Source organism: Quadrisphaera sp. INWT6 (genome assembly GCF_015390235.1).
Taxonomy (GTDB): domain Bacteria; phylum Actinomycetota; class Actinomycetes; order Actinomycetales; family Quadrisphaeraceae; genus Quadrisphaera.
Genome location: NZ_VUOH01000005.1, coordinates 230687 through 346029, shown reverse-complemented (window position 1 = coordinate 346029; position 115343 = coordinate 230687). Strand labels below are relative to the sequence as shown.

At 74.6% G+C, this 115343-nt stretch carries 111 protein-coding genes, 1 tRNA gene and 1 pseudogene (2 of these 113 running past the window's edge); 77 read left to right on the top strand and 36 right to left on the bottom strand.

Going from position 1 to position 115343, the window contains the following annotated elements; all coding sequences use genetic code 11:
* Together F1641_RS16555 and F1641_RS16550 are read left to right on the top strand one after the other, a co-directional pair.
* Positions 1-280 carry the final stretch of a YitT family protein gene (locus tag F1641_RS16555; protein WP_194907390.1) on the top strand. It extends 356 nt beyond the left edge of the window, so 280 of the gene's 636 nt are visible here — the last part of the coding sequence; its start codon lies beyond the left edge, outside the window; it ends in the stop codon at positions 278-280.
* A gap of 256 nt (positions 281-536) precedes the next feature.
* Complete coding sequence (locus F1641_RS16550) at positions 537-1571, top strand: RNA polymerase subunit sigma-70 (RefSeq protein ID WP_194907388.1); 1035 nt, start codon at positions 537-539, stop codon at positions 1569-1571.
* 12 nt (positions 1572-1583) lie between these two features.
* Here the strand turns inward: F1641_RS16550 and F1641_RS16545 are convergent, their stop codons facing one another.
* A complete protein-coding gene (locus F1641_RS16545) occupies positions 1584-3893 on the bottom strand; it encodes an AAA family ATPase (protein WP_194907386.1) in 2310 nt (769 codons plus the stop codon).
* Between the two features lie 144 nt (positions 3894-4037).
* Here F1641_RS16545 and mbhE point away from each other — a divergent pair, with 144 nt between their 5' ends.
* From mbhE to F1641_RS16515, 6 genes are read left to right on the top strand one after another with little or no spacing between them, the layout of a single operon-like run.
* Positions 4038-6812 carry a hydrogen gas-evolving membrane-bound hydrogenase subunit E gene (gene mbhE, locus F1641_RS16540; protein WP_194907384.1) on the top strand — a complete coding sequence of 925 codons (2775 nt, stop codon included), beginning with the start codon at positions 4038-4040 and terminating at the stop codon, positions 6810-6812.
* Positions 6809-7129 (top strand): NADH-quinone oxidoreductase subunit K, encoded by a 321-nt coding sequence (locus F1641_RS16535; protein ID WP_194907383.1) that lies wholly within the window; start codon positions 6809-6811, stop codon positions 7127-7129. The genes mbhE and F1641_RS16535 overlap by 4 nt, the downstream gene beginning before the upstream one ends.
* Positions 7126-8619, top strand: coding sequence for a proton-conducting transporter membrane subunit (locus F1641_RS16530; RefSeq protein WP_194907382.1), 1494 nt, complete (start codon positions 7126-7128; stop codon positions 8617-8619). Before F1641_RS16535 ends, F1641_RS16530 begins: the two co-directional genes overlap by 4 nt.
* On the top strand, positions 8616-8972 hold the full coding sequence (locus tag F1641_RS16525) for a Na+/H+ antiporter subunit E (protein WP_194907381.1): 357 nt from the start codon (positions 8616-8618) through the stop codon (positions 8970-8972). Before F1641_RS16530 ends, F1641_RS16525 begins: the two co-directional genes overlap by 4 nt.
* Positions 8954-9223 carry a monovalent cation/H+ antiporter complex subunit F gene (locus tag F1641_RS23450; RefSeq protein WP_206691329.1) on the top strand — a complete coding sequence of 90 codons (270 nt, stop codon included), beginning with the start codon at positions 8954-8956 and terminating at the stop codon, positions 9221-9223. Before F1641_RS16525 ends, F1641_RS23450 begins: the two co-directional genes overlap by 19 nt.
* Before the next feature lie 5 nt (positions 9224-9228).
* Complete coding sequence (locus tag F1641_RS16515) at positions 9229-9639, top strand: monovalent cation/H(+) antiporter subunit G (protein WP_194907614.1); 411 nt, start codon at positions 9229-9231, stop codon at positions 9637-9639.
* Here F1641_RS16515 and F1641_RS16510 read toward each other — a convergent pair.
* The 4 genes from F1641_RS16510 to F1641_RS16495 form a co-directional block, all read right to left on the bottom strand.
* Positions 9555-10763 carry a PP2C family protein-serine/threonine phosphatase gene (locus tag F1641_RS16510; protein WP_194907380.1) on the bottom strand — a complete coding sequence of 403 codons (1209 nt, stop codon included), beginning with the start codon at positions 10761-10763 and terminating at the stop codon, positions 9555-9557. The two genes, F1641_RS16515 and F1641_RS16510, sit on opposite strands and share 85 nt — an antisense overlap.
* A 13-nt stretch (positions 10764-10776) precedes the next feature.
* On the bottom strand, positions 10777-12438 hold the full coding sequence (gene pgm / locus F1641_RS16505; RefSeq protein ID WP_194907379.1) for a phosphoglucomutase (alpha-D-glucose-1,6-bisphosphate-dependent): 1662 nt from the start codon (positions 12436-12438) through the stop codon (positions 10777-10779).
* Positions 12439-12504: 66 nt separating this feature from the next.
* Positions 12505-12699, bottom strand: a complete 195-nt coding sequence (locus F1641_RS16500) for a PspC domain-containing protein (RefSeq protein WP_194907378.1) — start codon at positions 12697-12699, stop codon at positions 12505-12507.
* 5 nt (positions 12700-12704) lie between these two features.
* Positions 12705-14198 carry an MFS transporter gene (locus tag F1641_RS16495; RefSeq protein WP_194907377.1) on the bottom strand — a complete coding sequence of 498 codons (1494 nt, stop codon included), beginning with the start codon at positions 14196-14198 and terminating at the stop codon, positions 12705-12707.
* Between the two features lie 78 nt (positions 14199-14276).
* On the opposite strand from F1641_RS16495, the gene F1641_RS16490 reads away from it, so the two are divergent.
* From F1641_RS16490 to F1641_RS16480, 3 genes are all read left to right on the top strand, one after another.
* Positions 14277-15185 carry an Fpg/Nei family DNA glycosylase gene (locus F1641_RS16490; RefSeq protein WP_194907376.1) on the top strand — a complete coding sequence of 303 codons (909 nt, stop codon included), beginning with the start codon at positions 14277-14279 and terminating at the stop codon, positions 15183-15185.
* 105 nt (positions 15186-15290) lie between these two features.
* Positions 15291-16628, top strand: coding sequence for a hemolysin family protein (locus F1641_RS16485; RefSeq protein WP_206691327.1), 1338 nt, complete (start codon positions 15291-15293; stop codon positions 16626-16628).
* The gene (locus F1641_RS16480; protein WP_194907375.1) at positions 16625-16954 is read left to right on the top strand and encodes a rhodanese-like domain-containing protein; all 330 of its coding nucleotides are present in this window, start codon (positions 16625-16627) and stop codon (positions 16952-16954) included. Before F1641_RS16485 ends, F1641_RS16480 begins: the two co-directional genes overlap by 4 nt.
* A gap of 31 nt (positions 16955-16985) precedes the next feature.
* Here the strand turns inward: F1641_RS16480 and F1641_RS16475 are convergent, their stop codons facing one another.
* Positions 16986-17264 carry a hypothetical protein gene (locus F1641_RS16475; protein ID WP_194907374.1) on the bottom strand — a complete coding sequence of 93 codons (279 nt, stop codon included), beginning with the start codon at positions 17262-17264 and terminating at the stop codon, positions 16986-16988.
* Between the two features lie 57 nt (positions 17265-17321).
* On the opposite strand from F1641_RS16475, the gene F1641_RS16470 reads away from it, so the two are divergent.
* The 3 genes and pseudogenes from F1641_RS16470 (at position 17322) to pheA (ending at position 19960) form a co-directional block, all read left to right on the top strand.
* Positions 17322-18365: an NADPH:quinone reductase gene (locus tag F1641_RS16470; protein ID WP_194907373.1), complete on the top strand. Its 1044-nt coding sequence runs from the start codon at positions 17322-17324 to the stop codon at positions 18363-18365.
* Positions 18366-18473: 108 nt separating this feature from the next.
* Positions 18474-18923, top strand: a complete 450-nt coding sequence (locus tag F1641_RS16465; protein WP_194907372.1) for an ATP-binding protein — start codon at positions 18474-18476, stop codon at positions 18921-18923.
* A 66-nt stretch (positions 18924-18989) separates the two neighbouring features.
* Positions 18990-19960, top strand: a pseudogene (pheA, locus tag F1641_RS24020) (prephenate dehydratase).
* Positions 19961-20003: 43 nt separating this feature from the next.
* Here the strand turns inward: pheA and F1641_RS16455 are convergent.
* Positions 20004-21152 carry a diacylglycerol kinase family protein gene (locus tag F1641_RS16455; RefSeq protein WP_206691326.1) on the bottom strand — a complete coding sequence of 383 codons (1149 nt, stop codon included), beginning with the start codon at positions 21150-21152 and terminating at the stop codon, positions 20004-20006.
* 55 nt (positions 21153-21207) lie between these two features.
* On the opposite strand from F1641_RS16455, the gene serS reads away from it, so the two are divergent.
* From serS to F1641_RS16435, 4 genes are all read left to right on the top strand, one after another.
* The gene (serS, locus tag F1641_RS16450; protein ID WP_194907371.1) at positions 21208-22467 is read left to right on the top strand and encodes a serine--tRNA ligase; all 1260 of its coding nucleotides are present in this window, start codon (positions 21208-21210) and stop codon (positions 22465-22467) included.
* A gap of 220 nt (positions 22468-22687) precedes the next feature.
* Complete coding sequence (locus F1641_RS16445) at positions 22688-23176, top strand: acyl-CoA thioesterase (RefSeq protein WP_194907370.1); 489 nt, start codon at positions 22688-22690, stop codon at positions 23174-23176.
* A gap of 117 nt (positions 23177-23293) precedes the next feature.
* The gene (locus F1641_RS16440) at positions 23294-24001 is read left to right on the top strand and encodes a hypothetical protein (RefSeq protein ID WP_194907369.1); all 708 of its coding nucleotides are present in this window, start codon (positions 23294-23296) and stop codon (positions 23999-24001) included.
* Positions 24002-24010: 9 nt separating this feature from the next.
* Positions 24011-24481 carry an acyl-CoA thioesterase gene (locus tag F1641_RS16435; protein WP_194907367.1) on the top strand — a complete coding sequence of 157 codons (471 nt, stop codon included), beginning with the start codon at positions 24011-24013 and terminating at the stop codon, positions 24479-24481.
* Here F1641_RS16435 and F1641_RS16430 read toward each other — a convergent pair.
* The 9 genes from F1641_RS16430 to F1641_RS16390 form a co-directional block, all read right to left on the bottom strand.
* Complete coding sequence (locus F1641_RS16430; protein WP_194907366.1) at positions 24406-25371, bottom strand: TIM barrel protein; 966 nt, start codon at positions 25369-25371, stop codon at positions 24406-24408. The two genes, F1641_RS16435 and F1641_RS16430, sit on opposite strands and share 76 nt — an antisense overlap.
* Positions 25364-26488 carry a Gfo/Idh/MocA family protein gene (locus tag F1641_RS16425; protein ID WP_206691324.1) on the bottom strand — a complete coding sequence of 375 codons (1125 nt, stop codon included), beginning with the start codon at positions 26486-26488 and terminating at the stop codon, positions 25364-25366. The genes F1641_RS16430 and F1641_RS16425 overlap by 8 nt, the downstream gene beginning before the upstream one ends.
* Entirely contained in the window at positions 26485-27543 is a 1059-nt protein-coding gene (locus F1641_RS16420) for a Gfo/Idh/MocA family oxidoreductase (RefSeq protein WP_194907365.1), read from the bottom strand. Before F1641_RS16420 ends, F1641_RS16425 begins: the two co-directional genes overlap by 4 nt.
* On the bottom strand, positions 27540-28721 hold the full coding sequence (locus F1641_RS16415) for a Gfo/Idh/MocA family protein (RefSeq protein WP_255514981.1): 1182 nt from the start codon (positions 28719-28721) through the stop codon (positions 27540-27542). Before F1641_RS16415 ends, F1641_RS16420 begins: the two co-directional genes overlap by 4 nt.
* A gap of 234 nt (positions 28722-28955) precedes the next feature.
* Complete coding sequence (locus tag F1641_RS16410) at positions 28956-29966, bottom strand: LacI family DNA-binding transcriptional regulator (protein ID WP_194907363.1); 1011 nt, start codon at positions 29964-29966, stop codon at positions 28956-28958.
* 56 nt (positions 29967-30022) lie between these two features.
* On the bottom strand, positions 30023-30904 hold the full coding sequence (locus F1641_RS16405; protein WP_194907361.1) for a sugar phosphate isomerase/epimerase: 882 nt from the start codon (positions 30902-30904) through the stop codon (positions 30023-30025).
* A 69-nt stretch (positions 30905-30973) separates the two neighbouring features.
* A complete protein-coding gene (locus tag F1641_RS16400) occupies positions 30974-31846 on the bottom strand; it encodes a sugar phosphate isomerase/epimerase (protein WP_194907359.1) in 873 nt (290 codons plus the stop codon).
* Positions 31847-31851: 5 nt separating this feature from the next.
* Positions 31852-32871, bottom strand: coding sequence for a Gfo/Idh/MocA family oxidoreductase (locus F1641_RS23445; RefSeq protein WP_194907357.1), 1020 nt, complete (start codon positions 32869-32871; stop codon positions 31852-31854).
* A 161-nt stretch (positions 32872-33032) separates the two neighbouring features.
* Positions 33033-34250 carry a phytanoyl-CoA dioxygenase family protein gene (locus F1641_RS16390; RefSeq protein ID WP_194907355.1) on the bottom strand — a complete coding sequence of 406 codons (1218 nt, stop codon included), beginning with the start codon at positions 34248-34250 and terminating at the stop codon, positions 33033-33035.
* 137 nt (positions 34251-34387) lie between these two features.
* On the opposite strand from F1641_RS16390, the gene F1641_RS16385 reads away from it, so the two are divergent.
* Together F1641_RS16385 and F1641_RS16380 are read left to right on the top strand one after the other, a co-directional pair.
* Entirely contained in the window at positions 34388-35488 is a 1101-nt protein-coding gene (locus tag F1641_RS16385) for a LacI family DNA-binding transcriptional regulator (protein WP_194907354.1), read from the top strand.
* Between the two features lie 21 nt (positions 35489-35509).
* On the top strand, positions 35510-35884 hold the full coding sequence (locus F1641_RS16380) for a PH domain-containing protein (RefSeq protein ID WP_194907353.1): 375 nt from the start codon (positions 35510-35512) through the stop codon (positions 35882-35884).
* A 231-nt stretch (positions 35885-36115) separates the two neighbouring features.
* Here the strand turns inward: F1641_RS16380 and F1641_RS16375 are convergent, their stop codons facing one another.
* Both F1641_RS16375 and F1641_RS16370 read right to left on the bottom strand, forming a co-directional pair.
* Positions 36116-37129: a sugar phosphate isomerase/epimerase gene (locus F1641_RS16375; protein WP_194907352.1), complete on the bottom strand. Its 1014-nt coding sequence runs from the start codon at positions 37127-37129 to the stop codon at positions 36116-36118.
* A gap of 40 nt (positions 37130-37169) precedes the next feature.
* On the bottom strand, positions 37170-38366 hold the full coding sequence (locus F1641_RS16370) for a Gfo/Idh/MocA family protein (protein WP_194907351.1): 1197 nt from the start codon (positions 38364-38366) through the stop codon (positions 37170-37172).
* Positions 38367-38452: 86 nt separating this feature from the next.
* Between F1641_RS16370 and F1641_RS16365 the strand changes: the two genes are divergently transcribed.
* Genes F1641_RS16365 through F1641_RS16355 form a run of 3 tightly spaced genes read left to right on the top strand, consistent with a single transcriptional unit; the run spans position 38453 to position 41239 of the window.
* Complete coding sequence (locus F1641_RS16365; RefSeq protein WP_206691322.1) at positions 38453-39460, top strand: LacI family DNA-binding transcriptional regulator; 1008 nt, start codon at positions 38453-38455, stop codon at positions 39458-39460.
* A 10-nt stretch (positions 39461-39470) separates the two neighbouring features.
* Positions 39471-40265 (top strand): TIM barrel protein, encoded by a 795-nt coding sequence (locus tag F1641_RS16360; protein WP_375541507.1) that lies wholly within the window; start codon positions 39471-39473, stop codon positions 40263-40265.
* Between the two features lie 41 nt (positions 40266-40306).
* Positions 40307-41239, top strand: coding sequence for an aldo/keto reductase (locus F1641_RS16355; protein ID WP_194907350.1), 933 nt, complete (start codon positions 40307-40309; stop codon positions 41237-41239).
* A gap of 9 nt (positions 41240-41248) precedes the next feature.
* Here F1641_RS16355 and F1641_RS16350 read toward each other — a convergent pair whose 3' ends face one another.
* Positions 41249-42028, bottom strand: coding sequence for a GntR family transcriptional regulator (locus tag F1641_RS16350; protein WP_194907349.1), 780 nt, complete (start codon positions 42026-42028; stop codon positions 41249-41251).
* Between the two features lie 198 nt (positions 42029-42226).
* Here F1641_RS16350 and iolC point away from each other — a divergent pair, with 198 nt between their 5' ends.
* From iolC to F1641_RS16250, 20 genes are all read left to right on the top strand, one after another.
* A complete protein-coding gene (iolC, locus tag F1641_RS16345; protein ID WP_194907348.1) occupies positions 42227-43219 on the top strand; it encodes a 5-dehydro-2-deoxygluconokinase in 993 nt (330 codons plus the stop codon).
* Entirely contained in the window at positions 43212-44162 is a 951-nt protein-coding gene (locus F1641_RS16340; protein WP_309225662.1) for a deoxyribose-phosphate aldolase, read from the top strand. The genes iolC and F1641_RS16340 overlap by 8 nt, the downstream gene beginning before the upstream one ends.
* Positions 44163-44190: 28 nt before the next feature.
* Positions 44191-45315 (top strand): transaldolase family protein, encoded by a 1125-nt coding sequence (locus F1641_RS16335; protein ID WP_194907347.1) that lies wholly within the window; start codon positions 44191-44193, stop codon positions 45313-45315.
* A complete protein-coding gene (iolB, locus tag F1641_RS16330) occupies positions 45312-46241 on the top strand; it encodes a 5-deoxy-glucuronate isomerase (RefSeq protein ID WP_194907345.1) in 930 nt (309 codons plus the stop codon). The genes F1641_RS16335 and iolB overlap by 4 nt, the downstream gene beginning before the upstream one ends.
* A complete protein-coding gene (gene iolD, locus F1641_RS16325) occupies positions 46238-48193 on the top strand; it encodes a 3D-(3,5/4)-trihydroxycyclohexane-1,2-dione acylhydrolase (decyclizing) (protein WP_194907344.1) in 1956 nt (651 codons plus the stop codon). The genes iolB and iolD overlap by 4 nt, the downstream gene beginning before the upstream one ends.
* 11 nt (positions 48194-48204) lie before the next feature.
* A complete protein-coding gene (locus F1641_RS16320) occupies positions 48205-49710 on the top strand; it encodes a CoA-acylating methylmalonate-semialdehyde dehydrogenase (RefSeq protein WP_194907342.1) in 1506 nt (501 codons plus the stop codon).
* A gap of 108 nt (positions 49711-49818) precedes the next feature.
* Positions 49819-50841: a Gfo/Idh/MocA family protein gene (locus tag F1641_RS16315; RefSeq protein WP_194907340.1), complete on the top strand. Its 1023-nt coding sequence runs from the start codon at positions 49819-49821 to the stop codon at positions 50839-50841.
* A 276-nt stretch (positions 50842-51117) separates the two neighbouring features.
* The gene (locus F1641_RS16310) at positions 51118-52200 is read left to right on the top strand and encodes an ABC transporter permease (protein WP_194907338.1); all 1083 of its coding nucleotides are present in this window, start codon (positions 51118-51120) and stop codon (positions 52198-52200) included.
* Entirely contained in the window at positions 52200-53057 is an 858-nt protein-coding gene (locus F1641_RS16305; RefSeq protein WP_194907337.1) for an ATP-binding cassette domain-containing protein, read from the top strand. Before F1641_RS16310 ends, F1641_RS16305 begins: the two co-directional genes overlap by 1 nt.
* A gap of 226 nt (positions 53058-53283) precedes the next feature.
* A complete protein-coding gene (locus tag F1641_RS16300; protein WP_194907335.1) occupies positions 53284-54297 on the top strand; it encodes a substrate-binding domain-containing protein in 1014 nt (337 codons plus the stop codon).
* Positions 54298-54384: 87 nt separating this feature from the next.
* Entirely contained in the window at positions 54385-55275 is an 891-nt protein-coding gene (locus tag F1641_RS16295) for a sugar phosphate isomerase/epimerase (protein WP_194907333.1), read from the top strand.
* 205 nt (positions 55276-55480) lie between these two features.
* Positions 55481-56986, top strand: a complete 1506-nt coding sequence (locus F1641_RS16290; protein ID WP_194907331.1) for a mannitol dehydrogenase family protein — start codon at positions 55481-55483, stop codon at positions 56984-56986.
* Positions 56987-57367: 381 nt separating this feature from the next.
* Entirely contained in the window at positions 57368-58438 is a 1071-nt protein-coding gene (locus F1641_RS16285) for a LacI family DNA-binding transcriptional regulator (RefSeq protein WP_194907329.1), read from the top strand.
* A gap of 63 nt (positions 58439-58501) precedes the next feature.
* Complete coding sequence (locus tag F1641_RS16280; RefSeq protein ID WP_194907327.1) at positions 58502-59878, top strand: sugar ABC transporter substrate-binding protein; 1377 nt, start codon at positions 58502-58504, stop codon at positions 59876-59878.
* Positions 59879-59989: 111 nt separating this feature from the next.
* Positions 59990-60967 carry a sugar ABC transporter permease gene (locus F1641_RS16275; RefSeq protein WP_309225660.1) on the top strand — a complete coding sequence of 326 codons (978 nt, stop codon included), beginning with the start codon at positions 59990-59992 and terminating at the stop codon, positions 60965-60967.
* Positions 60964-61848, top strand: a complete 885-nt coding sequence (locus F1641_RS16270; protein ID WP_194907325.1) for a carbohydrate ABC transporter permease — start codon at positions 60964-60966, stop codon at positions 61846-61848. The genes F1641_RS16275 and F1641_RS16270 overlap by 4 nt, the downstream gene beginning before the upstream one ends.
* Complete coding sequence (locus F1641_RS16265) at positions 61845-62636, top strand: SDR family oxidoreductase (RefSeq protein ID WP_194907323.1); 792 nt, start codon at positions 61845-61847, stop codon at positions 62634-62636. Before F1641_RS16270 ends, F1641_RS16265 begins: the two co-directional genes overlap by 4 nt.
* Positions 62637-62638: 2 nt before the next feature.
* A complete protein-coding gene (locus F1641_RS16260) occupies positions 62639-63295 on the top strand; it encodes a transaldolase family protein (protein ID WP_194907321.1) in 657 nt (218 codons plus the stop codon).
* Between the two features lie 21 nt (positions 63296-63316).
* On the top strand, positions 63317-64168 hold the full coding sequence (locus tag F1641_RS16255) for an HAD family hydrolase (protein ID WP_194907319.1): 852 nt from the start codon (positions 63317-63319) through the stop codon (positions 64166-64168).
* Positions 64165-64989, top strand: a complete 825-nt coding sequence (locus F1641_RS16250) for an HAD family hydrolase (protein ID WP_194907316.1) — start codon at positions 64165-64167, stop codon at positions 64987-64989. Before F1641_RS16255 ends, F1641_RS16250 begins: the two co-directional genes overlap by 4 nt.
* On the opposite strand, the gene F1641_RS16245 is transcribed toward F1641_RS16250, so the two are convergent.
* The 4 genes from F1641_RS16245 to F1641_RS16230 are packed head-to-tail and all read right to left on the bottom strand — an operon-like array spanning position 64958 to position 67713.
* Positions 64958-65440 carry a hypothetical protein gene (locus F1641_RS16245; protein WP_194907314.1) on the bottom strand — a complete coding sequence of 161 codons (483 nt, stop codon included), beginning with the start codon at positions 65438-65440 and terminating at the stop codon, positions 64958-64960. The genes F1641_RS16250 and F1641_RS16245 overlap by 32 nt on opposite strands.
* Positions 65441-65475: 35 nt before the next feature.
* Positions 65476-66003: a bacterial proteasome activator family protein gene (locus F1641_RS16240; RefSeq protein ID WP_309225659.1), complete on the bottom strand. Its 528-nt coding sequence runs from the start codon at positions 66001-66003 to the stop codon at positions 65476-65478.
* Positions 66000-67019: an NAD(P)H-quinone oxidoreductase gene (locus F1641_RS16235; protein ID WP_194907312.1), complete on the bottom strand. Its 1020-nt coding sequence runs from the start codon at positions 67017-67019 to the stop codon at positions 66000-66002. Before F1641_RS16235 ends, F1641_RS16240 begins: the two co-directional genes overlap by 4 nt.
* Before the next feature lie 10 nt (positions 67020-67029).
* Complete coding sequence (locus F1641_RS16230) at positions 67030-67713, bottom strand: NTP transferase domain-containing protein (RefSeq protein WP_194907310.1); 684 nt, start codon at positions 67711-67713, stop codon at positions 67030-67032.
* A gap of 222 nt (positions 67714-67935) precedes the next feature.
* Between F1641_RS16230 and F1641_RS16225 the strand changes: the two genes are divergently transcribed.
* From F1641_RS16225 to epsC, 6 genes are all read left to right on the top strand, one after another.
* Positions 67936-71406 carry an ATP-binding protein gene (locus tag F1641_RS16225; protein ID WP_194907308.1) on the top strand — a complete coding sequence of 1157 codons (3471 nt, stop codon included), beginning with the start codon at positions 67936-67938 and terminating at the stop codon, positions 71404-71406.
* Positions 71403-71891, top strand: coding sequence for a roadblock/LC7 domain-containing protein (locus F1641_RS16220; RefSeq protein ID WP_194907306.1), 489 nt, complete (start codon positions 71403-71405; stop codon positions 71889-71891). Before F1641_RS16225 ends, F1641_RS16220 begins: the two co-directional genes overlap by 4 nt.
* A 5-nt stretch (positions 71892-71896) precedes the next feature.
* Complete coding sequence (locus F1641_RS16215; protein WP_309225658.1) at positions 71897-72328, top strand: DUF742 domain-containing protein; 432 nt, start codon at positions 71897-71899, stop codon at positions 72326-72328.
* The gene (locus tag F1641_RS16210; protein WP_206691321.1) at positions 72309-72980 is read left to right on the top strand and encodes an ATP/GTP-binding protein; all 672 of its coding nucleotides are present in this window, start codon (positions 72309-72311) and stop codon (positions 72978-72980) included. Before F1641_RS16215 ends, F1641_RS16210 begins: the two co-directional genes overlap by 20 nt.
* A 62-nt stretch (positions 72981-73042) precedes the next feature.
* Entirely contained in the window at positions 73043-73972 is a 930-nt protein-coding gene (cysK, locus tag F1641_RS16205) for a cysteine synthase A (protein ID WP_194907596.1), read from the top strand.
* The gene (gene epsC / locus F1641_RS16200; protein WP_309225656.1) at positions 73969-74574 is read left to right on the top strand and encodes a serine O-acetyltransferase EpsC; all 606 of its coding nucleotides are present in this window, start codon (positions 73969-73971) and stop codon (positions 74572-74574) included. The genes cysK and epsC overlap by 4 nt, the downstream gene beginning before the upstream one ends.
* Here epsC and F1641_RS16195 read toward each other — a convergent pair.
* Entirely contained in the window at positions 74553-75536 is a 984-nt protein-coding gene (locus F1641_RS16195) for a PAC2 family protein (RefSeq protein ID WP_194907302.1), read from the bottom strand. The genes epsC and F1641_RS16195 overlap by 22 nt on opposite strands.
* A 347-nt stretch (positions 75537-75883) precedes the next feature.
* On the opposite strand from F1641_RS16195, the gene F1641_RS16190 reads away from it, so the two are divergent.
* Both F1641_RS16190 and F1641_RS16185 read left to right on the top strand, forming a co-directional pair.
* Complete coding sequence (locus F1641_RS16190) at positions 75884-77167, top strand: GNAT family N-acetyltransferase (RefSeq protein WP_194907301.1); 1284 nt, start codon at positions 75884-75886, stop codon at positions 77165-77167.
* 58 nt (positions 77168-77225) lie between these two features.
* Positions 77226-77313 (top strand) — tRNA-Ser (locus F1641_RS16185).
* Positions 77314-77344: 31 nt separating this feature from the next.
* On the opposite strand, the gene F1641_RS16180 is transcribed toward F1641_RS16185, so the two are convergent.
* From F1641_RS16180 to F1641_RS16170, 3 genes are read right to left on the bottom strand one after another with little or no spacing between them, the layout of a single operon-like run.
* On the bottom strand, positions 77345-78352 hold the full coding sequence (locus F1641_RS16180) for a diguanylate cyclase (RefSeq protein ID WP_194907299.1): 1008 nt from the start codon (positions 78350-78352) through the stop codon (positions 77345-77347).
* Positions 78349-80256, bottom strand: coding sequence for a bifunctional diguanylate cyclase/phosphodiesterase (locus F1641_RS16175; protein WP_194907298.1), 1908 nt, complete (start codon positions 80254-80256; stop codon positions 78349-78351). Before F1641_RS16175 ends, F1641_RS16180 begins: the two co-directional genes overlap by 4 nt.
* A 13-nt stretch (positions 80257-80269) precedes the next feature.
* Positions 80270-80719, bottom strand: a complete 450-nt coding sequence (locus F1641_RS16170; protein ID WP_194907297.1) for a DUF4383 domain-containing protein — start codon at positions 80717-80719, stop codon at positions 80270-80272.
* Between the two features lie 200 nt (positions 80720-80919).
* On the opposite strand from F1641_RS16170, the gene F1641_RS23440 reads away from it, so the two are divergent.
* The 10 genes from F1641_RS23440 (at position 80920) to F1641_RS16120 (ending at position 90518) form a co-directional block, all read left to right on the top strand.
* Positions 80920-82500 carry a methyl-accepting chemotaxis protein gene (locus F1641_RS23440; RefSeq protein ID WP_309225655.1) on the top strand — a complete coding sequence of 527 codons (1581 nt, stop codon included), beginning with the start codon at positions 80920-80922 and terminating at the stop codon, positions 82498-82500.
* 46 nt (positions 82501-82546) lie between these two features.
* Positions 82547-84985: a chemotaxis protein CheA gene (locus F1641_RS22550; protein WP_194907295.1), complete on the top strand. Its 2439-nt coding sequence runs from the start codon at positions 82547-82549 to the stop codon at positions 84983-84985.
* Position 84986: 1 nt separating this feature from the next.
* Positions 84987-85460 carry a chemotaxis protein CheW gene (locus F1641_RS16155; protein WP_194907293.1) on the top strand — a complete coding sequence of 158 codons (474 nt, stop codon included), beginning with the start codon at positions 84987-84989 and terminating at the stop codon, positions 85458-85460.
* Positions 85461-85593: 133 nt separating this feature from the next.
* A complete protein-coding gene (locus F1641_RS16150; protein ID WP_194907292.1) occupies positions 85594-86568 on the top strand; it encodes a hypothetical protein in 975 nt (324 codons plus the stop codon).
* A 152-nt stretch (positions 86569-86720) separates the two neighbouring features.
* Positions 86721-87923 (top strand): chemotaxis response regulator protein-glutamate methylesterase, encoded by a 1203-nt coding sequence (locus F1641_RS16145; protein ID WP_194907290.1) that lies wholly within the window; start codon positions 86721-86723, stop codon positions 87921-87923.
* Positions 87920-88738: a protein-glutamate O-methyltransferase CheR gene (locus F1641_RS16140; protein ID WP_194907288.1), complete on the top strand. Its 819-nt coding sequence runs from the start codon at positions 87920-87922 to the stop codon at positions 88736-88738. The genes F1641_RS16145 and F1641_RS16140 overlap by 4 nt, the downstream gene beginning before the upstream one ends.
* 25 nt (positions 88739-88763) lie before the next feature.
* Entirely contained in the window at positions 88764-89144 is a 381-nt protein-coding gene (locus F1641_RS16135) for a response regulator (protein ID WP_194907286.1), read from the top strand.
* Positions 89141-89635: a chemotaxis protein CheX gene (locus F1641_RS16130; protein WP_194907284.1), complete on the top strand. Its 495-nt coding sequence runs from the start codon at positions 89141-89143 to the stop codon at positions 89633-89635. The genes F1641_RS16135 and F1641_RS16130 overlap by 4 nt, the downstream gene beginning before the upstream one ends.
* Positions 89636-89673: 38 nt before the next feature.
* The gene (locus F1641_RS16125) at positions 89674-90036 is read left to right on the top strand and encodes a response regulator (RefSeq protein WP_194907282.1); all 363 of its coding nucleotides are present in this window, start codon (positions 89674-89676) and stop codon (positions 90034-90036) included.
* Positions 90036-90518 carry a hypothetical protein gene (locus tag F1641_RS16120; RefSeq protein WP_194907279.1) on the top strand — a complete coding sequence of 161 codons (483 nt, stop codon included), beginning with the start codon at positions 90036-90038 and terminating at the stop codon, positions 90516-90518. Before F1641_RS16125 ends, F1641_RS16120 begins: the two co-directional genes overlap by 1 nt.
* 573 nt (positions 90519-91091) lie before the next feature.
* Here F1641_RS16120 and F1641_RS16115 read toward each other — a convergent pair.
* From F1641_RS16115 to flgN, 4 genes are all read right to left on the bottom strand, one after another.
* Positions 91092-91514, bottom strand: a complete 423-nt coding sequence (locus tag F1641_RS16115; RefSeq protein ID WP_194907277.1) for a flagellar assembly protein FliW — start codon at positions 91512-91514, stop codon at positions 91092-91094.
* Between the two features lie 129 nt (positions 91515-91643).
* Positions 91644-92708: a flagellar hook-associated protein FlgL gene (gene flgL / locus F1641_RS16110; protein ID WP_194907275.1), complete on the bottom strand. Its 1065-nt coding sequence runs from the start codon at positions 92706-92708 to the stop codon at positions 91644-91646.
* 4 nt (positions 92709-92712) lie between these two features.
* The gene (gene flgK, locus F1641_RS16105) at positions 92713-94311 is read right to left on the bottom strand and encodes a flagellar hook-associated protein FlgK (RefSeq protein ID WP_194907273.1); all 1599 of its coding nucleotides are present in this window, start codon (positions 94309-94311) and stop codon (positions 92713-92715) included.
* A gap of 33 nt (positions 94312-94344) precedes the next feature.
* On the bottom strand, positions 94345-94824 hold the full coding sequence (gene flgN, locus F1641_RS16100; RefSeq protein WP_194907271.1) for a flagellar export chaperone FlgN: 480 nt from the start codon (positions 94822-94824) through the stop codon (positions 94345-94347).
* A gap of 189 nt (positions 94825-95013) precedes the next feature.
* Between flgN and F1641_RS16095 the strand changes: the two genes are divergently transcribed.
* Positions 95014-95961 (top strand): sigma-70 family RNA polymerase sigma factor, encoded by a 948-nt coding sequence (locus tag F1641_RS16095; RefSeq protein ID WP_206691320.1) that lies wholly within the window; start codon positions 95014-95016, stop codon positions 95959-95961.
* A 151-nt stretch (positions 95962-96112) separates the two neighbouring features.
* Here F1641_RS16095 and F1641_RS16090 read toward each other — a convergent pair whose 3' ends face one another.
* Complete coding sequence (locus tag F1641_RS16090; protein WP_194907270.1) at positions 96113-96511, bottom strand: hypothetical protein; 399 nt, start codon at positions 96509-96511, stop codon at positions 96113-96115.
* A gap of 23 nt (positions 96512-96534) precedes the next feature.
* On the opposite strand from F1641_RS16090, the gene F1641_RS16085 reads away from it, so the two are divergent.
* Complete coding sequence (locus tag F1641_RS16085; protein WP_194907267.1) at positions 96535-97503, top strand: FkbM family methyltransferase; 969 nt, start codon at positions 96535-96537, stop codon at positions 97501-97503.
* Positions 97504-98025: 522 nt separating this feature from the next.
* On the opposite strand, the gene F1641_RS16080 is transcribed toward F1641_RS16085, so the two are convergent.
* From F1641_RS16080 to F1641_RS16065, 4 genes are read right to left on the bottom strand one after another with little or no spacing between them, the layout of a single operon-like run.
* Positions 98026-98715, bottom strand: coding sequence for a glycosyltransferase family 2 protein (locus F1641_RS16080; RefSeq protein WP_194907265.1), 690 nt, complete (start codon positions 98713-98715; stop codon positions 98026-98028).
* Positions 98716-98717: 2 nt separating this feature from the next.
* Positions 98718-99896, bottom strand: a complete 1179-nt coding sequence (wecB, locus tag F1641_RS16075; RefSeq protein ID WP_206691319.1) for a non-hydrolyzing UDP-N-acetylglucosamine 2-epimerase — start codon at positions 99894-99896, stop codon at positions 98718-98720.
* The gene (locus tag F1641_RS16070; protein WP_194907263.1) at positions 99893-100720 is read right to left on the bottom strand and encodes a glycosyltransferase; all 828 of its coding nucleotides are present in this window, start codon (positions 100718-100720) and stop codon (positions 99893-99895) included. The genes wecB and F1641_RS16070 overlap by 4 nt, the downstream gene beginning before the upstream one ends.
* On the bottom strand, positions 100717-102750 hold the full coding sequence (locus F1641_RS16065; protein WP_194907262.1) for a glycosyltransferase family 2 protein: 2034 nt from the start codon (positions 102748-102750) through the stop codon (positions 100717-100719). Before F1641_RS16065 ends, F1641_RS16070 begins: the two co-directional genes overlap by 4 nt.
* 169 nt (positions 102751-102919) lie before the next feature.
* Here F1641_RS16065 and F1641_RS22545 point away from each other — a divergent pair, with 169 nt between their 5' ends.
* The 14 genes from F1641_RS22545 to F1641_RS15995 all read left to right on the top strand — a co-directional run.
* Positions 102920-104161, top strand: coding sequence for a flagellin (locus F1641_RS22545; protein WP_194907261.1), 1242 nt, complete (start codon positions 102920-102922; stop codon positions 104159-104161).
* Positions 104162-104348: 187 nt separating this feature from the next.
* Positions 104349-105713: a flagellar filament capping protein FliD gene (gene fliD / locus F1641_RS16055; protein WP_194907260.1), complete on the top strand. Its 1365-nt coding sequence runs from the start codon at positions 104349-104351 to the stop codon at positions 105711-105713.
* A gap of 52 nt (positions 105714-105765) precedes the next feature.
* On the top strand, positions 105766-106197 hold the full coding sequence (gene fliS / locus F1641_RS16050; RefSeq protein ID WP_194907259.1) for a flagellar export chaperone FliS: 432 nt from the start codon (positions 105766-105768) through the stop codon (positions 106195-106197).
* Positions 106194-106526 (top strand): hypothetical protein, encoded by a 333-nt coding sequence (locus F1641_RS16045; RefSeq protein WP_194907258.1) that lies wholly within the window; start codon positions 106194-106196, stop codon positions 106524-106526. The genes fliS and F1641_RS16045 overlap by 4 nt, the downstream gene beginning before the upstream one ends.
* A gap of 3 nt (positions 106527-106529) precedes the next feature.
* Entirely contained in the window at positions 106530-107795 is a 1266-nt protein-coding gene (locus tag F1641_RS16040; RefSeq protein WP_194907257.1) for an EAL and HDOD domain-containing protein, read from the top strand.
* Between the two features lie 255 nt (positions 107796-108050).
* Positions 108051-108392, top strand: coding sequence for a flagellar basal body rod protein FlgB (locus tag F1641_RS16035; protein WP_194907256.1), 342 nt, complete (start codon positions 108051-108053; stop codon positions 108390-108392).
* Between the two features lie 4 nt (positions 108393-108396).
* Positions 108397-108816: a flagellar basal body rod protein FlgC gene (gene flgC / locus F1641_RS16030; RefSeq protein WP_194907254.1), complete on the top strand. Its 420-nt coding sequence runs from the start codon at positions 108397-108399 to the stop codon at positions 108814-108816.
* Position 108817: 1 nt separating this feature from the next.
* Positions 108818-109222, top strand: coding sequence for a flagellar hook-basal body complex protein FliE (locus tag F1641_RS16025; protein WP_194907252.1), 405 nt, complete (start codon positions 108818-108820; stop codon positions 109220-109222).
* Entirely contained in the window at positions 109222-110829 is a 1608-nt protein-coding gene (fliF, locus tag F1641_RS16020; protein ID WP_194907250.1) for a flagellar basal-body MS-ring/collar protein FliF, read from the top strand. Before F1641_RS16025 ends, fliF begins: the two co-directional genes overlap by 1 nt.
* Before the next feature lie 6 nt (positions 110830-110835).
* Positions 110836-111867, top strand: a complete 1032-nt coding sequence (gene fliG / locus F1641_RS16015) for a flagellar motor switch protein FliG (RefSeq protein WP_194907249.1) — start codon at positions 110836-110838, stop codon at positions 111865-111867.
* A gap of 34 nt (positions 111868-111901) precedes the next feature.
* Positions 111902-112576 carry a FliH/SctL family protein gene (locus F1641_RS16010; protein WP_194907247.1) on the top strand — a complete coding sequence of 225 codons (675 nt, stop codon included), beginning with the start codon at positions 111902-111904 and terminating at the stop codon, positions 112574-112576.
* Between the two features lie 122 nt (positions 112577-112698).
* A complete protein-coding gene (locus tag F1641_RS16005; RefSeq protein ID WP_194907589.1) occupies positions 112699-114030 on the top strand; it encodes a FliI/YscN family ATPase in 1332 nt (443 codons plus the stop codon).
* Positions 114027-114536 (top strand): flagellar FliJ family protein, encoded by a 510-nt coding sequence (locus tag F1641_RS16000; protein ID WP_194907245.1) that lies wholly within the window; start codon positions 114027-114029, stop codon positions 114534-114536. Before F1641_RS16005 ends, F1641_RS16000 begins: the two co-directional genes overlap by 4 nt.
* Positions 114533-115343 carry the 5' portion of a transglycosylase SLT domain-containing protein gene (locus F1641_RS15995; RefSeq protein ID WP_194907243.1) on the top strand. The gene runs 245 nt beyond the window's last position, so only the first 811 of its 1056 coding nucleotides appear in the window; its start codon is at positions 114533-114535; its stop codon lies beyond the right edge, outside the window. The genes F1641_RS16000 and F1641_RS15995 overlap by 4 nt, the downstream gene beginning before the upstream one ends.

Below are 115343 nucleotides of genomic sequence, written 5' to 3'. Positions count from 1 at the left end.
GCTGGCCACGGCCTTCGCCGGCCTCAGCCTGGGCATCGGGTTCCTCGTGCTCTTCCGCCACCGGGCGAGCGCGGGCGGGTTCGGCATCCTCGCCTTCCACCTGCAGGAGCGGTTCGGGTGGCGGGCGGGGCACGTGCAGATGGCCTTCGACGCCGTCGTCATGGTCGGTGCGCTCTTCGTCGTGGGCCCGCGCCTGGCGGCCGCGTCGCTGCTCGGCGTCGTCGTCGTGAACGTCGTGCTCGCGATGAACCACCGCCCGGGGCGCTACCTGGTCCGCTGACCCCGGCCCACCCCCGGTGGCGCGGGGTGGCCCTGCGCCAGACCCACTGGTGCGGGGCCACCCTGCGCCAGTCCGGGAGTGGTGCGGAACCACCCACCGGTGCCGCTCGGGCGACCGAGGACGACGACGGCGGAGTCCGGGGTCAGATCCGAGGTCGTTCTGACCCGCGGCTCCGCCGTCGCGGTTCGGCGGCTCGCGACCGGAGGGGCCCGGACGGCGGCTGACCGGTGTCACAGGCATCTGCCAGAGTGCCGCCATGACCGCGCTGGAGGGGGCTGTCGACGGAGCCGTCGGCGGTGTGGAGCTGCAGCTCGAGGAGTACCGCCGCGAGCTCACCGGCTACTGCTACCGGATGCTCGGCTCGCTGGCCGACGCCGAGGACGCCGTGCAGGACGCGATGGTCCGCGCCTGGCGCCACGCCGGGTCCCTGCGCGACCCGGCTGCCCAGCGCGGCTGGCTCTACCGGATCGCCACCCGGGTCTGCTTCGACAGCCTCGACGGCCGCAGGCGCCGCGCCCTGCCGGTCGACATGTCGCCGGCGCCGTCACCGCCGGTGGTGTCCTCCCTCGGTCCGGCGCTGGAGAGCGCCGCCTGGGTCGAGCCCGCCCCCGACGCCCTGGTGCTCGGCACGGCGCCCGCCGCCGACCCGGCCGACGTCGCCGCCGACCGCGAGTCGGTGCGCCTGGCCCTCGTGGCCGCCCTGCAGCTGCTCCCGCCCCGCCAGCGCGCCGTGCTGGTGCTCCGCGAGGTGCTGCACTGGCACGCCGACGAGGTCGCGTCCCTCCTCGAGACGTCCGTGCCGTCGGTGAACAGCCTGCTCCAGCGGGCGCGCGCCACCCTGGCCGCCCGCGACGCCCGCGAGGCGGCGCTGCAGCCCCTCGACGACTCCCACGCCGCGCTGCTCGCCCGCTACACCGAGGCCTTCGAGCGGTACGACGTCGACGCGCTGGTCGCGCTGCTGCACGCCGAGGCGACGATGTCGATGCCGCCGTACGCGCTGTGGCTGCGGGGCCCGGCCGACGTCGCGGCGTGGCTGCGCGGACCGGGGCGCGACTGCGAGGGCTCCCGGCTGCTGCCGGTGCGCCTCAACGGGCAGCGCGCGCTGGCGCAGTACCGCCGCGCCGACCACGGCGCCCCGACCCCGGACCCGGACGCCGGGCACACCCCGTGGGCCCTGGTGGTCCTGGCGGAGCGCGACGGCAAGGTCGCTGACCTGGTCTTCTTCCTCGACGCCGACCGCGGCCTGTTCGAGCGCTGCGGCCTGCCGACCCACCTGCCCGCCGGCAGCTGAGCCCGGCGCCGGTCAGCCGGCCAGCGGCTCCATGCCCGCGGGCAGCGGCTGCGAGGCCACCACCAGCAGCCGCTGCGTGGGGCGCGTGAGCGCCACGTAGAGGTCGCCGGCGCCCCGGGGCGAGGCCTCCAGCACCGCGCGGGGCTCCACGAGCACCACCGCGTCGAACTCGAGGCCCTTGACCCCGTAGACCCCCGAGACCGTGACCGCGGCGTCGGAGGAGTCGGTGACGGCGCGCACGCGCTCCGCGCCGAGGGCACCCACCAGCGCCGCGCGCAGGCCCTCCACCGAGGCGTCGGGCGCCACGACCACCAGGCGGCCCTCGTCGAGCACCGCCACCTGCTCGCGCACGGCGTCGACCACGGCGTCCGTCCACGCGGGCGAGCCCGCAGGGCCGGGGGCGGTCACCGCCGACGGCGGCACCTCGGCGTCGCGGATCGAGCTGGGCGCCTCCTCGGGGGAGCCGTGCGCCGCGAGCACCGCGCTCGCCACGTCCATGACCTGCCGCGGGGTGCGGTAGTTGACCGTCAGCCGCGCCAGGGTGAAGTCGCGGGAGAGGTCGACCCCGCCGCGCGAGCGGGTGCCGGTGCCCAGCACGGGCGCGAGGGCCTGCGCCCAGTTCCGGGCGCCCGCGGCGCTCGAGGTCTGCGCCAGGTCTCCGACCACCGTCATCGACCGCGAGGGGCAGCGCCGGGTCAGCACGCGCCAGGCCATCGCCGAGAGCTCCTGGGCCTCGTCGACCACCACGTGCCCGTAGGTCCAGGTGCGGTCGCTGGAGGCGCGGTCGGCCACGCTGCCACCGCCGCCGTCGAGCGCCCACCGGTCGGCGAGCACGTCGGCGGACAGGACGGCGCTGCCGCCCTCGTCGACCAGGCCGGACTCCAGCACCCCGCGCGCCTGGGAGAGCAGCTGGTCGCGGTCGCGGGCGGCCCGGCGCTCCTCGGCGCGGCCGGCGTCGGGGTCGTCACCCAGCAGCTCGGCCAGCTCGTCGAGCAGGGGGACGTCGGCCGTGGTCAGCGGCGCGGTCCGGTCGCGGGCGAGCAGGCGCAGCTCCGCCGCGGAGAACCCCGCCGCGGCGCCGGCCGCGGCGAGCAGGCGCGGCTTGGACCACAGGTCGCGCAGCACCCCGGCCGGGGTCAGCGGCATCCAGCAGAGGTTGACCTCGCGGCGGACGTCGGGCGACTCGCGCAGCTCGGCGTCGAGGGACTGGCGGGTGTCGGCGTCGAGGTCGTCGCCGCGGGTGCCGTGGGCGGTGCCCAGCTGGCGGACCAGGTCGTTCATCACCTTGCGCACGAAGGTGGTGCGCGCCGCGTTGTGCGGCTGCCTCGTGTCGCGGGCGGCGTCCAGCGCCGATCGGACCACCCGCGGGCGCAGCTGCACGTGGTGGTGGCCGACCTCCAGGCGCACCGGCTGCGCGGGCACCCGCTGGCGCTGGCGGACGGCGGCGGTCAGCAGGTCGACCATCCGCGCGCTGCCCTTGAGGGCGGCGACGTCGTCGGGGTCGCTCGCCGTGGCGACCACCCCCGGGAAGAGCTCGCCGACGCTCGCCATCACCACGCCGGTCTCGCCGAGCGCCGGCAGCACCTGGTCGATGTACCGCAGGAACGCCCGGTTCGGACCGATGATGAGCACCCCCGAGCGGGCGATGCGCTCGCGGTGGGCGTAGAGCAGGTACGCGGCGCGGTGCAGCGCCACCGCCGTCTTGCCCGTGCCGGGGCCTCCCTGCACCACCAGCACGCCGGGCAGGGGAGCGCGGACCACGGCGTCCTGCTCCGCCTGCAGCGTCGCGACGACGTCCTTCATCCGGCCGGTGCGGGCCGCTGTGACCGCGGCCATGAGGGCACCGCCGCCGGCGACGACCATCCCCTCGGGCAGCGCCGCCCCGTCGGCGACGACGTCGTCCTCTAGGGCGGTGACCCGGCGGCCGGTGAGCGTGACGTGCCGGCGGCGGACCACGCCCAGGGGGTCGGCGGAGGTCGCGCGGTAGAAGGGCTCGGCCGCGGGGGCCCGCCAGTCGGTGAGCAGCTGCTCCTGGTCGGTGTCGGAGAGGCCGATGCGACCCACGTAGCGGACGTCGCCGTCGTCCAGGTCGAGCCGCCCGAAGACCAGGCGGTCCTCGACGGCGCGCAGCTGGGAGAGCCGGTCCTCGTAGAGGGTGGCGAAGGCGTCGCGCTCCATGCGGGCGGCAGGGGTCCCCGCCGAGCCGGCGGCGCGCACGTCCCTCAGGCGCTGCTCGGTCGAGGTGCGCAGCAGGTCGAGCCGGGCGTAGCGCTCGTCGACGCGCCCCTGCTCCGCCGCGGTCTCGCGCTCCAGCCCGCTCACCGGACCACCCCTCCGTCGTCCGCCACCCGGTCGGTCACCCGATCGACACCCCCGCGCACCCGGCGCGAGGACGGTCAAGCCTGCCAGGTGACCGGTGCCGCTCCACCGGGCGGGCCCGGCGGAGCGCCGCTAGCGTCCGCACGGATGACCATGGTGGCGGCGCTCCTGCTGCTCGCGGCGCTGGCCGCGAGCGCGCCGATGCTCGCGCGCCGGCTCGGCCGGTCCACCGGGTACGTGCTGTCGGCGGGGTTCCTGGTGGCCGCCGGGCTCCTGGTCTCCCTCGCCCCGCAGGTGCTCCGCGGGGGTCGCCCGGGCGCGCAGGCCGCGGTGGAGGCGTCCGCCCCGTGGCTGCCCTCGCTCGGGGTCGAGGCCGCGCTGCGCCTCGACGGGCTCTCCCTCGTCTTCGCGCTGGTCGCGCTCGTGGTGGGCGCCCTGGTGATGGCGTACTGCGCCCGCTACCTCTCCGACGCCTCCGCGCGGGGCCCGGTGCTGCCGCTGCTGACGGTCTTCGCCGCGGCGATGGTCGGCCTGGTCCTCGCCGACGACCTCGTGCTGCTCTACCTGTTCTGGGAGCTCACCACCCTGTGCTCCTTCGCCCTGCTGTCGACGGCGGGGGCGCGGGCCGAGGCCCCGGCGCGCCGGGCGCTGGTCATCACCATCGCCGGGGGCCTCGCGCTGCTGGTCGCCGTCGTCCTGCTCGCCCTGGCGGGCGGTACCACCCGCATCTCGGTGCTGCTGGCCGAGCCCGACGTCGTGCTGTCCTCGCCGCTGGCGTGGCCCGTCGCCGCGTGCGTGCTGCTGGCGGCGATGAGCAAGTCCGCGCAGCTGCCGCTGCAGTTCTGGCTGCCGGGCGCGATGGTCGCGATGACGCCCGTCAGCGCCTACCTCCACGCCGCGACGATGGTGAAGGCCGGCATCTACCTGCTGGTCCGCATCTCCGCGCTGTTCGCCGAGCAGACGCCGTGGCAGGTGGCCCTGGTGGCCGTCGGGATGGCGACGGCGCTGGTGGGGGCCGTGATGGCGCTGCGCGAGCACGACCTCAAGGGCATCCTCGCCCACTCCACCGTCAGCCAGCTGGGTCTGCTCGTGGCCGCCATCGGCGTCGGCACGCCCACCGCCCTCGGCGCCGCCCTGCTGCACACGATGGCGCACGCCCTGTTCAAGGCGACGCTGTTCATGCTCGTCGGGATCATCGACACGGAGACCGGCAGCCGCGACATCCGCGACCTGTCGGGCCTGCGGCGGGCGATGCCGTGGACCGCGGCGGCCACGGCCCTGGCGGCCCTGTCGATGGCGGGGGTGCCCCCGGCGCTGGGCTTCGTCAGCAAGGAGTACCTCTACCAGGGGTTCGTCTCCGCCCCCGGGCCCGCGTGGGTGGCCCCGGCCGCCGCGGCCTGCGCGGTGACGGCGTCCGCCCTGACGTTCGCGTACTCGATGCGGATCGTGTGGGGGGCCTTCGGCGGCCCCGACCACCCCGAGCTCTACGAGCCGGCGAAGAGCTTCCTGGCCCCCGCCGCCGTGGCCGCGGCCGCCGGCCTGCTGCTGGGCCCGGCGGTCTCGCTCTTCGACCCCCTGGTCGACGCCGCCACCAGCGCCGCGCTGCCCGGCTCGGTGCCGCCGCGGATCTACTTCTGGCACGGGCTGTCCACCGAGGTGGTGCTCTCGGGGGTCACCGTCGCGCTGGGGTCGCTGCTGTTCTGGCAGCGCGACCGGGTCGACGGCGTGCTGGTGCGCCTCCGGCTGCCCGACGCGGGCGGGGCCTTCGACGTCGGCCACCGCGGTCTGCTGGCCCTCGGCGGGCGCGTCGGCGCCGACACCCGCGCCCGCCCGCTCGCGACCCACCTGGCCCGGCCGCTGGCGGTGGTGGCCGTGCTCGGTGTCGTGGGCGCGGTCGTGCTGGGCGGTGCGCTGCCCGAGCGGACCGCGACGGCCGTGCCCGGCGAGCCCGTCCTGCTCGTCGTGCTGGCAGTGACCCTGGTCTGCGCCGCCGTGACCTCCTCGGCGCTGGTGCTCGTGGCGCTCGTCGGCCTGGTCGGCCTGGTGGTGGCGGTGCGGATGGTCCTCGTGGGCGCCGCCGACGTCGCCCTGACCCTGCTGCTCGTCGAGGTGCTCACCGCGGTGGTGCTCGTGCTGGTCCTGCGCGGAGGCCGCCTCCGCCTCCCCGCCGTCGTCGGGCCGACCGGCCGGGGGGCCGTGCCCGCGGCGCTGCTCGCGGCGGGCGCCGGGACGGCTGCCGGCCTCGGCACCTGGGCGCTCACCGGGCGCCGGGAGCTCTCACCCACCGGCGCCTACCTGCTCGACAACGCCGAGGAGCTCACCGGCGGCACCAACGTGGTCAACACCGTGCTCGTCGACTTCCGCGGCGTCGACACCCTGCTGGAGTCGGTGCTGGTCGGCGTGGTGGCCCTCGGGCTGGGCGTGCTCACCCGGGGCAGCACGACGCCCGGCCACGAGGCCCGCGAGCGCCCCGACGTCGTCCTGCAGGTGGCCAGCCGCGTGCTCGCACCGCTCGCGGTCCTCGCCTCCGCCGTCCTGCTGTGGCGCGGCCACGACCAGCCCGGCGGCGGCTTCATCGGCGCGCTGGTCGCCGGTGCGGGCGTGGTGCTCGTGCACCTCGCCGGCACCGGGGGCAGCGGGCGCCTGGAGCGCCTCACCGACCCGGTGCTGCTCGCCGGGTCCGGCGCGCTCGTGGCCGTCGGCACCGGCCTGCTGCCGCTGGTCTGGGGAGGAGCCCTGATGGAGCCCTTCGCCGTGCCGGGGCTGTACGCCCTCGGCGTCAGCTCGGCGCTGCTCTTCGACCTCGGGGTCTACGCCCTCGTGGTCTCCCTGGTCGCCGCGTGCGTGCGCGGCTTCGGGCGGGTATCCGCCGCCGACCCGAGCGGCGACCCCGGACCCGGGCGAGCGGAGGTGTCCGCGTGACGACGGCGGTCGTGGTGGCGCTCCTCGTGGCCACCGGCACCTGGCTCGTGCTGCGGCGCGGCCTGCTGCGGGTGGTCGTCGGCTTCGTCCTGCTGGGCCACGGTGTGAACCTCCTGGTGCTCACCGCCGGCGGCACCGACCGGCGCGGGTTCGCGCTGCCCGGCCAGCAGGGCGAGGGGCCGGTGGCCGACCCCCTGCCGCAGGCGTTCGTGCTGACCGCGGTCGTCATCGCCTTCGCCGTCACCGTGCACCTGCTGGGCCTGCTCCGGCAGGGCCAGGTGCTCGACGAGGACGACGACGCGGAGGGCCCGGCGTGAGCGCGCTCGTGCTCGTCCCCGTCGTCCTGCCCCTCGTGGCGGCGGCGCTGCTGCTGCTGCGCCGGCGCCGCCCGGGTGCTGACGCCCTCGACCGCGCCACCGGGGTGGCCGTGCCGCTGCTCGTGGTGGCCGCCGCCGCGGTGCTGCTCGCGGCGACGCTCGACGGGCGGACCGCCCAGGCCGCCGCCGGCGGCTGGCCGGCGGGCATCGCGGTCGTCCTGGCCGCCGACGCGACGGCCTGCCTCGGCGTCCTGCTCACCAGCGCACTCACCGCAGCGAGCCTGGTGGTGGCCGCCGGCACCCGGGAGGACCACGAGCCGCTGCTGGCGCCCTTGGTCCTGGTGATGTCGGCCGGTGTCTCCGGGGCGCTGCTGACCACCGACCTGTTCAACCTCTTCGTGTTCGTCGAGGTCATGCTCGTGCCCAGCTACGTGCTCGTGGCCCTGGGGCGCCGCGGACCCGCCGGCGGACGGCTGTACGTCACGGTCAACCTGCTGGCCTCGACGGTCTTCCTGGCCGGGGTGGGCCTCGTCTACGGCACCACGGGCACCGTCTCGCTGACCGAGCTGCGCGGGGCGGCGGCCTCCGACCCCGCCGCGGCCGTGGCCGTCGGGGTGGTCCTGGTGGCGCTGGCCGTGAAGTCGGCGGCTGTGCCGCTGCACTCGTGGCTGCCGGGCTCCTACGGGGTGGTGGGGCCCGCCGTCGCCGTCCTGTTCTCCGGGCTGCTCACCAAGGTGGGCGTCCTCGCCCTGCTGCGGGTCTGGGCCGTGGTCTTCGAGGGCGACGCGCGGGTGGCGTGGGCGCTGCTCGCGGTCGCCGTCCTCACGATGGTCGTCGGGGTGCTCTCCGCCGTGGGTGAGGGCTCGGTGCGGGCCGTGCTGACCAACCACATGGTCAGCCAGATCGGGTACCTGCTCGTCGGGGTGGGGCTGGCCACGGCTGCGGGGTACGCCGCCGCCCTCTTCTTCCTGGTCCAGTACGCCGTGGTGAAGGCGGCGCTGCTCGCCGTCTCCGCGGCCGTGGAGGTCCGCGAGGGCACCGAAGCCCTGAGCCGCCTCGGCGGCCTCGGGCGCGCCGAGCCGCTGCTGGCCGTGGCCTTCGCCGTCGCGGCGCTGGGGCTGGTGGGGGTGCCGCCCACCAGCGGGTTCGTGGCCAAGCTGCAGCTCGCCACCGCCGCGGCCGGTGCGGGCAGCTGGTGGGTCCTCACCGCCGTCGTCGCGGTCAGCCTCGTCACCCTCGTCTCGATGCTCAAGCTGTGGAACGGCGTCTTCGCCGGTGCCCGCCCGGAGGCCGGTGGCGGTGGTGGTGGTGGCGGTGGTGGTGGCGGAGCCCGTGGTGGTGCGGCGGGCACCGGGAGCGTCCCGCGCGCCGTGCTCGTGCCGGCGCTCGCCCTGGCGGCGTGCGCGCTGGTGCTGGGGGTGTGGGCCGAGCCGCTGCTCACCGCCAGCGAGGCGGCGGCCGCCCAGCTGGTGGCCGGGGTCCGCTCGTGAGCCGGCTGCGCCACGCCGCGGTGTTCGCGGCCGTCTACGCCAAGGAGTTCGTGGTGGCCAACGCCCAGGTGGTCAGGGAGGTCCTCACCCCCGGCAGCGGGGTCCGACCCGCGGTGCTGCGGGTGCCCCTGCGCTCGCGCACCGACGCCGAGGTGGCCACCTTCGTGGCGCTGGTGGGCCTCACGCCCGTCACCGCCGTGCTCGAGGTCGAGCGCACCGGCACCGCCGAGGACGGCGGTCAGCGCGCGGAGCTGGTGGTCCACGCCATGGACGCCCCGGACCTCGACGCCCAGCGCCGCGACCTGCAGCGCCTCGAGGGCCTCCTGCTCGCCGCGTGGCGGGGGGCGCCGTGATCCTCGACGCCGCCCTCGTGGTGCTCGCCCTCGCGGCCGTGGTCGCGACCGTCCGCGTGGTGGTCGGGCCCACGGACGCCGACCGCGTGCTCGCCGTCGACCTCGGCTTCGTGGTGCTCCTGGCCGCCCTGGCGCTGCTGGCGCTGAGGCTGGGCGCTCCCGCCCTGCTCGACCTGGTGCTCGTGGGCACCCTCGTCGGGTTCCTGGCGACGGTGGCCCTCGCGCGGCTGGCCGCGAGGAGGTCGGGGTGACCGGGATGGCCGGGACGACCCACCAGCTCACCGGAGGAGCGCTCGGCGTCGTCGGGCAGCTCCTCGTGGTGCTGGGCGTGGCGCTCGTCGCCGTGGGTGCGCTCGGCCTGCTGCGGCTGCCCGACGCCTACCTGCGCGCGAACGCCGTCACCAAGGCGGCGGCCCTCGGCCTGGTCCTCGTGCTGCTCGGCACCGCGGTGCTCGCCCCGGGCCTCGACGCCGTGCTCGTGCTCCTGGTGGCCGCCGCGCTGCAGCTGTTCACCGTGCCCGTCGCCGGCTACGCCGTCGGCAGCGCCGCCTGGCGCGCCCGCGCCCCGATGGACCCGCGCACTCAGCGGGAGGAGGGCACCGGCCCCGCCGTCGACCCCGACGGCCCCGACGGCCCCGTCGGCGAGGCACCGGACCTGCGCTCCTGAGGCAGCCCCAGCGGGCGCTCGAGCACCAGCACGGCGAGGTCGTCGCGCAGGCGCCCTCGGGTCCAGCGGGTGAGGCCCTGGACCACGCCGTCCAGGCCCTCCGTCATCGACCCGCGGCCCAGGTGCTCGCCGAGCAGCTCCTCGGCGTCGACGAACGGTCCCGTGGCCTCCCGGGACAGCAGCCGCGGCCGGCGCGCCTCCAGCACCCCGTCGGTGACCAGCACCAGCCGGTCGGCCGGGCGGAGCCGGTGGGTCAGGACCTCGGGGGTGCCGGTCAGCTCCAGCAGTCCCAGCGGCGGACCGGGCTCGACCGGCAGCTCCGCGGCCCGCGCCGGGGCGCCCGCGGGTGACGGGGCCACGACGAAGGGGGCCGGGTGCCCGCACGAGACGACCTGCAGCTCACCCGTCGCGCCGTCGACCTGCACGAGCACGGCGGTGACGAACACCTCCTGGCCGAGGGAGGCGCGGCGCACCGTCCTGTCGAGCGCCTCGGCGAGCTCGGACAGGGCGACGTCGTCGTGAGCGCGCTCGCGGAAGCTGCCGAGCACGTACCCCGCGAGGCGCACGGCCTCCAGGCCCTTGCCCTGCACGTCACCGACCAGGGCGCGCACGCCCTGCGGGGTCTCGACGACGGCGACCAGGTCGCCGCCGATGCGGGCCAGCTGCGTGGAGGAGCGGTAGGCGCTCGCGCACCTCAGGCCCCCCACGGCGCGCGGCGGGGGCTCGAGGATCGCCAGCTGGGCGGCGTCGGCCACGGCCGCCACCTGGCCGGCGTCGCGCTCGCTGCGGGTGCGCATCTGCGAGGCCACCACCCCGATGACCGTCATGGCGGCGATGAACCCCAGGCGCGTGATGGCCACCGCGCCGTTCGGCTCGGCGTACTCGCCGCGCAGGTGCTCGGCCAGCCCGATGCCGTACGACATCGCCACCGCGACCACGCCGGCCCCTGCGGTCGCCAGCGGCCCACCGAGGACGGCCGCCAGCAGCGGGACGGCGACGAGGATGCCCGGGTACTGGACACCCGTGTCCTGGAACCAGTCGAGCGCGACGATGGCCGCCCCGAGCAGCGCCGGGGCGAGCCACCGCGTCAGGCGCGAGGGACGACCCCCGTGTGAGTGACGCACCCGCTGCAGTCTGTCACCCGCCCAGGGCCTTGCCCACCACCTCGCGGGCCTCCTCCTGCACCTGCGCGAGGTGGTCGGCGCCCTTGAACGACTCGGCGTAGATCTTGTAGACGTCCTCGGTGCCGGAGGGTCGCGCCGCGAACCAGGCGTTCTCGGTGACGACCTTCAGGCCGCCGATCGACTCCCCGTTGCCGGGGGCCTCGGTGAGCACCGCGGTGATCTCCTCGCCCGCCAGGGAGCTCGCGGTGACGTCCGACGGCGAGAGCTTCGCCAGGCGCGCCTTCTGCTCGCGGGAGGCGGGGGCGTCGACGCGGGCGTAGGCCGGGTCGCCGTGCTGGGAGACCAGCTCGGCGTACAGCTCGCTGGGGCTGCGGCCGGTCACGGCTTGGATCTCGCTGGCCAGCAGCGCCAGGAGGATCCCGTCCTTGTCGGTGGTCCAGGTGGTGCCGTCGTGGCGCAGGAAGGAGGCGCCGGCGGACTCCTCGCCGCCGAAGCCGACGGACCCGTCGAGCAGTCCGGGCACGAAGTGCTTGAAGCCGACCGGGACCTCGAGCAGGCGGCGGCCGAGCGAGGCGACGACGCGGTCGATCATCGACGAGGACACCAGGGTCTTGCCGACGGCGGCGCCCGAGCCCCAGCCCGGGCGGTGGGCGAACAGGTAGGAGATCGCCACCGCGAGGTAGTGGTTGGGGTTCATCAGGCCGCCGTCGGGCGTGACGATGCCGTGGCGGTCGGCGTCGGCGTCGTTGCCCGTGGCGATGTCGTACGGCGCGCGCCCCCCGGCCCCCTCGCCGCCGGGGCTCATGATCCCGCGCAGCGACGCCATGGCGTTGGGCGAGGAGCAGTCCATGCGGATCTTGCCGTCGCCGTCGAGCGTCATGAACGCCCAGCGGGGGTCGACCTCGGGGTTCACCACGGTCAGGTCCAGGCCGTGCCGCGCGCCGATCTCGCCCCAGTAGCCGACGCTCGCGCCGCCCAGCGGGTCGGCGCCGATGCGGACGCCCGCGCGCCGCACGGCCTCCAGGTCGAGGACGCTGGGCAGGTCGTCGACGTAGAGGTCGAGGAAGTCGTACTCACCGACCCGCCCGCGGGCCTCGTCGAAGGAGACGCGCTGCACGCCGTCCAGGCCGCGCTCGAGCAGCTCGTTGGCGCGGGCCGCGATGGCGGAGGTGGCGTCGGACCCGGCCGGGCCGCCGCTCGGGGGGTTGTACTTGAAGCCGCCGTCGCGCGGCGGGTTGTGGGACGGCGTGACCACGATCCCGTCAGCACCGCCCGCGGCGCCCTGGGCGTTCAGCCGCAGGATGGCGTGGGAGACGGCGGGGGTGGGCGTGTAGCCGTCGCGCGAGTCGACGAGCACGTCGACGCCGTTGGCGACCAGCACCTCCAGCGCCGAGCGCCAGGCCGGCTCGGACAGCGCGTGGGTGTCGCGGCCGATGACGAGCGGACCCGTCACGCCCTGCGCGGCGCGGTGCTCGACGATCGCCTGGGTGGTGGCCAGGATGTGCGCCTCGTTGAAGGCGCTGTCGAGGCTCGAGCCACGGTGGCCGGAGGTGCCGAACACGACCCTCTGCCCCGGGTCGGACGGGTCGGGCTGCTTCTCGGAGTAGGCGGCCAGGAGGGCGTCGACGTCGACGAGGTCCTCGGGGCGGGCCTGCTGGCCGGCGCGGGGGTGCATGCCCGCCATCCCACCGCGGCGCCCGGGGGCGGCGCAACGCCGGACGGGACCTTCCGCCCGTGAAGGTCACCGCTCCTTCGGCATGACCACCCACAGCACGACGTACGCGACGAACTGCGGCCCCGGCAGCAGGCACGACAGCACGGCCAGCAGCCGCACCAGCGAGGGGCGCACGCCCCAGCGCCGTGCCAGGCCGGCGCAGACGCCGGCGATGATCTTGCCGTTCCGGGGGCGGACCAGTCCGCCGGGTGCTCCAGCCATGCGGTTCACCCTCCCGCAGCCGGGGCCGTCCCGCCCGTCGTCGGCCCCGCGCGGCGCGGCAGCAGCACCCCCGCCAGCACGGCGGCCGCCGCGACCAGCCCCGCGCACACGAGCATCCCCGCGCGGTACCCGGCGGTCAGCAGCTCGGGGTCGGTGTAGGCCTCCCCGGACAGGCCCACCAGCACCGGCAGCGCGGCCACCGACAGCAGCCCGGCGGTGCGGGCGACGGCGTTGTTGACCCCGGAGGCGGCACCCGCCAGCTCCTGCGGGGCCGCCGCCAGCACCCCGGCGGTCAGCGGCGCCACCAGCGCCGAGAAGCCCAGCCCCATGACGAGGACCCCCGGCAGCACCGCCGCGGCGTACGCGTCACCGGGGGAGGCCCCGGACAGGAGCGCCAGGCCGCAGGCCCCCAGCGCTGCGCCGGCGGTGAGCATCGTGCGCACGCCGAGCCGCTGGCCCAGCTGCCCGGCCCGCCCCGACAGCACCCCCAGCAGCAGCGACGAGGGGAGCGAGGCCAGGCCCGCCTGCAGCGGGCTGTACCCGAGGGACACCTGCAGCTGGAGGGCGAGCAGCAGGCCCATCCCCGACAGCGCCGCGTAGACCAGCAGCGTGTAGCCGTTGGCGACCGAGAACGTGCGGTCGGCGAAGAGCGCCGGCGGCACCACCGGCGAGGCCCCGCGGCGGGCCAGGCGCCGCTCGTGCAGCACGAACACCGCAACCAGGACGACGGCGGCCGCCCCCGACGCCAGGACCGCGGGGGAGGCGCCCGAGCCTCCTGCGGTGATGAGCGCCCACGTGCCCGCTCCCAGGGCGAGCGCCCCGAGCGCGGCGCCGCCGAGGTCGAGCGACAGGAGCGCCCGCCCCCGGGGGCCGGGCACGCGAGCGGGACGGTCGGCGGGGACCCTGCGGGCCAGGACCACCGCCGCAGCGGCCACGGGGACGTTCAGCGCGAACACCAGCCGCCAGTCGAGGGCCACCAGCGCCCCGCCGACCACCGGAGCCGCGACGGTCGCCAGCGTCGTCGTCCCCGACCACAGCCCGATGGCGCGGGCCCGGTCCCGCGGGCGCAGCACCGACTGCAGCAGCGCCAGCGACACCGGCGTCAGCAGCGCCGCCCCCACGCCCTGGACCGCCCGCGCCGCCACCAGCGCCCCGGCCGACGGCGCCACCGCGCACGCCAGCGAGGCGAGCGCGAACCACACCACCCCGGTGGTGAACACCCGCCGCAGCCCGAACCGGTCACCCAGCGAGCCGCCCAGCAGCACCAGGGCGGCCAGCGCGAGCGTGTACGCGTTGACCGTCCACTGCAGGACCCCGAGCCCCGCCCCCAGCTCCCGGCCGATGGTCGGCAGCGCCACCCCCACCACCTGCACGTCGAGGAAGGCGACGGCGGAGCCGCAGACCGACGCCCCCAGCACCGCCCGGCCCTGCGGCGAGGCCAGCACCACCCCGCCGGCGCGCTCCTGCTCGCCCTCTCCCTGGAGCAGCCCCGCACGCACGTCCCGATCGTGGGCCCGGACGGGGGAGGCTGCGAGCGCTGGGCGGCCCGCGGCGCCCCCCGGTGCCAGGCTGGACGGGTGCCCGAGCTCCCCGAGGTCGAGGCCCTCGCGGGCTCCCTGCGCCGGCGCCTGGTCGACAGGTCCGTCGTGGCCGCCGTCGACGTCGCGGCGATCAACGTCCTGAAGACCTTCGACCCGCCGCCCACCGCGCTCGCGGGCCTGCCGGTGACGGGGGTGACCCGGCACGGCAAGTGGCTCGACGTCGACTGCGACGGCCTCCACCTGGTGGTGCACCTCGCCCGGGCGGGCTGGCTGCGGTGGTCCGAGCAGCTGCCGACCACGCCGGTGCGCCCGGGCAAGAGCCCGCTGGCGCTGAGGGTGCGCTTCGAGGACCTCGACGACGGCGGCGAGGACGGTCCCGCGGTGGGCCCCGAGCCGCGGCCGGGCTTCGACCTCACCGAGCAGGGGACCCAGAAGCGGCTCGCCGTGCACGTGGTCCGCGACCCGGCCCAGGTGCCCGCCATCGCCTCCCTCGGGCCGGACCCCCTGGAGGACTCCTTCGACGTCGAGGCGCTGCAGGCCCTGCTCGCCGGGTCCCGCCAGCAGGTGAAGGGGCTGCTCCGCGAGCAGTCGGTGCTGGCGGGCGTCGGCAACGCCTACAGCGACGAGGTGCTGCACGCCGCGCGGATCTCGCCGTTCGCGGTCTCCGGCAAGCTCGACGACGACCAGGTCTCCCGCCTGTTCGCCTCGCTCAAGGGCGTGCTCGGCGAGGCGGTGGCCGCGGCGGCGGGCAAGCCCGCGAGCCAGCTCAAGGACGCCAAGCGCGCCGGCATGCGCGTGCACGGCCGCACCGGCGAGGCCTGCCCCGTCTGCGGCGACGTGGTCCGCGAGGTGTCCTTCGCCGACAGGTCGCTGCAGTACTGCGCCACCTGCCAGACCGGTGGCCAGCCGCTGGCCGACCGGCGCACGTCCAAGTTCCTGCGCTGACCCCCGGGCCGACCACGGGGGTGGTCACGGGGGTGGTCACGGGGGTGGCGGCGAACGGGTGCCGGCCGACGGGTCAGCGGCCGTCCGCTCGGCCAGACTGGAGCCGTGGATCCCGGCTTGCTCCTGAACGTCACCGTCGTCGTCGTGCTGGTGCTCATCGGGGGGTTCTTCTCCTGCTCGGAGCTGGCCGTGGTGTCCCTGCGCGAGGGGCAGGTCCGGGCGATGGCCGCGCGGGGCGGCCGCGGCACCGCCGTGGAGCGGCTCACCGGCGACACCAACCGGTTCCTGTCCGCCGTGCAGATCGGCGTCACCCTGTCGGGCTTCCTGGCCTCGGCGTTCGGAGGCAGCCAGATCGCCGTCGTCGTCGCGCCCTGGCTGGTGTCCCTCGGGCTGTCGCAGGGCGTGGCCGACGTGGTGGCGCTCGTCGTCGTGACCGCCCTGGTGACCTACGTGTCGCTGGTGCTCGGTGAGCTCGTGCCCAAGCGCCTCGCGCTCCAGCGCTCCGAGGGCGTCTCGCTCGTCGTCTCGCCCGTGCTCGACCGGATCGCCACGGTCACGACCCCGGTGGTGTGGCTGCTCGGCCGCTCGACCGACGCGGTGGGCCGCCTCATCGGGCTCGACCCGAAGGCCACCCGCGAGGAGGTCTCCGAGGAGGAGCTCCGCGAGATGGTCAGCAGCCACGAGCAGCTGGACGACGACGAGCGCCGCATCGTCACCGACGTCTTCGAGGCGGCGGACCGCCGCCTGTCGGAGGTGATGGTCCCGCGCACCGAGGTCGACTTCCTCGCCGCCGACCTGCCCCTGGAGGAGGCCGCCCTGGTCGTCGAGGACCAGCCGCACTCCCGCTACCCGGTGACGGGGGAGTCATCCGACGACGTCCTCGGCTTCGTGCACGTCCGCGACCTGCTCACCAGCGTCCACCGGCGCACCGGCGGCACGGTGCGCGACCTGGTCCGCCCGGTGGCGATGCTCCCGGGGAGCAAGACCCTCCTGCCGTCGCTGTCGGAGATGCGGCGCAGCGGCCGCCACCTGGCCGTCGTCGTCGACGAGTACGGCGGCACCGACGGCATCGTGACCCTGGAGGACCTGGTCGAGGAGCTCGTCGGCGAGATCCAGGACGAGTACGACCTGCGCGGCGGCGAGCCCCGGTGGTCGCGCGGCGGCGCCTCCGGCCCGGTCGAGCTCGACGGGCTGCTGCACCGCGACGAGGTCCACGAGGCCACCGGCCTGGAGCTGCCCGACGGGCCCTACGAGACCCTGGCCGGCTTCGTCATGACGGCGCTGGGCCGGCTGCCCGGCCGCGGCGACGAGGTCACCGACCTCGGGCACCGCTTCACCGTGGTCGAGGTCGACGGCCGCCGCCCCTCCCGCATCCGCGTCGAGGCCGTGGCGCAGTCTGGTGACGACGAGCCCACCTCCGAGAGCCTGGAGACCCCCGCATGAGCGAGCCCGCACCCGTCGTGACCGCCGCCGACGTCCCGGAGGGGGCGGTGCTGCTCGACGTGCGCGAGCAGGACGAGTGGGACGCCGGCCACGCCCCCGGCGCCCTGCACGTGCCGCTCGGCGACCTGCCCTCCCGCCTGGGCGACCTGCCCGACGACGCCGAGCTGCAGGTCCTGTGCCGCGCCGGCGGCCGCGCCGCGCGCGCCGCGGCGTGGCTGCAGCAGAACGGCTACGACGCCGTCGTGGTCGACGGCGGCATGGGGGCCTGGCAGGACGCCGGCCGCCCCGTGGTCTCCGAGGACGGCTCGGAGCCGCGCGTCGTCTGAGGCCGTCCGCCGCTGGTCGGCAGCCGCCGGGTCACAGGGCCCGGCGGCCCTCCGGCCGGGCGTCCAGCGGGCCGGAGCGCCCGGCGCGCCGGGCGCACTCGGCGCACTCCACGAAGCTCACGGCGGGCACGGCGCGCGTGTCGACGTGCCGCAGGTGCCGCTGGCCCGCCGGGACGGGCAGCTTGCAGCGCGCGCACGTCAGCGGGACGACGCTGACCCGCACCTGGGTGCGGATGCCACCCGCCGCGCTGCTCCCCGGACCGCTCGTCGAGCCGTCCGCCGCAGCACCGTCCTGCCCTCCCGCGTCCACCGGACCATCATCGCGCCCCCGGTCGACCGACCGCCCCGTGCCGCGCAGGATGTCCCCGTGAGAGCGGTGGTCTACGAGCGCGCCGGTGGCGCCGAGGTGCTGCAGCTGGTCGAGCGCGAGGTCCCCCCGCCCGGTCCCGGCGAGGTGCTCCTGCGGGTGGCCTTCTCCGGGGTCAACCCCACCGACTGGAAGGTCCGCTCGACCACCGCCCCGCCCGCGGGCTGGCAGGTGCCCGGCCAGGACGGCTCCGGCGTGGTCGAGGCGGTCGGTGACGGCGTCGACCCGGCGCTCGCGGGGCGCCGGGTCTGGGCCTGGGAGGCCGCGGCCGGGCGCCCCTGGGGCACGGCCGCCGAGCGCGTGCTGGTGCTCGCCGAGCGCGTGGTCCCGCTGCCCGACGAGGCCCCCCTGGAGCTGGGCGCGGCGCTCGGCATCCCCTTCATCACGGCCCACCGCTGCCTCACCCTCGGCGAGTCGGCCCCGTCGCGGGTCGCGCCGGGCAGCTTCGCCGGCCGCACCGTGCTGGTCCAGGGCGGGGCGGGGGCCGTGGGCAACGCGGCCGTCCAGCTCGCCGCGTGGGCGGGGGCGCGGGTGCTGACGACGGTCTCCGGCCCGGAGAAGGGCGAGCTCGCCGCCGCGGCCGGCGCCGACGTCGTCATCGACTACCGCCGCGAGGACGTCGTCGGGCGCGTCCGCGCCGCCGCGCCCGGGGGCGCCGACGTCGTCGTCGAGGTCTCCGGCGCCAACGCCGCGACCACGGCGCGGGTCGTGGCCCAGCACGGGGCCGTCGCGCTGTACGCGGGGTCACCCGGGGAGTCGCTGACCGTGCCGCTGCGCGAGCAGATGGCCCTCAACGCGCAGTGGCACTTCGTGCTCGTCTACTCGGCGCCGGCCGCGGCCAAGGCCGCCGCCGTGGAGGACGTGGCCGCCGCCGTCGCAGCGGGTGCGGTCCGCGCGGGCCGCGAGGCGGGCCTGCCGCTCACCGTGCTGCCCCTGGAGGAGGCGGCCGCCGCCCACGCGGCCGTCGAGGGCGGAGCGGTGGGCAAGGTGCTGCTCGACGCGGGGTCGGTCCGCCCGGCGGCCCCGGGCGGACCGAACGGCTGACAGCCGCCCCGGACGGACCACCACCGGTTTCGTCCGCGCCCTGACGGGTAAAGATCAGTGGTCAGCGCGGTGCCCCGGCAGCGCGCGGGTCCACGAGGGGAGAGCACCGTGCCGGTCACCGTCGAGGTGCCAGCCAGCACGCTGCGGTGCCTGCGGGTGCGCCACGAGCCGGCGGAGGTCTCCGCGGTCCGGCGCGCCCTGCGCGAGGACCTGCGCCGCGACCCGCGCGCCGAGACCGTCGCCGACGACGTCGCCGTCGTCACCAGCGAGCTGGTCGGCAACGCCGTGCGCCACGGCGCCCCCCTCGACGGCGGGCTGCTGGTCCGCTGGGGGGTGGGTGACGAGGGCGTGGTGGTCGAGGTCGTCGACGGCGGCGGCCCCTCCGGCCCGGGCGAGCGTCAGCCGGTCGAGGCCCACGACGCCGACCCCCTCGCCACCTGCGGGCGCGGCCTGCGGATCGTGGAGGAGCTCTCCCGGCGCTGGGGCACCAGCCTCGACGCCGACGGGCGGCGCACGGTGTGGGCCGTCGTCGACGGCGCGGTGCCCGCCGTCGCCTGACGCCGAGGGCGGGGCCGCGGGGCTCGGGGGCTCGGGGCCCGGCCGCGGGGTCGGTACCGTGCGGCCGTGAGCTCGCCCGACAGCCGACCCCCGCTCCGCGTCGTCTACCTCGGGCCCTCCGGCACCTTCACCGAGCTCGCCGCCACCCGGGCGCCCGGGGCCGAGGGCGCCGAGCGGGTCGCCGTCCCGAGCGTCGACGCCGCGCTGGCCGCCGTCCGTGCCGGTGAGGCCGACCTGGCCGTGGTGCCCATCGAGAACTCGGTCGAGGGCGGCGTCACGTCCACCCTCGACGCGCTCGGCGCCGGGCGGCCCCTGTCGATCCGCGCCGAGGTGCTGGTCACCGTGGCCTTCGTGCTCGCCGCCCGCCCCGGCACCCGGCTGGAGGACGTCACCCGGGTGGGCAGCCACCCCCACGCCCTCGCCCAGTGCCGGGGCTGGGTGGCCCAGCACCTGCCCGCCGCCACGACCGTGCCCGCGCTGTCGACGGCGGCCGCCGCGCAGGCGCTCGCCTCGAGCGCGCCCGGGGCCGCCCCCTACGACGCGGCGCTGTGCGCGGCGCCCGCCGCGGCCGCCGCGGGCCTGGAGGTGCTCGCCGAGGACGTCGCCGACAACGACGGGGCGGTCACCCGCTTCGTCGTCGTCAGCCGCCCCGCCCCGCCCCCGGCGCCGACCGGCACCGACAAGACCACCGTGGTGGCGCACCTGGCGGAGGACCGCTCCGGAGCCCTGCTGGAGCTGCTGGAGCAGTTCGCCACCCGCGGGGTGAACCTGACGCGCATCGAGTCGCGGCCGATCGGCACGGCGCTGGGCCGCTACACGTTCTCCCTCGACTGCGAGGGCCACATCGCCGACCCGCGGGTGGGTGAGGCGCTGATGGGCCTGCACCGGGTCTGCCCCCAGGTGCGCTACCTCGGCTCCTACCCCGCGCCGACGGCCTCGCGCCGCAGGCCCCGGCCGGCACCGCCGACGCCGACTTCACCGCGGCCCGCTCGTGGCTGGGTGAGCTGCTCGACGCCGGGGAGCCCCGCCGGGGCTGACGCCGGCGGGTCAGCGCCGGGTCAGCGGCAGGTCAGGGCCGCGTCAGCGGGGCAGGGCGCGGGCGATGCGGGCCTTGGCCCGCAGGGGGCGCCGGGTGGCGCGGCTGGAGACCCGGACCACCAGCGCCTGCTCGTCGACGCGCACGCGCATCGCGGTGGCCTCGCCGATGGTGTCGCCGTCGATCTGCGCCTCCTGCGGCACCTCGGCGACCAGGTCGATGCGCTGGCCGCGCCAGTGGGCCAGGCGCTGGTCGCCCCAGGTGCGGCGGGTGATGACGCGCCCGGCGACGTCGAGCCAGCCGACCACGCCGCGGGGGCCGATGGCGAGCAGGTCGAGGTAGCCGTCGTCGACCTCGGCGTCGGGCATGAGCGCGAGCCCGCCCTGGACCCGGCCGACGTTGCCGACGACGGCGGTGCGGACCCGGCGGCGGTGGGGCACGCCGTCGACGGTGATGTCCATGCGGACGCGGTCGCCGTTGAACTGCCGCAGGCCGGAGACGAAGTACGCGGCCGGTCCCACCTTCGCCTTCAGGGCCTCGGGGGTGCCGGCCATGATCTGCGCGTCGAACCCCATGCCCGCCATGACCAGGAAGCACTCCTCGGCGTCGGGCTCCGGCCGGCCGGGGCGCTCCACGCTGATCCACCCGACGTCGATGCGGCGGTCGATGCCCGAGAGCACCACGCGCATCGCCGCCTCGACGTCGTCGGGGGCGATCTCGGCGGCCCGCGAGGTGACCACGTCGAGGTTGCGGGCCAGGAGGTTGCCGGTGCCGGCGGGCACGAGGCCCAGGGGCGTGCCGGTGCCGGCCAGCACGGAGGCCACGCGGCGCACGGTCCCGTCGCCGCCGAAGGCGACGACGACGTCGGCGCCGGCCGCCAGCGCGCGCCGCGCCTGGCTGGTGCCGGGCTCGGCGACGGTCGTCTCCAGCCAGAGCGGCTCGCGCCACTCCAGGTCGCGGCAGGCCCGGTCCAGGGCGGTCCGCACGCCGCCGATGTCACCGACCTTGGTCGGGTTCACCACGACGGCGGCCAGCGGGCGCCGGTCGGGGACGGAGCGCTCCAGCGACGCGGCCCGCTGGGCGATCCGCTCGGCGATGCTGCGCCGCAGCTGCACCGCCACCATGGTCGAGATCGTCGCCAGCACGAGCGCGAGGAGCGCGACGACCAGGGAGATGGTCTCGGTGGTCGTCACGGCGGGCACGTTATCTGCGTGTGACCCGCGCGGCACCGCCAGTAGTCTCGTCCGCGTGATTGACGTGCGCCTCCTGCGCGACGACCCGGAGGCGGTGCGCGCCAGCCAGCGCGCCCGCGGAGCCGACGAGGGCGTCGTCGACGCCGTCCTGGCGGCCGACACCGCCCGCCGCGCCGCGATGACCACCTCCGAGGGGCTGCGGGCCGAGCAGAAGGCGCTCGGCAAGCAGGTGGCGCAGGCGAGGGGCGACGAGAAGACCGCCCTGCTCGCGCGCGCCAAGGAGCTGGCCGAGCAGGCCAAGGCCGCTGCCGCGGAGGCCGAGGTCCAGGGGGCTGAGTACGACCGGCTGATCCGCTCGCTGGCCAACGTCGTCGAGGGCGCGCCCCCCGGTGGCGAGGACGACTTCGTCGTCCTGCGCGAGGTCGGCGACAAGCCCGAGATCGAGTCGCCGAAGGACCACCTGGAGCTGGGCGAGCTGCTCGGCGCCATCGACGTCGAGCGCGGCGCGAAGGTCTCGGGGTCGCGGTTCTACTTCCTCACCGGCGTGGGCGCGCGCCTCGAGCTGGCGCTGCTGAACCTCGCCGTGGCGAAGGCCGTCGAGGCCGGCTTCACCCCGATGATCACCCCGACGCTGGTCAAGCCCGAGGTCATGGCCGGCACCGGCTTCCTCGGTGAGCACGCCGACGAGGTCTACCGCCTCGCCGCCGACGACCTGTACCTCGTGGGCACCTCGGAGGTCGCGCTCGCCGGGTACCACGCCGACGAGATCCTCGACCTGTCGGCCGGCCCCAGGCGGTACGCGGGCTGGTCGGCCTGCTACCGCCGCGAGGCCGGCAGCCACGGCCGCGACACCCGCGGCATCATCCGCGTCCACCAGTTCCACAAGGTGGAGATGTTCAGCTTCGCCCGCCTCGAGGACGCCGCCGCCGAGCACGAGCGCCTCCTGGGCTGGGAGGAGGAGGTGCTGGAGGCCGTCGAGGTGCCCTACCGCGTCATCGACGTGGCCGCCGGAGACCTCGGCACCAGCGCCGCCCGCAAGTTCGACTGCGAGGGCTGGGTGCCCTCGCAGGGCCGCTACCGCGAGCTCACGTCCACCTCGAACTGCACCACCTTCCAGGCGCGCCGCCTGTCGGTGCGCGAGCGCGGGGACGACGGCTCCACCCGCCCCGTCGCCACCCTCAACGGGACGCTGGCGACGACGCGCTGGCTGGTCGCCATCCTCGAGAACCACCAGCAGCCCGACGGCTCGGTGCGCGTGCCCGAGGCGCTGCGCCCGTTCATGGGAGGCCTCGAGGTCCTCACCCCCGTCCGCTGACCCCGCCCGGCGGGGCCGGCCCCCTCCGCGACGGTCACGCGCCCCGCGCCACACGGCGCGGGGGCGCTGACGTCCGGTGGGGACCCCGGCGCCCCTGCCGCCGGGCCGGGAGGCGGACGTCAGCCTCCCCGTCGGGCCCGGGGTCGCCACCTCCTCGCGGTGATCGTCGGCGGGGAGGTGGGCGCTCCGCCTCCGGAGCGCGGCGGGTAGCGTCGCCGTCGTGTCCGCACCCGGAGGGACTGGCGACGAGGTCGCGCCGATCAGCTTCCGCACCCGCAAGTGGGTGCGCCCGGAGGACCTGAACGCGAACGGCTCCACCTCGGCGGGGAGCGTGCTGCGCTGGGTCGACGAGGAGTCCGCGATCTACGCGATCCTCCAGCTCGGCAGCCACCGCGTGGTCACCAAGCTGATCTCCTCGGCCGTCTTCGAGGCCCCTGCGCGCCTGGGAGACCTGGTGGAGCTCGGCCTGCGCGTCACGCGGTTCGGCCGCACGTCGCTGACCCTGCGCGGCGAGGTCCGCAACATGGTCAGCCGCGAGCGCATCGTCACCATCGACGAGATCGTGTTCGTCGTCCTCGACGAGCAGGGCAGGCCCACGCCGCACGGGTTCACCGAGGTCACCTACGCCCGCGACCGCGTGCCGCGGCACCACCCCGACGCCGAGGCAGCCTTCGGCATCGCGGTGCGTCCTCCGGTCCCAGGCGCCTGACCCCGCCGCCTCTTGACCCGGCGTCAAGAACCGGCGATCTCCACGTGCACGGCTCGCGCTGCGAGCCCTCGCCCGCCCCCATCCTCTGACCTCCGGTACCGGACCAGAGGAGATCGCATGACCGCCCTCGCCCAGCGCAGCGCCGACAGCACCACCGCCGGCGCCGAGCCCCGCGACCCCCGCACCTGGGAGGCAGCCGTGCGCAGGGTCGTCCGCGCAGACCGGGCCGAGCTGGTCGACGGCTCCCGCGCCCAGCGGCACCGGCTGGGCACCACGGGGGTCAGGCACGGCGCCCTGCAGGCGGCACCCGGGGTGGGAGGCGGGCACGACCTCTCCTCCCGCCCGCTCGTCGACCTGCTCGTGCCCGCCCTGCGCGCCCGGTGGGACGCGGACGCCGCAGCGGCTCACGGGGCCTCGGTCGACGGCGATGACGACGCGTCGGTGCTCGCCGAGGTGATGGCCCGCTTCACCGGCGCGTCTCGCGGTCGCACGCTCTGGGTGGCGCCGTTCTCGTCCCGGGCCGGCGAGGGGCCGGCCCTCGGGGTCCTCGCCACCGACTCCCCCCTCGCCGTCCTGGCGCTGCAGGACCGGGCGGACACGGGCGTCGCGGCGATGGCCCGCGTCGACGCGGGGGAGCCGTGGACGGCGCTCGTCCACTCGGTGCGCCTGCCCCTCGTCGACGAGCACGGCCACGCGCTGCGCGACGACGTCGCCTGGCCCGCGGGGCCGCGCTGGTGCGGTGAGCTGCGCGGTGGGGCCGAGGTCTGGACCTGCGGCTCACCCGCCGTCGTCTCGGGTCTTCCGTCGAGGGGCGTCGACCGCTAACCTCCTCATATGTCAGGACAAACTCCGGCGCTGGAGTCCGAGTCCGAGTCCGGGGGGCTGGAGTTCCGCACCCGCAAGTGGGTGCGCCCCGAGGACCTCAACGCGAACGAGACGCTCTTCGGCGGCAGCGTGCTGCGCTGGGTCGACGAGGAGGCGGCGATCTTCGCCATCCTCCAGCTGGGCAACCCCCGCGTGGTCACCAAGTTCATGTCGTCGGTGGAGTTCGTGGCCTCCGCGCGGCTGGGAGACCTGGTCGAGCTGGGCCTGCGGGCCACCCGCTTCGGACGGTCGTCGCTGACGATGCGCGCCGAGGTGCGCAACGTCGTGACGCGGGAGCCCATCGTCACCATCGACGAGGTCGTGTTCGTCAACCTCGGTGACGACGGGCGTCCCGCGCCCCACGGCTACGCCGAGGCGACGTCCGGGCGCGAGCGCGTGCCGCGCCAGTGGGCCACCGGGCCCAGGCCGCAGCCGGCGTAGTACCCGGCGGTGCGCGCGCCGATCGGCAGCGGCACGTCGGGTGCGACGGGGTAGAGGTCCTGCTCCACCACGGTGAAGATGTCGCGGTCGTGGGTGCGGGCGACGTCGGCGAGGGCCGCCAGGAACGGCGGCATCTCCGGCTCGCCGGCCCACGGCTCGCACATCACGCCGAGCTGCACGGCCTCGGCCAGCGAGAGCTGCTCGGCGGCCACGTGCGCGCGGACCTCCGGGTCGACCGACTTCAGGTGCACGTAGGTCACCCGCTCGCCGAAGCGCTCCACCAGCTGGAGGTTGTCGCCGCCGCAGTAGGAGACGTGGCCGGTGTCGAGGCAGAGGTTCACCACGGACGCGTCGGTGTCGGTGAGGAACGCCTCGATGCGCTCCTGGGTGTCGACGTGCGTGTCGGCGTGGGGGTGGAAGACCAGCTCCACGCCGTGCTCCTCCAGCAGGAAGCGCGCCAGCTCGTCGGTGCCCCGGACGAGGTTCTGCCACCCCTCGGGGTCGACGTCCGCGGCCTGCACGGCCGCGCCGGTGTGCATGTCGGTCCACTGCTCCGGCAGGTGCACGAGGTGCCTGGCCCCGACCGCGGCCAGCAGGCGCGCCTCGCGGCCGAAGGCCTCCTTGGCCTGCGCCAGCGCCTCGGCGCCCTTGTGGAGCCCGGCGAAGACGGTGCCCCCGACGACGGTGAGGCCGCGGGCGGCGAGCTCGTCGCGCAGCTGGGACGGGTCCTGCGGCATGAAGCCCTGCGGGCCCAGCTCGGTGTGCGAGTAGCCGGCGCGGGCGATCTCGTCGAGGTACTGCTGCCAGCCCACCTGGTGGTCGTCCTGCGGGAACCACACCCCCCAGGAGTCGGGGGCGGTGCCGAGGGTGAGTCGGGACAGGTCAGGCACGGGGTTCCTCCGGGGTGTCGTTTCGGGGGGTGCTGCGGGCGGTGCTGCGGGCGGTGCGGGTGGCGGCGCGCACGGCGTCGAGCGCGCGCAGGGTCGACAGGGAGTGCTCGAGGGGGCGCAGCGGTGTCTCGGTGAGCCCGGCGGCCACGCAGCGCGCCACCTCCGCGGCCTGCCAGAACAGGCCCGCGTGCCCGGTCTCGGGCTCGCGGCGCACCACCGGGTCGGGCCGGGCGCCCGAGCCGCCGGCGGGCACGAGCACCACGTCGCCGGAGGCGTAGAACGGCCCGGGCAGGCGCAGCGTGGCCCGCTCGCCCACCACGTGGGCGGCCGTCGGGGTGTCGCCGAGCAGGGTGGTGTGGACGGTCGAGAGAGCTTTCCCGTGGGACAGCTCGTGGGTCAGCTCGTGGGTCAGCACAGCGCTGACCTGCGACAGCACGCCGCTGGGGTGGGGGACGCCCACGGCGGCGGCGCCGGTGGCGTCGCCGAGCACCCAGGTGGCCAGCGCCAGCGGGTACGTGGCCAGGTCGAGCAGCGGCCCGCCGTGCTGCGCGGGGTCGAACACCCGGTGGCCGGGGTCGAAGTGCTCGCCCAGGTCGGCGTCGACGGCGCTGACGGCGCCCAGCGCGCCGTCGTCGAGCAGCTGGCGCACGACGTCCCAGCGCGGCAGGTAGGCGCTCCACAGGGCCTCGGCGCAGAAGACCCCCGCGGCGCGGGCGGCGTCGGCGATGCGCTGGCCCTCCGCGGCGTCGAGGGCGAGGGGCTTCTCGACCAGCACGGCCTTGCCCGCCTCGAGGGCCGCCAGCGCCCCGGCGAGGTGGTCGGCGTGGCCGGTGGCGACGTAGACGACGTCGACCTCCGGGTCGGCCACGAGCTCGGCCCAGCTGCCGTGGGCCCGCGCGACGCCGAGGCGGTCGGCGGCGGCGCGGGCGCGGTCGCCGCTGCGCGAGCCGATCGCGGTGAAGCGCTGGCCGGTGCTGCGGGTGACCGCGGTGACGAACCGCTCGACGATCCACCCCGTGCCCATGACGCCCCACCGCAGGGAGGGGGCCTCGAGCGGGTCGGGGGTGCGGGGCTCGGGCAGCGCCGTCGGCAGCGCGCGCGAGGCCGCGGCGCTCACGCCGGGACCTCCACGGCCGTCCAGGAGCCCCCGTCGCGCATCGAGCGGATCGCGGCGTCGCACACCGCTGCCGCCCGGAGGCCGTCGCGGGCGGTGGCCAGCGCCGGTGCCCCCGTCGCGCCGGGTAGCGGGTGCCGCGCGCCGCGCCTGGTGCCGTCCACCCAGGCCTGCAGCTCGAGCCGGTAGGCGTCGGCGAAGCGCGGCCGCCAGTCGGCGGCGAACCCGCTGGAGCGCACCAGGCCCGTCGAGCGCGTGGTGAGGGCGACCACGTGGGTGCTCTCGGCGAGGGCCAGCGCGCCGCGCTCGCCCACCACCTCGCAGCGGATGTCGTACCCGTACCGGGCGTTGAGGAAGACCTCGACGGTGCTCAGCACGCCGTCCGCCGTGCGCAGGAGCAGCAGCTGCGGGTCGTGCAGCCCCTCGGCGGCCTCGGAGCTGCGGCGCGGCGCCTGCCACGACACCTCGGCCACGGGAGAGCCGAGGAGCCACGGGACCGAGTCGGCCTCGTGCACGAAGGAGCCGGTGATGCTGCTCTCGCTCGTGGCGCCCGGACCGGCGGTGACCCCGCGGCTGGTCCCGTGGACGACGAGCGCAGCGCCCACCGCCCCCTCGTGCAGCGCGGCGCGCAGCTCGACGTGGGCGGGGTCGAAGCGCCGCATGAAGCCCAGGGCCACGAGGTGGTCGGTGCCGTCGCGCTCCAGCTGCGCGACCACGTCGCGCGCCTCGGCCAGGGTCGGGGCCAGCGGCTTCTCGCACAGCACCGGCTTGCCCGCCGCCGCGGCGGCCAGCACCAGCGCGGCGTGGGTGGCGTCGGCGGAGGCGACGACGACGGCGTCGACCTCCGGGTCGACCACCAGCGACGGCCCGTCAGGGCTCGTGCCGGCGCCCAGCTCGGCGGCCAGCGCCTCCGCTCGCCCGGCGTCGAGGTCGGTCACCCGGGTGAGCACCGCCCCGGAGACCGACCGGGCCAGCAGCCGGGCGTGGTCGGTGCCCATCACCCCGGTGCCGACCACCCCGACGCGGACGACGCCGTCGGCGCCCGCGCGGGTGCTCATGAGAGGCGCTCCCACGCCCCGGAGTCCACCGAGCGGCTCATCGCGTCGAGCGCCGCGGCGCTGGCCACGGCGTCGTCGAGGGTCGCCGGGCCGAGGTCGGGGGCCAGCGACGGGTCAGCGGCCGAGCGCAGGAAGCGGGCGGCCTCGACCACCTTGAGGTCGTCGTAGCTCATCGACGTGGCCGCGCCCGGCTGGAAGGCGGCGTAGTCACCGGCGCCGGGGCCGACGAACAGCGTCTGCGTCGGGGCGTCCTGGTAGGCGGTGCCGCCGCCGGCGAGCGCCGAGGACGAGACCGACAGCTCGCCCATGCGCCGGAAGTCCCAGCGCAGCGCGCCGCGCGTGCCCGCCACCTCGAACCCGTAGGAGTTCTGCTCGCCCACCGCCACGCGGCTGGCCTCGAGGACCCCGCGGGCTCCCGAGGTGAAGCGCAGCAGGGCGGTGACGGCGTCCTCGTTCTCGACGTCGCCCACGGCCGTGTCCGCGCCGAGCTCCACGCGCTGGTGCCCGGAGGTGGCTCCCGAGGGGACGGCGCGCTGCGGGATGAACACCGCGGTGTCGGCGACGACGGCGGCGAGGTCGCCCACGAGGTAGCGGGCCAGGTCGACGCCGTGGGAGGCGAGGTCGCCCAGCACCCCGGCACCCCCGCGCTCGCGGGAGTAGCGCCAGCTGAGCGCCCCCGAGGGGTCGGCGGCGTAGTCGGACAGCAGGCGCACGCGGATGCTCTCGACCTCGCCGACCGCACCCTCGGTGAGCATCTGGCGCGCGGCCTGGACGGCCGGCGCCCAGCGGTAGTTGAAGCCCACGGCCGAGCGCACCCCGGCGGCGGCCACGGCGTCGCGCACCGCGACGGCGTCGGCCTCGGACAGCCCGACCGGCTTCTCGATCCAGAGGTGCTTGCCCGCCGCGGCGACGGCCTCGCCGATCTCGCGGTGCAGGAAGTTGGGGGCCGTCACGCTGACGGCCTCGACGCGCGGGTCGGCGACCGCGGCGCGCCAGTCGAGCGCGGCGCTCGCGAAGCCGTACTGGGCGGCGGCGGCCTCGGCACGGCCGGGCACCTCGTCGGCCACCACCACCAGCTCGGGGCGCACGCCCAGGTCGGGGTAGTGGTGGACCACCCGCGCGTAGGACTGGGTGTGCACCCGCCCCATCCAGCCGAAGCCCACCACAGCCACACCCAGCGGGCGCGACGCCGTTGCCGTCACCGTTGACCCCTCACGTCTTTGGACCGGTCCAAACAGGTCTCATCGTGGGGCCTGGCCCGCTGCCGCGTCAACGCCCCGGCACCCGCTGCCACCTCCTCCGCGACGATCACGCACCTGAGCGCCACACCGCGGAGGGGTGGCGAGCGACGTGGCGCGGAGGTGCATGATCGTCGAGGAGGGCTGGGGCTGGGGCTGGGGCTGGGGCTGGGGTCAGGTGCGCGGGGGCGCGGTGGTCCGGCGGACGACGAGCGACGTGGGCGCCACCTCGACCCGCCGCTCGCGGCCCGGGTCTGCCACCCGGTCCATGAGCAGGTCGACGGCGGTGGCCCCCACCGCGGCGCTGCTCGGGTCGACCGTGGTCAGGGCCGTGCCGGGCAGGCGCGCCAGCGGCACGTCGTCGAAGCCGACCACGGACAGGTCCTCGGGCACCCGCAGCCCGCACTGGGCCGCGGCGCGCAGCACCCCCAGCGCCGCGACGTCGGCGGCGGCGAAGACCGCCGTGGGCCGGTCTTCCTCGGAGCGGCTCAGCAGCTCGAGCGCCGCGAGGTAGCCGGCGTCCTCGGTCATGGCCGTCCGCACCACCTCACCCCGGACCCCCTCCGCCGCGGCGACGGCGGCCTCGAAGCCCTCCTCGCGGACCCGCATCACGGCCCCGGACGCACCCGCCAGGTGCGCCAGGCGCCGGTGCCCCAGGGCGAGCAGGTGGCCGGTGGCGAGCCGGGCTCCGGCGTCGTCGTCCTGCACGCTGACGTCGACGCCGGGCAGGTCGACGTCGCGGGCCCCCGCCACCACGGTGGGGAGGCGCTGGGCGGCGTCGAGCACGGCCGGCGTCGGCTCGAGGGAGCCCACCAGCACCAGTCCGTCGAGGCGCAGGTCCACGAAGGTGTGGAGCACGCGCCCCTCGGCCGCGGCGTCGAGGCGGGCGTCACCCAGCAGCATCGTGGCACCCGCGGCGTGCAGCCGGGCGTGGACGGCGTCGAGGGCGTCGGCGTACCAGGGGTTGCGCAGGTCGGTGACCAGCACGCCCACCGCCCCCGTGCGGCGCGTGGTCAGGTGGCGGGCCGTGGCGCTGGGCCGGAACCCCAGCTCTTCCACGGCCGCCAGGACGGCAGCGCGCTTCTCGTCGCGCACCAGGGGTGAGCCGTTGATGACCAGGGACACCAGCGACTTCGACACCCCGGCGCGGGCGGCGACGTCGCGGATCGTCGGCGGGCGGGTCACCGGCGCAGCCTGGCACGCCGGTGACCGCCGCCCGTCCAGGACGAGGTCAGGTGACCTCAGGCGAGCTCGGCCGCCAGGGAGCGCAGGTGCTCGGCGCTGGCGCCGGCGTCGGCCACCGGGCCCTCGCCCTCCTCCGGCAGCAGCTGGAGCACGGTGTCCTGCTCCAGCACGAACCAGCCGTCGTACCCGGCGCCCAGCAGCGACTGCAGCAGCGAGCGCACGTCGACGTCGCCCTGGCCCAGCGGGCGGTACAGGCCTTGCTGCACCGCCTCGTAGTAGGTGATCTCGCCGTCACGCACGCGCTGCGCGGTGGGCAGGTGCACGTCCTTGAGGTGCACGTGGCGGATCCGCGCCGCGTGGTCGCGAGCCAGCTCGACGGGGTCGGTGCCGCCGATGAGCAGGTGTCCGGAGTCGAGGCAGAGGCCCACGTCGGTGCCGTCGAGCACGCGCTCGACGTCGGCGCGCGACTCCACGAGCGTCCCCACGTGCGGGTGCAGGACGGCGAGGACGCCGACCTCCGCGGCGGCGTCGCGGGCGCGGCCCAGGTTGGTCAGCAGGGTGGACCAGCCGGTCTCGTCGAGCTCGACGCGCTCGTCGTACCCCGAGAGCCCCGAGTCGGCGGACAGGACCACGACGCCGGCACCCGCGGCGACGAACGCCTCGAGCTCGAAGCGCAGCGCGGGCAGGGGGTCGCGCTCGGGGTCGTGCAGGACGACGGGCACGAACCCGCCCGCGGCCTCCAGGCCGCTCGCGCGCAGGGCCGCGGCGCGGTCGGCCGGCTCCACGGGGAGGAAGCCCTCGGGCCCGAACTCGGTGGCGGTGAGGCCGAGCTGCACCATCTCGCGCAGCACGCGCTCCACGGGCAGCTGGGCGCCCCAGCCGGGCACCTCGCACACGCCCCAGGTGATGGGCGCACCGGCGATCTTCAGGTCGGTCACGGGGGGTCCTCCGGGGTCTGGTGCTGCGGGTCTGAGGGACGGGTCTGGGGGGCGGGTGTGAGGGGTGGGTCAGGAGCGGGACAGGACGGCGAGCGCGGCGTCGCGGGCACGCACCAGGCCCGGCTCGAGGGGGGTCGCGCGGTGCTCGGCCGACAGGGCCTCGACGCCCCAGGGCCCGTCGTACCCGGCGTCGCGCAGCACGCGCACCAGGCCGGGCAGGTCGAACACGCCCTCACCGCAGTAGCGGCGGTGGTCGCGCGTGTCCTCGAAGAGGGTGCCCACCACCTCGGCGTCGGCGTCGTCGAGCTCGACCCCGACCACCAGGCCAGCAGGGCCCGGCGCGAGGCTGGCGGCGAGCTCGTCGAGGGTGGTGCCGGCGCGGAAGACGTGCCACGCGTCGACGCACAGCCCGAACGCCGCGTGGTCGACGGCGCGCGCCAGGTCAGCGCCCGCGGGGATGCTCCTCACGGCCGTCCAGGGCAGGGGCTCGAGGGCGAGGCGGGTGCCGGCGTCGGCCGCCTCGGCGGCGAGGGCCCGCAGGCGCGGGACCAGCAGGTCCGGCTGCCCCGCGCTCGGGTGCTCCGCGGGCGGGGGCGTGGCCTTCACGGACGCGGCACCGAGGGCGCGCGCCGCCGCGAGCAGCAGCTCCCACCGCGGGCGCCACGCGTCGTCGTCGCCCCACCAGCCGTCGAGCAGCTCGACCTCGACGTGGCGGAGACCGCTCTCGTGCAGCAGGGTGGCCAGCTCGGCCAGGCCGTCGGCGCCGAGCGGGGCGAGGTCGGCGTGGAGCAGGCCGAGGCCCACCCAGCCGCTGGCGGCGACGGCGCGCACGCGGTCGGCCAGCGGCAGGGGGCTGCGCTCGTCGGGAGCCGCCGGCAGCACGTCGCCCGCCGAGGTCCAGCAGGTGGCGACGAGCTCCGGCGCGCCGGCGGCGTGGGCCACGGGTGTCAGGCGGTGAGGTCGACGCGCACGGTCCGGCCCTCGCGGGCCGAGACCCCGGCGGCGTCGGCGAGCAGGAGCGCGGCGCGCCCGTCCTCGTAGCCCGGGTTGGTCATCTCTCCGCCGCGGACGGCCACGAGGAAGGCCTCGAGCTCGGCGGAGTACGCCTGGCTGTAGCGCTCCAGGAAGAACGTCTGGAAGGCCGCGCCGGCGTCGCCCGAGGTGCCGTTGGACGAGCGGACCAGGGTGTCGGTGACGTTGCCGACGCTCAGCGTGCCCAGCGGGCCGGTGGCCTCGAGGCGCTGGTCGTAGCCGGCGGCGCAGTGGCGGGAGTTGGTGATGGTCACCGACTGCCCGCCCGCTCCGACGAGGGTGACGACGGCGCCGTCGAAGTCGTCGTGCTTCGCGATGACGTCGGAGAACTGCCGCAGGCCCACCGCGGTGACGGCGACGACGTCGGGCACGAACCAGCGCGCGGTGTCGAAGTCGTGGATGGTCATGTCGCGGAAGATGCCGCCGGAGACCTTGATGTAGTCCTCGGGGGCGGGTGCGGGGTCGCGGCTGATGATGGTCAGCTGCTCCAGCGGGCCCACCTCGCCGGCGGTGACGCGGCGGTGGAGCTCGGCGAAGTGCGGGTCGAAGCGCCGGTTGAAACCGAGGGCCACGGGCGTGCCGGCGGCGGCCGCACGGGCGCGGAGGCCGTCGACGCGGGCGGTGTCGAGGTCGATCGGCTTCTCGCACAGCACCGGCTTGCCGGCGTCGAGGCAGGCGGCGATCAGGTCGACGTGCGTGGAGGTGGGGGAGGCGACCACGACGGCGTCGACGTCGTCGGCGGTGATGGCCTCGAGGGCGTCGGTGGTGGCGCGTCCGCCGAAGCGCTCGACCACGGACGCCGCCCCCGAGATGAACGGGTCGGCGACGACCTGCAGCACGGCGCCCTCGGCGCGGTGGATGCTCAGGGCGTGCACCTGGCCGATCCGGCCGCTGCCGACGAGGGCGATGCGCACGGGCGTGGCGGGACTGGTCACCGGAGGGGCTCCTCGTCGTCGAGATCGTGCGGGAGCGCTGCGGCGCCGCGCGGCGATGCTAGCGAGTTGTCAGGTCATACCGTCAACCCCCACCGAGCGTGATCATGGGATCCGTGCACAGGGGCGCTGTGCACGGATCCCATGATCACGGTCGGGGTGGGTCAGACGGCGGAGCGGCGGCGCTCCCGCTGGGCGTCGAGGGCCTCGACGAGCGCGGCGCGGTCCCACCCCTCGGACAGGGCCTGCCAGACCAGCTCGGCCTGGCTCTGCGGCGCGAGGCCGCCGATCGGCTGGTCGCGGTCGAGGTTGGTCGGGAAGGCGTAGCCCTCGGCCGAGGCCGCCACCACGTTGCGCAGCGAGCGCTCGTCGACGCCCGCCGCCTTCTGGGCGCTCAGGGTCTCGAACAGGGCCTTCGTCATCGCCGTCCTGTCGACGACCTCCATCGCGCGCCCGAAGCCGGACGACACCTGCAGCAGGTTCGCCATGCGGCGCACGTCGGCGCTGCGGTTGGTGCCGGCGCCGTGGAAGAGGGCGGGGTTGAAGAAGGCCGCGTCGCCCTTGGCCAGTGGCAGCTGCACGAAGTTGGCGAGGAAGTACTCGGTGAACTCGGGCTGGTGGAAGGCGATGTAGCCCGCCGGGTACTTCTGCGAGTGCGGCAGGTAGAGCGTCGGGCCGGTCTCCACCGGCATGTCGACGTGCGCCACCGCGCCCTGCAGCGTCAGCACCGGGGAGAGTGCGTGCACCTGCGCCGGGAAGCCCGCCGCCTGCTCCTGGCTCATGAAGCCCAGGTGGTAGTCGCGGTGCGCGGTCTGCGCCTGCCCGCCGGGGTTCACCACGTTGACCTGGGAGGTCACCTGGTAGCCCGAGCCGAGCCACGCCTCGGAGACGAGGGCGAGGGCGTCGTTCGCGTAGTAGTCCGCGAAGGCCTCCGGGGCCCGGACGGCGAACTTGTCCAGGGCGCCCCAGATCCTGTCGTTGGCCCCGGGCTTGGCGAAGTGGTCGCCCGAGGCCGTGCCGGCCGCCTTCTGCTCGGCGATCACCTGGGTGAAGACCTCGGTGGCCGCGTCGACGACGCCGTGCTCGAACGCACCCGTGAAGACGACGATGCCGGGCCCGTCGACCAGGGCGCGGGCGAGCTCCGCCTGCACGTCGCGGCGGCCCTCCGGCGTGGTGGTGTGCTCGCGCAGCCGCGCGCCGTAGACGAGCACGCCCTGCTCGAGGGAGTCGGCGCACGGGTAGTCGGCCAGGTCGGTGGACGCCAGGCCGCCCTCGACCAGGGCGCGGAAGTCGTCCAGGGAGCAGTCGGCGGGGGAGTACCAGCCGGTGGGTGCGCTGGTGCGCGCCGGCGTGGTGGCGGGCCGGGTCGGGGTGGCGGTCATCGTGGTGCCTCTCAGCGTCGAGGAGCGGTGGCGGGGTGAGGAGGGTTCGCCGTGACGACGACGCTAGGTGCGCGCCGGTCGCGGCGGAGGCCCTGAACCCCTCAGAAACCCCTCAGCAGCTCCTCCATGCTGGACCCGTGCGCCACCCCTTCCGCGTCCGCGAGATCGCGGCCCAGGCGGGCCTGTCCGAGGCCACGGTCGACCGCGCCCTGCACGGCCGCGAGGGCGTGCGGCCCTCCACCGCCCGCCAGGTGGAGCGGGCCATCGCCGACCTGCAGCGCCAGGCCGACCAGCTGCAGCTCGGGGGCCGCACCTGGACCCTCGACGTCGTCGTCCAGGCGCCGCTGCGCTTCTCCGTGGAGGTCCGCGCGGCGCTGGAGGCCGAGCTGCCGGGGCTGCGGCCCGCCGTCGTCCGCGCCCGGTTCCACCTGCTCGAGGGGCAGGACGGCGCGGGGCCGGCCCCCGTCGTCGCAGCGCTGCGCAAGGCGGTGCGCTCCCGCAGCGACGGCGTGGTCCTCAAGGCGCCGCAGCACCCCGACGTGGTGGCGGCGGTCGCCGAGCTCGCCGCAGCGGGCGTGCCGGTGGTCACGCTGGTCACCGACCTGCCGGGGTCCGCGCGGGTCGCCTACACGGGGCTCGACAACCGCGGGGCGGGTCGCACCGCGGCGCACCTGGTGGACCAGTGGCTCGGCGCGGCCCCTCCCCGCGATCATGCAGAAGACCCGCACGCCGGGTCGCTGCGCGGGGGTCTTCTGCATGGTCACCGCGCTCGGGTGCTGGTGGTCCGCAGCGGTGGGGCTGACCTCGGCGAGGACGAGCGCGCCGAGGGGTTCACCGAGGTGCTCGGGCCGCGCGAGGTCATCGAGGTGGTCGACGACGAGCAGCGGCCCGGGGTCGTGGTCGACGGGGTGCGCTGGGTGCTCGCCAGCGCAGGGGGCCCTGCCGTCGCGGCGGTCTACGCGATGTACGCCGGCGCCGGGGGAGCGGCGCGCGTGCTCGACTCGCTGGCCGCCGCCGGGCAGCACCCCCGCGTCGTCGTCGTGCACGACCTGGCCGCCGAGCACCTCGCGCTCCTGCGCGCCGGCCGTGTCTCCGCCGTGCTGCACCACGACCTGCGCACCCACCTGCGGCGCGCCGCCCGCGTGCTGCTGCAGGCCCGCGGGGCGCTCCCCGGCCCAGCGCGCTCCTGGGCGGCACCGGTGCAGGTGGTCACCCGCTTCAACGTCCCGCTGCGCTGACCGCGCACCTACCGTGGCGGGGTGATCGAGCTCACCAACGGGTCCATCGTGAGGCTGGGGGCGGTGGACCCCGCCGAGGTGGTCGACGGGGTCCACGACCTCCTGGTGCCCGGTGAGCAGGTGCTCCGGGCCTTCAAGGGGATCCGCGACTTCGTGGTGTTCACCGACAAGCGGCTGGTCGTCGTCGACGTCCAGGGGCTCACGGGCAGGAAGCGCGACTTCACGTCGCTGCCGTACTCCCGGGTGCAGGCGTTCAGCGTGGAGACCGCCGGCACCTTGGACCTCGACGCCGAGCTCGACCTGTGGTTCAGCGGGCTCGGCAACGTGCGCCTGGAGTTCCGACCCCAGGTCGACGTGCGGGAGCTGGCCCGGCTCATCGCCGCTCGCGTGCTGTGAGCGGGCGCTGAGCCGGACCCAGCTCCCTCGAACAGCTTCGGACAGGGCGTGAGCAGGTCTTGGCGATCGGTGGGCCGTCGAGGCGACAGGAGCCCGTCGATCGCCGAGATCTGCACGCCCGCTGGTGCGGCCGGCCCCGTGGTGGGTGCCCGAGGTGCCGTTGTGGCGCTCAGGCCCTTGATCGTCGCGGCTGGAGCGGCTGGAGCGGCTCTGGTGGCGCGGGTGTCACCGTCAGACCCCGGCGGCTGCGCGCGCCTGCGCCAGGGAGGACGCCGCCACCTGCAGGCCCTCGATGCGGCCGAGCGCGGTGTCCTCGTGCTCGATGTTGACCTTCATGTCCGGGTCGACCTCGTGCAGCGCCCGCAGGAACTCGGCCCAGAAGTCGACGCCGTGGCCGTTGCCGACGGCGACGAAGTCCCACGCGGAGTCGGTCGGCCACTCGTTGACGTAGTGCTCGCCGTCGGTGCCCGGGCCGGTGCCGAGGCCCGTGCGGGCCTCGTCGGGGCGCAGGCGGCGGAACCTGTCGTCGAGCACGCCGTGGACGGCGGCCGCGGGGTTGATCCGCACGTCCTTGGCGGCGGCGTGGCGGACCAGCGACCCCAGGTGACGGGTGGCCGCGACCGGGTCGATCTGCTGCCAGAACAGGTGCGAGGGGTCCATCTCGGCGCCCACGTGCGTGGCCCCCGTCTGCTCGACCAGCCGCTCCAGCGTGGAGGGGTTGAAGACGAGGTTCTGCGGGTGCATCTCGATGCAGAGGTGGACCCCGGCGTCGGCGGCGCGGCGGTCGAGCTCGCGCCAGTACGGCACGGCGAGCGACCACTGGTGCTCGAGGGCGTCGAGCCAGGAGGAGTCCCAGGGGTTGACGATCCACGTGGGGGCGACGGCACCGGGCGCGCCCTCCGGCAGGCCGGACATGCAGACCACCCGGGTCTGCCCGAGCCGGCGCGCCAGCTCGATGGAGCGCACGAGGTCGCCCGAGTGCTTGGCGCGCACGGCGGGGTTCACGTGGAGCGCGTTGCCGTTGACGTTGAGCCCGTTGAGGTGGACGCCGGCCTCCTCGAAGAGGCCGAGGTACTCGTCGCGGGCGTCGTCCGAGCTCAGGACCGCGTCGACGGGCAGGTGCGGCGTGCCGATGAAGCCACCGGCGTTCACCTCCACGCCCTCGAGCCCGAGCTCCTTGGCGGTGGCCAGCGCGGAGCGCAGGTCGCGGTCGTGCAGGACGGCGGTGTAGACGCCGATCTCCATGGTCAGGTCCTTCCGGTGGTCTGGGGCTTCGAGGGAGCGGTCAGCCGACGACGACGTCGGTGCCGGGCGCGGACGCCGCACGGGTGACGGCGTCGAGCACCCGCAGGTTGTGCATGCCGTGGCCCAGCGGGAGCAGGGGCGGCGTGTCACCCGTCCCGGCGACCTGCTCCAGGAACGCCCGGCACTGGAAGGTGAAGAAGTCGTTCTGGCCGTGGCCGACCGAGGGGAAGTCCATCGCCAGGCCGCCCGCGACGTAGGGGTGGTCGGGGCCGACCAGCACCTGGCGGTAGCCGCCCAGGCCGGCCGGGGCGGAGTCGTCGGAGACCAGCAGCTCGGCGGGGCGCTCGAGGTCGAACACCGCGGCCCCGCGGTCGCAGAACACCGAGAAGCCGAGGCCGTTGGCGTGGCCGTGGGAGATGCGCGACGCGGTCAGGGTCGCCGACGCCCCCGAGGCGAGGGTGGCGGTGAAGCTGACCAGGTCCTCGTTCTCCACGGGCTCGCGCTCGTCGGAGACGGCGCTCTTCGCGTGCCCGACGACGACGCCGACGGGCTTCGGGCGCGAGGTGGTGACCGTGGTGAACGTCGTCCCGCGCACGGAGGTGACCGGGCCGCCGAGGAACTCGGCGAGGTCGACGAGGTGGCTGCCGATGTCGGCCAGCGCGCCCGAGCCCGGACCGCCGCGGTAGCGCCAGCTCATGGGGGCGTCGGGGTCGACGGCGTAGTCGCACCAGTAGTGGCCGTCGACGTGGCGCAGCTCGCCGATCGACCCGCCGGCCACGAGCCGCTGGACGGCGCCGATGGCGGGGGAGCGGCGGAAGGTGAAGCCGACCCCGGAGACGGAACCGTGCTCGGCGGCGGCGCGCTCGCCGGCGGCCACCATCGCCTCGGCGTCGGCGATCGACGGGGCCAGCGGCTTCTCGCACAGCACGTGCTTGCCGGCGGCCAGCAGGCCCTCGACCACCTCGCGGTGCAGGGAGTTGGCCACGACCACGCTGACGGCGTCGACCTCGGGGTCCTCGGCCACCTCCTGCCAGCTGGTGACGGCCTTCGCGTAGCCCCAGCGGCGGGCGGCGGACTCGGCGAAGGGGGCGTGGGCGTCGGCGACGGCGACCAGGCGCACCTCGGGCAGGCCGCCGCCGTAGAGGGAGCTGGCGGCGCGGTAGCCCGCGACGTGGGCGCGGCCGGCCATGCCGGCGCCGATGACGGCGACGCCGATCGACGAGGGGGTCGAGCTCATGGGGGTGCCTCTCTGCACGGGTGCGCTCTTTAAAGCGCTTTAAGACCCGGCTAGCATCGGGCCGTCCGGTCGATCGCGTCAAGGGGGTGGCAGGAGTGGCCGAGCAGCGGCGCCCGACCCTCGCCGACGTCGCCTCCCGCGCCGGCGTCTCGCCCGGCACCGCCTCGCTCGCCCTGCGCGGAGCGCCCGGTCCGAGCGCCGCCTCCGCCGAGCGCGTCCGCGCCGCCGCGAGCGCCCTCGGCTACCGCGCCGACCGCACCGCCAGCCGGCTCGCCGCCCGCCGCACCCGGCTGCTGGGCGTGACGCTGACCATCCGCAACACCTTCCACGCCGAGCTCGCCGAGGCCCTCCAGGACGCCGCCGAGGACGCCGGGTACCAGGTGCTGCTGCACCCGGTCACCGCCCGTCGCGGTGAGGCGGGCGCCGTCGACGTCCTGCTCGACTCCCGCTGCGAGGCGCTGCTGCTCCTGGGCACCGAGCTGCCGTCGTCACAGCTCGCAGCGCTCGACGCCCACGACCCGGTGGTCCTGGTGGGGCGCCGCGCCCGGGGGCTCGACGTCGTCAGAGCCGACGAGGCGGCCGGCACGGCGCTCGTGGTCGAGCACCTCACGGGGCTCGGGCACACCCGCCTCGCGCACGTCAGCGGCGGCAGCAGCGAGGTCGCCCGCGAGCGCCGCGACGGCTTCCTCGCCGCGGCGCGCGCCCAGGGGCTCGACCCGCTGGTGGTGGAGGGGGCGTTCAGCGAGGACGCCGGCGCCGCGGCGGCCGCGGAGGTGCTCGCTGCGGGAGCCACGGGGGTGTTCGCGGCCAACGACCGCGTGGCCGTCGGCCTCCTCGACGCCGCTCGCTCGGCGGGTCTGCGAGGGGGCGCAGCCCTCTCGGTGGTCGGCTACGACGACAGCCCCCTCGCCCGGCTCGGGCACGTCCGGCTGACGTCCGTCAGCCAGGACCCGGCGGCGCTCGCGGCGGCCGCGGTGCGGACCGCCGTCGAGAGGCTGGACGGCGGCCGGGAGGATCCCGTCGACGTCGTCCTCACCCCCCGCCTGGTGGTGCGCGGCTCGACGGGCCGGCTCGACGGCGGTGGACCTGCATGATCACGAGGGAGTGGTGGCGATGAGGCTCGCGGTGTGCGCGGAGATGGTGCTGCTGGACCTGCCGTTCGAGCAGCGGGTGCGGCGCCTGACCGAGCTCGGCTACGGCGTCGTGCTCTGGGACTGGCGCGCCAAGGACGTCGACGCGCTCGCGGCCCTGCGCGGCGGCGGCACCTGGTACTCCTCGATGACCGGGTACGCCGAGGGCACCCTGGCCGACGAGGACGGGGCTGAGCGGCTGCTCGCCACCGCCAAGGACGCGCTGGCGGTTGCCGAGCGGCTCGGGGTGGAGCGCCTCAACGTGCATGGCACCGGCCTGGACGGCAAGGGCCTGCCCGTGGTCGCCGTCGACTCCGGCGGAGCCACCCCGGCGATGTGGCTGCGCGCGGCGAAGACCCTGGAGGCGCTGGCCGCGCTGGGGGAGGCCCACCAGCAGGTCTTCGTGCTCGAGAACCTCAACACCGCCGTCGACCACCCCGGGGTGCCGTTCGCCAGGGCCGCCGACACGATCGCGCTGGTCGAGGCCGTCGGCTCGCCGTGGCTGAGGCTGAACCTCGACCTGTACCACGCGCAGATCGGCGAGGGGAACCTCGTGGAGCTCGTGGAGCGGGCGCTGCCGTGGGTGGGTGAGGTCCAGGTCGCCGACGTGCCCGGCCGCTGCCAGCCGGGCACCGGCGAGGTCCACTACCCCGCGGTCGCCACGGCGCTGGACCGGCTCGGCTACGACGGCGTCGTGGCCCTGGAGGCCTTCGCCCGCGGCGACGACGAGGCGGCCCTGGAAGACTTCCGCCGCGCCTTCACGGTCTGACCGACGAGCGCCCCCACCAGCCCGACGGACGGAGCAGTCCCGTGCAGCACTCACCCCTCGGACCCACCGGCCTGCAGGTCTCGCAGGTGGCGCTCGGCACCGCGCCCCTGGGCAGCGGCCTCTTCGGCGACTGCGACGAGCAGCAGGCCGAGCGCGTGGTCCACGAGGCCCTCGACCTCGGGATCACCCTCGTCGACACCTCGCCCTACTACGGCGACGCCGAGGAGCGGCTCGGCCGCGCGCTCCGCGGAGGACGCCGCGACCGGGTGGTGCTGGCCACCAAGGCCGGCCGCTACGGCGGCGACGACTTCGACTTCTCCGCCTCCCGGATCCGGAGCAGCCTGCAGCGCAGCCTCGACCTGCTGCAGACCGACCACGTCGACGTCTTCCAGCTGCACGACGTCGAGTTCGTGCCGCTGGAGCAGATCCGCGAGGTCGCCGTGCCGGCGCTGCTCGCGCTGCGCGAGGAGGGCCTGGTCCGCGCCGTCGGCGTCACCGGGTACCCCGTCGAGACCATCTGCGCGCTGGTGGAGGAGTTCGACCTCGACGTCGTGCTGACGTACGCGCACGCCACCCTGCTCGACGACTCGCTGCAGACGCGGGTGCTCCCGGTGGCGGAGGCGAACGGCACCGCCGTGATGAACGCCGCCGCGGTCTCGCTCGGGCTGCTCACGCCGAACGGCGGCTCGATGGCCGCCGACCACCCCGCGACCCCGGTGATCCGCGAGGCAGCCGCCGCCGTGGTGGCCCTGTGCGAGCGCGAGGGGGTCGACGTCGCCCGGCTCGCCAACCAGTACTCGATCCAGTGCAGCGGCGCCGCGACCACGGTCATCGGCACCCGGAAGCCCGCGAACGTCCGCGCCGCCGTCGAGGCCGCGAGCGAGCCGGTCGACGAGGACCTGCTCGCCGCGGTGCTCGCGCTGCGCCCCCCGGCTGACCAGCGGACCTGGCCCGCCGGGGGCTGGAAGGGCTGACCCGCTGCGTCAGCGGTCGACGAGGGTGGTCTCGAAGGCGTACCGCGACGCGCGGTAGACGTGGTCGCCCAGCTCGATGACGGTGCCGGCGTCGTCGTAGGCGGTGCGGTGCATGGTCACCAGAGCCGCGCGCGGCCGCTCGTCGAGCAGGCGCGCCTCGGCCGCCGTGGCGAGGCGGGCCCCGACGCTCTGCCGGGCCACGCGGAACTGCACGCCGCGGGCGCGCATCACCTCGTACAGCCCCTCGGTCTCCAGCTGCTCGCGCGTGGGGGCCGTGGCGGCGGGGATGTGGTTGGTCAGGATGGCGAGCGGCTCGTCGTCGGCGAGGCGCAGCCGGCGCACGGTGACGACCGGCGTGCCGGGGGCGATCCCGAGGGCCTCGGCCATGTCGTGGGACGCCGGGGCCTCGTCGTGGTCGAGCACGCGCGTGGTGGACGTGCGCCCGCTGCGGGCGAGGTCGTCGTGGAGGCTGGTCAGCGCCATCGAGCGGTTGACGTGCGGGTGCACCACCTGGGTGCCCACCCCGCGCCGCCGCACCAGGAGGCCCTTGTCGACGAGCTCCTGCAGGGCCTGGCGCATGGTCGGCCGGGAGAGCCCCAGCCGCTCGGCCAGGGCCACCTCGTTCTCCAGGCGCGAGCCCGGGGGGAGCGTGCCGTCGGCGATCGCGCCGCGCAGCAGCTCGGCCAGCTGGTGGTAGAGGGGGACGGGGCTCGACCGGTCGACGCCCCGCGCCAGCAGCGCCGCGAGGTCCGGCACGGCCCCGCGGGGATCTGCGGCGGTCGCGCTCATCGACCCATCATCGCAGGTGGACGGCGGGGTGGGCCAGAGGCGCCGCACCGCCACCACCCGCACGCCCGTCAGGACCGCCGGTCATCCATATGTCAGGACAACACTTGACACGGAGCGGGCGCAGGGAGGAATGTCGGACCCGGCGTCGCAGCCGATGGCTGACCGCCCCCCGACCGCACGACGACGTGGAGGCCCCGCGTGAGCACGCCCGCGCCCAGCGCCCCCGAGGTGCTCGTGGTCGGTCGCTGCGGCGTCGACATCTACCCGCTCCAGACCGGCGTGGGCCTGGAGGACGTCGAGACCTTCGGCAAGTTCCTGGGTGGCAGCGCGGCCAACGTCGCCGTCGCCGCGGCGCGCCTCGGCCGGCGACCGGCCCTGCTCTCGGGCGTCGGCGACGACCCCTTCGGCCGGTACGTCCGCCGCTCCCTGCGCGAGCTCGGCGTCGACGACCGGCACGTCGCCACCGACGCCGCCCACCTCACGCCGGTCACGTTCTGCGAGATCTTCCCGCCCGACGAGTTCCCCATCTGGTTCTACCGCCGCCCCACCACACCGGACCTGCAGCTGGCCACCGCCGACCTCGACCTCGACGCCGTGACCGGCACCGACCTGCTGTGGGTCACGCTCACCGGCCTGTCGGAGGAGCCCAGCCGCAGCGCCCACCACGCGGCGCTCGCGGCCCGCGCCGGTGCGGGTGACGGGACGGGGGAGGGCCGCCACACCGTCCTCGACCTCGACTACCGCGGTGACTTCTGGCCGGGCCACGACGGTCGCTCCGGCGTCGAGGAGGCCCGCGAGCAGGCGCAGCGCGCGCTGCCGGGGGTCACGGTCGCCGTCGGCAACCGCCAGGAGTGCCACGTGGCCACGGGGGAGGACGACGCCGACGCGGCCGCCGACGCGCTGCTCGACCTCGGCGTCGAGCTCGCCATCGTGAAGCAGGGTCCCCGCGGCGTGCTGGGCGCCACCCGCCACGAGCGCGTCGTCGTGCCCGCGACCCCCGTCGACGTCGTCAACGGCCTCGGGGCGGGCGACGCCTTCGGCGGCTCCCTGGTCGACGGCCTGCTCGCGGGGCTGTCGCTCACCGAGCTGCTCACGCGGTGCAACGCCGCGGGCGCGATCGTCGCCTCCCGGCTCGAGTGCTCCACCGCGATGCCCACCCCCGCCGAGATCCAGGAGTTCACCCGTGGCTGACCTCCTGACCCGCCGCGCGCCCGGTGCCGCGAGCGGCATCGCCAGCGCACCGCGCGCCCGCACGTACGCCGAGGTCACCGAGCTGCGCGCCCGCCACCCCGAAGCCGTCGCCGCCGCGCTCGCGGACCGCGTGCGCCGGACCTCCTTCGTCCCCGACGACGGCCGCCTCATGGTCGTGGCCGCCGACCACCCCGCCCGGGGCGCGCTCTCGGCCCGCGGCCGCGCCGACGCCATGGCCAGCCGCACCGAGCTGCTCGACAGGCTGCGCACCGCGCTGGCCCGCCCCGGCGTCGACGGGCTGCTCGCCACCGCCGACATCGCCGAGGACCTGCTGCTCCTCGGCGCCCTGGAGGACAAGGTGGTCATCGCCTCGATGAACCGCGGCGGCCTCGCCGGCTCGGTGTTCGAGATGGACGACCGGATGACCGCCTACGACGTGCCCGGCATCGTCGAGTCGGGCTTCGACGCCGGCAAGATGCTGCTGCGCATCGACCGCGACGACCCGGGCACCGTCTCCACGATGGAGACCTGCGCCAGGGCGGTCACCGAGCTGAACCGCGCCGGCAAGGTCGCCATGGTCGAGCCGTTCCTCAGCAGCCGCAGCAGCTCGGGCGCGGGCGGCGGCAAGGTGGTCAACGACCTCACCCCCGAGGGCGTCATCACCTCCATCCACGTCGGCCAGGGCATCGGCGCCTCCTCGGCCCGCACCTGGCTGAAGCTGCCCGTCGTCGACGACATGGAGCGCGTCATGGAGGCCACCACCCTCCCGACGCTGATCCTCGGCGGAGACCCGGTCGCCGCCCCCGACGCCACCTACGAGACCTGGCGGAAGGCGCTCGCGCTGCCCGCCGTGCGCGGCCTGGTCGTCGGCCGCGCCCTGCTGTTCCCGCCCGACGACGACGTCGCCACCGCCGTCGACACCGCCGTGTCCCTCGTCCGCTGACCCGCTCCAGCACTCCCCAGGAGGAACCATGACCACCACCGCTCCGGCCCCCGCCGGCACCGACGCCGCCACGGGCACCCAGGCCAGCGAGACCGAGCTGCCCACCGCGCTCGCCGCCCGCACCACCCCGACCGCCCTCTGGAACGACTCCGCCGAGATCGGCGAGCTCACGAAGTCGATCGCCTGGGGCGCCGTCGGCGCGACCTGCAACCCGGTCATCGCCCTGGCCGCCATCAACGCCGACGAGCCGCGCTGGACCGCCCGCCTGCGCGAGCTCGCCGCCGAGAACCCGACCGCGGGGGAGTCCGCGCTGGGCTGGATGGTCGTCGAGGAGCTCTCCGTCGAGGCCGCGAAGCTGCTCGAGCCGGCCTTCGAGGCCTCCGGCGGCCGCAACGGCCGCCTGTCGATGCAGACCGACCCCCGCTTCCACCGCGACGCCGCGGCCCTGGCCGACCAGGCCGAGCGCTTCTCGAAGCTCGCGAAGAACATCATCGTCAAGATCCCCGCCACCAAGACGGGCATCGAGGCCATGGAGGAGGCCGCCTACCGCGGCGTCTCCCTCAACGCCACCGTCTCCTTCACCGTGCCGCAGGCGATCGCCGTGGCCGAGGCCATCGAGCGCGGCATGCAGCGCCGTGAGGCCGAGGGCCTGCCCATGCCGGAGTTCGGCCACGTCTGCACGATCATGGGCGGACGCCTCGACGACTGGATGAAGGCCTACGTGGCCAAGAACCGCCTCCTGCTCGACCCGGGCCACCTGGAGTGGGCCGGCGTCGCGGCGCTGAAGAAGGCCCACCACCTCTTCGTCGAGCGCGGCTACCGCGTGCGCATCCTCTCGGCCGCCTTCCGCAACTCCCTCCAGTGGAGCGAGCTGCAGGGCGGCGACCTCGTGGTCTCCCCGCCGTTCGACTGGCAGGCCCGCATCAACGAGAACCGCATCCCCGTGAACCCTCACGCGATCGACGAGCCCGTCGCCTCCGAGCACCTCGAGGCCCTCTCGGCCATCCCCGAGTGGCACCGCGCCTACGACGTCGACGGCATGACCGTCGAGGAGTTCGAGGACTTCGGCGCCACCCGCAAGACGCTGCGCCAGTTCCTCGAGGCCGACGCCCAGCTCGACGCGATCGTGCGCGACGTGCTGGTGGCCCCGTGACCTCGTCGTCGGCTGACCTGCACCTGCGCGCCGGGGCCTCGGCCCGGGGCGCCTGGGACGCCTGGATCACGCCCGAGGTCGCCGGCTGGGGCTGGACGTCGCTGCGCGCCGCCGACCTGGCCCCCGGCCAGGAGCTGGCGCTCGAGACCGGTGACGAGGAGGTCGTCCTCGTCCCGCTGCGCGGCGGCCTGCGCGTCGCTGTCGACAGCCCTGCGGGGGAGTCCGCCGTGTACGAGCTCGCCGGCCGGGCGTCGGTGTTCGCCGGCCCGACCGACGTCCTCTACCTCCCCGCCGGCTCCAAGGCGGTGCTGAGCACGTCTCCGGACGGCGGGGGCGCGCGCGTCGGCGTCCCCGGCGCCGTGACCGGCCAGCTGCCCGACGGCGTCCGCAAGCCCGTGCGGCACATCCCCGTCGACGAGGTCTCCGTCGAGCTGCGCGGCGCGGGCGGCTGCACCCGCGAGGTGCGCAACTTCGCCTCCGCAGACGTCGACGTCGCCAGCAAGCTCGTGGCCGTCGAGGTGGTCACCCCGGGCGGCAACTGGTCGAGCTACCCGCCGCACAAGCACGACGAGACCACCGAGCACGAGAGCGAGCTCGAGGAGGTCTACTACTTCGAGGTGGCCCCCGGGCCGAGCGGCGAGCCCGGGGTCGGCTACCACCGCACCTACTCGACGTCCGACCGCGACGACCGCCAGATCGACCTGCTCGTCGAGGTGCGCGACCGCGACACCGTGCTCGTGCCCCACGGCTGGCACGGGCCCTGCATGGCCGCGCCGGGCAACCACCTGTACTACCTGAACGCGATGGCCGGCCCCGCTGACGACCGCGCCTGGCGGATCGTCGACGATCCGGACCTGGCCTGGGTGCGCTCCACCTGGGCCGACCAGCCCACCGACCCCCGGCTGCCCCTCGGAGACGCCCGATGACCAGCACCACCCGCCTGACGGTCGCGCAGGCGACCGTCAGGTTCCTCGCGAACCAGCACGTCGAGCGCGACGGCGTGCGCACCAAGCTCTTCGCCGGCGCGCTCGGCATCTTCGGCCACGGCAACGTGGCCGGCCTCGGCCAGGCGCTGCTGCAGGACGAGCTCGAGGCCCTCGAGGCCGGTCGTGAGCCCGGCCTGCCCTACGTGCTCGGCCGCAACGAGCAGGCGATGGTGCACACCGCGGTGGCCTACGCCCGCGCCAAGGACCGCCTGCAGACCTGGGCGATCACCGCTTCGGTGGGCCCCGGCTCCACCAACATGCTCACCGGTGCGGCGCTGGCCACCATCAACCGCCTCCCGGTGCTGCTGCTGCCCGCCGACACCTTCGCCACCCGCTCGGCCGGCCCGCTGCTGCAGGAGCTCGAGCTCCCGGCCTCGGGCGACGTGACGGTCAACGACGCCTTCCGCCCGCTGTCGCGCTACTTCGACAGGGTCTGGCGCCCCGAGCAGCTGCCGGGCGCGCTGCTCGGCGCGATCCGCGTCCTCACCGACCCTGCCGAGACCGGTGCTGTCACGGTCTGCTTCCCGCAGGACGTCCAGGCCGAGGCCCACGACTGGGACGAGGACCTCTTCGCCGAGCGCACCTGGCACGTCGGTCGCCCGCTGCCCGAGCGCGCCGCGCTCGCCCGGGCCGTCGAGGTCATCCGGTCGGCGAAGAACCCGCTGCTCATCGCGGGCGGCGGCGTCCACTACTCCGGCGCGCAGGCCGCGCTGGCGGCCCTCGCCGAGGCCACGGGCATCCCCGTGGGCCAGAGCCAGGCCGGCAAGGGCGCGCTGCCCTTCGACCACCCGCAGTCGGTCGGCGCCATCGGCTCCACGGGGACGACGGCGGCCAACGCCCTCGCCCGCGAGGCCGACGTCGTCATCGGCGTGGGCACCCGCTTCCAGGACTTCACCACGGCCTCGCGCACGGCGTTCCAGGACCCGGACGTGCGGTTCGTGACCCTGAACGTCGCCGCCCTCGACGCCGCGAAGCACTCCGCGGTGTCCGTGGTGGCCGACGCGAAGGAGGGCCTGGAGGCCCTGGCCTCCGCGCTCGACGGGTACGACGTCGGCGACGCCCACCGCGCCCGCACCGCGGAGCTCAAGGCGGCGTGGGACGCGACCGTCGCGTCCGTCTACTCCCGCGACGTCTCCGGGGCGACCACCGGTGATCTGGATGCCCAGCCCGACCAGAACCAGGTGCTCGGCGCCGTCAACGAGCTGTCCGACCCGCGCGACGTCGTCGTGTGCGCCGCCGGCTCCATGCCCGGTGACCTCCACAAGCTCTGGCAGGTCCGCGACGCGAAGGGGTACCACGTCGAGTACGGGTACTCCTGCATGGGCTACGAGGTGGCCGGCGGCATCGGCGTGGCGATGGCGGCGGAGGACGACGCCCGGAACGGCGCCGCGCCCCGCGACGTCTTCGTCATGGTCGGCGACGGCTCCTACCTGATGATGGCCACCGAGCTGGTGACCGCCGTCCAGGAGGGCGTCAAGGTCATCATCGTCCTGGTGCAGAACCACGGCTACGCCTCCATCGGCTCCCTGTCGGAGTCGCTGGGCAGCCAGCGCTTCGGCACCCGCTACCGGGCGCGCACCTCCTCCGGCCGGCTCGACGGCGACTTCCTCCCCGTCGACCTCGCCGCCAACGCTGCCAGCCTCGGCATGCACGTCGTCCGCACGAGCACCCGCAAGGAGCTCGAGGCCGCGATCCTCGACGCCAAGGCGTCCACCGAGTCGACGGTCATCCACGTCGACACCGACCCGTTCGTCGACGCCCCCTCCAGCGAGAGCTGGTGGGACGTGCCGGTCAGCGAGGTCTCGACCCTCGAGAGCACCCAGCGCGCCCGCGGTGCCTACGAGCAGCACAAGGCGCGCCAGCGCCCCTTCCTGAAGCCCTCCGAGAACTGAGGAGCACGACCATGAGCGAGACCGTCCAGCACTGGATCGACGGAGCTGCCACTTCCGGCTCCTCCACCCGCACCGCCGACGTCTTCGACCCCGCCACCGGCGAGGTCTCCCGCCAGGTGGTGCTCGCCGAGCCCGCCGACGTCGAGGCCGCCGTCGCCTCGGCGAAGAAGGCCTTCCCCGCCTGGCGCGACACGTCGCTGGCCAAGCGCACCCAGGTGCTCTTCCGCTTCCGCGAGCTGCTCAACGAGCGCGCCCCGGAGCTCGCCGAGATCATCACCTCCGAGCACGGCAAGGTCGTCTCCGACGCCGCCGGCGAGGTCGCCCGCGGCCAGGAGGTCGTGGAGTTCGCCTGCGGCATCCCCCACCTGCTCAAGGGCGGCTTCACCGAGAACGCCTCCACCAACGTCGACGTGCACTCGGTGCGCCAGCCCCTGGGCGTGACGGCGGTCATCAGCCCGTTCAACTTCCCGGCGATGGTCCCGATGTGGTTCTTCCCCGTCGCGATCGCCACCGGCAACGCCGTCATCCTCAAGCCCTCCGAGAAGGACCCCTCGGCCTCCCTGTTCATCGCGAACCTGTGGAAGGAGGCCGGCCTGCCCGACGGCGTCTTCACCGTGCTGCAGGGCGACAAGGTCTCCGTCGACGGGCTGCTGGACCACCCCGACGTCGCCTCGGTCTCCTTCGTCGGGTCCACCCCGATCGCGAAGTACGTCTACGAGCGCGGCACCGCCAACGGCAAGCGCGTGCAGGCCCTGGGCGGGGCCAAGAACCACATGGTGGTGCTGCCCGACGCCGACCTGGACCTGGCCGCCGACCAGGCCGTCAACGCCGGCTTCGGCTCCGCGGGGGAGCGCTGCATGGCGATCTCGGCGCTGGTGGCCGTGGGCGGCGTCGGTGACGAGCTCGTCGCCAAGATCGCCGACCGCGCCGGCAAGATCCGCACCGGTGACGGCCGCCGCTCCTGCGACATGGGCCCGCTGGTGACCAAGGTCCACCGCGACAAGGTCGCCTCCTACATCGACGTCGCCGCCGGTGACGGCGCCGACGTCGTGGTCGACGGGCGCACCATCACCCCCGACGCCGACGGCTCGGGCTTCTTCCTCGGCCCGACCCTGCTGGACCGGGTGCCCACCTCCTCCAAGGCGTACACCGAGGAGATCTTCGGCCCGGTGCTGAGCGTGCTGCGGGTGGACACCTACACCGAGGCCGTGGACCTGATCAACGCCAACCCCTACGGCAACGGCGTGGCGATCTTCACCAACGACGGCGGCGCCGCGCGGCGCTTCGCCAACGAGATCCAGGTCGGCATGATCGGCGTGAACGTGCCGGTGCCGGTGCCGATGTCGTACTACTCCTTCGGCGGCTGGAAGAACTCGCTGTTCGGTGACACCCACGCCCACGGCACCGAGGGCGTGCACTTCTTCACCCGCGGCAAGGTCGTCACCACGCGCTGGGCGGACCCGGCGGCCACGCAGGCCAGCGCGGGCATCGACCTGGGCTTCCCGACCAACGCCTGACCCGACCGGTACTGACCCCGTGAGGTGGCCAGCGCCCATGATCACCGACGACTGGTCGTGATCATGGGCGCTGGCCACCTCCGTCTCTGATGTGAGGAGCACGAGAGCATGACCGAGCAGCTGTCCGACCTGCGGGTCGCCGTGGTGGGCGTCGGGATGATGGGGGCCGACCACGTGCGGCGCCTGCAGACCCGCACCGCCGGGGCCCGCGCCGTGGTGGTGGCCGACGCCTTCCCCGCCACCGCCGAGAAGGTCGCCGCCGCCTGGGCGGGGGTGCGGGTCGCCGCCGACCCGCTGGCCGCCATCGCCGACGACGAGGTCGACGCCGTCGTCATCGCCACGCCCGGCAACACGCACGAGGAGCTGGTGCGCGCCTGCCTCGAGCACGGCAAGCCGGTGCTGTGCGAGAAGCCGCTGACGACCGACGTCGAGAGCTCGCTGCGCCTCGTCGAGGCCGAGCGCGCGACGGGGCGCCGGCTCATCCAGGTGGGTTTCATGCGCCGCTTCGACCCGGAGTACGCCGCCCTGCGGCGCCTGGTGGAGTCCGACGAGCTCGGCCGCCCGCTGATGCTGCACTGCGCCCACCGCAACGCCTCGGTGCCGCCGTACTTCACCTCCGAGATGGTGGTGCTCGACAGCCTCGTCCACGAGGTCGACTGCACGCGCTTCCTGCTCGGCGAGGAGATCACCGCCATCACGGTGATGCACCCCCGGTCGCGGCGAGGCGCCCCTGACGGCCTGTCCGACCCGACCTTCGCGCTGCTGGAGACCGAGAGCGGCGCGCTGGTCGACGTCGAGGTCAACGTGGCCACCGGCGTCGGCTACGAGGTCCGCACCGAGCTGGTCGCCGAGCGCGGCACCGCGATGATCGGGCTGGAGGGCGGGCCGGTCATCGCCACGGGCACCGCCGGCTCCGCCGCCCGCGGGCGCGCGGTGCCGCCGTCGTTCGTCGAGCGCTTCGAGCTGGCCTACGACCTCGAGTTCCAGGCCTGGGCCGACGCAGCGCGCCGCGGCACGGCCACCGGCCCCACGGCGTGGGACGGCTACGCCGCGACGGCGGTCACCACCGCCGGTGTCGAGGCGCTCCGCTCGGGCCGCCGCACCGAGGTCAGGCTCGCGGCGCGCCCCTGACCTCCCGCCCTCGACCGACGGCGTCCGCTCGGGCCGCTCCCCGACCGCTCGGGAGCGGCCCGAGCGGGCGCCGTCCGTCCCCCGGGGGAGGGGGCTGAGCTGGAGCGGAAACGCGTTTCCGTCAGAATGTCATGACAAAGGGTTGACACGGTCAGCCGTGGTGGGCGAGGCTCGCCGTGCTCCGGACGCCGAGGAGGGTGTCCGCCGCTCCACACCGAAGTCACCGTCGATCTCGCTGCCGAACTCACTGCTGAGTCACCGCGTCAGGAGCGTCCTATGGCCACCACTGCACCCTCACCCGCTGCGGCGGGCTCGACAGGCGGGGCGACCCCGCCCCCCGCGACCCGCGACGACCGCGTCGGCAAGCGCCCGCTCGTCGCCACGCTGCTCTCGCGCCCCGAGGTCGGGTCCGTCCTCGGCGCGGTCGTCATCTTCGTCCTCTTCCTGGTCGTCGCGCCCGTGTTCCGCAACCCCGCCTCGCAGGGCACCGTGCTCTACACGAGCTCGACCATCGGCATCATGGCCGTCTCGGTCGCGCTGCTGATGATCGGCGGGGAGTTCGACCTGTCTGCCGGTGTCGCGGTGACCACGAGCGGCCTGACGGCCTCGATGACCGCCTACCAGCTCGGGCTCAACGTCTGGGTGGGCGTCTTCATCGCCCTGGTGGTCTCCGTCGGCATCGGGGCCTTCAACGGCTGGCTCCTCATGAGGACGGGCCTGCCGAGCTTCATCATCACGCTCGGCACGTTCTTCATGCTGACCGGCCTGAACCTCGGCGTCACGCGCCTCGTGGCCGACGGGGTGAGCACCCAGAACATCTCCGACATGGAGGGCTTCGCCTCCGCCAAGGCCGTCTTCGCCTCCACGGTCTCGGTGGGCGGGGTCAACATCCAGATCACCGTCTTCTGGTGGCTCCTGCTGGTCGCCGTCTCCACCTGGTTCCTGCTCCGCACCCGCGCGGGCAACTGGGTGTTCGCGGTCGGCGGTGACCCGAAGGCCTCCCGGGCCGTCGGCGTCCCGGTGCGCAAGACCAAGATCGGTCTGTTCATGTTCGTCGGCTTCACGGCCTGGTTCCTCGGCATGCACACGCTCTTCAACTTCAACGTGGTGCAGTCCGGGCAGGGCATCGGCAACGAGTTCCTCTACATCATCGCGGCCGTGGTCGGCGGCTGCCTCATGACGGGTGGCTACGGCTCGACCATCGGTGCGGCCGTCGGCGCCTTCATCTTCGGCATGACGGTGAACGGCATCGTCTACGCGGCCTGGAACCCGGACTGGTTCCGGCTGTTCCTCGGCGTGATGCTGCTCCTCGCCACGATCGTCAACCTCGTCGTCAAGACCCAGGCCGAGAAGAGGTGATGGCGGTGTCTCGAGCCAGCACAGCCACTGTCGTCGAGCCGACCAGCCCCGTCAGCGAGATCGTCTCGCTGCGCGAGGTCGGCAAGAGCTACGGCAACGTCCACGCCCTCCGCGGGGTCTCCCTGGTGGTGCGCCAGGGAGAGGTGACCTGCGTCCTGGGCGACAACGGCGCCGGCAAGTCGACCCTCATCAAGATCCTCGCCGGGCTGCACGCCCACTCCGAGGGCGAGGTCGTCATCAACGGCGAGCCGGTGACCTTCTCCTCGCCGCGCGAGGCGCTGGAGCGGGGCATCGCGACCGTCTACCAGGACCTGGCCCTGGTCCCGCTGATGAGCATCTGGCGCAACTTCTTCATGGGCGCCGAGCTCCGCAAGGGCCCGTTCCGCATGCTCGACGTGGCGACGATGAAGGGCATCGTCGCCGACGAGCTGCTCAAGATGGGCATCGACGTCCCCGACCTCGACAGGCCCGTGGGCGGCCTGTCGGGCGGCCAGCGGCAGTGCATCGCCATCGCCCGGGCCGTCTACTTCGGCGCCAAGGTGCTGATCCTCGACGAGCCCACGGCTGCGCTGGGCGTCAAGCAGTCGGGTGTGGTGCTCAAGTACGTGGCACGGGCCCGCGACGCCGGCCTCGGCGTCGTCTTCATCACCCACAACCCGCACCACGCGTACCTGGTGGGCAACCACTTCGTCATCCTCAACCGCGGCCGGGTCTCCCTCGACGGCTCACGGGCGGAGATCAGCCTCGAGCGCCTGACCAACGAGATGGCCGGCGGTGCCGAGCTGGAGGCCCTGGGTCACGAGCTGGGCGCCTCCGTGAAGCAGATGGAGGAAGGTGCCCAGCTGCACGCCAGCTGACGTCCCCCTCCTCCCGCAGAACGCCCCGGAAGGCCTCCTCAGCGACGCCTCCCGGGGCGTCCTGCGCCCACCGGTCCTCCCACCGGATCCGTGACCAGAACGTTATTGACACGATGTCCGGACATGGACATGCTCCTGTCAGCAGGTCAGGACGAAGCCGTCCGACCCTCTGCTCCACAGCACTCCCCGCACCACTCTGGCGACGACGACAGATGGGATCTCCTCGATGTCTCTCCTCACGATGGGCCGCCGCGGCGGCCGCGCTACCGCCCTCGTGTCCGCGCTCGTGCTGGCGGGCAGCCTCGCGGCCTGCTCCAGCACCGGCGGCGCCCAGCAGGACGACACCGCCGCGCAGGGCGGCGGCGGTGGCGACAAGCCGACGACCATGAAGGTCGCGATGATCACCCACGGCGCCGCCGGCGACACCTTCTGGGACACCATCCGCAAGGGCGCCGAGGCCGCTGCCGCGAACGACGGCGTCGACCTGCAGTACTCCTCCGACGGCGACGCCAACAACCAGGCCACGCTGATCCAGAACGCGATCGACGCCAAGGTCGACGCCATCGCGGTGACCAGCCCCAACACCGGCGCTCTCGGCGCCCCGATCCAGGCGGCCATCGCCGCGGGCATCCCCGTGACGATGTTCAACGCCGGGGCCAACGACTGGAAGACGCTCGGGGCCCTCAGCTACTTCGGCCAGGACGAGGCCATCGCCGGCGAGGCCGCTGGTGAGCGCCTCAAGTCCGAGGGTGCGCAGAAGGTGCTCTGCGTCATCCAGGCCCAGGGCCAGAGCCAGCTCGAGGCCCGCTGCGACGGCGTGTCCAAGGGCCTCGGCACCGACGTCGAGCGCCTCTACATCAACGGCACGGACCTCCCCCAGAGCCAGTCGACGATCTCCTCCAAGCTCCAGCAGGACCCGAGCATCGACCACGTCATCACCCTCGGCGGGCAGTTCGCCCTGGCGGCCGTGCAGGCCAAGGGCGACGCCGGCAGCCAGACGAAGGTCGTCACCTTCGACAACAGCGCCGACGTCGTGAAGGCCATCCAGTCGGGCGACGTGGGGTGGGCCATCGACCAGCAGCCCTACGCGCAGGGCTACCTCGCCGTCGACTCGCTGTGGATGAACAAGAACGCCGGCATCGTGCTCGGCGGTGGCCAGCCGGTGCTGACCGGTCCGGCCTTCGTCGACTCCACGAACGTCGACGCGACCGCTGACTTCGCGGCGCAGGGCCTGCGCTGACCTCGTCCTGACCCGGGTGGCCAGCGCCCATGATCATCGTGATCATGGGCGCTGGCCACCTCCACGTCCGCCCACGGAGGAGCACCCGTGAAGATCGCCCTCGACCCCACGCCGTTCCACCACAGCCACTCCCTGCTCGAGCTCCCGCGCCTGGCCTCGGACCTCGGCTTCGAGCACCTGCAGCTGACGCCCCACCGCGACGTCATCCCCTTCTTCCGCCACCCCCGCGCCGACGACGCCCTCGTGAAGCGCTTCAGGGCCGAGTGCGACGCCGCCGGCGTCGGCATCGCCTCCGTGCTGCCGGTGCTGCGCTGGTCCGGTCCCGACGAGGTCGACCGCGAGGCCGCGGTCCGCGCCTGGAAGCGCGTCATCCAGATCACCGTCGACCTCGGCGTCGACGTCATCGGCACCGAGTTCTCCGGGCGCCCCGAGGCCGCCGAGCGCTCCGACGCGGCGTTCTACCGCTCCATGGAGGAGCTGCTGCCGATCATCGAGCGCGAGGGCGTGCGGGTGCTCATCGACCCGCACCCCGACGACTTCGTCGAGGACGCCCTCGAGGCCCTCCGCGTCATCCGCGGCCTGAACAGCCCGAACGTCGGCTTCGTGTACGTCTCCAGCCACACCTTCCACTACGGCCACCCCGTCGAGCCGGTCATGGAGGCGGCGGGCGACCTGCTGCAGCTGGTGCACGTCAGCGACACCTTCGACCACACCCGCTCCCACGGGCTGCGCTACATCAGCAACCCGCCCGGCAACACCGCGCGCGTGCACAGCCACCTCAAGGTCGGCGACGGCGACGTCGACTTCGACGCCTTCTTCGACGGCCTGGTCCGCCTGGGCTTCGACCAGCGCGACGACACCGTCATGTGTTCCAGCGTCTTCGCCGAGGACGAGGACGCCGTGGCCGTCTCCCGCTACCAGCTGAGCGCCCTGCGCGACGGCGTCGCCGCGGCCCGCGCCCGCCTCGCCACCAGCTGACCCACACCGTCGGAGCGGCCGGGTGCCCGTGATCTCCGTGACCACGGACGCCCGGTCGTCGGCGGCCTCTCGCGACCACCAGGCTGCAAACGATGTCATCCGTGCGGCCGATCGTCGTGACCTCGGCCCCGGAGCGCCCTAGGGTGCCCTGTGTGCCGCGGCCCGCGAGGCGGCGCGGCGGTCCGCACACTCCCTGGAGGCGACGATGCCCGAGCAGGCCACTGCCCTGAACGCCCAGAACCTGGCCGCCGTCGCCGAGCGCGTGCCGGTGCCGACGTACGACAGGTCCGCCGTCACCGCGGGCGTCGTGCACTTCGGGGTCGGGGGCTTCCACCGGGCCCACCAGGCCATGTACCTCGACAGGCTCCTGGCCGACGGCGCCGAGGGCGCGACCGACTACGGGATCTGCGGCGTGGGCGTCCTGCCCGGCGACGCGCGCATGCGCGACACGATGGCCAGCCAGGACTGCCTCTACACGCTCGTGCTCAAGCACCCCGACGGCTCGCTGGAGCCGCGCGTCATCGGCTCGGTGGTCGAGTACCTCTTCGCCCCCGACGACCCTGAGGCCGTGGTCGAGAAGATGGCGGCGCCCACCACGCGGATCGTCTCCCTGACGGTCACCGAGGGCGGCTACAACCTCGACGACATCACCGGGGAGTTCCTCACCAGCACCCCCGCCGTCGCCGCCGACGCCGCGGCCGGCTCCGACGCGGCTGCGCTCACGACGGTGTTCGGGCTCGTGGTCGAGGCGCTCGTGCGCCGCCGCGACCGGGGGCTGGAGCCGTTCACGGTGATGAGCTGCGACAACCTGCAGGGCAACGGCCACCTCGCGCAGACGGCGTTCGCGGCGTTCGCGTCCCTGCGGGAGGAGGCGCTGGGGGAGTGGGTGCGCGAGCACGTCCGCTTCCCGAACTCGATGGTCGACAGGATCACCCCGGCCACCACGCCGTCCGACGTGGAGCTGGTCGAGCGGGAGTTCGGCATCGCCGACGCCTGGCCCGTGGTGTGCGAGCCGTTCACGCAGTGGGCCCTGGAGGACTCCTTCGGCGCCGGCCGCCCGCCGCTGGAGCAGGTCGGGGTGCAGGTGGTGCCCGACGTCGAGCCGTACGAGCTGATGAAGCTGCGCCTGCTCAACGCCAGCCACCAGGCGCTGGCGTACTTCGGGCGCCTGCTCGACCACGAGCTGGTCGACGGCGCCGCCACCGACCCGGCGCTGAAGCCGTTCGTGCGCGCCTACATGGACCGCGAGGCCACCCCGACGCTGTCGCCGGTGCCCGGCGTCGACCTCGACGAGTACAAGGACACCCTCGAGGAGCGCTTCGGCAACCCCCACGTGCGCGACACGACGGCGCGGCTGGGTGCGGAGAGCTCCGACCGCATCCCCAAGTGGCTGGTCCCGGTGGTGCGGGCGAACCTGGCCGCGGGGCGCGACGTGCACCGCTCGGCCGCCGTCATCGCCAGCTGGGCGCGCTACGCCGAGGGCGTGGACGAGCACGGCGCACCGATCCAGGTGGTCGACCGCCGCGCCGAGCGCACCACGGCCGCCGCGCAGCGCCAGACGGGGGAGGACGGCGACCCGCTGGCCTTCGTGCGCGACCGCGAGCTCTTCGGCGACCTGGTCGACGACGAGCGCTTCACCGAGGCCTACCTCGACGCGCTGCGCGGCCTCCACGCCGAGGGCGCCCGCGCCACCCTGGAGCGCCTCCTCTGACCGTCAGGTCGCAGCCGAGCGCTCGGCTGCGGTTCGTGAGGGGGCAGGAACCGCAAGCAGGCGCTCGGCTGCGGTTCGTGAGGGGGCAGGAACCGCAAGCAGGCGCTCGGCTGCGGTTCGTGAGGGGGCAGGAACCGCAAGCAGGCGCTCGGCTGCGGCGCGCGCGGGTGGTCGGGACGCCCATGATCAGGGCGCGGAAGTGCACCGGACGTCCATGATCACGGGGAGGGGCGGGTAGCCCGTCTTCCTGTCGGGAGACCGGCAACGGCCTGTGGGCCTCCCGTGACCTGATCGTGACCAAAGGCGCGTTGACAACGTTTGCAGGGACTGGCCAGACTCATGCCTGCTGCAGACGACGACGTCAGGGCGGGAGGCTGGACCATGGTCAACACCACGAAGAGCCGTGCCGGCCGCGCCACGCTCACCGACGTCGCCGCCCTCGCAGGCACCAGCCCCTCCACCGTCTCGCGGGTGCTCCACGGCGGCGCCGGGGTCACCGACGAGCTCACGGCCCGCGTCCGCCAGGCGGCGTCCGACCTCGGCTACTCGGTGAACCGCCAGGCGCGCTCCCTGCGCCGCGGCAAGGACACCGCCATCGGCGTCGCCATCGAGGACTTCACCATCCCCTTCTTCGGCCGCATCGTGGCCGAGGTCGAGCGGGCGGCCCACGCCCGCGGCTACGGCGTCGTCATCACCTGCGCCGGCTCCGGGCGCTCGGAGGAGGAGGCCGTCGAGCCGCTGCTGTCCCGCAGCGTCGCCGGGCTCGTCGTCGCCACCGGCACCGCGGGCGCCCCGAAGGGCTACCTCGCCGAGGTGGCCACCGAGCTGCCCGTGGTGCAGGTCGACGCCCCGGCGGCCAGCCCGTTCTCCGACGCCATCGGCATCGACAACGAGGCCGCCGGCCGCCAGGTGACCGAGCACCTCATCGCGCGCGGCCACCGGCGGATCCTCTTCGTGGGCTCCGGCCCGGCGGCGACCACGGTCCAGCTCCGCCGCCAGGGCTACGAGGCGGCGATGCGCGAGGCCGGGCTCGACCCCCGCGCCACCTGGATGGGGTACCTGCCCAGCGAGGTCACCGAGCGGGCCGTCGGGACCCTCGCCGACCTCACCGGCAGCGGCGCCGACGGCGGCGGCATCACCGCCGTCGTGTCCGGCGTGGCCCGCGTGACCATGGGCCTGGCCTCGGCCATCGCCCGCCTGGGCCTGCGCGACCTCGCCTACGTCGCCATCGACGACCTCGCCGGCGCCGACGCCTTCGCCACGCCCCTGACCGTCCTCGAGCAGGACGTCGAGGCCATCGGCGCGCGCGCGGCCGAGCTCCTCTTCGCCCGCATCGACGGGTGGGACGGGCCGCCGGCGCACGAGCTGGTGCCCCTGCACCTCATCGAGCGGGGCTCCGGCGAGCTCCCCCCGCGGGCGCTCACCACGAGCACCCCCTCCCAGACCCCCTGACACACCCACGTCCCGGGCGCGCACCAGCGGCCGGGCACCACCAGAAGGAAGAGGTCCCACCTCATGGCAGCACGACGACGTGTCCTGGCCTCCATCGCCGCAGCAGCCGGCGTCGCCGTCCTCGCCTCAGGGTGCGCGGGCGCCGGCGGCGGGGGTGGCAGCGGCAGCGGTGGGAGCGCCGGCAGCGGTGACGCCGACTCCATCAACGTCGTGATGGTGAACAACCCGCAGATGGTCGACCTGCAGAAGCTCACGGCGGACAACTTCACCAAGGAGACCGGTATCACGGTCAACTACAAGGTGCTGCCCGAGAACGACGCCCGCGACACCATCCAGACCGACTTCTCCCAGCAGTCGGGCCAGTACGACGTCGCCACCATCTCCAACTACGAGGTGCCGTTCTTCTCGGCGAACAAGTGGATCGCGAACCTCGACGAGAACATCGCGGCGGACTCGGCCTACGACCAGGACGACGTCCTCAAGCCCATCGCCGACGGCCTCAAGGGCGCCGACGGCTCGCAGTACGCCGAGCCGTTCTACGGCGAGAGCTCGTTCCTGATGTACCGCAAGGACGTCTTCGACGCCAAGGGCCTGACCATGCCCGCCAACCCCACGTGGGACCAGGTCGCGGAGCTCGCGGCGCAGGTCGACGAGGGCCAGGGCGGGATGCGCGGCATCTGCCTGCGCGGCCAGGCCGGCTGGGGCCAGGTCTTCGCCCCGCTGACCACGGTGGTCAACACCTTCGGCGGCACCTGGTTCGACGCCGACTTCAACGCGCAGCTCACCGCCGCCCCCTTCGAGGAGGCGACGAAGTTCTACGTCGACCTCGTGCAGCAGCACGGTGAGCCCGACGCGGCCAACGCCGGCTTCACCGAGTGCCTGAACGCCATGACCCAGGGCGGCGTGGCCATGTGGTACGACGCGACCTCCGCCGCCGGCTCGCTCGAGGCCGACGACTCCCCGGTCAAGGGGAAGATGGGCTACGCCGCGGCCCCGGTGAAGGAGACCGCCTCCTCCGGCTGGCTCTACAGCTGGGCGTTCGCCACGCAGGAGTCCTCGCAGAAGAAGGACGCCGCCTGGAAGTTCATCTCCTGGGCCACCAGCAAGGAGTACGAGGAGCTCGTGGGTGAGCAGATCGGCTGGTCCAACGTGCCCGCCGGCAAGCGCTCCTCGACCTACCAGAACGCCGACTACCAGCAGTCGGCGCAGGCCTTCTACCAGGCCACCGAGGCGGCCATCAACGCCGCTGACCCCAACAACCCGGGCGTGCAGCCCCGTCCGGCGCCGGGCATCCAGTTCGTCGCCATCCCCGAGTTCGCCGGCATGGCCACCCAGGTGAGCCAGGGCGTGAGCGCCGCGATCGCCGGCCAGCAGACCGTCGAGCAGGCCCTCGAGGCCGGCCAGCCGCTGGCCCAGGCCGCTGGCGACGCCAACAAGTAAGCCCACCCATCCGGTGGTGAGCGCACCCTCCCCGGCCCGTCGTCCGGCCAGCCCCGTGCTGGGCGGCGGCGGGCCGGGGAGGGGCGCCCACCCGGCGGAAGAAGGACTCCCGTGACCACAGCCACACCTGCGGCGTCGGAGCTGACGCCGGAGCAGCGCACCACCTACCAGGCCCCCCAGGGGCAGGCCGCCCGCGACAAGCGCGAGGCCCGGCGCCGCCGGATCCCGCTGCTGCCGGCGCTGGTCTTCACGATCGCCGCGACGCAGCTGCCGTTCCTCGCGACCATCGTCATCTCGTTCATGGACTACCGGGCCCTGCGGCCCGACCAGCGCGGCTTCACCGGCTTCGACAACTACGTCCAGGTCTTCACCAACCCCGCGATCCGCAGCGCGGTGCTCACCACGATCCTGCTGACGGCCACCGTCGTCATCGTCAGCCTGGTCCTGGGCACGGCCATCGCCCTGCTGCTGGACCGGAAGTTCTTCGGCCGCGGCGCGGTGCGCACGATGATGATCGCGCCGTTCCTCGTGGTCCCCGTGGCCGCGGCCCTGCTCTGGAAGCACGGCATCCTGAACTCCGGCTACGGCCTGCTCAACGGCGTGCTGACGTGGGTCTGGGGGATCTTCGGGTCCGACAGCCCCCCGCAGCCCCAGTGGCTGAGCGACTACCCGCTGATCTCGATCGAGCTCTCGCTCATCTGGCAGTGGACGCCGTTCATGATGCTGATCCTGCTGGCGGGCCTGCAGTCCAAGCCCGGTGACGTGGTCGAGGCCGCCCGCATGGACGGCGCCGGGAGCTGGCAGATCTTCCGCTACATCACGTTCCCGCACCTGCGCCGCTACCTCGAGCTCGGCGGCCTGCTCGGGTCGATCTACATCGTCCAGGCCTTCGACTCGGTGTTCATCATCACCGCCGGCGCGCTGGGCACGGCGAACCTGCCGTACACGATCTACGCGACCTTCTTCCAGCAGCAGAACTACGGCCTGGCCTCGGCGCAGGGCGTGGTCGTGGTGATCGGCACGATCATCATCGCGACCTTCGCGCTGCGCACCGTGTCCAGCCTGTTCGACGAGGAGACCGGCCGATGACCACGCACACCAACCCGGCCGTCGCCGCCACCTCCTTCAAGGGCGGCCGCGCGAAGAAGCGGCGCACCCCCGAGCAGGGCGGGCACCCGGCGTGGGGGATCGCCGCGTGGGCGGTGGGCCTGCTCTTCGCGGCGCCCGTGCTCTTCATGCTGCTGACGTCGTTCCACTCCGAGACCGACGCCGCCACCAACCCGCCGTCGGTCCTGGCGCCGCTCACCCTCGACGGGTACCGCTCGTTCTTCGCGGGCCAGCCCTGGCCGCCGCTCATCAACTCCCTCACGGCGTCGGTGGTCTCGACGCTGCTGGTGCTGGTGCTGGCGGTCCCCGCGGCCTACGCGCTGAGCATCAAGCCGGTGGAGAAGTGGACCGACGTCCTCTTCTTCTTCCTCTCCACCAAGTTCCTGCCGATCGTGGCCGGGCTGCTGCCGCTGTACCTGTTCGCCAACTCCATCGGCGTGCTCGACAACATCACCTTCCTGATCCTGCTGTACACCTCGATGAACCTGCCGATCGCGGTGTGGATGATGCGCAGCTTCCTCGCCGAGGTGCCGGTGGAGATGATGGAGGCGGCCCAGCTCGACGGCGCCGGCCTCATCACCATGCTCCGCTCCGTGGTGGCGCCGGTGGCGCTGCCCGGCATCGCGGCCACCTCGCTGATCTGCTTCATCTTCAGCTGGAACGAGCTGCTCCTGGCCCGCACGCTGACCTCGACGGTGGCGAGCACCTCCCCGGTGTTCCTCACCAGCTTCGCCACCAGCCAGGGCCTGTTCCTGGCGCAGGTGTGCGCGGCCGCCGTCGTCATCTCCCTGCCGGTGCTCGCCGCGGGCTTCGCCGCCCAGGACAAGCTGGTCCAGGGCCTCTCCCTCGGCGCGGTGAAGTGACCCCTCGCTCCGCCGTCGTCACGGGTGCCGCCGGCGGCATCGGCCGGGCGGTCGCCGCGCGGCTGCACGCCGACGGCCTCGCCGTCACCCTGCTCGACCTCCCGCGCAGCGCCGACGCGCTGCGCGGGGTGGAGGACGGGCTGCGCGCCACCGGGGGAGCCAGCGCGCAGCCCGTCCGGTCCGACCACGTCGACGTCACCGACGAGGACGACGTCGAGCGCGCCGTCCGCGACCACGTCGCCGCCCTCGGCGGGCTGGACGTCGTCGTCGCCAACGCCGGCATCGCCGTCACCGCCCCGCTGCTGGAGACGACCACCGCCCAGTGGGACACCACCATGGCCGTCAACGTGCGCGGCGTCGCCAACTGCTACCGCGCCGGCGCCCGGCAGATGGTCGCCCAGGGCCGCGGGGGCCGGCTCATCGGCGCGGCCTCCGTGGCCGCCCACCGCGCCGGCCGGTGGCAGAGCGCCTACTCCGCCTCGAAGTTCGCCGTCCGCGGGCTGACGCAGGCCGTGGCCCTCGAGCTGGCCGAGCACGGCATCACCGCCAACTGCTACAGCCCCGGGGTGGTGGAGACCCCCATGTGGGACTCCATCGACGCCGACCTGTCGCAGCGCACGGGCGCCGCCCGCGGCGCGCCGATGGCCGCCATGACCGGGCAGATCGCCCTCGGGAGGCTCCAGTCCCCCGACGACGTGGCCGGTGTGGTCTCCTTCCTCGCGTCGCCCGACGCGGCCTACATGACCGGCCAGTCCGTCGTCGTCGACGGCGGCATGTACCTCTCCTGACCGTGAAGGGCCCTGACGACCCCGTGGACCTGTACCTCGACACCGCCGACCGCGACGCCGCCCTGGCCCTGCTGGCCACCGGCGCCTTCCGCGGCGTCACCACCAACCCCGTCATCCTCCAGCGGGCGGGCCTGACCGTCGCCGACGCGCCGGCCGTGCACGACTGGGCCGTGGCCGGCGGGGCCGAGCGGGTCTTCCTGCAGTCCTGGGGCGCCTCCGCCGACGAGGTCACCCGGCGCGGGCGCGAGCTGGCGGCCCTCAGCGACCGCGTGGTGGTCAAGGTGACCGCGACCCTTGCCGGCGCCACGGCCTGCGCCCGGCTGGTCACCGAGGGCGTGCCGACGCTGCTCACCGGGGCGTTCACACCCGCGCACGCCGTCCTGTCCGCCGGGGTCGGTGCGTCGTGGGTGGCCCCGTACGTCAGCCGGATCTCCTCCGACGAGGCCACCGCGGTCGACGTCGTCGTGGCCATGCACCGCGCGCTCGGCACCGGGCCGACGGCCGTGCTCGCCGCGAGCCTGCGCAGCCTCGACGCGGTCGGCGCCCTCGCCGCCGCCGGGGTCCCGGCGGCCACGCTCGGCGTGCCCCTGGCCGAGGCCCTCTTCACCCACGAGCTGACCCTCGCGGCCGACCGCACCTTCGAGGAGGCCGCCTCCTGAGCGCGCCGTAGGGTGGCGATCGTGCCGTTCGACCCCCTGCTGGTGGCCCTGGACGTCGACGGCACCGTCGTCGACCACGACATGGTCCTCACCGACCGCGTGCGCGACGCCGTCCGCGCCGTCGCGGCGGCCGGGCACCACGTGGTCGTCGCCACCGGCCGCTCCCTGGTCTCGGTGCAGCCGGTGCTCGCCTCCCTCGGGCTCGCCACCGGCTACGTGGTCACCAGCAACGGCGCCGTCACCTCCCGCCTCGACCCGGCGCTGCCCGGCGGGGCCGAGGACGTCGAGGTCGTGACGTTCGACCCGGCCCCCGCGCTGGCGCTGCTCAGCGCCGAGCTGCCCGGAGCCGCCTTCGCCGTCGAGGTCCCCGGCGACGACGTGCTCGTGGCCGGCCCCTTCCCCGACGGCGAGCTCGACGGGCCGCTGCGCACCGTCGAGCTGGCCGAGCTGGCGGGCCTGGTCGACGCGCGGGCCACGCGCGTCGTGGTCCGCAGCCCCGAGCACACCACCCAGGACTTCGTCGAGCTCGTCGGCCGGGTGGGCCTGGCCGGGGTCAACTACGCGGTCGGCTGGACCGCCTGGCTCGACCTCGCCCCGCAGGGCGTGACCAAGGCCAGCGCGCTCGAGCTCGTGCGCACGCGCCTCGGGGTGCCGCCGGAGCGGACGGTGGCGGTCGGTGACGGCCGCAACGACGTCGAGATGCTCCGCTGGGCCGGCCGCGGCGTGGCCATGGGGCAGGGGCCCCCGGAGGTCCACGACGCCGCCGACGAGGTCACCGGCACCGTCGGCGACGACGGCCTCGCCGACGTCCTCGAGGGCCTGCTCGCCGGCACCGGCGGCCCGGCGGTCCCGGCCGAGCCGGCCGCCTCGTGACCCGTCCCCCGCTCCGCCTGGTCGCCACCGACCTCGACGGCACCGTCGTGCGCAGCGACGGCTCCGTCTCCCCCCGCACCCGCGCCGCCTTCGAGGCCTGCCGCGCCGCGGGCGTGCACGTGGTCGCCGTCACCGGCCGCCCGCCGCGCTGGGTCACCGACCTCGACGACGTCTTCGGCCCCGTGACCGTCGTCTGCGCCAACGGCGCCCTCACCTACGACCTCGCCGAGCACCGCGTCGTCTCCGCCCGCACGATCCCCGCCGCGGTGGTCCTCGCCGCCGTCGCCGCCGTCCGCGCCGCCCTGCCCGAGGTCGCCGCCGCGATGGAGACCCTCGAGGGCTTCCGCCACGAGCCGGCCTACGTGCCCAAGTACGACGCCAAGCGCAACCCCGTCACCGGCACCCTCGAGGAGCTCCTCGCCGTCGACCCCGGCGTGGTCAAGCTCCTCCTGCGCGCCGGGGACCTGCCCGCCGACGCCGTCCTGCGCGCCGTCCGCGACGCCGCCGGCGACATCGTCGAGCCCACCCACTCCGGCATGGACGGCCTCGTGGAGGTCTCCGCCCGCGGCACCAGCAAGGCCAGCGCCCTCGCGGCGCTGGCGGGAGACCTGGGCATCGACGCCTCCGAGGTGGTGGCCTTCGGCGACATGCCCAACGACCTGCCCATGCTGCGGTGGGCGGGCCGCTCCTACGCCATGACCGGCGGCCACCCCGACGCCGTGGCCGCGGCCACGGCGCTGGCCCCTCCGTGCGACGACGACGGCGTCGCGCGCGTCGTCGAGCAGCTGCTCAGCGAGCGGGCGGGCTCCCCGGCTCCCTGACCAGGGCCTCCACCTGGGCCACGGAGCGCTCGGCGGCCGCGGCCCCCGCCGGGTCGGCCAGCGCGGCGGCGCCCCCGTCGGGTCCGGAGCGGGCCCGGACCCGCGCCATCGTCGCGGCCTCGCTCGCCTGCGCGGCCAGCGTCGCGGCGCGGGAGAGGCGCGCGTGGTGCTGGCCGGCCTCGCCGCCGGGCACCTCCAGGCCCTGGCTGGGGTGCGCGGCCTGCTCGGCGGCGCACGCCGCGCGCACCTCGTCGAGGCAGGCCGCGAGCCGGGCCCCGCAGACCTCCAGCGCGTCGCGCAGCGGGGAGGCGGGCACCCCCTCGAGCACCTGGTGGAACCTGTCGACGGCGCGGCGGAACCTGTCGTGCAGGCGCCGCCACACCCCCTGCCCCAGCTCGAGGTCGTCGGGGGAGCGGCGCGCGAGGACGTCGCGCAGGCGCCGACGCACCACGGTCGGGGTCCGGGGTCAGGAGGGCCGGCGGAGGGTCAGAGGTACTGGCCGGGGGAGGGGCGCTGGTCGACGCCCGGACCGCCCGGACCGCCGTGCCCGTCACCCGCACCCGCCGGCAGGGCCCGGCGCATCTGCTCCAGCTGGCTGCGCGCGGCCACCTGCTGCGCCACGAGCGCGGTCTGGATGCCGTGGAACAGGCCCTCGAGCCAGCCCACCAGCTGCGCCTGGGCGATGCGCAGCTCGGCGTCGGTCGGCGTCTCGCCCTCGCCGAAGGGCAGCGAGATGCGCCGCAGCTCGGCCACCAGCTCGGGGGACAGGCCGTCCTCCAGCTCGGCGAGGGAGCGCTCGTGCACCTGCGCCAGGCGGGCGCGGCCGGCGTCGTCGAGCGGCGCCCCGCGGACCTCCTCCAGCAGCTGGCGCACCATGCTGCCGATCCGCATGACCTTGGCCGGCTGCTCCACGGAGCCGACGGCGCGGGCCGCGTCGGACTCCTCGCCGCCGCCCGCCGCCAGGGCGGAGCCGGAGACCACGACGACCGGATCGGGCTGCTGCTGCTCGCTCACCGGGCCATCGTCTCCCAGACCAGCAGGACCTTCCCGACGTGAGCGCCGGCCTCGAGGTCGGCGTGCGCGCGGGCGACGTCCGCCGCCGTGCGGACCACCACCCGCTCGGAGACCACCGGGCGCACCCGGCCCTCGGCGACCAGGGGCCAGACGTGCTCGACCACGCTCGCGCAGATCGCCGCCTTGCCGTCGGGCCCGTCGACGGGACGGGCGCGCAGCGTGCTGCCGAGCACGCTCAGCCGCTTGGCCATCACCAGCCCGAGGTCGAGCTCGGCCTTCCGGCCGCCCTGGAGGCCCAGCTGCACCAGGCGCCCGCCGGGGGCGAGCACCCGCACGTTGCGGTCGAGGTAGGGCCCGCCGACCACGTCGAGGACCACGTCGGCGCCCCGCCCGTCCGTGGCCCCCCTGACGGCCTCCACGAAGTCCTGGGTCGAGTAGTCGACCAGCACGGTGGCGCCGAGCTCGGCGCAGGCCCGCAGCTTGCGCTCGCTGCCCGCGGTCACGGCGACGACGGCCCCGGCCTGCGCCGCCAGCTGCACCGCCATGGTGCCGACGCCGCTGCCGCCGCCGTGCACGAGGAGGACCTCGCCCGGGCGCAGGCCCGCGGACATGAAGACCGTCGACCACACCGTGGCCGCGACCTCGGGCAGCGCCGCGGCGTCGACGAGGTCGACCCCGGCCGGCACGGGCATGACCTGTCCCGCGGGCACCACGACGAGCTCGGCGCAGCCCCCTCCGGCGAGCAGCGCGCACGCCTGGTCACCGACGCGCAGGTCGGTGGCCGTCTCGGCGCCCTCCCCGAGGGCGAGCACGGTGCCCGACACCTCCAGCCCCAGCACGTCGCTGGCGCCGGGGGGCGGCGGGTAGGTGCCGCCGCGCTGCGCGACGTCGGCGCGGTTCACCCCGGAGGCGGCCACCCGCAGGAGCACCTCGCCCGGTCCGGGCTCCGGGTCGGGCAGCTCGCGGAGCTCCAGGACCTCGGGTCCTCCGGGCTCACGCGCGACGACAGCACGCATGCTGCCGACCCTAGGCAGGGCGGTCGCCCTGCGCCCGGTGGGCCGCCCGGGCGGCGTCGAGGTCGGCCGGGGTGTCGACGTCGGCCAGGAGCTCGGCGGGCGCCGGCACCTCGGCCAGCGCGGGCCCGCGGGGGAGGAGGCGGCTCGCCGCGACGCCGGCCGGGTCGCCCAGGGCGGCGACCCGCTCCCGCAGGGCGACGGCGTCGTGCGCGGCGACCAGCACCTGGCGGTGGCCCCCGCCGTCGAGGGCCACGGCGGTGGTGACCTCCGGCGCTCCGCGGCGCAGCGCGTCGAGCAGCCCCGGCAGGGCCTCGGGAGCACGGGGGGCGTCAGCGGGCACGACGACGACGACCCGCCCCAGCAGGCCGGCGCCCTCCAGCGCCGCGAGCCCCGCCGCCACCGCCGCAGCGGGCCCGCCGCCGGGCGGGTCCTCGCGGCACGTGAGGACCACCCGGGCACCTCCGCCGGCGTCGGCGGCGTCGGCGGGGCCGTGGCGCTCCGGGCCCACCACCGCCACCGGGACGCCCGCCGGCAGGCGGCCGAGGACGTGCGCGAGGAGCGAGCGGCCGCCCACCAGCACCGCGGGCTTGTCAGCGCCGCCCAGCCGGCGGCCCGCGCCGCCCGCCGGGACGACGGCGCAGACGCCGTCCCAGAGCGCGTCGCCAGCGCCTGCGGGGCCGCGGCTCACGAGCACCCGGCGATCCTCGCGCCCCTCCCGCGGGGCGGCCCACCGGGGGGCCGGGAGGTTCTGGGCGGTCGGGGCGTCGACGAGACGCGGGACCTGGGGGAGGATGTGCGGCGGGTGGGCCGTTCGGGGGGACGGGTCGCCCACCGTGAAGGCGCGTGGCTCCGCGGCCGCCGTCGCCCTCCAGGTGGTGCTCCGCACGGCGCACCGCGCGCGAGACGAAGGGTGGACATGGTCCGCAACCTCAGCATCCGGTCCCGGATCCTGGCCGTCCTGGCCCTGCCGGTGCTGGTGCTCGTCGCGGCGTCCGCCGTCCTGTCGTGGTCCAGCTGGACCACGGTGCGCGAGGCGGGCCAGCTGCAGCGGGCCGTCGACGCCGCACGGAGCCTGCCGGCGCTGGTCACCGCCCTCGACGACGAGCGCACCGCCTCGGTGGCCCTGCTGTCCGGAGACGCCAGCGCCGCCGAGGGCGTGGCGCAGGCCCGCGCCACGACCGACCCGCTGCTGCAGACCGTCACCGACGAGCTCGCCGCCGTCGACACCTCCCGCCTGTCGGGCGAGGCCGCCCAGGGCATCGCCGCCGCCGTCCGCACGCAGAGCCAGGTCGCCACCGTCCGCTCCGTCGTCGACGAGGGCCGCCAGAGCGCCACCAGCGCCTCGGCCCGCTACTCCACGGTCATCAGCGCCCAGGCCGCGCTGCCGGAGGCTCTCGCCGCCGACGCCGACCCCGCCTCGGGCACCCCCGACGCGCTGCGCGCCGCGACCTCGCTGCAGCAGCTCGTCGGCCTGCTCGCCGACGAGCGCGACGTCGGCGCCCGCGCCCTGCAGTCCGGCGGTGGCGTCAACTCCGCCGAGCGCGCCTCCCTGGTGGGGGTCGCCGCGCGCATCGCCTCCACCCGCGCCGACGCCGTCCGCCTGGGCCGCGGCGCCGGCGTGCAGGTCCCGCCGCCGGGCGTGGAGGTCGTGCAGCTGCGCGCCGCCGTCGAGGGAGACCCGGGCGCCGGGTTCGCCCAGCCCTCCGTGGCCACGTGGCGCGCGGCCCTCGACGCGGAGGTCGACGCCCTCGCGCCGTCGGCAGCGGCGCTCGCCGCTGCCGGCGCCGACGGCGTGGCCCAGCAGGTCGACAGCGCCCGCACCACGGCCGTGGCGATCGCCCTCGGAGGCCTCGCCGCCGTCGTGCTGCCGCTGCTGTTCGGGCTGCTCATCGCCCGCGGCATCACCCAGCCGCTGCGGGCGCTGACGCGCGCCGCCGGCGACGTCCGCTCGCGCCTGCCCCGCCTGGTCGAGGCGGCGCACTCGACCTCCGGAGCCGCCGCCGAGGACGCCGAGCTCGAGCCGATCCCGGTCCGCTCCCGCGACGAGGTGGGGCGCCTCGCCGCGGCCTTCAACGACGTGAACTCGACCACGGTGCAGGTGGCCCGGGAGCAGGCGGCGCTCCGCGCGGCCATCTCCAGCACCTTCGTCACCGTGGCCCGCCGCGACCAGGCGCTGCTCAACCGCCAGCTGGCCTTCATCGACACCCTCGAGCGCGCCGAGGAGGACCCCCGCACCCTGGAGGACCTCTTCACCCTCGACCACCTCGCCACCCGGATGCGGCGCAACGCCGAGTCGCTGCTCGTGCTCGCCGGCATCGACGGCGGGCGCCGCCTGCGCGCGCCCATGCCGCTGAGCGACGTCGTGCGCACCGCCTCGAGCGAGATCGAGGACTACCGCCGCATCGACCTCGCCCTCGGCACCGACCCCGCGGTGCTCGGCCACCTGGCCCTCCCGGCGGCGCACCTGGTCGCCGAGCTGCTCGAGAACGCCACCCGCTCCTCCGACCCGGGCACCCGCGTCCGGGTCTCCACCACCCAGCAGTCGAGCGGCGTGCAGCTGACGATCACCGACGACGGCATCGGCATGTCGCCCGCCCAGCTCGCCGAGGTCACCGCCCGCCTGGCCGACCCCTCCGCCAGCGCCGCCGTCGGGGCCTCCGAGCTCGGCTACTTCGTGGTCGGCCGCATCGCCCGCCGCCTCGGCGCCCGCGTGGAGGTCCACGCGGGAGCGGTGCGCGGCACGGTCGTGGCCCTCTCGCTGCCCACCGCGGTGTTCGCCGGGTCGGTGGCGTCCGTCGAGCCGAGCGCCGTGGCGCCGGTGCAGGCGCTGCCCGTGCGCGGGCCCGCCACGGGCGCCCTGTCGGCGCTCCAGCTGCCGCCGACCCGCGCCGCCGGGCCGGCCCCGGCCGAGCCGCTCGCCCCGGCGCCCGACCGCGCCGCGGCTGCGGCCGCCCCCGCTGCCGCGGGCGCCGGCTCGACGCCCGGCGGCCTGCCGCGGCGGGCCCCGCGCTCCTCCGGGCCCGCCCCCGCCCTCACCGCGCCCGTGGCGGCCACCGCCGTCCCGGTGGCCGCCGCCCCCGCCGAGGCCGCCGCCGCCCGCGAGGACGACCCCTCGGTCGCCCGCCGCAGCGCCGTCTTCCGCACCTTCACCGCCCGCCGCGGAGAGCTCGAGCCCTCCGGCGGCCCGGACTCCGATGCCGGCGCGGTGGTCGACCTCACGGCCGTCCCCACCCCGGTGCTGACCCGCACCGGCCCCCCGGCGCAGCCGCTCGCCGTGGACCTCGACGCCGCCGCCCCCTACGTGCCCGACCGCGCCCCGGCCACCGGGTCGACGGCGCTGCCGTCGCGCGACGACGAGCGGGTCCGCGGCGCGCACGCCGCCCCCAAGCGCGGCCTGCTCGCCCGTCTCGGCCGCGGTGAGACCACCTCCGGTCAGCAGGCGGTCGTCCCCGCGGCGGCGGCCAACACGGCCACCGGCTCGGCCACCAGCCCCGGTGCCGCCGCGACCTCCGAGGACGCGGACGCCGCCGAGGTCCGCCCCATGACGCGCCGCGAGCTCCGCGCGCTGGAGGCCAGCGGCCAGCTGTCCGCCGTGCGCACCGGTCCGCGGTCCGCGGTCCGCACGACCGGCCGCCAGGCCGCCGTCCGCGCGTCCTCCGACACCGCGGGCGCGGGGCAGCAGGCCCCGGCAGCCGCGGCCTCGACGGCCCCCTCGACCCCCTCGACCCCGTCGCCGCAGCCGGCGCGCGAGGCCGCGGTGGCGACGAGCCCGGCCAGCGCGCCGCCTGCCGCTCCGCCGCTGGCCCCCGGGCCCGTCGTCGCGCAGCCCGCGGCGTCCGGCCGCCCGACCGTGCCGCTGGGCCTCCGCGCCCCCCGTGCGGAGCCCGCCTTCACCCCGGTGCCGGCCGCCTCCGCCTCTCCGAGCGCCCTGCCGCGCCGCAGCACCCCTGCAGCCCCCGCGGCCGCCTCCGACGACCTCGGCTCCACCGCCGAGCGCGCCGCCGGGTGGCTGGCCCAGCCCGCGGCCCCGCTGCGCCCGCTGCCGCCGATGCCGGCCGCTCCCGCAGCCGGCGGCCCCGGCGGGCGCCCGCTGGCCCTGGCCGTCTTCGAGACCGGGGAGATCCCGCGCGAGGCCTACCGCCCCGCAGCGGTGTCCTCCGGGGCGGCGCCGCTGGTGCGCCGGACCTCGGGGTCGGCGCTGCCCACCCGGCCCGCGGGGAGCCCGGCGGTCAGCAGGTCCGCCGGCGGCCAGCACCCGCCCCGCCGTCGCGAGCCCGCCGACGTGCGCACAATGCTGGCCGGGTACACCTCGGGCGTGAGCCGGGCGCGGCGCGCCGAGCAGGCCCACGGCCAGGTGCCCGCCCAGGAACCCCAGGAGGACCGTTGACCACGCAGACCAGCGGCTCGGCGAGCCCGAGCGGTGCAGGAGGGGCGACGACGGCGGCCGGCTTCAGCTGGCTGCTCGACGACTTCGTCCGCCGCGTCCCCGGCGCGCGCACCACGCTCGCCGTCTCGGCCGACGGCCTCCTCATGGCGATGTCCGCCGAGCTCGACCGCACCGAGGGCGACCAGCTCTCGGCGATCGTCGCGGGCATGTCCAGCCTCACCCGCGGCGCCGCCCGCCAGCTCCGCGGCGGTGAGGTGCGCCAGGCCATCGTCGAGATGGACGAGCTGTTCCTGTTCACCATGAGCGTCTCGGACGGGTCCGTCCTCGCCGTCGTGGCCGACGCCACCTGCGACGTCGGCATGGTCGGCTACGAGATGGCGATGCTCGTCTCCCGCGCCGACGCCGCCCTCACCCCGCAGCTCGTGGCTGAGATGCGCGCTTCCCTCCCGGTCGACGGCCCCGGCCGCGGCCCCCGGGAGGGATGAGCGTGGTGCCCCCGCCGTCCGGCGCCGACGACGTCGACGACGCGGAGGAGGTCCGCACCGTCAGGCCCTACGCCGTCACCGGGGGCCGCCGCGCCCCCAGCGCCGCCGAGCTGCCCCTGGAGGCCCTGGTGCAGGCCCTCGGCACGCCCACCACCGGCATGACGCAGGAGAGCCGCCGCGTCCTGGAGCTCACCGCCGGCGGGTGGCTCTCCGTGGCGGAGCTGTCCGCGCACGTGCGGCTGCCCGTGCCGGTGATGAGGGTCGTCGTCGGCGACCTGCAGCGCAGCCGCGCCGTCCGCGTGCACGCCCCCGAGCTGCCCCCCGTCCCAGCGTCCGGCGCCCCGGGCGCCGGCGGCACCCGGCCCGCGGACGGCTGGGTGGCCACGACCCCCCGCACCCTGCTGGAGAGCGTCCTCGATGGCATCAGCACCCTCTGAGGCCCACGCGTCCCCCGTCGACGCCGTCGACGCCGTCGACGCCGTCGACCCGGTCGACCCGGGGGGCGCCGCGGACGCGGCCCCGGCCCGCGAGCCCGCCGAGGCACCGACCACGGTCAAGATCGTCGTCGCCGGCGGGTTCGCCGTCGGCAAGACGACCTTCATCGGGTCGCTGTCCGACATCGAGCCGCTGAGCACCGAGGCGGCCATGACCGAGCACTCCGTGGGCGTCGACGACGCCGGCGGGGTCAGCGACCGCAAGACCACCACCACCGTGGCCATGGACTTCGGCCGCATCGCCCTGCCGGGCAACCTGTGGCTGTACCTGTTCGGGACGCCCGGCCAGGACCGGTTCCTGTTCATGTGGGACGACCTCGTCCGGGGCGCGATCGGCGCCGTCGTGCTGGTCGACACCGAACGCCTCGACCAGTGCTTCACGGCGGTCGACTACTTCGAGAGCCGCGGCATCCCCTTCGTCGTCGCGGTCAACTGCTTCGACGGCGTGGCCCGCCACGAGCTGGACGACGTCCGCGAGGCCCTCGCGGTGCCCGAGCACGTGCCGGTGCTCTACACCGACGCGCGCACCCGCCCCGCCACCAAGCAGGCGCTCGTGACGCTGGTGCAGCTGGCCGTCTCCCAGTCGGCCGGCTGACGGCTGGCCCGGACGAGGGGTCCGCTGGAAGGTCCGGGGGCCGGGAGGTGTTCGATGCGGACGTGCGCATCTACGACGACGTCACCCAGCTCGTCGGCCGGACCCCGCTGGTCAGGCTGAACCGCCTCGCCGAGGGAGCACGGGCGGAGGTGGTCGCCAAGCTCGAGTTCTACAACCCCTCCGCGAGCGTCAAGGACCGCATCGCGGTCGCGATGCTCGACGCCGCCGAGGCCTCCGGCGAGCTGCGGCCCGGCGGCACGGTGGTCGAGGCCACCAGCGGCAACACCGGCATCGGCCTGGCCATGGCGGGCGCGGCCCGCGGCTACCGCGTGGTGCTGACCATGCCCGAGACGATGAGCCTGGAGCGCCGCGCGCTGCTGAGGGCCTACGGCGCCGAGGTCGTGCTGACCCCGGGCAGCGAGGGCATGAAGGGCGCCGTGGCCCGCGCCGTCGAGGTGGCCACCGAGCGCGGTGCGGTGCAGGTCCGCCAGTTCGCGAACGCCGCCAACCCCGAGGTGCACCGCCGCACCACCGCCGAGGAGATCTGGGAGGACACCGACGGCCGCGTCGACGTCGTCGTCGCCGGCATCGGGACCGGCGGCACGATCACCGGCGTCGGCCAGGTGCTGAAGCAGCGCAAGCCCGGCCTGCGCGTCGTGGCGGTCGAGCCGGCCGAGAGCCCGATCCTCAACGGCGGCCAGCCCGGCCCCCACAAGATCCAGGGCATCGGGCCGAACTTCGTGCCGGAGGTCCTGGACACGTCGGTCTACGACGAGGTGGTCGACGTCGACGTCGACACCTCCGTCGCCTGGGCCCGCCGCGCCGCCGCCGAGGAGGGCATCCTCGCGGGGCTGTCCTCCGGCGCCGCGCTCAAGGCCGCCGTCGAGGTGGCCAGCCGGCCGGAGATGGACGGGAAGCTCGTCGTCGTCGTCATCCCCTCCTTCGGGGAGCGCTACCTGTCGACGGTGCTGTACAGCGACCTGATGCAGTGACCCGCCTGACCCGGCTGACCCGGCAGACCGCCACCTGGCGCGAGCGGGCCCGCGAGGACGTGGCGGCCGTGCTGCTGCGCGACCCCGCGGCCCGCTCGCGCCTCGAGGTGCTGCTGGTCACCCCGGGGCTGCACGCGGTGTGGCTGCACCGCCTCGCCCACGCCCTGTGGACCTCCGGCCCTGCGGGGCGGCTGCCCGCCCGGCTCGTGGCGCACTGGGCGCGCCGCCGCACCGGGGTGGAGATCCACCCCGGTGCGCGCATCGGGCGGCGGCTCGTCATCGACCACGGCACGGGCGTGGTCATCGGGGAGACGGCCGTCGTCGGCGACGACGTGCTGCTCTTCCACGGGACCACCCTCGGCGGCCGGGTGGTGGCCGTGGACGACCAGCGCCAGGCGCGCCGCCACCCCAGCGTGGGCGACGGCGCGGTCGTCGGCGCCGGGGCCACGGTGCTCGGACCGGTGCACGTCGGCCGCGGCGCCCGCGTGGGGGCGGGCGCCGTCGTCCTGGTCGACGTGCCGGACGGCGCGACCGCGGTGGGCGTGCCGGCGAAGGTGCTGCCGGCGCGCCTCGAGGTGCCTCAGGAGCCGTCGGGCGCCTGAGCGCCTCCCGCCGAGGAGCCGTCGGCCCCGCCCTGCGAGCGCAGGAACCGCTCCAGCTCGGCGGCCAGCTCGTCGCCGTCGGCGACCTCGTCGTCGGGCAGCCGGGGGGTGCCCATCACCGAGCCGTCGGCGCCCTGCAGGCCGCGGCCCGCGAGCACGGCGTCGTACTGCGCCTCCAGCGCGACCACGGCCGAGCGGGTCTCGGCGCTGGCGGCGACCTGCTCGTCGACCTGGGAGAGCACGTCGACGGCGGCCGCCGACAGCACCGCCAGCGACTCGTCGAAGCGCAGGCCCGCCGCCTGGGCGACGGCGTCCAGCAGCGCCGCCGTCGACGGCGGGAAGGACGTGGCCCCCAGGTAGTGGGGCACGTGCACCGAGAAGCCCATCGAGGGCAGACCGGCCTCGCCCAGCTGCAGCTCGAGGAAGGCGCCGGCGTGCCCCGGCACCACGACGTCGCTGAACCAGCGGGGACGACCGGCGATGAGCGCGCGGTCGCTGGCGTGCGCCGTCAGCGCGGCCGGACGGGTGTGGGGCGCTGCCCAGGGGATTCCCTGCACCGAGACGGCCAGGCGCACGCCCCACCGCTGCGCGAGCTGGTGGACGGCGACGGTGAAGCGCTGCCAGTGCAGGTCGGGCTCCGGGCCGGTGAGCAGCAGGAACCGGGTGCCGGCGTCGTCGACGACCTCGTGCAGCAGCAGCTCGGGCAGCTCCACCGAGGCGAACCTGTCGCCCGCGAAGGCCATCGGCGGGCGGCGGCCGCGGTAGTCGTGCACCAGGTCGACGTCGAAGCGCGCCAGGACGCGGGAGTCGAGGTCGGCCAGGAGCCGCTGCGCGAGCAGCTCCGACGCCGACCCGGCGTCCACGAACCCGGTCAGCGCGTGCAGCAGCACGGGGCCGGCCTCGCCGTCCGCGGTGGCGGTCGCCTCGGCGACCACCTCGTACAGGTCCTCGGGTGCCAGCACGGCGCCACCTCCTCCGCAGGTGCAACCCCGCGGTGCCCCTGATCCATCCCACCCCCCCCCCGTGATCATGGACCTCCGGAACGCTGCCGGGCCGTGATCATGGGCTTCCCGAACGCGCCGCCGGAGAGCGGTGTGACGCCGGACGGGCAGGAGGCCCGTGGCGGGGATCACTAGTGCCCTCCTGGGGGACTCTGCCCGTCGATCGTCACGGGCGCCCGGGCGCCGCCGGTCGTGGCTGCTCCGGAGGCCCGCTGACACCACGACCGAGGAAGTGCTCGGGAAGCCCATGATCACGGGGGAGGGAACCCGGTGGCGTGGCGGGGGAGCGCGGAGCCAGACTGCCCGGGGTGAGCAGCCCGACCCCCTCCACCCCGCCCGCAGGCGCCACCGCCGACGTCGCCGTCCGCTGGGCCACCGCCGAGGACGCGGCCGCCGTGCGGGTGCTCGACGGCCGGGCCTTCGGCTTCACGTGGGAGGACGCCGACGCCGCGCTCCTGGAGGGCGTCATCGAGCCGGAGCGCTTCGTGGTGGCCGAGGAGACCGGCGACCACGGCCTGCCCGCCCACGACGCGCTCGTCGGCGCCGCCGGCTCCTGCTCCTTCACGATGACCGCGCCCGGCGGCGCGCGCCTGCCGGTCCCCGGCGTGACCTGGGTGGCCGTGGCGCTGCACCAGCGCCGCCGGGGCCTGCTGCGCCGGATGCTCGGCGAGCTGCACACCCGCCTGGTCGCCGAGGGGGCGCCCCTCGCCGTCCTCACCGCCAGCGAGGCCACCATCTACGGCCGCTACGGCTACGGCGCCGCCACCACCGAGCGCACCGCGCGCGTCGACCGCCGCCGCGCCCGCCTGACCCCCGCGGCGGAGGCGCTCGCCGGGCCGCAGGTCGCCCGCCACGCGCGTCCCGCCACCGCCCGGCGGCACCTCGCCGACGTGCACGAGCGCTGGTGCGCCCAGACCCCGGGCGCCCTCACGCGCACCTCAGGGTGGTGGGACCAGCTGCTCGCCGACACCCCCGGCCAGCGCTCCGGCGCCACCGAGCTCTTCGCCCTCGTGCACCCCGACGGGTACGCCACCTACCGCCTGCAGGACGGGCGCGCCCGCACGAGCGAGCTGGTCTCCACCACCCCGTCGGCGCACGCCTCCCTGTGGCGCTCGCTGCTCGCCCTCGACCTCGTCGACGAGATCACCACCGGCCGCGGCACCCCCCTCGACGACGCCCTGCCCCACCTGCTCACCGACGCCCGCGCCGTCGAGACCACGGCCGTCGCCGACGGCGTGTGGGTGCGCCTCCTGGACGTGCCCGCCGCGCTCGCGGCGCGCACCTACTCCTGCGAGGTCGACGTCGTGCTCGACGTCGTCGACCAGCCCGGCGGCGCGGGGCTGCCGGGCGTCGACGCCTCGGCGCGGGTGCGCCTGCGCGGCGGCCCGGACGGCGCCGAGTGCACCCGGACCGACACCCCCGCCGACGTGCGCCTCGGCGTGGCCGCGCTGGGAGCGACGTACCTCGGCGGCACACGGCTCGCCCCGCTGGCGCGCGCCGGCCTGGTCGAGGCCGAGCGCCCCGAGCTTCTGGCGCGGCTCGGCACCGCGCTGCTGGGGGAGCGGGAGCCGCAGCTCGGCACCGGCTTCTGAGGCGTCCGGCGGGCGCCTGCGCCCCGGGGTCGCGGTGCGGCAGGATGGGCGGGGTCGAGGAGGGCTGCCGGAGCGGCCGAACGGGGCAGTCTTGAAAACTGCTGACTGGTCCTGCCAGTCCGTGGGTTCGAATCCCACGCCCTCCGCCCGACGGGTCGGGCGGCCGGAGCGGTGCCGTCAGCCGGCCAGGGGCTGGCCCTCGCGCCGCCCGGCCGGTGACTGGGCGCCGCTCGCCCGCGCCGAGCGCTTGGCGGCGTACATCGCCTCGTCGGCGGTCCGCAGCGCGGCCTCGACGTCCGGGTGGTCGTCCAGGCGGGCCAGCCCGACGCTGACGCCCACGGGGACGCCCGGGGGAGAGGCCTCCGCCACGGCGGCGGACAGGCGGTCGAGCACGGACTCGTCCTCGTCACCGGCGGCGTGGCGCAGCAGCAGCCCGAACTCGTCGCCGCCGAGGCGCGCCACCAGGTCACCCGAGCGCACGTCGCTCACGAGGTAGGCGGAGATGCGCAGCAGGAGGGCGTCGCCGGCGGCGTGCCCGAGGGTGTCGTTGACCGGCTTGAACCCGTCGAGGTCGAGGAACGCCACCAGCGCCCCGGTCTCCCCGGTCGCGCGGAGCCGCTCCACCGACGTCGTGAACGCCCGGCGGTCCAGCAGGCCCGTGAGGGGGTCGGTGTGCGCCAGGCGGCGCAGCTCGGCGGTGGCCCGCCCGAGCGCCCGCGAGCGCGCGGCGATGACCTCGCCGACCACCACGAACACCGGGACGGCGTAGACGGCGGTCCACGCGGCGTCGGGGTGGTGGTGCAGCAGGAGGGGCACCGTGTACGCCACCAGCGCCAGGGGTCCGGCCGTCAGCGAGGTCCAGCGCGGGTGGTGCATCCCGACCCAGACGAAGAGCAGCAGGAAGAAGACGCCGTAGCGGTAGGGGTCGTCGTCACCGACGGTGTTGTGGACGGCGATGAGCGCCATCGCCAGCGGCAGCATGACGAGCGTCGCCCGGGCGGGCAGGCGCCGCCACACCGGCAGGAACATGCCGGCGGCGACCAGCCCGGCCGAGAGGGCGACCGCGCGGACGGCGGTGGTGTCGTCCACCGCTGACGGGAAGAGCGTCGACACCAGGACGAGCGCCGACGACAGCAGCCCCACGAGGCCCAGGGCGCGCGCCGCCGCTCCGGGGCGGGGGGTCACGACGTGACCCGCAGACCACCGGTCTCGGCGCCTCCGAGGTGACGTCCGGGCTGGTCCCCGGGCTGGTCCCCGGGCTGGCCCCCGAGCCGGCGGGTGCCGACCAGCAGGTCCTGGGCGACGTCCTGGGGCACCGGTCGCGACAGCAGGAAGCCCTGCGCCTTGTCGCAGCCGAGCTCGCCGAGGATGCGGAGCTGGCCGGGGGTCTCGATGCCCTCGGCGATCGTGGTCAGCCCCAGCGCGGAGGCGATGTCGAGCACCGCGCGCACCATGGCCAGCGACGTCGTGTCGTCCTCGAGGCGGGAGATGAACGCCCGGTCGAGCTTGACGACGTCGACGGGGAGCTGGTGCAGGTACGACAGCGACGACGAGCCGGTGCCGAAGTCGTCGATGGCGATGCCGACGCCGATGTCGCGCAGCGCCTGCAGGCGGCGGGCGGCGCCGTCGAGGTCGAGCATCATCGCGGTCTCGGTGAGCTCGAGGGTGAGCAGGTGCGGCGCCAGCCCGGTGCGCGCCAGCACGTCGCCGACGCGGTGCACGAGGTCGACGTCGAGGAGCTGCTGCGGCGAGAGGTTGACGCTGGTGGTCCAGGCCCGCGACGGGTCGAGGGCGTGCCAGGCGGCGGAGCGCTCCGCGGCGTCCTGCAGCACCCGCAGGCCGATCGGGCGGATGAGCCCGACCTCCTCGGCGACCGGCACGAACTCCAGCGGCGACACCAGCCCGCGCTGGGGGTGCTGCCAGCGGACCAGGGCCTCGAACCCCGCCACGCGGGACGGGTCGGTGAGCAGCGCGTACGGCTGGTAGTGCACCTCCAGCGCACCGGTGCCGGGCTGCCCCGTGAGGGTGGCCCGCAGCTCGTCGGCGGTGCGCGAGCGCTCCAGCACCTCCTCGCGCAGGCGCGACGTGTAGAGCACGGTGCGGGCCGTGGACTCGGCCTCGGCGCCGGAGCGCTGGGCGGAGTGCAGCGCCAGGGAGGCGTCGCGGAGCACGTCCTCGGCGGTGCGGTCCTCGCCCGGGCGGTGCAGCACGGCGCCGGCGCAGGCGCTGACGACGATGGTGGCGCCCTCGACGTCGACGGGCCGGTTCACGACCTCGAGCAGGCGCAGCGCGATGGCGGCCGCGTCGGCGTCGTCGGGGACGTCGTCGACCAGCACGGCGAAGACGGACCCGGTCGCGCGGACGACGCGCTCGTCGCCGCGCACGGCGGCGGACAGGCGCAGGGCCGTGGTGGACACCACGAGCTCCCCGACGTCGTGGCCGAGGGTGGCGTCGATGGTGGCGAGGTCGTCCAGCTCCACCTTCACCACGGCCAGGGGGGTGCTGCGCGGCTGCGCGAGCATCCCCTCGAGGTGCCGCAGCAGCAGCGTGCGGTTGCCCAGGCCGGTGACGGCGTCGTGGGTGGCCTGGTGCTCCAGCTCCTCGGTGAGGCCCACCAGGCGCTGCTGCTCGCTCACCAGGGTGTCGAGCATGGTGTCGAACTGGGTGCTCACCACCATCAGCTCGTCGCGCGGGGGACGGGCGGAGCCGCCGTGCCGGGCGCGGTCACCGACCCGTGCGGTCAGGTCGCCCTCGGCGACGCGACGGGCGACGTCGGCCAGGCGCTTCGTGCGGCGCCCCACGAAGGCGATGAAGACCAGCCAGAGCACCACGAGCATCAGCGCGGTGCCGTCGGTGGTGACCAGGGAGACCTGCTGGCTCAGCTCGGTGCACGCCGGGGTGCCGCCGCAGGCCTCCGTGTCGAGCGCGCCCTCGAGGTAGAGGGCCATGCCCAGGGACACGGCCAGGACCGGGCCGCCGACCTTGACGATGACGGGGGTCTGGGCCGACGCCGCGAGCACCAGGTCCACGAGGACCGTGCGCGTCCGCTGCAGCGGTCCGGGGGCGCGGGGCGCCGTCGGCTCGTCCACCGGGTGACCCGCCTCAGGCCCGCTGGCGGGTGCGGGTGGCCCAGACGACGCCCAGGAGCACCGCGGCGGTGCCGAGGTGCAGCGCGTGGTCGGGGCTGTTCAGGGCGATGGGGTCCATGTGGCCGCCCATCACGAACGGGCCCACCAGGCCCAGCAGGAGGAACACGACGCCGACGAGGCGGTCGACGCTGCGCGCGGCCTCGGTGCCCAGCAGCGCGCCGACCAGCAGCGCACCGCCCAGCCCGAGGTGGGCGACGTTGTGCACGGGGTTGATCTGGAACAGCAGGATCGTGGCGTGGTTGTGCATCGACCACTCGCTGACGCCGGTGAGCACGAAGCCCACCACGCCGACGAGCAGGTACACGGCTCCCAGGCCGGCACCCGCCAGGCGCACCGGCGTCCAGCGGCGACCGGGGTCGGACTGCTCGCTCTGGGTGCGGGAGCTCGTGGCGGAGGAGGTCATGGCCCCTGCATCGGCAGCCCGTCCCCGGGTGTTGAGCGGACCGGTCCCGCTGGGGTGTCGGCCGTCCGGGAGACCCCCCTCGGCCGCGGCTGGTGATCTCGTGGGCCGGCGGCGCTCAGGTCAGCACCCCTCCCCGCCGATGAGACCACTGCAGCCTTCCTCCGAGGGCGGTGCTCACCTTCCCCCCCCAGGAGCTCCCGGTGTCCCAGCGGTTCGCGGACCTCAAGATCACGTTCAAGCTCGGCGGCGTGCTGCTGCTGAGCACCCTGCTCGTGGCCACCGTCGTGCTCACGGCGGTGGTCCAGCTCGCCGGGGCCCAGGACCGCGGGCGGGCGATCGACAGCCAGCTCGAGTCCGTCTCGGCCCTCGGCGACGTCCGCGCGGGGATGCTGACCGTGCGCAGCGACGTGCTGCGCGTGGCGCTCGCGAGCGCTGACGACAAGCAGAGCACCGCCCAGGACCTCCAGACCGACGTCACCGCGCTCGACGCGGCGTGGACGGCGTACCAGGGCACCGCGCCGCGCGCCTCGGCGGCGCAGCGCACGGCGCTCTGGGACGCGGTCGGCGCCTGGGCCACCCTGCGCGACCAGTCCGTCGCCCTCGCCGTGGCCGGCGACACCGACGGCTACAACGAGCTGCGCAACAGCAAGGTCAGCCCTGCTGCCGACGCCGCCTTCGACGCCCTGGAGACGGTGAGGGCCGCCGAGGCGAAGGCCGCCGACGACCTCGTCGCCAGCGGGAACGCGGCGTACGCCCGCAGCCTGGCGCTCTTCATCACCGTCGCCGCGGTCGGCCTGGCCGTGGTCCTGGTCCTCGGCCTGGTGATCGGCCGCGGCATCACGCGCCCCCTGAGCCGGGTGCTGGACGTGGTGGAGGGCCTGGCCGACGGTCGCCTCGACCAGCGCACCGGCATCACCAGCGCCGACGAGGTCGGGCAGCTGGCGGCCGCCACCGACGCCTCGATCGAGCGGCTCTCCTCCGTGGTCCGCGACATCACCGCGAAGGCCGCCGGCGTCTCCGGCTCCTCCGAGCAGCTCACCGCCGTGTCCAGCCAGCTCGCCTCCGGCGCGGAGGAGTCCTCCGTGCAGGCGCAGCTCGTGGCCGCCGCCTCCGAGCAGATCTCCGCCTCGATGTCGACCATCGCCGCCGCCGGTGAGGAGATGACCTCCGCCATCGGCGAGATCGCCTCCTCCACCGCGACCGCCTCGCGCACCGCCGCTGACGCCGTCACCACCGCCGAGGCCGCCGCCGCCACCGTGGAGCGCCTGGGCACCTCGTCCCGCGAGATCGGCGACGTCGTGAAGCTGATCACCTCGATCGCCGAGCAGACCAACCTGCTGGCCCTGAACGCGACCATCGAGGCCGCCCGCGCCGGTGAGGCCGGCAAGGGCTTCGCCGTCGTCGCCGGTGAGGTCAAGGACCTCGCGGCGCAGACCGCGCGGGCCACCGACGAGATCGTCGCCCGGGTGCAGACCGCCCAGGCCGACGCCGCCGGGGCGCGCAGCGCGATCGAGCAGATCAGCGAGGTCATCTCCCGCATCGACGCGCTGCAGGCGACGGTCGCCTCGGCCGTGGAGGAGCAGTCGGCGACCACGGCGGAGATGGTCCGCTCGGTCACCGAGGTGTCCTCCGGGGCCCAGGAGATCAGCACGAACATCCAGGGCGTCGCCGCCGCAGCCGCCCAGACCACGTCCGGTGCGTCGCAGACCACCACCACCGCCGGCGAGCTGCTCACCACCGCTCGCGAGCTCCGCCAGGTCGTCTCCGCCTTCCGGCTCTGACGCCCGTCCGACCCAACGACTGAAGAACGAGCCGAGAGGAGCCGACATGGACGGCATGGACGACATCATCAGCGAGTTCCTGGTGGAGAGCTACGAGAACCTGGACCAGCTCGACCGCGACCTGGTCGCGCTCGAGCAGGCCCCGGGCTCCCGCGAGCTGCTCGCCAGCGTCTTCCGCACGATCCACACCATCAAGGGCACGAGCGGCTTCCTGGCGCTCAGCAAGCTCGAGAGCGTGGCGCACGTCGGCGAGAACCTGCTCGCCAAGCTGCGCGACGGCGTGATGGCGATGGACCCGGTCACCGCCGACGCGCTGCTCGCGATGGTCGACACCATCCGCGCCCTGCTCGGCAACCTCGAGCGCGACGGCGCCGAGGGCGACCTCGACGTCGACCCGACGGTCGCGCAGATCAAGGCCGTGCTGGACGGCACCGCGAAGGCCGCCGCCCCCGCCGCCCCCGCCGCCCCCGAGCCCGCCGTCGCGGCGGTCGCCGGGGTCGCGCCCGCGGCCGCGCCCGCCAAGCGCCGTCGCGCGGCGAAGCCCGCCGCCGCGAAGGCCGCTGCTCCGGCCCCCGCCGTCGCCGCCGCCCCCGCCCCGGCGGTCGAGGCGGTCGAGGAGCGCGCCGACGAGCACGACGCCGAGACCGTCGAGGACGCGCACGAGCCGGCTCCCGCCGCGGTCCCGGCCGCCGCTGCGGCCCCCGCGGCCGCTCCGGCCGCCCGCTCCGGCGCCGACACCGACACCCACCGCCGCAGCGCTGCGGACTCCTCGATCCGCGTCGACGTCGACGTGCTCGACGACCTGATGCGCCTCACCGGCGAGCTGGTCCTCGCGCGCAACCAGATCCTGCAGCAGGTGGGCTCGCTCACCGACGACCTCGACCTGACGCGCGCCGCCCAGCGGCTGAACCTCATCGCCGGTGAGCTGCAGGAGGGCGTCATGAAGACGCGCATGCAGCCCATCGACGCCCTGTGGGCCAAGCTGCCCCGCGTCGTCCGCGACCTCGGCGCCACCTGCGGCCGCCAGGTCCGCCTCGACATGGTCGGCCGCGAGACCGAGCTCGACCGCACCCTGCTCGAGGCCGTGAAGGACCCGCTGACGCACCTCGTGCGCAACGCCGTCGACCACGGCATCGAGGCCCCCGCCGACCGCGTCGCCGCCGGCAAGCCCCGCGAGGGCGTCCTGCGCCTCGCGGCCCGCCACGAGAGCGGCCAGGTCGTCGTGGAGGTCTCCGACGACGGCAAGGGCATCGACCCGGCCGTCATCGGCGCCTCCGCCGTCCGCAAGGGCGTCGTCACCCAGGCGGCGCTGGACCGCATGTCGCCGACCGACGTGCTGCAGCTGATCTTCGCCCCGGGCTTCTCCACCGCGGCCGCCGTCACCAACGTCTCCGGGCGCGGCGTCGGCATGGACGTGGTGAAGACCAACGTCGAGGCCATCGGCGGCACCATCGAGGTGGAGTCGGTGACCGGCAAGGGCACCACCTGCCGCCTCCGCATCCCGCTGACCCTGGCGATCATGCCGGCCCTCACGGTCACATGCGGCGGTGAGCGCTACGCCGTCCCGCAGGTCAACCTGCAGGAGCTCGTGGCCCTCGACGTCGACGCCGACCCGGGCCTGGTGGAGGACGTCGGCGGCGCGCCGGTCTACCGCCTGCGCGGCGAGCTGCTGCCGCTGGTGCACCTCTCCGAGGTCATGGGCGTCAAGAGCGAGGCCGCCGCCGGCCGCCTCACCGTCGCCGTCCTGGCCTCCGAGGGCCGCCGCTTCGGCCTCGTGGTCGACCGCGTGCTGAACACCGAGGAGATCGTCGTCAAGGCGCTGGGCAACCAGCTGAAGTCGGTCGGCCTGTTCTCCGGGGCGACCATCCTGGGCGACGGCGCCGTGGCGCTGATCCTCGACGTGCAGGCCCTGGCCCGCCGCGCCCTGCGCTCCCTGGCCGCCGAGCGCCTGGACCTGTCCGGCGGCGCGCACCGCGACGGTGACTCCACCGGCACCGGCGAGCGCCTGCTCGTCGCCGGCATCGGCGGCTCCGGCGAGGTCAAGCGCCAGATCGCCATCCCGCTCGACATGGTCACGCGCCTGGAGCGCGTGCCGGCCTCGACCGTGGAGGTGGTGGGCTCGCGCGAGGTGGTCCAGTACCGCGGCGAGATCCTGCCGATCATCCGCCTCGACCGGTACCTCGGCGCCTACGCCGACGCCACCCGCACCGACCTGGAGGTCGTCGTCTACGCCGACCAGCGCCAGGGCGGCCGCAGCGTGGCCATCGTGGTCGAGGAGATCGTCGACGTCGTCGACGCCAGCACGGTCGTCCACTCCGACATCGACGACCACGGCCTGCTCGGCTCGGCCGTCATCGGCGACCGCGTCACCGAGATGCTCGACGTCCGCGCGGCGATCCTGTCCGCCGACCCGTCGTTCTTCTCCCACATCGAGGCGGACCTCGCCCTCGCCGACCAGCACGCCTCGACCCTGACGGAGGTCTGACATGACCGCGACGACGACGGCCGTGGCCAGCCGCAAGGCGGCCGCCGCGGCGGTGCCCACCACCCAGCTGCTCACGTTCGAGCTGGCCGACCACCTCTACGGCATCGAGGTCGACCAGGTGCAGGAGGTGCTCCGCAGCCAGAAGGTCACGCGGGTGCCCCTGCACACCGACGCGATCGCCGGGCTGATCAACCTGCGCGGCGAGGTCGTCACGGCGATCGACCTGCGGGCGCGCCTGTCGCTGCCGGCGCGGCCGGAGGGCCAGGACGCGGTGAACATCGTGGTCCGCCTGCGGGGCGAGTCGATCAGCCTGCTGGTCGACTCCATCGCCGACGTGCTGGAGGTCGACGACCGCTCCTTCGAGCCGGTCCCCGACACCCTGGACGGCGACGTCCGCGACCTGCTGCGCGGCGCCTACAAGACGCAGGGCCGCCTGCTCCTGGCGCTCGACGTCGACCGCGCCGTCACCGGCTGACGCCCCTGCGGCCGGTCCGCATCGACGACACCCCGCTCACCCTCCGTTACGACGGACGGGTGAGCGGGGTTCGCCGTCCCTCTGCACGACCGGCACCCTGGGTGGTCCGACCACCACCCCGAGCGAGGTCCCCGTGCCGTACACCCTGACCAGCGCCGCCACGCTCGGCTACGACCTCGTCCGCCTCCCGGGCGGGCGCCAGGTGGCCGGCGTCCTCGTCTCCGCGCTGCGCAGCGGGCCGGCGGAGTGGGCCCTGCTGGCGGCCCACCACCCCCTGCGCACCTCCGACCCGGCCGCGGACCCCTTCCTCGCCGCCGAGGACTCCGCGCGCGCCCGCGAGCTGGCCGAGACCGCGCCCCGGCTCTCCCAGACCACCGGCGCCCCCGCCGCGGCGGACGGCCCCGGGGCCGCGGGGGGCGGGGCGCCCACCTCCGTGGCCGCCCTCGCCGAGCAGCTGCGCACCTCGATGGTCGGCAGCGCCTCCGCCCTCGAGCGCCTGGTGCGCCACGAGGCGCTGGACGCCGGGGCCACCGAGCCGAGCGCGCTCCCCGACCTCGACGACCCCGCCCGCGTCGACCGCGCCCTGGCCGCCGACGTGCTCGCCGACGCCGCCGTCGCCGCCTACGCCGCCCGCCAGCTGCCCCGCGCGCTGCGCCGCCGGCTCGCCGAGCCCTACGAGCGCGCCGTCGCCGGGTCCGTCCCGGGCACTTTCGACCTCGCGCCCGACCCGCGGACCCCCTGGGGAACCCCGCTGCGCTCCCTGCTCGCTGCGCTGCGCGACCTCGACGCCCCCGGGCGCGAGCGCTGGCGCCGCGCCGTCGACGCCACCCGCGCCGACCGCCGCCCGTGGGCCGCGACGATGCACGACGCGTGCTGGGCGGCGCACGCCTCCGGGCGCGTGCCGGCCGCGGCCGCGGCGCAGCTCCTCGCCGTCCAGGCCTTCGCCGACGCCGGCTTCGACGCCGGTGACGGCGCCACGGGCGTCTGGAACGCCGTCAGCGGCTGCGTCCAGGGCCTGGTGGTGGCCGACCTGCTGGGGGAGGACGCGCTCGCCGTCCTCACCGAGCCCTGGGCGCTGGCCACGGGCGAGGGGCTCCTCGCGAGCTGACCCCGGACTGACCCCGGACTGACCCGAACGGGGCCTTCCGGGGCTCTGATCGACTGACGGGGCTCCCGGGCTCAACCCGGGGCCCCCACCCACCGATCCAGAGAGTGCGGCTGCGCCAGGGGGCGCGCTGCACGACAGGTCGGGAGGTCCGGGTGGATCCGGTCAGGGTGCTGGTGGTCGACGACTCCGTCGTCGTCCGCAAGATCGTCACGGACTGCCTGTCCGGTGACCCGCAGGTCCAGGTAGTCGGCACCGCCTCCAACGGGCGCCTCGCGCAGGGCAAGATCGCCGCGCTGAGGCCCGACATCGTCACGATGGACATCGAGATGCCGGAGATGAACGGCATCGAGGCGGTCCGGGAGATCCGGAAGACCGACCGCCGCCTGCCGATCATCATGTTCAGCACCCTCACCGAGCGCGGCGCGTCCGCGACGATGGAGGCGCTGACCGCCGGGGCGTCCGACTACGTCACCAAGCCCGCCAACGTGGGCAGCGTGCAGGCCTCGATGGCGCAGGTGCGCGAGCAGCTGCTGCCCAAGCTCCTGGCCCTCACCGGCCGCCAGCCCACGCCGGCCTCGGCCGCCGCGTCGCCGCGCCTCGCGGCCGCCGCCGCGCACGCCGCCCCCGCACCGCCCACGCCGCGCACCGGGCCGGTCCGCAGCCCCGCCGTGCTGGTCATCGGCTCGTCGACCGGCGGCCCCGAGGCGCTGTCGAGCTTCCTCCCGCGCCTGCCGGCCTCCTTCCCGCTGCCGGTGCTGCTGGTGCAGCACATGCCGCCCCTGTTCACCACGCACTTCGCCACCCGCCTCGACAAGCTCTGCGCCCTGCAGGTCGTCGAGGCGACGGCCGGGTCGGTCCTCCGTCCCGGCACCGCCCACCTGGCGCCCGGGGACTGGCACCTCAGCGTCACCCACCAGAACCGGGAGCGACGGACAGTGCTGACGCAGTCACCACCCGAGAACTTCTGCCGACCGGCGGTCGACCCGCTGTTCCGCTCCGCCGTCGAGGCGTTCGACGGCGCCGTCCTGGCCGTCGTCCTCACGGGCATGGGGTCGGACGGCAAGCTCGGCGCCCAGGCCGTGCGCGCCGCCGGCGGGTACGTCATCGCCCAGGACAAGGCCACCTCGGTGGTCTGGGGGATGCCGGGCGCCGTCGCCACCGCCGGCCACGCCGACGAGGTGCTCCCGCTGGACGCCGTCGCCGACGCCGTCATGAAGCGCGTGCCCCGCACCGGCGTCCCCGCCCCCTCCGCTCCGCCCGCCGGTGCCTTCGCCGCCGCCGCCGCGCGCTCGGGCCTGGCCTCGGGCCTGGCCTCGGGCCTGGCCTCGGGCCTGGCCTCGGGGGTGGCCCGATGAGCCTCGCCGCCGCCGACTTCAGCTACGTGGCCGACCTGGTGCGCCGCGAGAGCGCCATCGTGCTCAGCCCCGGCAAGGAGTACCTCGTCGAGGCGCGCCTGCTGCCCGTCGCGCGCCGCTCCGGCGACGCCGGTGTGGCGCAGCTGGTGGAGCGCTCGCGCCGCCGTCCCGACAAGGCGACCACCCAGTCGATCGTCGAGGCGCTCACCACCAACGAGACCTCCTGGTACCGCGACGGGGACCCGTTCTCCCAGCTCGGCACCAGCGTCTTCCCGCAGCTGCTCGCGCAGCGCAGCCCCGGGGAGAAGATCCGGGTCTGGTCGGCGGCGTGCTCCAGCGGCCAGGAGCCGTACACGATCGGCATGATCGCCTCCGAGGTCGTCCCGGCCGGGACGTCGCGGGTGGCCATCACCGCCACGGACCTCTCCCAGGAGATGGTCGACCGCACGAAGGCCGGTCGCTTCAGCCAGCTCGAGGTCAACCGCGGTCTGCCCGCCCCGATGCTCGTGCGCCACTTCACCCGCGCCGGCACCGAGTGGGAGGTGTCCCCGGCCCTGCGGTCGATGGTCACCACCAGCACGCTCAACCTCGCGCAGCCGTACCCGCGGATGGGCCCGTTCGACGTGGTCTTCCTGCGGAACGTGCTCATCTACTTCGACGTCCCCACCAAGCAGGACATCCTCCGCAAGGTGCGCGCCCAGATGCGCCCCGACGGCTGGCTGTTCCTGGGGGCCGCGGAGACCACCCTCGGGGTCGACCCGGGGTGGGAGCGCGTCGCGCTCGGCCGCACCTCCGCCTACCGACCCATCGCCTGACCCACCGAACGAGAGGGAGACAGAAGTGCACGCTCTGGTGATCGACGACTCCCGTGCCATGCGGCGGATCGTCGGGGGGATCCTCGAGGACCTCGGCTACGAGATCACGCAGGCCGGCGACGGCCAGGAGGCCCTCGACAAGCTCGAGGCGGGCTTCGTGCCCGACCTCGCCTGCATCGACTGGAACATGCCCGTCATGGACGGCCTGAGCTTCGTCAACGCCGTCCGTGAGAACCCCGAGTGGCGCGACGTGACGCTCATGATGGTGACCACGGAGAGCGAGCACGGCCAGATCGTGCGCGCCCTCGCCGCGGGCGCCCACGAGTACCTCATCAAGCCGTTCACCCCCGACGCCCTGCGCGACAAGCTGTCGCTGCTGGGCCTGGTCCCGGTGGAGGTGCCGTGAGCGAGCTGCTGAGCGCGCCGGTCGACGGGATCTCCGGCGCCACCGCGGCGGAGCTGCTGCCCGAGGAGACCGTCCGCGCCATCGCCGACGAGATCTGGGCGTCGTTCATCGGGGAGGACGAGGTCCTCGTCCCCCTCGACGGCGAGCTGCCCGCCGCGACCGTCAGCGCCTGGGTCGGCATCGACGGCCCCTGGCGCGGACGGGTCGTCCTGACGACGTCCGCGAGCGCCGCCGAGGAGCTCACCCGCGCCCTGCTGCGCGGCCGCGCCCCGGCCGTGCTGGACGCCGAGGACGTCGAGGACGGCTTCGGCGAGCTCGCCAACGTCCTCGGCGGCGGCCTCAAGGCCCTGCTGCCCGAGGCGTCGTCCCTGACGCTGCCCATGGTCGGCGCCCAGCCCCCCGCCAGCGGCCCGGACGAGCACCTCGTCTCGAGCCTGTGGCGCGGCGAGCGCGTCGACGTCGTCGTCTGCAGCGTCCCGCTGCCGCACTGACCCACCCCCCCGAACCCCTCGATCGAGGAAGGAAGCCCGTGAAGATCCTCGTCGCCGACGACAGCCGCGTCATGCGGCAGATCGTCATCCGCACCCTGCGCCAGGCCGGGTACGACTCCCACGAGGTGGTCGAGGCCGAGAACGGCCGCGAGGCCCTGGAGAAGGTCGCCTCCGAGGCCCCCGACCTGGTCCTGTCGGACTGGAACATGCCCGAGATGACCGGCATCGAGTGCCTGCGGGCGCTGCGCGCCTCCGGCTCGCAGGTGCCCTTCGGGTTCGTCACCTCCGAGGGCTCCGACGACATGCGCTCCACCGCCTCGGCGGCCGGTGCGCTGTTCCTCATCGCCAAGCCGTTCACCTCGGAGACCTTCGAGGACCACCTGGCCCCGGTGATCGGCTGATGAGCACCGCCACCACGCCGCTGCCGGCCGCCAAGGACGTCAAGGACCTCTTCGAGGGCCTCCTCGGCAAGAGCTGCGAGTTCCACGAGGGCGGCACGCTCGACGCTGCCGGCAAGAACCTCGTGGCCACCTACGTCGACGACACGACAGTCCTGCGGGCGCTCGTGGCCATCGACCTCCCGCTGGCCGTCTTCACCGGCGCCGCCATCGGCCTGATGCCCCCCGGCGGGGCCCAGGACCTGGTCGCCGACGGCGAGCTGCCCAAGAACCACCGCGACAACGCCGCCGAGGTGCTCAACATCATGGCGTCGCTGTTCAACACCCCGGGCGCCCCGCACCTGCGGCTCTACACCCACCACGCACCGGGGGAGGGGCTGGCCGGCGACGTGTCGGCGAACCTCGCCAAGCGCGGCGGCCGCGTCGACTACTCGGTCGAGGTCAAGGGCTACGGCAAGGGCGCCCTGGCGGTCGTCCTGGTCTGACCCCTCGGCGGCTCGCTGCCGCACGACGACGGAGGGCCGGCTCCCCTGGTGGGGGCCGGCCCTCCGTCGTCGTCCCGCCCGGGGTGCTGCTCCGCCCCCTCTCCGCATGGCGCAGGGTGGCCCCGCGCCAGCAGGACTGGTGCAGGGCCACCCTGCGCCATTCGGGGACTGGTGCAGACCCCCCCAGCGGGGGCCACCCGCCCCGCTCGACGACGACGGGCGCTGGCTCGTCACTGCCCCGACGCAGGTCTTGGCGATCGGTGGGTCGAGGGCGGCCGGGGAGGCCACCGATCGCCAAGACCTGCAGACACCCAGGTGAGTCCCGAGGCCGATGACGGCACGGGCGCACATCGAACCGGCGTTCCGCACCGGCGTGAGCACCCACGCGCACGCGGAACGCCGAGGTCGACGCACGAGGCAGCCGGGCCCAGCACTCCGGGCGACGACGACGGGCGCTGGCTCGTCACCGCTCTGCAGCTGACAGCGGCGGGCACCCGCAGACGCGCCGAGGCCGGCGCCCCTCGTCGGGAGCGCCGGCCTCGGCGGGTGGAGCGGAGTGCGGGAGAGCGGACCTCAGGCGGCCAGGGGCTGGCGCAGCGGGTAGCTGCTGCCCGTGAGCACCACCTGCGCGGCGGTGCCGGTGGCGGGGTTCACCAGGATCGGGGCGAGCAGGTTGATCGTCGACTCCTCCAGCGAGGCGCCGGGGCTGACGACGACGAACAGCTGGCCCTCCTCGCCCGGGGCCAGGCCCACGGCGGCGCGGGAGACGCCGTCCAGGGTGGGGGCGTAGCCCTCGACCACCGCGGCCGGGTCGAGCACGAGCAGGCGCACGGCGGCGTCCTCGAGGCTCTCCAGCGACAGCAGCGGGCTGTCCGGGTCGAGCTCGACCAGCGCGAAGCGGCTCAGGTGCTCCAGCCCCAGCAGCGGCGCGGCGAACCTGACCTCGGGGAGGTCGGTCAGCTCGGCGGCGACGGCGGGCTGCGTCTCGCTGTCCATCACGATCACGGTACTGCTCACGAGGCTCCTCGGGGTGGTCAGCGCCGTCCGTGGCAAGGGGAGTGGGGTCGTCGTGGGCGGCGCCCGCGGGCGCCGGGTGCTCCGGCCCCTCGCGGGGCCGGAGCCGGGTCAGCGGATGAAGTCCATGAGGCTGGTGTTCAGCACCTTGGACGTCACCTGGAGCGCGGCCTTGTAGGCGGTCTCCTGCAGGGACATCTGGATCATCACCGCCGGCAGGTCGACGTCCTCGACCTTCGACAGCTGGTCGGTCAGCTCGTACTTGTTCGACTGCGCGATCTCCATCGCGTGGTCGATCCGGTTGGTGCGGGCACCGACGTCGGCCAGGCCCTCGAGCACCTTGCCCATCGCCGTGTCGAGGCGGCCCAGCAGGGTGCTGAGGCGCTGCTCCTTGGCGACGGGCACCAGCGGGGTCGCGGACTGGTCGACCGCGATGTCGGTGCCGGCGTCCTTCGGCGTCTTGATCTCGTCGCTGATCTGTCGCAGCAGGGAGAAGACCGACTGGCTCGCGGCGGTGCCGTTGCCGACGACGTCCGCCCCGAAGACATCGGCGCCGTTGGTGTCCACGCGGACCGAGCTCTGGGCGTCGATCTGCCGGAGGACGGGCGTGTTGGTGCCCTTCGGGTTCGTCGCGTCGGCGACCAGCCCCGTCTTGGCCCAGGTGTACTGCGCCGGCGCGTAGGTCACGGCGGGCGGGGTGCCCGGACCGGTGACCGCCGCCGTCGTCATGGTCACGGCGTAGCTCTCGCCGGCGGTGCCCGCGAAGATGCTGCGGCCCTGGTACTGGGTGTTGGCCAGTGAGAGGACCGTCGCCGCGATGCCGTCGAGCTCCACCGAGGTGGCCGTGCGCGTCCCGTCGGTGACGTAGCCCTCGTTGAGGGCGCCGACCACGAGGGTGCGCGCGGCGCGGAGCTGGGAGCTGACCGTCTGCAGGGCGGTGTCCTGGGCGTTGAGCCAGCTCAGGCCGTCCTGTCCCTGCACCTGGTACTGGTCGTTGAGACGCAGCTGCTGGCGCACGGCGAGGCTGGAGACGGTGCCGGCGGGGTCGTCCGACGGCTTGGTGATCTTCTTGCCGCTGGAGATCTGCGCCTGCAGCAGGCCCATCGTCGCCAGGTTGCCCTGCAGGCGCGCCAGCGACGACTCCTGGATGGACCGGTGGGTCACGCGCTCGGTCATCGGGTCACCTCCCCACGAGTCCGGTCTTGTTGATCAGGGTGTCGAGCATCTCGTCGACCGCGGTCAGCACCCGGGCCGCGCCCTGGTAGGCGCGCTGGGCGGCGATGAGGTCGGCGCTCTCCTCGTCGAGCGAGACGCCGGCGGCGCCCTGCTGGTCGGCGATGGAGGAGGTCAGGACCGCCTGGGCGGCGCTCGTGCGGGCCTCCGCGGAGCTGCTGCGCGCGCCGAGGTCGGAGACGTAGCTGGCCCACATGCGGTCCGGCGGGTCCATGCGGTCGGCGGCGACCGAGCTGGTCGGGTCGGCCTTGCTCGTGCTGATCGCGGCGATCCTGACGGCGACGGACCCGTCCTTGGCGCCGTTGGCGGCCATGCCCAGCACCAGCGCGTTCCCGGTGACCGACTCGCCGAGGGCGATGCTCCCGGCGGTGATGCGGTCGGTGAAGGGGCTGGGGGTGTTGCTCGTGAACAGGTCGGTCCCGTGCACGGTGGTGGCGGTCAGCGCCGTCGCGTCGGCCACCACGGTCTTCCCGTTGCCGTCTATGCCGCCCACGGTCTTCTGCAGGGCGTTGACCTTGGCGGCGAGGCTGGTGGCGACGGCGTCGTAGTCGCGCGAGGCCTTCGGGAGCGTCTTGCTCAGCGCCTCCACCTGGCCGGCCAGCTTGCCGCTGAGCGGGGTCGCGGTGTTGTCGCCGACCTTGACGGTGATGGTGCCCTTGGCGACGAGCGCCTGGTACGCGGTGACCTGGGCGGACGTCAGGGAGGACGCGCTGGGCCCCGCCAGGGCCTCGGCGGCCAGCTGGCCGTTCACCACGTCGCTCATGGTGTTCGGGTCCTCGCTGACCGTCAGCTCGTTGGCGAGGTTGCCCTGCACCAGCAGCCCGCCGCCGAGGTAGAGGTCGACCTGGCCGTTGCGGCCCGCCTGCGTCGTCGCGCCCGTGAGCTCGACGATGCGCGTGACCAGCTGGTCGCGCTTGTCCATCAGCTCGTTGGGGGCGCCGCCCGTCGTCGTCGCCTTCTGGATCTGCTCGTTCAGCACCGCGACGCTGCTCGCCATCGAGTTGACCGAGTCGACGTCGGCGCCGACCTGGGTGCGGGTGGTCGACCACTGCTGGTCGACGGTGTTCCAGGCCGCGTTGAGGGTGGCGACGACGTTCCGCGCGGCACCCAGCACCGACTGGCGCGCGGCTCCGTCGGCGTTGGTGGAGCCGACCTTGGTGGCGGCGTCGGCGTACGCGGCCCACATCTTGTTGAGCTGCGTGGCGAGGCCGGCGTCGCTCGGCTCCTGCGTGAGCGCCTCGAGGTCGCTCAGGGTGGCTGCGCGCTCCTGCTGGAGGGCGTGGTCACCGGTCTGGACGTTGACCCGGGCCGACTGCACGGCGTCGAAGGCGCGGCTGATGCCGACGATGCGGACGCCGCCACCGGTCACGGGGTTGCCGGTGAGCATGCCCGAGCCGCCGGGGGCGTTCAGCATCTCCAGGTCGGCGCGCTGGCGCGTGTACCCGGGGGTGTTGACGTTGGCGACGTTCTGCCCGATGACGTCCATCGCGCTGCGGTGCGCGCGCAGAGCCGTCACCGAGGCGTTGATGCCGGAGAAGGTGCTCATGGTCTCGTCCTCGGGGTCTTCAGGGTGGGAGCGTCAGAGCGCTCGGTCGAAGAGGTGCGCGGGCGCCGGCGAGGTGGTGCGGCCGGTGGGGGCGTAGGTCTCGAGCGAGCCGGTCAGGCTCAGCAGCGTCTCGCGGGTGTTGCGGGCCGCCAGGGCCAGCACCTCGCGGTTGTGGGCGGCGACGCGGGCGATCTCGGTGGTGAGCTCGAGCAGCGCGTCGCGGTGCGACGTGAGGATGGAGGCCCAGGGGCCGTCGGAGGCGGTGGCCAGGTCCTTCAGGGACGACGACGGCGGCATCCCGATCGAGGCGGCGTACCCGTCGACCTCGACGCTGCGGAGCAGCTCGGTCTCGCGCAGCTGGTCGACGACGAGCTGCACCTCGTGGGAGGCGTGCGCCACCCACCGGGTGCCCCCGCTGGTGAGGATGAGCCTCTCCTCCTCCAGCTTGAACAGGAGCAGCTCCAGCTGCTCGCGCTCGCGCCACAGCACGTTGGAGACCTCGGCGACGCCCACGCGCCCTCCTCTACGGTGCTCGACCCCACCACGGTGGTGCGGTCCATCACGCTGTCCATCGACAGGCGCCGCGGGCTGCTGAGGAGAAGCTGCGAGGAGAACGGCCGCCGGTGCCGCTGTCCTGAGCGCGACCGGGGGGGACCACCCGCTCGGCTCAAGCCGACACGCCGCCCTGCCGACACATCTTGCGTGACCGCCTCGACGTCATCGCCCTCCTCCCGGACGCCGCTCTCGCGCAGCGCCGTGGAGGAGCTCGTGACCTCCCACCTGCCGATCGTCGGCTACCAGGTGAACGAGATGCTCGTGCGCCTCCCGGGCCACGTGCTGCGCGACGACCTGGTCTCCGCCGGCATGGCGGCCCTCGCCGCCGCGGCGACGGGCTTCGACGCCTCGACCGGTGTCCCCTTCGCCCGCTATGCCACGCTGCGCATCCGCGGCGCGCTGCTCGACGAGCTGCGCGGCATGGACTGGGCGCCCCGCGGGGCCCGCGCCAAGGCGCGGGCGATGGAGGGCGTCGAGGAGCGGCTCACCACCGAGCTGGGCCGCAAGCCCTCCCGCGACGAGCTCGCCGCCGCCATGGGCGTCGCGCCCGAGGAGGTCGACGCCGTCAAGGGCGACGTGCAGCGCGCCGTCGTCAGCATCGACGCCTACGACGGCACCCTCGCCGACGTCCTGCCCCAGACCGGCCCCGGCCCGGAGGAGGCGCTGCTCCAGAACGAGCAGATCCGCTACCTCAAGGCCGCCGTGAACGCCCTGCCCGAGCGGCTGCGCGTGGTGGTCGCCGGTCTGTACCTCGAGGACCGCTCCGTGGCCGACATGGCCGCCGAGCTCGGCGTCACCGAGTCGCGCATCAGCCAGCTCCGGACCGAGGCCCTCGGCCTGATGCGCGACGGCATGAACGCCTCGCTGGAGCCGTCTCTCGTGAGCTCGGTCGAGCGCCCCGGTGGCGTGGTCGACCGGCGCCGCCAGGCGTACTTCGCGGCTGTGGCCGCGCACGCCTCGACGGGGCCGACGGCTTCGGCGGTGGTGGCCGCTGACGCTCTGCTGCCTTCGGCCGCTCCGGTGGCCCTGACGACGACGGCGGGCGCTGGCTCGCTCCCGGCGCAGCGCCAGACCGGCTGGGCCCACCTCGCCTGAGGCGCCCCCCCAGACCCCCGGCCGCCGCCCGGTGACTTCCCCACCCGGGCGGCGGCGGGGCCCCACGTGACGAAGGCCCCCGCGCTGCGAGCGCGGGGGCCTTCTGTTGCTGCTGTCGCTGTCTTCGCCGCCGCTTGGCGGCGGCCGGGCGTCAGCTCTTGACGTCGACCGCGTGCTCGTCCTCGGCGCGGTCCGGCGCCGTGGACGCGACGGCCGACTCGAGGTAGGAGATGAGCATTGAGAGCCGCTCAGGGGTGATCTTCGACGGTCGCGCGCCCTCGGGGGCGCGTCCGGTGATGGACGCGGCGAGCAGGCTCGCGAGGTAGGCGCCGGTGGCTGCGGAGTCGCCTCCGCTGTCGCGACGCTGGGCCTGCGGGTTCGGCTGCTGCTGGTTCTGGGTCGACGAGCCCGCCGAGCTGCTCTCGGGCTTCGCGACCGCGACGGGCGACGTGGACGCCGCCTGTTCGGTGCTCGAGGACTGAGAGGAAGCCGCGGTGGAGAGTGCGAACCGGACAGGTCCGCCGTCTCCGCTCGGAGCGACTGCAGTCACGCCAGTGATCATGGGAGCCCTCCGTGGTCCCGGCCACCGGCTTCCTGCCAGTGGTCACAGACAGATCATCGGCACTCACTGAGCGTTTGATCAGTGGAGTCACTCGACCGGACCCCTCGGCTCTCCTCATCGGCGTGTCGCAGTCTCAGCGCACGTGCGGCCTGCTTGGTTGGAGGCTGGGGACAGTCGAGGGGGAGAACGTCATGCAGGGTACCTACATCGGTCAGGGGAGGATGTTGATTACCCCGGTGTACGGCGGCTTCCTCTTCGCACCAGCTTCCGACCTGAGCATCACGCCCACACTGGTGGTGCACGGAGCGATGGAACCGCCCCTCACCCAGTACCTCTGGCGGGCGCTCGATCAGGACAGCGTCTTCGTCGATGTGGGCGCCAACATCGGGTACTTCTCCGTCCTCGCGGCTCACAAGTTGGGTTCCGGCGGCAGGCTCATCGCCGTGGAGGCGAACCCCGACGCCATGCGCTTCGTCCGTGACAGCCTCGCCGCCAACTGGCTGACCGACCGCGACATCACGCTCGTAGAGGCCGCTGCCAGCGACGTGTCTGGCACCGTCAGCTTCCACAGGTCAGAAAGGTTCGTCGGCGACTCGTCTGTCCATGCATCAGCTTCCGGCATCGTCGAGCGAGGCGTTCAGACGGTCAGTGTCCCAGCAGTCGCCCTCGACGAGGTGCTGGCGGACGTCGAGCGGGTCGATGTTCTGAAGATGGACATCGAAGGCGGGGAGCACCTGGCGCTCCTCGGACTGGAGAGGACCATCGATCGAGGTGCCATCAGGACCTTGGTCATGGAGTGGAACCCCAGGATGCTCGGGGACCGAGACGCAGCGGCTCTAGCGGCTCTGATGCGCGAGTGGAGGTCGAGGAGGTCGACCACCACTCTCCTCCTGGACGAGGAGGGCGACCCGGTCGTCGTGGACCTCGACGACGTGCTGGCCCTTCCGAGCCACCCCTACGTCGTCGTCCAGTTTCCATAGGCGTGGTGAGAGGGTCTCAATGCCTTCAGGTGTTCTTCCTGGCCGGGTGGATGACGCGCTCCTCGGTCGGGGCCCGCGGCGTCCGGAGTGGCTGCGTCGCTCCTGGGAGTTGTGCACCAAGTCCGTCAACGCCGTCCACTGAGCGGCTTCCAGCGCCCCTAGCCGCTGCGTCCGTGCCTGGAGCGGCGGCCCAAGCCCGCACGCGCGGTGGAGACCGACGGTTCCGTGGGGCGGGCGGCGTCGGCGCAGTGCCGACAGTGGTACATGCGCAGAGGGGTGACACAGGGCGACTGGGGCGACTACGCGTGCTGATGCCACGTGCTGGCGGCGGAGGTCGCTCAGTGGGCCAGGGCCAGGCGATGAAGAGGTGTCAGGGGGCGCTGGTGCGCGAGGTGAGCACCTCGAGGATCGAGCGGCTGCCCGCGAGCAGGTCAACTCACTTCAAGGTCCTTCCCGGCACCAGAGCCGGGGCGCTGCCATCCGCGTCGGGGGGGGCAGCCACCAGCGTCCGGGTCGGCCCACCTAGGCCTCGAGGAGGTTGGGTGCAGGGTCGAGGATGCTCTCGTACTGCGCCAGCCAGCCGTGCTCGCCCGTCGGGTCCGCCGCCATGTAGCGGCGGAACTTGGCCTGTCGATCGCCCTCCCGGCTCCAACCCATGTGCCGAATGCTGAGGCCGCTCTCTCCGATGACGCCCTCGGCTCCCATGGGGTAGGAGCCGCAGTGCTGCGCCATCTCGGGCCACCGGTGCTGAGCGGTCGGGTCGAACCTCACCGCCCTGACCCATTGGCGGAGGTGCGCTGTCCAGTAGTGGTCATGCCGGAAGTGGGTGTCAGACCACATGTCCAGCAAGCGGAAGCTCAGACTGTCGAGGTTCGGCAGGCGACGGTTATGAAGGAGGTCTCGCAGGACGTCTTGCTCGACCTCTGCCAGCAGCTCGTCGGCGTCGAAGAGCAGGATCCAGTCGTTGCGCTTCGCTGACTTGGTCGCGGCCGACCACAACCGAGCCCGCAACTGGTGTTCGGCCACGAGAAACGTCGGAGAGTCGGCCTCGATGACCTCGTCGGCGTACTGCCGGCAGATGCTGGCGGTGTCGTCATCGCTGCAGTCGTCGAGGATGACCACTTCGTCGCTCAGGAAGCGTGCCTGTGCCAGGAACTCATGGAGCCACCTGTCGGCTTCGTTGCGGACGAGGCCCGCCGAAATCACTGCCATGGTCAACCTCCTGCAGACAGAGGAACGAGGCTCGAGCGGGGGCTCGGCAGGCGCGTCCCGTGATCAGGGACCAGGTCGGACCTCAGCATGCGCTCCAGAACGTCAGCGACGCGGCTCGCTGCCCGCCCATCACCAAAGGGGTTGCTCGACACGACCATGGATTCGTAGGCCCCGCGGTCTTTGAGGAGCCGGTCGACCTGGCGACAGATGTCGGCGGCGTTGGTGCCGACGAGGGCGGCGCATCCAGCTGCCACTGCCTCAGGTCGCTCTGTGGTGTCTCGCATGACGAGCACCGGCACCCCGAAGGTGGGCGACTCCTCCTGCAAGCCCCCTGAGTCGGTCAGCACCAGGTCGTGGCTCTTGAGAGCTGCGATCATCTCGGGGTAGCCGAGCGGCTCAGAGACCGTGACGTTCGGCAGCGCGGTCAGGGCGGCGTCGACGCGGCCGCGCAAGCTGGTGTTCGGATGAGCCACCCACGTGAAGGCCACGTCGGTGTGCTTGCGAGCGCTCGAAGCGACAGCAGCGAGGATGTTGTCGAACGGCTCCCCCCACGACTCGCGCCTGTGCGCAGTGACGAGCACCCCTCGCCGGGCACCACCGTCAGTCGTGATCGGAGCCCGCTGGGCGGTGAAGGTGAGGGCATCGATGACGGTGTTCCCGGTCATCGTCACCGTGGTCGGGTCGACGCCCTCGCTGAGCAGCTTCTGCTCTGCGAGCGAGGTGGGCGCGAAGTGGTGCCGGGAGACCTGGGTGATCAGTCGTCGGTTGGCCTCTTCCGGGAAGGGCGAGTCGAGGTCGCCCGTCCGCAGTCCCGCCTCGAGGTGCACGACCTTTGAGTGCCCCAGGAATCCGGCCAAGGCTGCTGCTAGGGCTGAGGTGGTGTCGCCCTGGGCGACCACGATGGACGGTCTGCGGAGGTCGACGATCTCTCCCAGGGAAGCCGTCAGGGAGGAGAGCAGGGCAGTCAGTGATGGGTCGGACCGCCTCGCGACAGCGAGTGCCGTGTCGGGAGAGATGCCGAAGTGGGCGAAGAGCGGGTCGAGGACGCCGGCGTGCTGCCCAGTGCTCACCACGTGGACGGGTAGGTCACGTCGACGGAGCTCCAGCACCAGAGGCGCTTGCTTGATGACCTCGGGTCTCGTCCCGGCGACGACGAGGACCTCGCCAGAGAGCGGGATCACGACGCCTCCTCGAACTCTGTCCCGTGAGTCGGGCCGGCGGGGATCTCTGAGAGCCGTGACAGGTCCGACTCGCGGTAGAGGTGCAGGGGGGGCAGGTGGGTGTCCGCGTGAAGCGCGAAACCGAGCGCAGCCGCCCTGATGCAGAAGTGCCGGTCCTCCCCCCAGAAGGACAGGTTGGGGATCTCTGCGAAACGCACCCCGCCCTCGAGAGCCCGCCGGCTGATCAGAGTGCAAGCGCCCAGGCCTCCCACCGGGTAGACACCGGGAGTCCTCAGCATCCTCAGAAAGGCCTCAGTACGGGCGGCCGCTTCATCGGCGGTGATCGTCTCCCCGCGTTGCGTGGCCGCCAGCCCGTAGACGTCCGTGAGCCAGACCTGCGGGAGCAGCGGACCCTCCGCGTGCCAGCGAGTCCAGAACACCTCGCTCACGATGTCCTTCTCCTGACGAGCGAGGTGCGCCAGGGTGCCCGGGCGGAGCACGAGGTCCGAGTCGACGAAGAAGAGGGCATCCGCGTCGACCTCGAGGGCGTGCTCGATCATCGCGTCCTTCATGGCCGCGACTCGCCAGACCAGGTCCTCCTTCCAGGCGTGCGTGGTCGCGTCGTCGCAGACGTAGCGCTCAGCTCTGTCCACGTCCACGACCACGGTCCCGGGTCGGTCGCGAGCGAACTGCTGGAGCATGTGGCTGGACGCGTCGTCGTGGTTGTCATCCACGAAGACGTGGTGAACGTCCAGCAGGGGTGAGGCTTGCTGGAGGAGGCCGTCGAGGAAGGGGCGGAGGATTGACGGGCGCTGCTGGACCGGCGCAGCCACGACGATCTTCATCGCTTCCCGCCGCCGGCAGGAGGCGTCAAGAGATCGGCTGCGAGCGGGTTGACCGTCCGGAGTGTCCTGAGCGCCACCTTGCGCTCTTCCTCGGTCGCCGACTGCATGAGCTCCGACAGGGGCCGCCGGACTGACTCCTGCAGGAAGCCGTGCAGAAGCAGGGCGTACGCACTCAGGCGAGCGCTCACGGGCACCTCTCGGTCCTCGGCCACCAGTTCCAGGGCGCACACATCGACTCCGACCTCGCGGGCGTGCATCGCCCATGCAAGAGCCTCGGGCACACCCGTCCGGGCTGCAGCGATGGACCCGCCAACGATGACAGACGGGTCTGCAGGCAGGACTTCCCGACACGCCGCGAACCACATGAGCGCCACGTCCGGACAGACCGTGAAGATCTCTCGTGCTGTGCGGGCGATGAAAGCCGCGGGTGCGCGGTGTGCAAGGTCGCTGAGCTGGTGTCCAGCTGACAGCGTCGCGCGCATCAGGAGCACGATGGGCGCGGTGTCGGGTGACTGCTCCAGAACCACCAGGGCGCGGTTCCAGGCTTCGTCGACGAAGCCCGCCGTCAGCTCCAGCTCGGTGAGGGCGACGGCTGCGGCCTCGTGCGGGAGGCGCTGACCCCACAGATCGGTTCCACCCCGACCGGGCTCCGCGATGAGCTGGGTGAGGATCGCCCGGGCGTTCTCGATGTCACCCTTCTTCGCGATGATCTGCGATCGCCAGATGGCCACCCGGCCGGGGGCCTCACCACCGGTCTGAACGCGCTCGACCCAGGCCTCAGCTTCATCGACGCGGTCTGCGTTAAGGAGGAGCCCGAGGACGGTCCGAGACGCCTGCACGAGTTGTGGGGCGCTCACTTGGTGGTCGAGGACCTCGCTCAAGACGGCCATGCACTCGTCCAGGCGGCCGCCGAGGGCCAGGGAGCGCCCGTAGTCGACGCAGGCATCGCCCCATGCCATAGAGGCGGGGTCCAGCTTGGTCAGGGCAAGACGGCTGATCTCGAGGTTGCGGTCTCGCTTCCCCTTCACCAGAGCGTCCGCGTCCCTGTAGCCCGAGTGGAAGATCGTGACTGGCGGGAGTGAGGTGCAAGCAGTGCTCTGGACCGTCGGGGTCGTGGTGACGACCTGCTCGTGGAGCGATCCCGCCCACCCGTGGTGTTCGCGCTGGAAGAGTCGGACGCTCCGTGACCGGTGTCCGTCTCGAGCCCCCTCCCAGTCGGTCGACACGATGTCGACGAGGGCGACGGTTCCATCAGCCGCGTCGACCCATCGCCGGAGCGAGGTCACTTCCGCTTCGACGATTTCGTCGGCGTCGATGGAGAAGACCCAATCCGCCTCGCAGTGGCTGAGGGCCCGGTTGCGCGCCCCCCCGAAGTCGTCATCCCAATACCCGCAGACGACCCGAGCCCCTGCAGCCGCAGCGATGGCGCGCGTCGCGTCGCTACTACCTGTGTCGTAGACGAGGATCTCGTCGACCAGGGGCCTCACGGCCTCGAGGCACGACTGGAGGACCCGCTCCTCGTCCTTGACGATCAGGACGGCCGCGAGGGTTCGGGGCCGCAAGCTCGCATGGTCGTGTCGACGGCTCAGGCCCGCCACCGCCGTCCAGGCCCGGCGGGGCGCATCCAGCAGCCGGACAGCCGCCGGGTAGACGAAGAGGTGCTCATCGCCCAGGGGGATGACGCCGATGTGGTCGGGGTGCGCCGCAGCCCGCGCCAACACCTCCTCGTACCAGCCTCTTTCGACCTGGGCGCCGAAGGGGATGACCACCACCATCCGGTCGGATGACACGGAGTCGGCGAGGAGGCGAGCTCCTCCATCACTGATCACCGCCACATCGACCCGCCTCAGCGCCGGAGTCGTCACCGCGGGACGCCCCAGGACCGTCACCGTCAGGTCCACCGCACCCGGGAGGGTCTCCCGCACCTGGCGGACTCGCTTGTCGAGGCGCGTGCCGCTCATAGCGCCGCAGTGGACTATCACGAGGGGGTCACGGACGGGGCGAGGGCTCGGCCGGACGTCGAGGGTCATGGTCACTCCGCATGCTTCGGTCAACCTGTGGTGCGGCTTGAGCCGAACGGGTGTCACACGAACGCCGGGTGAAAAACCTTCAGCACCTGGGGGTGGGGGTCGATGGACATGGTGATCGCCCACGGATGGGCGTCGCAGCACCACACCCCCACTCACGGAGGAATTCGACATGGGCCTCTCGGTCAACAACAACACCGCCGCGTACAACACGTACCGGAACCTGACCACGACTCAGGGTCAGCTCTCCAAGAGCCTCGAGAAGCTGTCCAGCGGCTACCGCATCAACCGCGCTGCGGACGACGCTGCCGGCCTGGCCATCTCCGAGGGGCTGCGCTCCCAGATCCAGGGCCTCACCCAGGCCACCCGCAACTCCCAGGACGCCATCAACGTCGTCCAGACCGCTGAGGGTGCGCTCTCCGAGAGCACCTCGATCCTGCAGCGCATGCGTACGCTGGCCGTCCAGGCGTCGAGCCAGGGCTCGATCAACGACGACGCCAAGGGCAACATCCAGTCCGAGGTCGTCCAGCTGAAGGCCGAGCTCGACCGCATCGCCACCACCACCAAGTTCAACGGCAAGGCGCTGCTCGACGGCACCTTCAACTCCACCTTCCAGGTGGGTGCGAACGCCGGCGAGACGATCGCTGTCAACGTCGGCGGGGCCATGAGCGCCAGCGGCCTCGGCGTCAACGGCGTGGATATGACGGCCGTCGGTGCCTACACCAACGGCGCAGCGGCTGCGGGCAAGGTCAGCACGGCCAACGCCACGTCGGCTGCGAACTCGGAGCTGACCATCACGGGTGTCGCCGGTGCGACGTTCGCCAGCACGGGTGCGACCGTGAGCGCCTTTCAGGGCCTGAAGGGTTCCATCAGCTTCGGCGGCAAGACGTTCGACCTCGGCAGCGTTGACTACTCCGGCGTGACCACCACGGCGGACGCGCTGACCAAGCTCAACGACTCTGCCAAGACCGCGCTGGGCCTCACCGGCACGGCTCCCTTCACCTCGACGCAGACCACCCTGGTCTTCCAGGTCAACGAGGCCGTGACCGGTTACACCGGCACAGCTGGTGCTGCCCTGTCCGACTCGGCGGCGAACGTCGACAACGCGACGCCCGTCTTCGCTGCCGGCACGGGCGCGAGCGACGCCATCACGGCGCTCGACAAGGCGATCAAGACGGTCTCGACGACCCGAGCGAACCTCGGTGCTGTCCAGAACCGCCTGGAGCACACCATCGCCAACCTCGGCACCGCGACCGAGAACCTGACGGCGTCGGAGAGCTCCATCCGCGACGTCGACATGGCGAACGAGATGACCAAGTTCACGAGCAAGCAGATCCTGGCCCAGGCCGGTACCGCGATGCTGGCGCAGGCCAAGAACCTGCCCCAGTCGGTGCTGTCCCTGCTCCAGGGCTGATCTGATAGTTCGCTGACAGGTCGCGTCTGACGGCTGCCGCTCCCGGTGATCGCCACCGGGGGCGGCAGCCGCCGCCGTCTCAGGCCCCGTCCTGAGCGCTGAGCTCCACAGCCCCCACCCGCCTCAAGCCGCCAGCGGCTCCTGCCGATGCACCCTCGACGAGCACGTCCGAGCGAAAGGCACTCCCATGGCCTCCACGTCCGCGATCAGCGGCCTGGTGAGCGGTCTCGACACCAAGACCATCATCAGCCAGCTCATGAGCATCGCCAAGGCGCCGCAGGACGACCTCAAGACCTCGCTCGCCAAGACCAACACGCAGATCACCGCCGCGCAGTCGATCAACTCCAAGGCCGCCTCGATGACGAGCCTCGCCAAGGAGCTTGCCGCGGCGAAGACCTACACGACCTCCAGCGCCACCAGCACCAACGCGACGGTGAGCGCCACCGCCTCCGCAACAGCAGCCACCGGGTCGGTGTCCTTCGTCGTCACGCAGACCGCTGCCGCGCACCAGGCGACCACCGGGTACGTCAGCACTTCGGGGACCTCACCCCTGACCTTCAGCATCAGTCCGCCCGACGGCGGCACGGCGATCGAGCTGACTGCTGCCACCGGCAGCGCCACGGACATCGCCGCAGCCATCAACGGCTACACGGGCTCCCAGGCGCTCAACGTCACCGCGCAGGTGGTCAAGGACCAGGGCGGGGAGAAGCTCCTGCTGAGCTCGTCCGTCACCGGCGCGAACAAGTACATCGAGACCAGCGGCATCACATCCGGCTCGACGAGCAGCCCGGACGCGCTCACCGACGTCCAGGACGCCCGCGACGCCAAGATCAAGCTCGCCTCGGCCGACGGGGACGCCAGCGGGTCTGCGGCCCTCGTCTCGTCGACGAACACCTTCAAGGACCTCATCCCCGGTGTCGACGTCACCGTCAGCGCCAAGACGGACAAGTCCGTGACCGTCTCCAACACGGTGAACCAGAGCGCCATCACGTCGAAGGTGAACAACCTGGTGACGGCGATGAACAACGTCCTGTCCGACGTCGCCTTCCACACAAAGGCACTTGCCACCGGCACCACCGCCAGCTCCACGAACGGTGGCCTGCTGCGCGGCAACAGCACCATGCGCGATCTCGCGGGCTCTGTGCTCAACTCCGTCAGCTCCGGTACGCCCGGTGGAGACAACGCCACGCTGGCGGGTCTCGCCGTCACGCGCCAGGGGCAGGTCACCTTCGACTCCGCCGTGTTCGAGAAGCTCCACAAGAGCGACCCCACGAAGGCCGCCGACGTGCTCGCCAAGTTCGCCGCCGCGGTGCAGACCGCAGGCACCCAGGCCAGCGACTCGACCAGCGGCTCGGTCACGGCGTTCATCAGCGGCAGCCAGACGACGGCCAAGACGATGACCGAGAACATCGCTGGCTGGGACGAGCGGCTCGCCTCCAAGCAGAAGCGCCTCGAGGCGCAGTACGGCGCCCTCGAGGTGGCGCTGCAGAAGCTCTCCGGCCAGTCCGACAGCCTCACCGCCGCCCTGAAGCAGCTGAACGGCAACAGCTGACCCGTCGTCGCGCACGACAGCCCCCTCTGACGCCGCCGACGGAAGGACGACCGTGACCTACGCCCTGCAGAACCGCCGCGCCCGCTTCATCAGCGACGGCGTGGCCGCCGCCTCCCCGCAGACCCTGCTCGTGCTCCTCGCCGACCGCCTCGTGCTGGACCTCGGCCGCGCCGAGGCCGCCCAGCGCGCCGGCGACCGCGAGAAGTCGAACACCCAGCTCCAGCACGCCCAGGCGATCGTCGCCGAGCTCGACGCCGCCCTCGACCACGACGCGTGGGACGGCGCAGCCGGCCTCGCCTCCCTGTACCGCTACCTCCAGCGCGAGCTGGTGACCGCCAACCTCACCCGCGACGCCGACCTCACCGCGCGCCTGCGCGAGGTCGTCGAGCCGCTGGCCGACGCCTGGCGCGAGGCCGTCAGCGGTGTGCCGTCCGTCAGCACCACCGTGCCGTCGATGCGGAGCGCACTCGGGGGGACGGCGTGAGCCCCGCCCCCGAGGCACGCACCTGGGCCGAGGCGCTCGACGCCCTCGAGGTCGACACCGCCGAGGTCGAGCGCCTGCTGCTGGTGATCGAGGCCGACCCCGACGTCGTCCCCGACCCCTCCGCCACGTGGACGGCGCCCGCCGAGCCGCTGCCGGCCGAGCTGGCCCCGCGGGCCGCTGCCCTGCTCACCCGTCACCAACAGGCCGTCGAGCGCGTCACCGCCGCGATGACCGCTATCCGCCGCCAGCAGCGCCGCTCGACGCAGCTGGCCTCCCGCCTCGACCAGCGCCCCGAGGGCCGCCCCGTCTACGTCGACCGGGCGGTCTGAGGCATGAGCCACCACCGGAAGGTGCGGGTCGGCCGCCAGGCCATCGTCGACCGCGACATGAACCTCGTGGGCTACGAGCTGCTCTTCCGCGCCTCCGGTGCCGACGCCGCCAACCTGCAGAGCCAGGCCGACCACGACGCCGCCACCTCCCAGGTGCTGACGGCCGTGCTCGGCGACTTCGGCGACCGCACCCTCTCGACGGGCGCTCGCTTCTTCGTCAACCTCACGCGCGCCTTCGTCGTCGGCGAGCTGCCGCTGGCCCCGGGACTGGAGGACGTCGTCCTCGAGCTCACCGAGGAGATCCTCGTCGACGAGGAGGTCATGGCCGGCGCGCGCCGCCTGCGCGACCGCGGGTTCGCCCTCGCCGTCGACGACTTCGAGGGGGAGGAGCACCGCATCCCGACCCTCCCGCTGGCGCAGTTCGTCAAGCTCGTGCTCCCCGGCGTCGACGAGGCCGCTGCCCTCGGCATCGACAGGTACGCCCACGTCGAGCGCCTGCTCGCCCTCGTGCGCGAGCACACCGACGACGTCCTCGTCGTCGTCGAGAAGGTCGAGAGCCTCGAGGACTTCCACCGCTGCCGCGCCATGGGCGCCGACCTCTTCCAGGGCTACTGGGTGCAGCGCCCCGTGGTGCACGAGAGCGCCTCGATGGACCCCGGTCGTGTCTCCGCGCTCCGCCTCCTCGTGGCCCTCGGCGACCCGGAGACCCCGACCGCCGAGGTCGAGCGCCTCGTACTCGCCGACCCGGCCCTCAGCTTCCGCGTGCTGCGCCTCGCCAGCTCCTCCGCCGTCGCCACCAGCTCTCCGGTGAGCTCGGTGGGCCACGCGCTCGTCCTCATCGGGCGTCGAACCCTCTCCTCGTGGGCCGCGATGGCCGTCGTCGGCTCGGCCGACCCCGGCGCGGGCGGCATCACCGGGCAGGGCCGCGCCGCCCTCACCTTCGTGCTGGCGCGCGCCGGCGCCTGCGCGCGACTCGCCAACGAGCAGTCGCAGGAGGCGTACACCGCCGGCCTGCTCTCCGGCGCCGCCGAGGCCATGGGCCTCACCACCGAGGAGCTGCTCTCCACCGTGCGCGTGCCCGACGGCATGCGCCAGGCGCTCACCAGCTTCGAGGGTCCCGTGGGCTCGGCGCTCGCCGCCGTCCTGTCGACCGAGGCCAGCCCCGGTGCCCCGGCTCCCCGCGGCGCGGCCGCTCCCCTCGAGGCCGGCCGGGCCTACGCCCGCGCGCTCTCCGAGGCCGCGGGCCTCTCCGCCCAGCTCTCCGTCTGACCCCCTCCCGCGACGATCACGCACCTCCGCGCCGCATCCGCCGCCAGCGGGCCCGGGATGCGGCGCTCAGGCGCTTGATCGTCGCGGGGGAGGGGGGAGCTGGTCGGCTGAACACCGCCACCCGTGCGGGCTAAAGGACGTCACCCGTCCTGCCGATGACTGGTCTGAGCGACGGATCGCTCACCCCCTCGGCCACGGACACGGCCACCCCCTCGCGGGACTGCCCCGGCAGCCCCCGCTCCTGTGGAGGCCCACGTGTTCGACTCCGTCAGCGCCGCAGCGCTGCGCTCGGCCCTCGACGGGCTCGCCTCGCGGCAGCGCGCCACGGCCGACAACATCGCCAACATCAACACGCCGCACTACCTCGCGGCCCGCGTCGACTTCGAGTCCGCCCTGCGCGACGCGGTCGGCAGCGGCAGCGGCGTGGCCGCCAGCACCGAGAGCCGCTCCACCGCACCGACGCGGGAGGACGGCAACAACGTCGACCTGGACACCGAGACCCTCTCCAACCTCGACACCCAGCTGCGCTACCAGCTGGTGTCGCAGGCGATGAGCGGCAAGTTCTCGTCCGTCTCCCTCGCGCTGAAGACGAGCTGACCCCGTGGCCCTCTTCGACGCCTTCCGCGCCTCCGGCTCCGGCATGACGCTGGCGCGCAAGTGGATGGACGCCGTCGGCGACAACATCGCCAACGTCAACAACGTGTCCCGCACCGACGAGGACGCCTTCCGGCAGCGGTTCATCGTCGCCCAGGCCAACGAGTACGGCACCGACCACACCGCCGGCAGCGCCGGTGGCGTGAAGGTCGCCGGTGTGGCCTTCGGCAGCGGTGAGGGGCGGCTCGTCTACGACCCCAGCAACGCCCTCGCCGACGACAAGGGCTACGTGAAGATGCCCGACATCGACATGAACTCCCAGATGGGGCAGCTCATCGTCAGCCAGCGGGCCTACCAGGCGAACGCCGCCGTCATCGAACGGGCGCGGTCCTCCTACGAGGCCGCCATCAACATCGGAGCGAAGTGAGATGGCCGGCATCCTCCCCCTGGGCGGGGGTTCTTCCGCCCTCGAGCAGTACGCGGCGCTGCTGCAGAGCAGCTCGCGGGCTTCCGCCGGCAGCGCAGACGGCGCCGAGAGCACCGGTGGCGCCGACCAGCTGACCGCGGCGCTCGCCGCGGCGACCGGCGCGTCGCGTCCCACCTCCACCGGTTCGACCGGTTTCGCGGGCACCCTGGCCACCAGCCTGGAGAACGTGCAGGCGCTGCAGTCGCGCAGCGCCGACCTCGCCATCCAGGCCGCCACCGGTGACCTCGACGACATCCACGACTACACGATCGCCGCGGCGGAGGCCCGCTCGGCGACCGAGGTGACCGTGGCCCTCCGCAACAAGGCCCTCGAGGCGTTCTCCGAGATCATGAGGATGCAGTTCTGATGCCCCCGCAGCTGATCGCCGCCCTCAAGAGGGCCGGCACGCAGGTCAACGGGATGACCCTCGGCCAGAAGGTCATCGCGGTCATCGGCATCGGTGTCCTCCTCCTCGGAGGCTCCGCCTTCTACGCCTGGGCCTCGAAGCCCGACTACGTCACCGCCTTCTCGGGCCTGACGGGTTCGGACCCGGGCGACACCCGCGACGCCCTCGTGGCCGCGGGGATCGACGCGCAGATCGACGGCAGCTCCGTGACCGTCCCCGCTGACCAGCTCAGCGAGGCGGCGGCCAAGGCCGCCCAGGCCGGTCTGCCGAAGGGCGAGTCCTCCGGCAACGACGTGCTCGCGTCGATGGGCGTCACCACCACGCAGCTGCAGCAGCGAGCCGCCCTGCAGGCGTCCCTCGAGCAGAAGATCGGCTCGACGCTCGAGCTGCTGGACGGCGTCCAGACCGCCTCCGTCCAGCTGGCCGTGCCCGAGAAGACCGTGTTCGAGGACCAGAAGCAGTCGACGACGGCGGCCGTGGTCGTCGACACCGGCACGCACGAGGCGACGACCGACGAGGTCAACGCCATGGTGTCCCTGGTGTCGCGCTCGGTGCCGGACCTCAAGCCCGCCGACGTCACGATCACCGACGCCACCGGGAAGCTGCTCACCGACGACGGCACCGGCGCCAGCGGCAAGCGCGACGAGCTCACCACGGGCTACGAGCAGAAGATGCAGTCGAAGATCCAGTCGATCCTCGACACCACGCTGGGCGCCGGCAAGGCCATCGCCACCGTCAACGCGACGCTGGACATGGACGCGACCAACCGCGCCTCCACGACGTACACCAACAGCGGCGCCCTCCCGAACTCGCAGACCGAGGCCTCCGAGGAGTACTCGGGTGCGGGAGCCGGCGTGGGCGGCGCCCTGGGCGCCAACGGCGTCTTCGGCGTCGACGGCACCTCGACGACGGGGGGCACCACCGGCGACGGCAGCACCTACGTCAAGAAGAGCAGCACGACCGACAACGCCAACAACGTGGTCGTCGACAACACCGTGGTCGCTCCCGGTGACGTCGAGCGCCAGTCGGTGGCCGTCATCGTCGACCAGAAGGCCATGGACGCCTTCGGCGGCCAGCAGAACCTGCAGACGTTCCTCACCACGGCCGTCGGCTTCGACCAGAACCGCGGCGACGTCGTCAGCGTCACGCCCGCCACCCTGAGCACCGCCGCCGCAGACGCCTCTGCAGCGGCTCTCAAGAAGGCCGCCGCCGAGCAGAAGAGCGAGGAGCAGTTCGCGCTCATCAAGCAGGGAGCGATCGCCCTCGGCGTCCTCCTCCTCGCGCTGGTCCTGTTCATCGCCTGGCGCCGCGCGGTCAAGAAGGGCGAGCGCGAGGCCGTCGACATCGGCGAGCTGGAGCGGCTCTACCCGGAGGTCCCCGTGGCTGCCGGCCAGGCCGGCCCCGCCGGCCTCGCGCTCCCCACCGCCAACGACGCCCACCTGCTCATGGCCCCCGAGCCCGAGCCCGAGGCGCTGCGGCGCCAGGAGTTCGGCCAGCTCGTCGACACCCAGCCGGCGGAGGTCGCCAACCTCCTCCGCGGCTGGCTCGCCGCCTCGAAGAAGGGCTGACCCACCATGGCCACCGGCCTCGCCCCGCGCAGCCTCGCGAGCCTCACCGGCCCGCAGCGCGCCGCCGTGCTCCTCGTGCAGCTCGGCCCGGAGCGCTCCGCCCTCCTCATGTCCCAGCTGGACGCGGAGGAGGTCGAGCTCATCACCTTTGAGCTCATGCGGCTCGGGGACGTCGACCCGCAGCTGGCCGACGAGGTCCTCGTCGCCGGCTTCGGCGAGCTGGTGGGCCCGGCGGGCCTGGGCACCGGTGGCCCCGGCTTCGCGAAGGCGATGCTGGAGGCGTCCCTCGGCAAGGACGCCGCCGCGGAGATGATCGAGCGCCTCAAGGGCGGTGACGAGAAGCAGCCGTTCCTCTTCCTGGAGGAGGCCGACACCCGCCAGCTGGTGTCGTTCCTGCAGGGCGAGATGCCGCAGACCCTCGCCCTGGTGCTGTCGCACCTGAAGTCGCACCAGGCGTCCTCGGCGCTGGTCACCTTCCCGCCCGAGGTCCAGGCCGACGTCGCCCAGCGCATCGCCACGATGGAGCGCACCTCGCCCGACATCGTCGCGGTCGTGGCGGAGTCGATCCGCCGCAAGGCCGGCGCCGTGCTCACCGCGCAGGTCGACGAGGCCGTCGGCGGCATCCAGCCGCTGGTCGACATCATCAACCGCACCGACGCCGGCACCGCCAAGGTGCTGCTGGAGGAGCTGGCCAAGCGCGACCCGCAGCTGGCCGACCAGATCCGCGCCTCGATGTTCACCTTCGAGGACATCCTCAGCCTCGAGGACAAGGCGATGCAGCTGGTGCTGCGCGAGGTCGACGCCGCCACCCTCGCCGTCGCCCTCAAGGGCGCCCGCGAGGACCTGCGCGACAAGATCCTCGACAACGTCTCCAGCCGCGCCAAGGACAACCTGCTCGAGGAGATGGAGCTCATGGGCGCCGTCCGCCTCTCGCAGGCCGAAGAGGGCCGCTCGACGATCGTGGCCGCGATCCGCCAGCTGGAGGAGTCGGGCCAGATCACCATCCAGAGGGAGTCTGACGATGAGTTCGTCGGCTAGCTGGGCCCGGGCCGGAGCGACAGCTCCGGCCCCGATGGCCTTCACCCCCCTCCCCGGCAGCGCCCCCACGGGCGCTGCCGGGGCTTCCGGCTTCCACTCGGGAGACATGGCCCACTCCTCCCAGGCCTCCGGCTACGCCGCGGGCTGGGCCCAGGGCCTGGCCGCCGCCGCCGAAGAGGAGCGCCGCGTCGTCGCCGCCCTCCTCGCCCAGGCCCAGGCCGAGCGCGCCGCGCTGCGCGCGGAGGTCGACAGCGCCCTCGCCGGGCTCCACGCCGCCGCCGAGGAGCTGCGCGCGCGCACCGTGCCGCAGCTCGACGCCGTGGCCGACGCCGTGGCCATCGCCGTCGTCGACCTCGCCGAGGTCGTGATCGGCCGCGAGATCGAGGACGACGGGATGCGCGGCCTCACCGCCCTGCGCCGCGCCCTCGACGCCGCCCCCACCCACGCCGACGTCGTGGTCCGCCTCAACCCCGAGGACCTCGCGGTCATCGACGACGTGCACGGCCCCGACGGCGTCCGCGGCCTCGTCGGAGGGCAGGTCACCGTGCTCGCCGACGCGCGCATGGCCCCCGGTGACGCGTTCGCGGAGTTCCCCGGCGGCCTCGTCGACGCCCGCACCGACACGGCGCTCGCCCGCATCCGCGGCCAGCTGCGCGGCGCGAGCCGCCCGGCCGCTGCCGCCGCCGACCCGATGGCGGGCCGCGCGTGAGCCCCGTCAACGCCGCGCTGAGCACCCACCAGGTGCCCGAGGTCGTGCTCGACCCCCGCCTGGGCACCGACCTCCGCGCCGCCGCGTCGGTCGGCGTCCCCGGCGTCGCACTGCCCGCGATCATGCGCCGCGCCGCCGCCGCCGGCGCCCCCCAGGTCACCGGCACGGTGCGCCGCGTGGTCGGCCTGACCATCGAGGCCGCGGGCCTGCGCGCCCCCGTCGGCGACATCGTCCGCGTGCTCACCGGTGACCTCACCACCACCGGCCAGGGCATCGACGCCGAGGTCGTGGCCGTGGCCCCCGACCACGTCACCTGCATGCCCCTGGGCGCTCCCGGCCCCGGCCAGGGCCTGCGCGCGGGGCAGCCCGTGCTCGCCATCGGTCGCAGCCAGCGCATCCCCGTCGGCGTCGGGCTGCAGGGCCGCGTGCTCGACGGCCTGGGGCGCCCCATCGACGGCCGCGGCCGCGTCCAGGCCACCGCCTGGGTGCCGATCGACAACCCCGCCCCCAACCCCATCGAGCGCGAGCGCATCGACACCCCGATGGGCACCGGCGTGCGGGCGCTGGACGCGATGACCCCGGTCGGGCGCGGCCAGCGCATCGGCCTGTTCGCCGGCTCCGGCGTCGGCAAGTCGACGCTGCTGTCGATGGTCGCCCGCGGCACCACCGCCGACGTCAACGTCATCGCCCTCATCGGCGAGCGCGGCCGCGAGGTCCGGGAGTTCCTCGAGGACGACCTGGGCCCGGAGGGCCTGGCGCGCTCCGTCGTCGTCGTCGCCACCTCCGACCAGCCGCCGCTGGTGCGCCTGCGCGCCGCGATGGTGGCCACCACGATCGCCGAGCACTTCCGCGACCTCGGCATGGACGCGCTGCTGATGATGGACAGCCTCACCCGCTTCTGCATGGCCCAGCGCGAGATCGGCCTGTCGGTGGGGGAGCCCCCCGCCACCCGCGGCTACCCGCCGAGCACCTTCGCTCTGCTGCCCCGGCTGCTCGAGCGCGCCGGCACCAGCGCCACCGGATCCATCACCGGCATCTACACGGTGCTCGTGGACGGCGACGACCACAACGAGCCGATCGCCGACGCCGCCCGCTCCATCCTCGACGGGCACGTGGTGCTCGACCGCGACCTCGCCACCGCCGGGCACTTCCCGAGCATCGACGTGCTCGGGTCGGTCTCCCGCGTGGCCTCGCGCGTCACCACCCGCGAGCAGCGCGGCCTCGCCACGCACGTGCGCCGGCTCATGGCCGCCCGCCGCGAGGCGCAGGACCTGGTCGACGTCGGCGCGTACGTGCCCGGCTCGAACCCCCTCACCGACGCCGCCATCGGCGCCCGGTACGACATCGACGGCTTCCTGCGCCAGGACGTCGACGACCGCACCAGCCTCGACGACGCGTGGGGCGCCCTCGCCGGCGTCGTCGCGCGCAACCCCGTGCAGGAGGGCCACCGATGAGCCGCTCGTCACGCCGCTTCCGCCTCGAGCAGGTGCTCCGCGTGCGCCACCTGCAGCGCGACATCGCCGCCGCCGCGGCCGGTGCCGCCGCCTCGCGCGCCGTGGCCGCCCGCGGCGCCGCCGAGTCGCTGCTGGAGGAGGCCGCCACCCAGAGCTTCGCCGACCACGGCGACGCGAACACCTTCGCCGCCGTCGTCGCCGCGCGCAGCGCCTCCAGCAGCCGCTACTCCGAGGCCCTCGCCGTCGTGGAGGAGGCCGAGGCCGCCTCCCGCGCCGCCCAGGCCGACTGGGCCCACGCCCAGGGCCGGGCCAAGGGGCTGGACCGCCTCGCCGAGCGCCACCGCGCCGCGCTGGTGACCGCCGACCTCAAGGCCGACCAGGCCGTCCTCGACGAGGCCGCCGGCCGCGCCCGCGGCCGCACCGCCGGCATCGAGGGCCCCGCCGCGCTCGACGGCTCGGGTGCCGGGTCCGAGGGCCTCGACCTCGACGGGGGGAGCGACGCATGAGCAGCCCCGCGCTGCAGGCGGCCTCCGCGTCGCTGAGCGTGGTCCAGGACCGCGTCATCTTCCTGCAGCAGCGCATCGCCGCGCTGACCGGTGCGCCGGTGTCGGCCTCGGGGAGCACGTCGAACAGCGCCACCTTCGCGAGCACCCTGGCGATGGCGAGGACGCAGCTCGACGGCAGCGGCACGGCGACGAGCGGCGCCTCCGGCGACGACCTCGTCACCGACGCCAAGAAGTACCTCGGCGTCCCGTACGTCTGGGGCGGCACCGACCCTGACACCGGTCTCGACTGCTCCGGCTTCACCCAGCTGGTGGCGAAGGAGAACGGCATCACGCTGCCGCGCACCGCCGCGCAGCAGGCGAAGGTCGGCACCGAGGTGCCCTCCCTCGACAAGGCGAAGGCGGGTGACCTGGTGGTGCTTGAGGGCGGCAGCCACATCGGCATCTACGTCGGCGACGGCAAGATGATCCACGCGCCCAAGGCCGGTGACGTCGTCAAGATCTCCAAGGTCTGGGAGACGCCGATGACCATCCGGCGCCTCACCACCGACGACGGCTCCTCGGCGCTGTCGGGCTCGAGCTCGGCGCTGCTCGCGAGCATGCGCGCCTCGGTGCTCGGGTCGAGCGCGGGCTCGAGCGCGACGACGGCGGTCGCGGGCACCTCCCGCGCGTCGGGCGCCTCGGGCGCCTCGGCCTTCCAGGGCCTCTTCGACGCCGCCGAGGCGAAGTACGGCCTGCCCGACGGGCTGCTCTCCGCCGTCGCGAAGACCGAGTCGAGCTACGACCCCGACGCCGTCAGCCCCGCCGGTG

Bases quoted from the DNA above. Each gene is read 5' to 3' on its own strand.
- F1641_RS16550 (WP_194907388.1), top strand. From the start codon at position 537: ATGACCGCGCTGGAGGGGGCTGTCGACGGAGCCGTCGGCGGTGTGGAG.
- mbhE (WP_194907384.1), top strand. From the start codon at position 4,038: ATGACCATGGTGGCGGCGCTCCTGCTGCTCGCGGCGCTGGCCGCGAGC.
- F1641_RS16515 (WP_194907614.1), top strand. From the start codon at position 9,229: ATGGCCGGGACGACCCACCAGCTCACCGGAGGAGCGCTCGGCGTCGTC.
- pgm (WP_194907379.1), bottom strand. From the start codon at position 12,438: ATGCACCCCCGCGCCGGCCAGCAGGCCCGCCCCGAGGACCTCGTCGAC.
- F1641_RS16500 (WP_194907378.1), bottom strand. From the start codon at position 12,699: ATGGCTGGAGCACCCGGCGGACTGGTCCGCCCCCGGAACGGCAAGATC.
- F1641_RS16480 (WP_194907375.1), top strand. From the start codon at position 16,625: ATGAGCGAGCCCGCACCCGTCGTGACCGCCGCCGACGTCCCGGAGGGG.
- F1641_RS16440 (WP_194907369.1), top strand. From the start codon at position 23,294: ATGACCGCCCTCGCCCAGCGCAGCGCCGACAGCACCACCGCCGGCGCC.
- F1641_RS16435 (WP_194907367.1), top strand. From the start codon at position 24,011: ATGTCAGGACAAACTCCGGCGCTGGAGTCCGAGTCCGAGTCCGGGGGG.
- F1641_RS16420 (WP_194907365.1), bottom strand. From the start codon at position 27,543: ATGAGCACCCGCGCGGGCGCCGACGGCGTCGTCCGCGTCGGGGTGGTC.
- F1641_RS16390 (WP_194907355.1), bottom strand. From the start codon at position 34,250: ATGACCGCCACCCCGACCCGGCCCGCCACCACGCCGGCGCGCACCAGC.
- F1641_RS16375 (WP_194907352.1), bottom strand. From the start codon at position 37,129: ATGGAGATCGGCGTCTACACCGCCGTCCTGCACGACCGCGACCTGCGC.
- F1641_RS16370 (WP_194907351.1), bottom strand. From the start codon at position 38,366: ATGAGCTCGACCCCCTCGTCGATCGGCGTCGCCGTCATCGGCGCCGGC.
- F1641_RS16350 (WP_194907349.1), bottom strand. From the start codon at position 42,028: ATGAGCGCGACCGCCGCAGATCCCCGCGGGGCCGTGCCGGACCTCGCG.
- F1641_RS16335 (WP_194907347.1), top strand. From the start codon at position 44,191: ATGACCACCACCGCTCCGGCCCCCGCCGGCACCGACGCCGCCACGGGC.
- iolD (WP_194907344.1), top strand. From the start codon at position 46,238: ATGACCAGCACCACCCGCCTGACGGTCGCGCAGGCGACCGTCAGGTTC.
- F1641_RS16320 (WP_194907342.1), top strand. From the start codon at position 48,205: ATGAGCGAGACCGTCCAGCACTGGATCGACGGAGCTGCCACTTCCGGC.
- F1641_RS16315 (WP_194907340.1), top strand. From the start codon at position 49,819: ATGACCGAGCAGCTGTCCGACCTGCGGGTCGCCGTGGTGGGCGTCGGG.
- F1641_RS16310 (WP_194907338.1), top strand. From the start codon at position 51,118: ATGGCCACCACTGCACCCTCACCCGCTGCGGCGGGCTCGACAGGCGGG.
- F1641_RS16305 (WP_194907337.1), top strand. From the start codon at position 52,200: ATGGCGGTGTCTCGAGCCAGCACAGCCACTGTCGTCGAGCCGACCAGC.
- F1641_RS16300 (WP_194907335.1), top strand. From the start codon at position 53,284: ATGTCTCTCCTCACGATGGGCCGCCGCGGCGGCCGCGCTACCGCCCTC.
- F1641_RS16290 (WP_194907331.1), top strand. From the start codon at position 55,481: ATGCCCGAGCAGGCCACTGCCCTGAACGCCCAGAACCTGGCCGCCGTC.
- F1641_RS16285 (WP_194907329.1), top strand. From the start codon at position 57,368: ATGGTCAACACCACGAAGAGCCGTGCCGGCCGCGCCACGCTCACCGAC.
- F1641_RS16280 (WP_194907327.1), top strand. From the start codon at position 58,502: ATGGCAGCACGACGACGTGTCCTGGCCTCCATCGCCGCAGCAGCCGGC.
- F1641_RS16270 (WP_194907325.1), top strand. From the start codon at position 60,964: ATGACCACGCACACCAACCCGGCCGTCGCCGCCACCTCCTTCAAGGGC.
- F1641_RS16235 (WP_194907312.1), bottom strand. From the start codon at position 67,019: ATGCGTGCTGTCGTCGCGCGTGAGCCCGGAGGACCCGAGGTCCTGGAG.
- F1641_RS16225 (WP_194907308.1), top strand. From the start codon at position 67,936: ATGGTCCGCAACCTCAGCATCCGGTCCCGGATCCTGGCCGTCCTGGCC.
- F1641_RS16210 (WP_206691321.1), top strand. From the start codon at position 72,309: ATGGCATCAGCACCCTCTGAGGCCCACGCGTCCCCCGTCGACGCCGTC.
- F1641_RS16170 (WP_194907297.1), bottom strand. From the start codon at position 80,719: ATGACCTCCTCCGCCACGAGCTCCCGCACCCAGAGCGAGCAGTCCGAC.
- F1641_RS22550 (WP_194907295.1), top strand. From the start codon at position 82,547: ATGGACGGCATGGACGACATCATCAGCGAGTTCCTGGTGGAGAGCTAC.
- F1641_RS16155 (WP_194907293.1), top strand. From the start codon at position 84,987: ATGACCGCGACGACGACGGCCGTGGCCAGCCGCAAGGCGGCCGCCGCG.
- F1641_RS16140 (WP_194907288.1), top strand. From the start codon at position 87,920: ATGAGCCTCGCCGCCGCCGACTTCAGCTACGTGGCCGACCTGGTGCGC.
- F1641_RS16120 (WP_194907279.1), top strand. From the start codon at position 90,036: ATGAGCACCGCCACCACGCCGCTGCCGGCCGCCAAGGACGTCAAGGAC.
- F1641_RS16115 (WP_194907277.1), bottom strand. From the start codon at position 91,514: ATGGACAGCGAGACGCAGCCCGCCGTCGCCGCCGAGCTGACCGACCTC.
- flgL (WP_194907275.1), bottom strand. From the start codon at position 92,708: ATGACCGAGCGCGTGACCCACCGGTCCATCCAGGAGTCGTCGCTGGCG.
- flgK (WP_194907273.1), bottom strand. From the start codon at position 94,311: ATGAGCACCTTCTCCGGCATCAACGCCTCGGTGACGGCTCTGCGCGCG.
- F1641_RS16080 (WP_194907265.1), bottom strand. From the start codon at position 98,715: ATGGCAGTGATTTCGGCGGGCCTCGTCCGCAACGAAGCCGACAGGTGG.
- F1641_RS16070 (WP_194907263.1), bottom strand. From the start codon at position 100,720: ATGAAGATCGTCGTGGCTGCGCCGGTCCAGCAGCGCCCGTCAATCCTC.
- F1641_RS16065 (WP_194907262.1), bottom strand. From the start codon at position 102,750: ATGACCCTCGACGTCCGGCCGAGCCCTCGCCCCGTCCGTGACCCCCTC.
- F1641_RS22545 (WP_194907261.1), top strand. From the start codon at position 102,920: ATGGGCCTCTCGGTCAACAACAACACCGCCGCGTACAACACGTACCGG.
- fliD (WP_194907260.1), top strand. From the start codon at position 104,349: ATGGCCTCCACGTCCGCGATCAGCGGCCTGGTGAGCGGTCTCGACACC.
- F1641_RS16040 (WP_194907257.1), top strand. From the start codon at position 106,530: ATGAGCCACCACCGGAAGGTGCGGGTCGGCCGCCAGGCCATCGTCGAC.
- F1641_RS16025 (WP_194907252.1), top strand. From the start codon at position 108,818: ATGGCCGGCATCCTCCCCCTGGGCGGGGGTTCTTCCGCCCTCGAGCAG.
- fliF (WP_194907250.1), top strand. From the start codon at position 109,222: ATGCCCCCGCAGCTGATCGCCGCCCTCAAGAGGGCCGGCACGCAGGTC.
- fliG (WP_194907249.1), top strand. From the start codon at position 110,836: ATGGCCACCGGCCTCGCCCCGCGCAGCCTCGCGAGCCTCACCGGCCCG.
- F1641_RS16010 (WP_194907247.1), top strand. From the start codon at position 111,902: ATGGCCTTCACCCCCCTCCCCGGCAGCGCCCCCACGGGCGCTGCCGGG.
- F1641_RS16005 (WP_194907589.1), top strand. From the start codon at position 112,699: ATGCGCCGCGCCGCCGCCGCCGGCGCCCCCCAGGTCACCGGCACGGTG.
- F1641_RS16000 (WP_194907245.1), top strand. From the start codon at position 114,027: ATGAGCCGCTCGTCACGCCGCTTCCGCCTCGAGCAGGTGCTCCGCGTG.